The organism is Nonomuraea sp. NPDC049637, assembly GCF_040675235.1.
GTDB lineage: Bacteria > Actinomycetota > Actinomycetes > Streptosporangiales > Streptosporangiaceae > Nonomuraea.
In genome coordinates this window covers 114616-211863 of record NZ_JBFAOM010000014.1, presented here as the reverse complement: position 1 = coordinate 211863, position 97248 = coordinate 114616, and the positions used below count along the sequence as shown (strand labels likewise).

General features: G+C 72.4%; 92 protein-coding genes, 1 tRNA gene and 2 pseudogenes (1 of these 95 only partly in view). 45 read left to right on the top strand and 50 right to left on the bottom strand.

Annotation, left to right across the window (positions count from 1 at the left end):
* On the bottom strand, positions 1-853 hold an 853-nt coding region (locus tag AB0J71_RS21560; protein WP_364415664.1), incomplete at its 3' end, for an AfsR/SARP family transcriptional regulator.
* On the opposite strand from AB0J71_RS21560, the pseudogene AB0J71_RS21555 reads away from it, so the two are divergent.
* The 3 genes and pseudogenes from AB0J71_RS21555 to AB0J71_RS21545 all read left to right on the top strand — a co-directional run.
* Positions 837-1325: pseudogene (locus AB0J71_RS21555) on the top strand (protein kinase); the annotation flags it as partial. The gene AB0J71_RS21560 and the pseudogene AB0J71_RS21555 sit on opposite strands and share 17 nt — an antisense overlap.
* Before the next feature lie 71 nt (positions 1326-1396).
* Positions 1397-3688: a hypothetical protein gene (locus tag AB0J71_RS21550; RefSeq protein ID WP_364415662.1), complete on the top strand. Its 2292-nt coding sequence runs from the start codon at positions 1397-1399 to the stop codon at positions 3686-3688.
* The gene (locus tag AB0J71_RS21545; RefSeq protein ID WP_364415660.1) at positions 3642-4211 is read left to right on the top strand and encodes a WD40 repeat domain-containing protein; all 570 of its coding nucleotides are present in this window, start codon (positions 3642-3644) and stop codon (positions 4209-4211) included. Before AB0J71_RS21550 ends, AB0J71_RS21545 begins: the two co-directional genes overlap by 47 nt.
* Here AB0J71_RS21545 and AB0J71_RS21540 read toward each other — a convergent pair.
* Entirely contained in the window at positions 4208-4648 is a 441-nt protein-coding gene (locus AB0J71_RS21540) for an ATP-binding protein (RefSeq protein ID WP_364415658.1), read from the bottom strand. The two genes, AB0J71_RS21545 and AB0J71_RS21540, sit on opposite strands and share 4 nt — an antisense overlap.
* A gap of 107 nt (positions 4649-4755) precedes the next feature.
* Between AB0J71_RS21540 and AB0J71_RS21535 the strand changes: the two genes are divergently transcribed.
* Both AB0J71_RS21535 and AB0J71_RS21530 read left to right on the top strand, forming a co-directional pair.
* Positions 4756-5529 (top strand): helix-turn-helix transcriptional regulator, encoded by a 774-nt coding sequence (locus AB0J71_RS21535; protein ID WP_364415656.1) that lies wholly within the window; start codon positions 4756-4758, stop codon positions 5527-5529.
* The gene (locus tag AB0J71_RS21530; RefSeq protein WP_352328738.1) at positions 5520-5759 is read left to right on the top strand and encodes a DUF397 domain-containing protein; all 240 of its coding nucleotides are present in this window, start codon (positions 5520-5522) and stop codon (positions 5757-5759) included. Before AB0J71_RS21535 ends, AB0J71_RS21530 begins: the two co-directional genes overlap by 10 nt.
* Positions 5760-5788: 29 nt before the next feature.
* On the opposite strand, the gene AB0J71_RS21525 is transcribed toward AB0J71_RS21530, so the two are convergent.
* Positions 5789-6268, bottom strand: a complete 480-nt coding sequence (locus AB0J71_RS21525) for a hypothetical protein (protein WP_352328739.1) — start codon at positions 6266-6268, stop codon at positions 5789-5791.
* A gap of 325 nt (positions 6269-6593) precedes the next feature.
* Positions 6594-7325 (bottom strand): Mut7-C RNAse domain-containing protein, encoded by a 732-nt coding sequence (locus AB0J71_RS21520; RefSeq protein WP_364415653.1) that lies wholly within the window; start codon positions 7323-7325, stop codon positions 6594-6596.
* Between the two features lie 26 nt (positions 7326-7351).
* On the opposite strand from AB0J71_RS21520, the gene AB0J71_RS21515 reads away from it, so the two are divergent.
* A complete protein-coding gene (locus tag AB0J71_RS21515; RefSeq protein WP_352328741.1) occupies positions 7352-8251 on the top strand; it encodes a TAXI family TRAP transporter solute-binding subunit in 900 nt (299 codons plus the stop codon).
* Here AB0J71_RS21515 and AB0J71_RS21510 read toward each other — a convergent pair.
* From AB0J71_RS21510 to AB0J71_RS21485, 6 genes are all read right to left on the bottom strand, one after another.
* The gene (locus AB0J71_RS21510; RefSeq protein WP_364415651.1) at positions 8242-9567 is read right to left on the bottom strand and encodes a HAMP domain-containing sensor histidine kinase; all 1326 of its coding nucleotides are present in this window, start codon (positions 9565-9567) and stop codon (positions 8242-8244) included. The two genes, AB0J71_RS21515 and AB0J71_RS21510, sit on opposite strands and share 10 nt — an antisense overlap.
* The gene (locus tag AB0J71_RS21505; protein WP_364391108.1) at positions 9564-10229 is read right to left on the bottom strand and encodes a response regulator transcription factor; all 666 of its coding nucleotides are present in this window, start codon (positions 10227-10229) and stop codon (positions 9564-9566) included. The genes AB0J71_RS21510 and AB0J71_RS21505 overlap by 4 nt, the downstream gene beginning before the upstream one ends.
* 9 nt (positions 10230-10238) lie before the next feature.
* Positions 10239-11549 carry an MFS transporter gene (locus AB0J71_RS21500; RefSeq protein WP_352327985.1) on the bottom strand — a complete coding sequence of 437 codons (1311 nt, stop codon included), beginning with the start codon at positions 11547-11549 and terminating at the stop codon, positions 10239-10241.
* Between the two features lie 129 nt (positions 11550-11678).
* Positions 11679-13787 carry a glycoside hydrolase family 6 protein gene (locus AB0J71_RS21495; RefSeq protein ID WP_364415649.1) on the bottom strand — a complete coding sequence of 703 codons (2109 nt, stop codon included), beginning with the start codon at positions 13785-13787 and terminating at the stop codon, positions 11679-11681.
* Between the two features lie 26 nt (positions 13788-13813).
* Positions 13814-14788, bottom strand: a complete 975-nt coding sequence (locus tag AB0J71_RS21490; protein WP_352327987.1) for a GNAT family N-acetyltransferase — start codon at positions 14786-14788, stop codon at positions 13814-13816.
* 58 nt (positions 14789-14846) lie between these two features.
* Positions 14847-15092: a DUF2630 family protein gene (locus AB0J71_RS21485; RefSeq protein WP_352327988.1), complete on the bottom strand. Its 246-nt coding sequence runs from the start codon at positions 15090-15092 to the stop codon at positions 14847-14849.
* A gap of 38 nt (positions 15093-15130) precedes the next feature.
* Between AB0J71_RS21485 and ddaH (AB0J71_RS21480) the strand changes: the two genes are divergently transcribed.
* The gene (ddaH, locus tag AB0J71_RS21480) at positions 15131-15880 is read left to right on the top strand and encodes a dimethylargininase (protein WP_352327989.1); all 750 of its coding nucleotides are present in this window, start codon (positions 15131-15133) and stop codon (positions 15878-15880) included.
* Positions 15881-16138: 258 nt separating this feature from the next.
* Positions 16139-17845, top strand: a complete 1707-nt coding sequence (gene leuA, locus AB0J71_RS21475) for a 2-isopropylmalate synthase (protein WP_352327990.1) — start codon at positions 16139-16141, stop codon at positions 17843-17845.
* A 67-nt stretch (positions 17846-17912) separates the two neighbouring features.
* On the opposite strand, the gene AB0J71_RS21470 is transcribed toward leuA, so the two are convergent.
* Positions 17913-18608, bottom strand: a complete 696-nt coding sequence (locus tag AB0J71_RS21470; protein ID WP_352327991.1) for a TetR/AcrR family transcriptional regulator — start codon at positions 18606-18608, stop codon at positions 17913-17915.
* A 117-nt stretch (positions 18609-18725) separates the two neighbouring features.
* Between AB0J71_RS21470 and AB0J71_RS21465 the strand changes: the two genes are divergently transcribed.
* Genes AB0J71_RS21465 through AB0J71_RS21455 form a run of 3 tightly spaced genes read left to right on the top strand, consistent with a single transcriptional unit; the run spans position 18726 to position 20874 of the window.
* Positions 18726-19079 carry a YrdB family protein gene (locus tag AB0J71_RS21465; protein WP_352327992.1) on the top strand — a complete coding sequence of 118 codons (354 nt, stop codon included), beginning with the start codon at positions 18726-18728 and terminating at the stop codon, positions 19077-19079.
* Positions 19080-19081: 2 nt separating this feature from the next.
* Complete coding sequence (locus AB0J71_RS21460) at positions 19082-19993, top strand: NAD-dependent epimerase/dehydratase family protein (protein ID WP_352327993.1); 912 nt, start codon at positions 19082-19084, stop codon at positions 19991-19993.
* The gene (locus tag AB0J71_RS21455; RefSeq protein ID WP_364391113.1) at positions 19990-20874 is read left to right on the top strand and encodes a Gfo/Idh/MocA family oxidoreductase; all 885 of its coding nucleotides are present in this window, start codon (positions 19990-19992) and stop codon (positions 20872-20874) included. Before AB0J71_RS21460 ends, AB0J71_RS21455 begins: the two co-directional genes overlap by 4 nt.
* Here AB0J71_RS21455 and AB0J71_RS21450 read toward each other — a convergent pair.
* From AB0J71_RS21450 to AB0J71_RS21435, 4 genes are all read right to left on the bottom strand, one after another.
* The gene (locus AB0J71_RS21450; protein WP_364391121.1) at positions 20858-21682 is read right to left on the bottom strand and encodes a hypothetical protein; all 825 of its coding nucleotides are present in this window, start codon (positions 21680-21682) and stop codon (positions 20858-20860) included. The genes AB0J71_RS21455 and AB0J71_RS21450 overlap by 17 nt on opposite strands.
* A gap of 71 nt (positions 21683-21753) precedes the next feature.
* On the bottom strand, positions 21754-22758 hold the full coding sequence (locus AB0J71_RS21445) for an acetamidase/formamidase family protein (protein ID WP_352323426.1): 1005 nt from the start codon (positions 22756-22758) through the stop codon (positions 21754-21756).
* On the bottom strand, positions 22755-24122 hold the full coding sequence (locus tag AB0J71_RS21440) for an APC family permease (protein WP_352323425.1): 1368 nt from the start codon (positions 24120-24122) through the stop codon (positions 22755-22757). The genes AB0J71_RS21445 and AB0J71_RS21440 overlap by 4 nt, the downstream gene beginning before the upstream one ends.
* A 59-nt stretch (positions 24123-24181) precedes the next feature.
* Entirely contained in the window at positions 24182-25261 is a 1080-nt protein-coding gene (locus AB0J71_RS21435) for a substrate-binding domain-containing protein (RefSeq protein ID WP_352323424.1), read from the bottom strand.
* A gap of 51 nt (positions 25262-25312) precedes the next feature.
* Between AB0J71_RS21435 and AB0J71_RS21430 the strand changes: the two genes are divergently transcribed.
* A complete protein-coding gene (locus AB0J71_RS21430; protein WP_352323423.1) occupies positions 25313-25798 on the top strand; it encodes a MarR family transcriptional regulator in 486 nt (161 codons plus the stop codon).
* Here the strand turns inward: AB0J71_RS21430 and AB0J71_RS21425 are convergent.
* The 3 genes from AB0J71_RS21425 to AB0J71_RS21415 all read right to left on the bottom strand — a co-directional run bounded on the left by AB0J71_RS21425 (position 25767) and on the right by AB0J71_RS21415 (position 27822).
* Positions 25767-26249: a cupin domain-containing protein gene (locus tag AB0J71_RS21425; protein ID WP_352323422.1), complete on the bottom strand. Its 483-nt coding sequence runs from the start codon at positions 26247-26249 to the stop codon at positions 25767-25769. The genes AB0J71_RS21430 and AB0J71_RS21425 overlap by 32 nt on opposite strands.
* Positions 26250-26277: 28 nt before the next feature.
* Positions 26278-26472: a hypothetical protein gene (locus AB0J71_RS21420; RefSeq protein WP_352323421.1), complete on the bottom strand. Its 195-nt coding sequence runs from the start codon at positions 26470-26472 to the stop codon at positions 26278-26280.
* A gap of 72 nt (positions 26473-26544) precedes the next feature.
* Positions 26545-27822 carry a Glu/Leu/Phe/Val dehydrogenase gene (locus AB0J71_RS21415; protein WP_352323420.1) on the bottom strand — a complete coding sequence of 426 codons (1278 nt, stop codon included), beginning with the start codon at positions 27820-27822 and terminating at the stop codon, positions 26545-26547.
* Positions 27823-28062: 240 nt separating this feature from the next.
* Here AB0J71_RS21415 and AB0J71_RS21410 point away from each other — a divergent pair, with 240 nt between their 5' ends.
* From AB0J71_RS21410 to AB0J71_RS21395, 4 genes are all read left to right on the top strand, one after another.
* A complete protein-coding gene (locus tag AB0J71_RS21410) occupies positions 28063-29592 on the top strand; it encodes an alkaline phosphatase D family protein (RefSeq protein ID WP_364391128.1) in 1530 nt (509 codons plus the stop codon).
* Positions 29593-29601: 9 nt separating this feature from the next.
* Positions 29602-30327, top strand: coding sequence for a class I SAM-dependent methyltransferase (locus AB0J71_RS21405; RefSeq protein ID WP_352323418.1), 726 nt, complete (start codon positions 29602-29604; stop codon positions 30325-30327).
* A gap of 73 nt (positions 30328-30400) precedes the next feature.
* Positions 30401-30991, top strand: a complete 591-nt coding sequence (locus tag AB0J71_RS21400; RefSeq protein WP_352323417.1) for an RNA polymerase sigma factor — start codon at positions 30401-30403, stop codon at positions 30989-30991.
* Positions 30984-32210: a CU044_5270 family protein gene (locus AB0J71_RS21395; RefSeq protein WP_352323416.1), complete on the top strand. Its 1227-nt coding sequence runs from the start codon at positions 30984-30986 to the stop codon at positions 32208-32210. The genes AB0J71_RS21400 and AB0J71_RS21395 overlap by 8 nt, the downstream gene beginning before the upstream one ends.
* A 139-nt stretch (positions 32211-32349) precedes the next feature.
* Here AB0J71_RS21395 and rocD read toward each other — a convergent pair whose 3' ends face one another.
* The 3 genes from rocD to AB0J71_RS21380 all read right to left on the bottom strand — a co-directional run bounded on the left by rocD (position 32350) and on the right by AB0J71_RS21380 (position 34965).
* The gene (gene rocD, locus AB0J71_RS21390; protein ID WP_352323415.1) at positions 32350-33555 is read right to left on the bottom strand and encodes an ornithine--oxo-acid transaminase; all 1206 of its coding nucleotides are present in this window, start codon (positions 33553-33555) and stop codon (positions 32350-32352) included.
* Position 33556: 1 nt separating this feature from the next.
* Complete coding sequence (gene ddaH / locus AB0J71_RS21385; protein ID WP_352323414.1) at positions 33557-34354, bottom strand: dimethylargininase; 798 nt, start codon at positions 34352-34354, stop codon at positions 33557-33559.
* Positions 34355-34476: 122 nt separating this feature from the next.
* On the bottom strand, positions 34477-34965 hold the full coding sequence (locus tag AB0J71_RS21380) for an Lrp/AsnC family transcriptional regulator (RefSeq protein ID WP_352323413.1): 489 nt from the start codon (positions 34963-34965) through the stop codon (positions 34477-34479).
* A gap of 91 nt (positions 34966-35056) precedes the next feature.
* Between AB0J71_RS21380 and AB0J71_RS21375 the strand changes: the two genes are divergently transcribed.
* Complete coding sequence (locus AB0J71_RS21375; RefSeq protein ID WP_364415647.1) at positions 35057-37405, top strand: GH1 family beta-glucosidase; 2349 nt, start codon at positions 35057-35059, stop codon at positions 37403-37405.
* Here AB0J71_RS21375 and AB0J71_RS21370 read toward each other — a convergent pair.
* From AB0J71_RS21370 to AB0J71_RS21350, 5 genes are all read right to left on the bottom strand, one after another.
* Entirely contained in the window at positions 37402-38349 is a 948-nt protein-coding gene (locus tag AB0J71_RS21370; RefSeq protein ID WP_352323411.1) for a 2-oxoglutarate and iron-dependent oxygenase domain-containing protein, read from the bottom strand. The two genes, AB0J71_RS21375 and AB0J71_RS21370, sit on opposite strands and share 4 nt — an antisense overlap.
* Before the next feature lie 127 nt (positions 38350-38476).
* Complete coding sequence (locus tag AB0J71_RS21365) at positions 38477-39874, bottom strand: glycoside hydrolase family 16 protein (protein WP_352323410.1); 1398 nt, start codon at positions 39872-39874, stop codon at positions 38477-38479.
* A gap of 96 nt (positions 39875-39970) precedes the next feature.
* The gene (locus tag AB0J71_RS21360; RefSeq protein ID WP_352323409.1) at positions 39971-40681 is read right to left on the bottom strand and encodes a hypothetical protein; all 711 of its coding nucleotides are present in this window, start codon (positions 40679-40681) and stop codon (positions 39971-39973) included.
* Between the two features lie 255 nt (positions 40682-40936).
* Positions 40937-41656: a DUF5941 domain-containing protein gene (locus AB0J71_RS21355; protein ID WP_352323408.1), complete on the bottom strand. Its 720-nt coding sequence runs from the start codon at positions 41654-41656 to the stop codon at positions 40937-40939.
* Positions 41653-43161 (bottom strand): CDP-alcohol phosphatidyltransferase family protein, encoded by a 1509-nt coding sequence (locus tag AB0J71_RS21350; protein ID WP_364415645.1) that lies wholly within the window; start codon positions 43159-43161, stop codon positions 41653-41655. The genes AB0J71_RS21355 and AB0J71_RS21350 overlap by 4 nt, the downstream gene beginning before the upstream one ends.
* Positions 43162-43301: 140 nt before the next feature.
* Here AB0J71_RS21350 and recO point away from each other — a divergent pair, with 140 nt between their 5' ends.
* The 3 genes and pseudogenes from recO to AB0J71_RS21335 all read left to right on the top strand — a co-directional run.
* Complete coding sequence (gene recO, locus AB0J71_RS21345) at positions 43302-44036, top strand: DNA repair protein RecO (protein WP_352323406.1); 735 nt, start codon at positions 43302-43304, stop codon at positions 44034-44036.
* On the top strand, positions 44033-44815 hold the full coding sequence (locus AB0J71_RS21340) for an isoprenyl transferase (protein ID WP_352323405.1): 783 nt from the start codon (positions 44033-44035) through the stop codon (positions 44813-44815). Before recO ends, AB0J71_RS21340 begins: the two co-directional genes overlap by 4 nt.
* Before the next feature lie 35 nt (positions 44816-44850).
* A pseudogene (locus AB0J71_RS21335) lies at positions 44851-45087 on the top strand (ATP-binding cassette domain-containing protein); the annotation flags it as partial.
* Between the two features lie 312 nt (positions 45088-45399).
* Here AB0J71_RS21335 and AB0J71_RS21330 read toward each other — a convergent pair.
* On the bottom strand, positions 45400-45927 hold the full coding sequence (locus tag AB0J71_RS21330; RefSeq protein WP_352323427.1) for a CGNR zinc finger domain-containing protein: 528 nt from the start codon (positions 45925-45927) through the stop codon (positions 45400-45402).
* 91 nt (positions 45928-46018) lie between these two features.
* Here AB0J71_RS21330 and AB0J71_RS21325 point away from each other — a divergent pair, with 91 nt between their 5' ends.
* The gene (locus tag AB0J71_RS21325; RefSeq protein ID WP_364415643.1) at positions 46019-46936 is read left to right on the top strand and encodes a DMT family transporter; all 918 of its coding nucleotides are present in this window, start codon (positions 46019-46021) and stop codon (positions 46934-46936) included.
* On the opposite strand, the gene AB0J71_RS21320 is transcribed toward AB0J71_RS21325, so the two are convergent.
* From AB0J71_RS21320 to AB0J71_RS21300, 5 genes are all read right to left on the bottom strand, one after another.
* The gene (locus AB0J71_RS21320) at positions 46876-47265 is read right to left on the bottom strand and encodes a transcriptional repressor (RefSeq protein WP_364415641.1); all 390 of its coding nucleotides are present in this window, start codon (positions 47263-47265) and stop codon (positions 46876-46878) included. The two genes, AB0J71_RS21325 and AB0J71_RS21320, sit on opposite strands and share 61 nt — an antisense overlap.
* Positions 47262-48134, bottom strand: a complete 873-nt coding sequence (locus tag AB0J71_RS21315) for a metal ABC transporter permease (RefSeq protein ID WP_352323402.1) — start codon at positions 48132-48134, stop codon at positions 47262-47264. Before AB0J71_RS21315 ends, AB0J71_RS21320 begins: the two co-directional genes overlap by 4 nt.
* Entirely contained in the window at positions 48131-48910 is a 780-nt protein-coding gene (locus AB0J71_RS21310; protein WP_352323401.1) for a metal ABC transporter ATP-binding protein, read from the bottom strand. Before AB0J71_RS21310 ends, AB0J71_RS21315 begins: the two co-directional genes overlap by 4 nt.
* The gene (locus AB0J71_RS21305; RefSeq protein ID WP_352323400.1) at positions 48907-49812 is read right to left on the bottom strand and encodes a zinc ABC transporter substrate-binding protein; all 906 of its coding nucleotides are present in this window, start codon (positions 49810-49812) and stop codon (positions 48907-48909) included. The genes AB0J71_RS21310 and AB0J71_RS21305 overlap by 4 nt, the downstream gene beginning before the upstream one ends.
* 75 nt (positions 49813-49887) lie before the next feature.
* Positions 49888-50232 carry a DUF6703 family protein gene (locus AB0J71_RS21300; protein WP_364415639.1) on the bottom strand — a complete coding sequence of 115 codons (345 nt, stop codon included), beginning with the start codon at positions 50230-50232 and terminating at the stop codon, positions 49888-49890.
* Between the two features lie 57 nt (positions 50233-50289).
* Between AB0J71_RS21300 and AB0J71_RS21295 the strand changes: the two genes are divergently transcribed.
* Together AB0J71_RS21295 and AB0J71_RS21290 are read left to right on the top strand one after the other, a co-directional pair.
* The gene (locus AB0J71_RS21295; RefSeq protein ID WP_352323398.1) at positions 50290-50577 is read left to right on the top strand and encodes an antibiotic biosynthesis monooxygenase; all 288 of its coding nucleotides are present in this window, start codon (positions 50290-50292) and stop codon (positions 50575-50577) included.
* Between the two features lie 94 nt (positions 50578-50671).
* On the top strand, positions 50672-52057 hold the full coding sequence (locus tag AB0J71_RS21290) for a glycine--tRNA ligase (RefSeq protein WP_352323397.1): 1386 nt from the start codon (positions 50672-50674) through the stop codon (positions 52055-52057).
* A gap of 91 nt (positions 52058-52148) precedes the next feature.
* On the opposite strand, the gene AB0J71_RS21285 is transcribed toward AB0J71_RS21290, so the two are convergent.
* Positions 52149-53078, bottom strand: a complete 930-nt coding sequence (locus tag AB0J71_RS21285) for a dienelactone hydrolase family protein (protein ID WP_364415637.1) — start codon at positions 53076-53078, stop codon at positions 52149-52151.
* Between the two features lie 150 nt (positions 53079-53228).
* Between AB0J71_RS21285 and AB0J71_RS21280 the strand changes: the two genes are divergently transcribed.
* Together AB0J71_RS21280 and AB0J71_RS21275 are read left to right on the top strand one after the other, a co-directional pair.
* Positions 53229-53891: a response regulator transcription factor gene (locus AB0J71_RS21280; RefSeq protein WP_352323395.1), complete on the top strand. Its 663-nt coding sequence runs from the start codon at positions 53229-53231 to the stop codon at positions 53889-53891.
* Complete coding sequence (locus AB0J71_RS21275) at positions 53888-55060, top strand: HAMP domain-containing sensor histidine kinase (protein ID WP_352323394.1); 1173 nt, start codon at positions 53888-53890, stop codon at positions 55058-55060. The genes AB0J71_RS21280 and AB0J71_RS21275 overlap by 4 nt, the downstream gene beginning before the upstream one ends.
* 82 nt (positions 55061-55142) lie before the next feature.
* On the opposite strand, the gene AB0J71_RS21270 is transcribed toward AB0J71_RS21275, so the two are convergent.
* The gene (locus AB0J71_RS21270) at positions 55143-55586 is read right to left on the bottom strand and encodes a hypothetical protein (protein ID WP_352331184.1); all 444 of its coding nucleotides are present in this window, start codon (positions 55584-55586) and stop codon (positions 55143-55145) included.
* Between the two features lie 419 nt (positions 55587-56005).
* Here AB0J71_RS21270 and ppdK point away from each other — a divergent pair, with 419 nt between their 5' ends.
* Complete coding sequence (gene ppdK, locus AB0J71_RS21265; RefSeq protein ID WP_364415635.1) at positions 56006-58642, top strand: pyruvate, phosphate dikinase; 2637 nt, start codon at positions 56006-56008, stop codon at positions 58640-58642.
* A gap of 286 nt (positions 58643-58928) precedes the next feature.
* Positions 58929-59399, top strand: a complete 471-nt coding sequence (locus AB0J71_RS21260; RefSeq protein ID WP_352318925.1) for a GNAT family N-acetyltransferase — start codon at positions 58929-58931, stop codon at positions 59397-59399.
* Here the strand turns inward: AB0J71_RS21260 and AB0J71_RS21255 are convergent.
* The gene (locus AB0J71_RS21255; protein ID WP_364415634.1) at positions 59396-60886 is read right to left on the bottom strand and encodes a M48 family metallopeptidase; all 1491 of its coding nucleotides are present in this window, start codon (positions 60884-60886) and stop codon (positions 59396-59398) included. The genes AB0J71_RS21260 and AB0J71_RS21255 overlap by 4 nt on opposite strands.
* Before the next feature lie 80 nt (positions 60887-60966).
* Here AB0J71_RS21255 and AB0J71_RS21250 point away from each other — a divergent pair, with 80 nt between their 5' ends.
* Both AB0J71_RS21250 and AB0J71_RS21245 read left to right on the top strand, forming a co-directional pair.
* Positions 60967-62187: a deoxyguanosinetriphosphate triphosphohydrolase gene (locus AB0J71_RS21250; RefSeq protein WP_364415632.1), complete on the top strand. Its 1221-nt coding sequence runs from the start codon at positions 60967-60969 to the stop codon at positions 62185-62187.
* Positions 62188-62264: 77 nt separating this feature from the next.
* A complete protein-coding gene (locus tag AB0J71_RS21245; RefSeq protein WP_364415630.1) occupies positions 62265-63428 on the top strand; it encodes an FAD-dependent oxidoreductase in 1164 nt (387 codons plus the stop codon).
* Here AB0J71_RS21245 and AB0J71_RS21240 read toward each other — a convergent pair.
* On the bottom strand, positions 63391-64308 hold the full coding sequence (locus AB0J71_RS21240) for a M23 family metallopeptidase (RefSeq protein WP_352318917.1): 918 nt from the start codon (positions 64306-64308) through the stop codon (positions 63391-63393). The two genes, AB0J71_RS21245 and AB0J71_RS21240, sit on opposite strands and share 38 nt — an antisense overlap.
* Positions 64309-64517: 209 nt before the next feature.
* On the opposite strand from AB0J71_RS21240, the gene dnaG reads away from it, so the two are divergent.
* Together dnaG and rpoD are read left to right on the top strand one after the other, a co-directional pair.
* A complete protein-coding gene (gene dnaG, locus AB0J71_RS21235) occupies positions 64518-66359 on the top strand; it encodes a DNA primase (RefSeq protein ID WP_352318915.1) in 1842 nt (613 codons plus the stop codon).
* Positions 66360-66674: 315 nt separating this feature from the next.
* Positions 66675-67811 (top strand): RNA polymerase sigma factor RpoD, encoded by a 1137-nt coding sequence (gene rpoD, locus AB0J71_RS21230; RefSeq protein WP_043627522.1) that lies wholly within the window; start codon positions 66675-66677, stop codon positions 67809-67811.
* A gap of 63 nt (positions 67812-67874) precedes the next feature.
* On the opposite strand, the gene AB0J71_RS21225 is transcribed toward rpoD, so the two are convergent.
* From AB0J71_RS21225 to AB0J71_RS21195, 7 genes are read right to left on the bottom strand one after another with little or no spacing between them, the layout of a single operon-like run.
* Positions 67875-68681 carry a transporter substrate-binding domain-containing protein gene (locus AB0J71_RS21225; RefSeq protein ID WP_352318913.1) on the bottom strand — a complete coding sequence of 269 codons (807 nt, stop codon included), beginning with the start codon at positions 68679-68681 and terminating at the stop codon, positions 67875-67877.
* Entirely contained in the window at positions 68678-70057 is a 1380-nt protein-coding gene (locus tag AB0J71_RS21220; protein ID WP_352318911.1) for a hypothetical protein, read from the bottom strand. The genes AB0J71_RS21225 and AB0J71_RS21220 overlap by 4 nt, the downstream gene beginning before the upstream one ends.
* Positions 70054-70689, bottom strand: coding sequence for an FHA domain-containing protein (locus AB0J71_RS21215; RefSeq protein ID WP_364415628.1), 636 nt, complete (start codon positions 70687-70689; stop codon positions 70054-70056). The genes AB0J71_RS21220 and AB0J71_RS21215 overlap by 4 nt, the downstream gene beginning before the upstream one ends.
* Complete coding sequence (locus AB0J71_RS21210) at positions 70689-71975, bottom strand: VWA domain-containing protein (RefSeq protein ID WP_352318907.1); 1287 nt, start codon at positions 71973-71975, stop codon at positions 70689-70691. The genes AB0J71_RS21215 and AB0J71_RS21210 overlap by 1 nt, the downstream gene beginning before the upstream one ends.
* Positions 71968-72825, bottom strand: coding sequence for a protein phosphatase 2C domain-containing protein (locus AB0J71_RS21205; RefSeq protein WP_364415625.1), 858 nt, complete (start codon positions 72823-72825; stop codon positions 71968-71970). The genes AB0J71_RS21210 and AB0J71_RS21205 overlap by 8 nt, the downstream gene beginning before the upstream one ends.
* Positions 72822-74996: a tetratricopeptide repeat protein gene (locus tag AB0J71_RS21200; RefSeq protein ID WP_364415623.1), complete on the bottom strand. Its 2175-nt coding sequence runs from the start codon at positions 74994-74996 to the stop codon at positions 72822-72824. The genes AB0J71_RS21205 and AB0J71_RS21200 overlap by 4 nt, the downstream gene beginning before the upstream one ends.
* Positions 74993-76159, bottom strand: coding sequence for a hypothetical protein (locus AB0J71_RS21195; protein WP_364415621.1), 1167 nt, complete (start codon positions 76157-76159; stop codon positions 74993-74995). Before AB0J71_RS21195 ends, AB0J71_RS21200 begins: the two co-directional genes overlap by 4 nt.
* 176 nt (positions 76160-76335) lie before the next feature.
* Between AB0J71_RS21195 and AB0J71_RS21190 the strand changes: the two genes are divergently transcribed.
* The 3 genes from AB0J71_RS21190 to AB0J71_RS21180 are packed head-to-tail and all read left to right on the top strand — an operon-like array spanning position 76336 to position 78271.
* Complete coding sequence (locus AB0J71_RS21190) at positions 76336-76494, top strand: hypothetical protein (protein ID WP_352318900.1); 159 nt, start codon at positions 76336-76338, stop codon at positions 76492-76494.
* Between the two features lie 32 nt (positions 76495-76526).
* Positions 76527-77801 (top strand): hypothetical protein, encoded by a 1275-nt coding sequence (locus tag AB0J71_RS21185; protein WP_352318898.1) that lies wholly within the window; start codon positions 76527-76529, stop codon positions 77799-77801.
* On the top strand, positions 77798-78271 hold the full coding sequence (locus AB0J71_RS21180; RefSeq protein ID WP_364415619.1) for a hypothetical protein: 474 nt from the start codon (positions 77798-77800) through the stop codon (positions 78269-78271). Before AB0J71_RS21185 ends, AB0J71_RS21180 begins: the two co-directional genes overlap by 4 nt.
* A gap of 69 nt (positions 78272-78340) precedes the next feature.
* On the opposite strand, the gene AB0J71_RS21175 is transcribed toward AB0J71_RS21180, so the two are convergent.
* Positions 78341-78658, bottom strand: coding sequence for a YtxH domain-containing protein (locus tag AB0J71_RS21175; RefSeq protein WP_352318894.1), 318 nt, complete (start codon positions 78656-78658; stop codon positions 78341-78343).
* 126 nt (positions 78659-78784) lie between these two features.
* Here AB0J71_RS21175 and AB0J71_RS21170 point away from each other — a divergent pair.
* The 5 genes from AB0J71_RS21170 (at position 78785) to AB0J71_RS21150 (ending at position 84235) form a co-directional block, all read left to right on the top strand.
* Positions 78785-78856: transfer RNA gene (locus AB0J71_RS21170), tRNA-Asn, on the top strand.
* A 422-nt stretch (positions 78857-79278) separates the two neighbouring features.
* The gene (locus AB0J71_RS21165; protein WP_364415617.1) at positions 79279-80376 is read left to right on the top strand and encodes a nitric oxide synthase oxygenase; all 1098 of its coding nucleotides are present in this window, start codon (positions 79279-79281) and stop codon (positions 80374-80376) included.
* A gap of 41 nt (positions 80377-80417) precedes the next feature.
* The gene (locus AB0J71_RS21160) at positions 80418-81191 is read left to right on the top strand and encodes an enoyl-CoA hydratase-related protein (RefSeq protein ID WP_352318890.1); all 774 of its coding nucleotides are present in this window, start codon (positions 80418-80420) and stop codon (positions 81189-81191) included.
* Between the two features lie 154 nt (positions 81192-81345).
* Positions 81346-82383 carry a zinc-binding dehydrogenase gene (locus AB0J71_RS21155; RefSeq protein ID WP_364415615.1) on the top strand — a complete coding sequence of 346 codons (1038 nt, stop codon included), beginning with the start codon at positions 81346-81348 and terminating at the stop codon, positions 82381-82383.
* A gap of 22 nt (positions 82384-82405) precedes the next feature.
* Entirely contained in the window at positions 82406-84235 is a 1830-nt protein-coding gene (locus AB0J71_RS21150; RefSeq protein ID WP_364415613.1) for a glycoside hydrolase family 15 protein, read from the top strand.
* Positions 84236-84241: 6 nt separating this feature from the next.
* On the opposite strand, the gene galK is transcribed toward AB0J71_RS21150, so the two are convergent.
* The gene (galK, locus tag AB0J71_RS21145) at positions 84242-85354 is read right to left on the bottom strand and encodes a galactokinase (protein ID WP_352318885.1); all 1113 of its coding nucleotides are present in this window, start codon (positions 85352-85354) and stop codon (positions 84242-84244) included.
* Between the two features lie 43 nt (positions 85355-85397).
* Between galK and AB0J71_RS21140 the strand changes: the two genes are divergently transcribed.
* Complete coding sequence (locus tag AB0J71_RS21140; RefSeq protein WP_352318883.1) at positions 85398-86234, top strand: pyridoxal-phosphate dependent enzyme; 837 nt, start codon at positions 85398-85400, stop codon at positions 86232-86234.
* Here AB0J71_RS21140 and AB0J71_RS21135 read toward each other — a convergent pair.
* The 3 genes from AB0J71_RS21135 to AB0J71_RS21125 form a co-directional block, all read right to left on the bottom strand.
* Entirely contained in the window at positions 86168-86839 is a 672-nt protein-coding gene (locus AB0J71_RS21135) for a DUF6766 family protein (protein WP_352318881.1), read from the bottom strand. The genes AB0J71_RS21140 and AB0J71_RS21135 overlap by 67 nt on opposite strands.
* Before the next feature lie 79 nt (positions 86840-86918).
* The gene (locus AB0J71_RS21130) at positions 86919-87299 is read right to left on the bottom strand and encodes a hypothetical protein (protein ID WP_364415611.1); all 381 of its coding nucleotides are present in this window, start codon (positions 87297-87299) and stop codon (positions 86919-86921) included.
* A 50-nt stretch (positions 87300-87349) separates the two neighbouring features.
* Positions 87350-87895, bottom strand: a complete 546-nt coding sequence (locus AB0J71_RS21125; protein WP_352318877.1) for a hypothetical protein — start codon at positions 87893-87895, stop codon at positions 87350-87352.
* 113 nt (positions 87896-88008) lie between these two features.
* Between AB0J71_RS21125 and AB0J71_RS21120 the strand changes: the two genes are divergently transcribed.
* The 4 genes from AB0J71_RS21120 to AB0J71_RS21105 are packed head-to-tail and all read left to right on the top strand — an operon-like array spanning position 88009 to position 92329.
* A complete protein-coding gene (locus AB0J71_RS21120) occupies positions 88009-88740 on the top strand; it encodes a helix-turn-helix domain-containing protein (protein ID WP_352318876.1) in 732 nt (243 codons plus the stop codon).
* Positions 88737-91214: a PEP/pyruvate-binding domain-containing protein gene (locus AB0J71_RS21115; RefSeq protein WP_364415609.1), complete on the top strand. Its 2478-nt coding sequence runs from the start codon at positions 88737-88739 to the stop codon at positions 91212-91214. The genes AB0J71_RS21120 and AB0J71_RS21115 overlap by 4 nt, the downstream gene beginning before the upstream one ends.
* Before the next feature lie 49 nt (positions 91215-91263).
* Positions 91264-91410, top strand: coding sequence for a hypothetical protein (locus AB0J71_RS21110; protein WP_352318872.1), 147 nt, complete (start codon positions 91264-91266; stop codon positions 91408-91410).
* Positions 91397-92329: a phosphotransferase gene (locus tag AB0J71_RS21105; RefSeq protein ID WP_364415607.1), complete on the top strand. Its 933-nt coding sequence runs from the start codon at positions 91397-91399 to the stop codon at positions 92327-92329. The genes AB0J71_RS21110 and AB0J71_RS21105 overlap by 14 nt, the downstream gene beginning before the upstream one ends.
* A gap of 26 nt (positions 92330-92355) precedes the next feature.
* On the opposite strand, the gene AB0J71_RS21100 is transcribed toward AB0J71_RS21105, so the two are convergent.
* Both AB0J71_RS21100 and AB0J71_RS21095 read right to left on the bottom strand, forming a co-directional pair.
* Positions 92356-94338 (bottom strand): amino acid transporter, encoded by a 1983-nt coding sequence (locus AB0J71_RS21100; RefSeq protein ID WP_352318868.1) that lies wholly within the window; start codon positions 94336-94338, stop codon positions 92356-92358.
* An 82-nt stretch (positions 94339-94420) separates the two neighbouring features.
* Positions 94421-95392 (bottom strand): PP2C family protein-serine/threonine phosphatase, encoded by a 972-nt coding sequence (locus AB0J71_RS21095; protein WP_364415605.1) that lies wholly within the window; start codon positions 95390-95392, stop codon positions 94421-94423.
* 126 nt (positions 95393-95518) lie between these two features.
* Here AB0J71_RS21095 and AB0J71_RS21090 point away from each other — a divergent pair, with 126 nt between their 5' ends.
* Positions 95519-97248, top strand: partial view of an ATPase gene (locus AB0J71_RS21090; RefSeq protein ID WP_364415603.1) — the 5' portion only. Its footprint extends 388 nt past the window's final position; only the first 1730 of its 2118 coding nucleotides appear in the window; it begins with the start codon at positions 95519-95521; the stop codon falls past the right edge of the window.

Genomic DNA, 97248 nt, shown 5'->3' with positions numbered 1-97248 from the left:
CGGCGTGCACGGCCAGGGCCGACTTGCCCGCGCCGGCCTGGCCGTGCACGACGACGTGGCCGCCGACCACCTGGTCGAGCAGGTCGGCGCGGCCGGTGAAGTTCGCGATGTCCGGCGGCAGCAGCACCGGGGGGCCCGCCGAGACGTGCAGCGACACGTCGTCGTGGAGCATGCGGTGGTAGAGCAGCTGCAGCTCGGGGTCGGGCTCGATCGCGTGGCCGCCGTCGAGCTGGTCGCGCAGCACCGCGTACGCGGCCAGCGCGTCGACCCGGCGGCCGCTGCGGTAGAGGGCCAGCATGTACTGGCCGCGGAAGCGCTGCCACAACGGGTGCTGCTGGGTCAGCCGCTTCAGCTCGGCCAGCAGCTCGCGGTGGCGGCCGGCGTCGAGGTCGGCCTGGACGCGGCGTTCCAGGGCGAGCAGGCGCAGCTCCTCCAGCTCCTCGCGCAGGCGCCGGGTCTCCTCCCACCGCTCGCCGTCGGGGTCGAGGTCCTCCAGGGCGGGGCCGCGCCACAGCGACAGCGCCTCCTCGTACGAGCCGCGCTCGATCAGCAGCCGGAACCGGTCGACGTCGAGCTGGTGCGCGCCGAGCGCCAGCACGTACGAGCCGGACACGGTCGTGATCACGTCCTTGCCCAGGAGCTGGCGGAGCTGGCCCACGTACCCGCGGACGAGGGAGTCGGAGCGGTCGCCGCCCTCGCGTGGCCACAGCAGCCGGCGCAGCCGCTCCACGGTCAGCGGGCGGCCCGCGTTCAGCAGGAACATCGCCAGCAGGTCCCGGTGCTTCGGGGTCGTGGGGGTGCGATCCCGGCCGCCGTCGCGGACGTCGAGCGGCCCCATGATGCGGAATTCCACGCGACCTTCCTTTTCCGAGGAGATGTCGATCAGAATGGCACATCTGGTGGCTCCCCTGATTTCGTCCGACCCGCACCGCCTGGGCCGTTACTGGCTGGCCGCACGGCTGGGCGCCGGTGGCCAGGGCGTGGTCTACGAGGCGTACGGCGAGGCCGGGGAGCGCGTCGCGGTCAAGGTGCCGAGGTCCGACAGCGCGGAGTCGCGGTCCAGGCTGGCCAAGGAGGCGGCGGCGGCCCAGCGGGTGGCCTCGTTCTGCACGGCCAGGGTGATCGAGGCGCAGGTGGACGACGCGCCGCGGTACATCGTCAGCGAGTACGGCCCCGGCCCGAGCCTGCGGGAGGTGGCCGCGGGGGCGGGGGCGTACGAGGGGGACGCGCTGCGCCGCCTGGCGATCGGCGTCGCCACCGCGCTGACGGCCATCCACCGGGCCGGGATCGTCCACCGCGACCTCAAGCCGGACAACATCGTCCTGGGCCCGGACGGCCCCCGCGTGATCGACTTCGGCGTGGCCAGGGAGGTCGGGCAACCACGACCGGGCCGATCATGGGCACGCCGGGCTACATGGCGCCCGAGGTGCTCGCCGGGCGCGCCGCCACCGAGGCGGCCGACGTGTGGGCGTGGGGGATGGTGGTGCTGTTCGCGGCGCGGGGACGGGACGCGGTCGAGGCCGGCGAGCCGATGGCGGTCGTGGGCCGGGTGCTGGAGTTCGAGGCGGACGTCACCGGGCTGCCGGCGGAGCTGGCCCCGCTGGTGTCGGCCGCCACCGCCCGCGATCCCGCCGCCCGTCCGGCCGCCGGGGACCTGCTGCTCCGCCTGCTGGGCGAGGACGCCCGCCGGGACGCCGGCGACCCCCTGGCCCGTGGCGGGATCGTGGCGGGGGAGCTGAGGGGGCAGGCCGGGCCCGATCTGGGGGCGATCGCCGAAGAGCTCTACGGCGAGCTGAGCGAGGACGAGCGGACGGCCGTGCCCGAGGTCTTCCTGCGGCTGCTCGACGGCGACGGCCTGCGTCCCGTGGAGCGCGAGGAGCTGCCCGAGGCCGAGGCGGTCGACTCGATGCTCGCCGTGTTCGTCTCGGCGGGCGTCCTGGCATCGAGCGGTGGCGCGTACGAGCTGGTCGCCCCCGGCCTGGTGCAGGCGTGGCCCCGGCTGCGCGACTGGCTGGCGGGCAACCGCGAGGGGCTGCCCGTGCACCGCCGCCTGGCCGAGGCCGCCGCTGAATGGGACGGCCACGGCCGCAAGCCCGCCGACCTGCTCCAGGGCACCCACCTGGACCGCACGCTGCAGTGGGCCGCCACCGAACGCAAGGACCTCACCCTGGCCGCACGCGAGCGCGACTTCCTGGACGCCGCCGCCGGGCAGGCCCGCAGGCGCACCCGGCGGCGCGGCCTGCTCGCCGCCGTGCTGGCGGTGCTGCTGGTGGCGGCGCTGGGCGGGCTCGGCGCGGCGGAGTATCTGCGCAGGGAGTCGGCCCGGCAACGGGACGAGGCGCTGGCCAGGGAACTGGCGCTGCGCGCCGCCGGGCTGCGCGAGCTGGAGCCCGCGCTGGCCGGCCTGCTCTCCGTGGCGGCCTGGCGGCTGGCCCCGGCGCTGGTCGAGACGGCGGGCGCGCTGTACGACGCGGGCTCCCAGCACGTCACCGGCATGTTCGTGGCGCCGTACGTGGAGACGGGCAGCGTGCAGGCACTCAGCACGGACGGCCACGTCCTGGCCTCCGTGACGGACGGCACCGCCCGCCTCTGGGACGTCCCGACCGGCCGGAAGCTGCACGAGCTGACCGGCCTCGGCGCGGGGGTGCGGAGCGTCGCCGTGAGCCTCGACGGCCGCCTGCTGGCCGTCCTGGACGACAAGGGCGTGCGGCTGTGGGACACCGTCACCGGCGGCCGCCTCGGCGGCCGGTTCGCGAGCAGGGCGAGCGGGTTCGGGGCGCTGGAGTTCGACCGCACCGGCCGCCGGCTCGCGGTGCCGTACGGCTCCGACGGCGAGCAGTGGTGGGACGTCGCCACCCGTAGGCCCCTGACCGCCCCCGGCGGCGCGATACTCAACGGCGTCAGCCCCGACGGCCGCTACGGCTTCGTCGCCGACGGCGAGGACCGGTCGCAGGTGTGGGACCTGGGCCGCCGCCGGCGACTGGACCTGCCGGCACTGCCCGGCACCGGCACCTCCGTCGAGGCCAGGTTCAGCGACGACGGCCAGGCCCTCGTGGTCGTCGAGGACGTGGCCCGCCACGACAAACCCAGGGTCCACCTGTACGAGCTGCCCTCCGGCACCGCCGACTACGAGTTCGAAGGCGCGAACGGCCAGGCCGCGGACCTGGTCTTCGACGGCCGGTACATGGCCACATGGCGTCCGGCGGACCTGCTCGTCCTGCGGCCGCGCGACAGCCTGGTGACCGCTCTGCTGCTCCCGGTGCCGGACGGCGTCACGCAGGTCCGCTTCGACCTGGCGGGCAAGGCCGTACGCCTGCTGAACGCGGCGGGCGGCGTCTCCACCGTCGACGTCTCCACGCTGTTCGATCCCCGGCTCGGCGATGGTCTTCAGCGCCGACGGCACGCGCCTGGCCTACGGCGACGGCGCCCGCGTCCGCGTGCTGGACGTCGCGAGCGGGCGGGAGACGCAGGCGTTCGAGCTGGCCGGGAAGGGGGCGGAGAAGGCCGACGCGCTCGCCTTCGACCCCGGCGGCCGTACCGTGGCCGTGCTGCCGTCCAGGTTCGAGGGGCAGCTGCCGCTGGAGCTGCACGACCTCACGAGCTCGCGGGCGCGGACCACGAAGGTGACGGGCGCCGGGCCCATGAGCTTCGCGCCGGACGGTTCGCGGCTGCTCATGGGAGGCCCTGACCTGCGGCTCTACGATCCGGTGGGCGGGACCGTGGTGCCGGTGGGCGCCGAGGCCCGGCGGGTCGCCGGCGCCTTCGCCTACAGCCCGGACGGCCGCCAGGTGGCCTTCTCGCATCCTGACCGGATCACGTTGTGGGACCGGGACCTGCGGACCATGCTGGGCGCCTTCCCCAGCGTGCCGGGCGCGGAGCAGTTCGAGCTGCCGGTCTGGTCGCCGGACGGGCGGCTGATCGCCACGTACGAGAAGGGCCCGCGGATCCGTCTGTGGGACGTGGCCTCGCGGCGGTACGTCGGGGTCGTGTTCGACGCGATGGACGAGTCGACGGGCGACAACGTCTGGCTCGGGTTCTCGGCCGACGGGACCAAGCTGCACATCCTGGATGACGACGGCGCCTTCCGTACGCACGACCTCGACCGGCGGCATGTGGCCGCGACGGTGTGCGCCCGCGCCGGCCGCGTGCTCACGGCGGCGGAATGGCGGACGTACCTGCCGGGGGTCGAGCCGTTCGACGTGTGCCGCTAGGACCCCCAGGCGACGACCCGGAACCAGACCGCCTTGCCGGGCGGCACGGGGTTCCAGCCCCAGTCGTGGGACAGGCTGTGAACGATGGCCAGCCCCCGCCCCCGGCAGGCCAGCGGATCGGACTGGCCCATCCGGGGAAGGGCGGCGCACGAGTCGCGGACCTCCACGGTCAGCAGCCGCCCCTCCCTGACCACCACGACCCGGACGGGTTCCGCCGAGTGGGCGTGGGTGAGCGCGTTGGTGGCCAGCTCCGAGACGAGCAGTTGCGCGATCTCGACGGCGGCCTCCGCCGCTTCGTGATCCTTGGCGACGTCGCGGACGAACCGCCGCACGGAGGAGACGCAGCCGGGGTGCCGGGGCATCCGCCGTTCGCCGAGGACCGTGTCCGGCAGGGGCCGCCGGTCGGCGAGCGTCACGGCGGGACTTTCGGATTTCATGTGGCCAGCGTGACGCCATATGACTACGGTCGGTAGTGATCCGATTGCAAGGAGTGGACTTTGAAGTCCGTGCCGTTGGCGTTGAACCCGGGCGAGGGGAGGACAGGGTGGCCGACTTCTACGCGCCTCAGGCGATATGGGGCAGAGAGTTGCGGCACTACCGGAAGTCGGCGGGCCTGACGCAGGGGCAGCTCGCCGAGCGCATCCATTTCAGCGAGGGCCTGATCAGCGGTGTCGAGACCGGTCAGCTCCCGGCCAGCCCCGAGTTCGCCGAGGCCTGCGACAAAGCCCTCGGCACCGGCGGAGCCCTGTGCCGCCTGCTCGACTGGCGCAAGGGTCAGATCTTCCCCTCCTGGTTCGGCAAGTGGCACGAGAAGGAGCAGGCGGCGCTCACCCTGCGCACCTACGAGCCGCTCCTGGTGCCCGGCCTCCTGCAGACCGAGCAGTACGCCCGCGCCCTGCTGCGCGGCAACGAGGCCGCGGTGGCCGCGCGCATGGAGAGGCAGGCGATCCTTGCCCGCGACGACCCTCCGTCGCTGCGCTGCGTCATCGACGAGGCGGTGCTGTTCCGGCCCATCGGCGGGCCGGAGCTGATGAAGGGTCAACTCCGGCGGTTGCTCGACGCGGTCACCCCGCGGCTCAGCATCCAGGTCCTCCCGCACGGGCTGCACTCCGGCTTGACGGGCGGCTTCGTGATCGCGACCCTGGACGGAGGCTCCGAGGTGTTGTACGCGGAAACCGCGGTACGCGGCATCACCACGAGCGATCATGAGGACGTCTCGGCGGCCGTGGAGCGGTTCGAGGCCATCCGTACCGAGGCGTTGCCCTTGAGCATGTCCCTTGAAACGATAAAGAAAGCCATGGTGGAACGATGGACCTGAGCTGTGTCCAGTGGCAGAAGTCCAGCTTTTCCGGCGACAACGGCGGCAACTGCGTCGAGATCGCCGAGCTCAAGAACGTTCCTGGCGGCCCTGAGCACAAGGGCGGGCAGGCCGAGCTGGTCGTCGTGCGTGACTCCAAGGACCCCGACGGGCCCAAGCTGTTCTTCACGCCCGCCGAGTGGGACGCGTTCGTGGCGGGCGTGAAGGCGAGCGAGTTCGACCGCGCCTGACGGCGCCTGACGGCGCGGTCACGCAGGGTTCAGCAGGTGGCGGGGCCGGCGTCCCGCTGGACCTCTATGGAGGGCGTCTCGCCCACGTGCGGCGGCATCGCGGACGCGGACATCAGCGGATCGCCCGGGGTGCCGCCGACCTTCTCCAGGAAGTCGGCCCACTCGGTCGGCACGGTGAGGGCGGTGATCGAATACCACTCCCCGGCCATCGCGGGGTCGTCGCCTTCGAGCGAGACGGGCACGTCCCACTGGCCGGCGGCCCGCAGGGTGTCGACGCGGTAGAAGCGGGTGTGTCTGGTGCGCGGCGTGCCGGTCGTCCGGCGTACGCCGATCAGCAGGGTCGTGCCCTCGGGCAGCGTGGCGGTGCCTCTCACCAGCGGGCAGGGCGAGGCGGTGGCCCCGGGGCCGGTGACGGGCGCGGTGATGACGAGCCGGGGCGTCTCCCGCTCGCTCTGCGCCTGGCTGTACTTCACCACGACGCCGGGCAGGCCCACCAGCGTCGTGGCCATGCCGACAATGGCGGTGGCCCACTTCCTTCTGACGCTCCATACGCGTGGAGCGGGCCCGGCGCCGCGGCCGAGCTTTCGATTCTTGGCCATTTGCGGTATTTCCCCCGATCGTGCGCCGCGAGATGGATACGCGGAAACGCGACGAATCCGAATTTTTCCGGATAAACGTCGAATTGGAGTCTTTTGCTCAACGGGGTGGAAGGGTGTCAGCATGCACCCGATTTCGGGTGATGCCGTTTCCCCTGCTCATACCCTTGATCGTCCGCGTAACCCCTGGCCGAGGGTGTTTTTGAGATCGGCTTGACGGTCGTTCTCAAAGTGGGAATCAGCGGCTATTGGCCCAAATGCGTGCCGATTGCACGATCTCCTCAAGGGTGTCGCTGTGCGCGCCCTGCCAGTAGACCTGGCCGCAGTCGCCGCACCGGGCGTAGGCGTCGTAGCTGCGCCGGGTGCCGGCCTCCAGCAGCGGCCCGACCTCCTCCTTCGTCGCCGGCACGAGCACGCCGTTGCAGGCCGTGCAGCGCGTCCAGGGAGCCAGCGGCGGCTCGAAGCGTTCGAGCACGTCGCGGAGCTGGTCGGCGGGGCGCGAGCCGCGGACGTAGGCGCCCAGCCACAGCGCGCGGCGGCGCAGCAGGCCGCGGTCCTGGGTGAGCAGCACCCGCCGCTCCTCGTTGGCCTGGACCACCAGCGCCGGGTCGTCCATGTCGTTGTGGTACGCGGTGTCCACGCCGAGCAGGCGCAGCCGCCGGGCCAGCGTGCCGAGGTGCACGTCGAGCAGGAACCGCGGCTCGGCGGGCAGCGGCTGCGGCCGGGGCATCGGGTGCACCTCGACCGTCTCGCCCGGCGCGAGCAGGTGGGACGGGGCCACGCCGCGGCCGTCCGACAGCATCGGCCCCGCCTCGGTCAGCGGGATGCCCAGCGACTCCACGTGATGGCCGAGCGTCGAGGTGCCGTCGGTGGTCACCCGCTGCCACTCCCGCCGGCGGATCACGGGCAGGAACATCCTCAGCTCGGCGGCGATGCGCAGGCGTGCGTCCCGTTCGGTCACACTGTCCATTCTGCGGGACCGGATACCGTGAATTCATGCCCATATCCCGCCGAGCCTTCCTCGGGCTCGCCGCGCTCGCGGCCGGCTGCTCCACGGCCGGGCCCGCCGAGCTGCGGCTGGTCACCGGGCTGGCGGGCGGCCCGTACGGCGCGCTCGGGCAGCGGCTGGCGGGCGAGCTGCGGCACGACGGGCTGACCGTGCGGGTGGTGGAGACCGCGGCCAGCGTCCAGAACCTCACCATGATGGCCGGCGGCCGGGCCGACGTCGGGTTCGCGCTGGCCGACAGCGCCGACGACGCGGTCAGGGTGCGCCACCAGCCGGTCTCCGCGCTGGCCCGGATGTACATGAACTACGTGCATCTGGTCGTGCGCGAGGGCGCCCGCATCACCGGCGTCGGCGACCTGGCCGGGCGTCCGGTGTCGATCGGGGCCGAGGGGTCGGGCACGGCGGTGACCGCCTCGCGCGTGTTGTCGGCCGCCGGGCTGCGCACGCCGCCGCAGATCACCAGGCTCGGCCTCGACGCCTCCGTCACCGAGCTGCGCGACGGCCGGATCGAGGCGTTCTTCTGGTCCGGCGGCGTGCCGACGCCTGCGCTCGCCGCGCTCGACGACATCGCGCTGGTGCCGCTGGAGTCGCTGGTGCCGGTGCTGCGCCGCCGCTACGGGCCGGTCTACGAGCACGCCGCCGTGCCGGCCGGCGCGTACGGCCTGGCCAGGCAGGTGCCGACCGTGGGCACGCCGAGCTATCTGATGTGCCGTACGACGCTCCCCGACGACCTGGCCTTCACCGTCACCGAGACGCTCTTCCGCGCCCGCGACCGCCTCCAGGCCCCCTCGGCCCCCGGCGGCCGCCTCGACAGGCGTTACGCCATCGGCACCGGCGTCGTGCCCCTGCACCCGGGCGCGGCCCGCTACTACCGCTCGGTCTACGGCTGAGCCAGGGCCAGCTCGACCACCAGCCCGTGCGGCACGGCGGGCAGCAGCCGCAGGGTGGCCCCGCACGCCTTGGCCAGCTCGGCCGCGATGGCCAGGCCGAGCCCGCTGCCCGGGACGTTCGCGTGCGCCCCCGACCGCCAGAACCGCCCCAGCGCCTCGGCCCGCTCCGCCGCGTCCAGCCCCGGCCCGTCGTCGGCGACGCGCAGCACCTCGCCGTCGAACGTGACCGTCACCGTGCCGCCCGCGGGGACGAACTTCTGGGCGTTGTCGAGGGCGATGTCGGCGATCCTGGCCGCCGCCTCCGGCACCACCGCGCCCGCGGGGACGTCGGCCACCAGGCACACGCCCTTGGCCGCGTAGACCTCGCGCCACACCGCCAGCCGCTCGCCGAGCGCGGCCTCCTTGCCCGCCAGGCCCGCGCCCGCCTCGACCCTGGCCAGCGCCAGCAGGTCCTCCACCAGCAAGGCCAGCCGGTCGAGCTCGGACATCGCCTCGGCGTACTCGGCCGTGCCCTCCTCGCGCAGGTGCGGCTCCAGGTTCTCCAGCCGCAGCCCGAGCACGGTGAGCGGGGTGCGCAGCTCGTGCGAGGCGTCGGCCACGAACGCGCGCTGCCGTTCCATCGCCGCCGAGACCGCGTCGGCCATCGCGTTGAAGCGCTCCTCCAGCCGGCGCAGCTCCGACGGGCCCGCCCCGGGATGCGCCCGCGCGTCGAGCCGGCCCTGCGCGATGGCCCGCGTGGTGCGGTCGAGCTCGGTCACCGGCCGCAGGATCCAGCGGGCCAGCCGCCGGGCCGCGAGCGCCGACCAGGCCAGCGCGACCAGCGCCCCCGCCGCCAGCGCGCCCCAGACCAGTGACACGTCCAGCCGGGCCTGCCCGGTCGGGGCCTCCAGCAGCACCACGCCGGACAGCTGGGCGTCCCGCCCGGCGGGCTCGGCCAGCAGCACCGTGGCCGGGCCGAACGGGCTGACCGTGGGCAGGTCCTCGGTCGTGCGGCCGGACAGCGCGAGCCGGGTGGCCTCCCGGTCGTCGGCCTCGAACCGGCCGGCCGAGACCAGGATCGAGCCGTCGCGGTCGCGCACCCGGACGGCCGCGCCGTACAGGTCGGCGTACCGGGAGACCTCGGCGATCAGGCCCGTACGGTCGTCGTCGCGGGCCGCGGCGTCGGCCAGCTCGGCGAAGCGGGTGGCGTCGGCGCGCCGGTCGAGCAGCAGGCGGTTGGTCCGGTGGGAGGCGTAGGCCAGGCCGAGCGGCACGGCCAGCGCGGCGATCAGGAAGACGATCAGCGTGGTGAACGTGACCACCAGCCGCGCGTTCATCCCGCCGGGCCCAGCCGGTAGCCGGTGCCGCGCAACGTCTCCACCAGCCCGGGACGCCCGGTCTTGGACCGCAGCCCGGCCACGTGCACGTCGAGCGACCGGGACGCCGACAGCAGCGGGTCGCCCCAGACCTCGTCGAGGATCTCCTCCCGGCTGCGCACCACGCCCGGCTCGCGGGCCAGCAGCGCCAGCACGTCGAACTCGCGCCTGGTCAGCGCCACCGGCTGCCCGGCCACCGTGACCTGCCTGCACTCCAGGTCGATGCGCACGTCGCCGACGCACACCACGTGGTCGCGCGGCGGCATCGGACGCGTGCCGCGCCGCAGCACCGCCTCCATGCGGGCCATCAGCTCGACCGTGCGGAACGGCTTGACCAGGTAGTCGTCGGCTCCCGAGCGCAGGCCGCGCAGCACCTCGCGCTCCTGCGTGCGCGCGGTGACCACGATGAGCGGCACCGCCGAGACGCGGCGCAGCCGGCGCAGCACGTCGAGCCCGTCCATGTCGGGCAGGCCCAGGTCGAGCAGCACGAAGTCGACGCCCCCCGCCAGGCGGAGGGCGTCGACGGCCAGGCCGGCGCGGGTGACCGAATGGCCGTGCCGGGCCAGCGCCGTGGTGAGCGCGGAGGCGAGACGATCGTCGTCCTCGACCAGGAGAACCCGCATGGTGCCAGGTTAGACGCGGGCGGTGACCGGATCCGACGGCTCGGCGCCCTCGCTGCGCGACAGCGCCGCGTCGCGGGTCTCGCGCATGGTCAGGTAGACGACCAGGGAGACGGCGGCGCAGGCGGAGACGTACCAGAAGAAGCCGGACTCGATGCCCTTGTCCTTGAACCACAGGGCGACGTACTCGGCGGTGCCGCCGAACAGCGCGTTCGCGATCGCGTACGGCAGCGCCACCCCCAGCGCGCGCACGTGCGTCGGGAACAGCTCGGCCTTCACCACGGCGTTGATCGAGGTGTAACCGGTCACGATCACCAGGCCGACGAGCGACAGGACGAGCGCGCCCCCGAAGCCGCTCGCCCCGCCCAGCGCGGTCATCAGCGGCACGGTCCCCAGCATCGACCCGATCCCGAACGTGATCAGCAGCGGCCGCCGCCCGATGCGGTCCGACAGCGCCCCGGCCAGCGGCTGCAGGCACATGAAGATGAACAGCGCGCAGAAGCTGACCAGCGTGGCCGTCTCCTTCGCCAGGCCCGCGGTGTTCGACAGGTACTTGGTGAGGTACGTCGTGTAGGTGTAGTACGCGACCGTGCCGCCCATGGTCAGGGCGATGACCAGCAGCGCCTCCTTCCTGTGCGCCAGGAGCTGCCTGATGGTGCCCTTGTCCCGGCGCTCCTCTTCCTCCTCGCCGTACGCCTCGGTCTCCAGCAGGCTGCGGCGCAGGTAGAACACGACGGCGGCGGCCACGGCCCCGACCACGAACGGCACGCGCCAGCCGTAGGAGTTCAGGGCCTCCTTCGACATCGTGTTCTGCAGGATGATCTGCAGGCCGAGGCCGACGAGCTGGCCGGCGGTCATGGAGACGTACTGGAAGCTGGAGGCGAAGCCGCGCCGGCCGCGCGGGGTGGCCTCGGTCAGGTACGTGGCGCTGGCGGCGTACTCGCCACCCACGGACAGGCCCTGGAGCAGCCGCGCGACCACCAGGACCAGCGCGCCGAAGTAGCCGACCGACTCGTACGTCGGCGCGATGGCGATCAGCAGCGCGCTGGCCGACATCAGCGTGACGGTGAGCGTGAGCGCCGCCTTGCGGCCCCGGCGGTCGGCGTAGCGGCCGAGCAGCCAGCCGCCGAGCGGGCGCATGAAGAAGCCGACGGCGAAGATGGCCGCGGTGTTGAGCAGCTTGGCCGTGTCGTCCCCGTCAGGGAAGAACGAAGCGGCGAAGTAGACGGCGAAGCTGCTGTAGACGAACCAGTCGTACCACTCGACCAGATTGCCGACGGAGCCGCCGATCACTGCCTTCCACGGCACGCGCGCTTTGTTCATGTGGGACCTCCTGGGGGGAGTGGATGCAGGCCAGAGCCTCTCCCCAGAAGGTTGTTCGGACAAGGTGCGGCGGCTCAGATCTAACGTGCGCTTAACATCGGGTTCTCCTCAGCGCAACGGGGGCGGGCGTCAGCGCAACGGGGGCCGGGCGTTCTTCGCGCGTTCGAGCGCCAGCTCCGCCCACCACTCGCCGCTCTCCGGCGCCACCACGCCGCGTTCGGGGTCCTTGTCGCCGTTCGTGCCGCGCCGGCACCGTCCGCCGGAGCTGCCGGCCCGTGTGATCCACAGGTAGGCGTCCGCCAGCTCCTCGCCCGTGTCGGTCGTGGGCCGCTCGCCGACGCCCCGGCCCGGCGGGTTGCACCACGTCTGCGGGTCTTTGTACTTCTTCGTCGGCGACCACGAGCCCTGGCCGTTCCTGGCCGTGTCCACCACGAAGTGCGGCAGGTCGCCGCCGGGGTCGGCGTCCTTCGGGCAGGTGGCGCCGCCCGTCCTGCGCATGACGGCGATGCAGGCCGACAGCGACTTGCCGTACTCGACGGCCTTGGGGGTGCGCTGGAAGGAGGCGGTGTTGACGAAGAACCCGTCGGCCTGGTCGATGCCCGCGCCGATCAGGCGCTGGGCCATGATCTCGGTGCCGGGGTAGAGGTCCTGGCTGCCGTCGAGGTAGACGGCCGTGCCGGGATGCCCGGTCTTGAGCGTGCGCACGGCCTCGCGCAGGTCGCGGTAGCGCTGCTCGGCCGTGCCGGCCAGCGTGCAGTCCTTGGTGCCGGGGAGGTTGACCAGGCTGGACGGCTCCAGGATGATCACGGCCTTGCGGTCCCCGATCTGGCGGGCGACGCCCTTGACCCACTGCTGGTAGACCGGCATCTCGCCCGCGCCGACGGCGGCGCAGTCGCCGCCGCCCGGCATGTAGTTGATCAGGAAGACGGGCACGCCGCCCGCCTCCTGCGCGGCGGTCACGGCGGTCTCGACCGTGGCCCTGACCTCGGGCTGGTTCAGGCGGATGGCATGAGGGACGGCGGCAAGCCGGTCCATGAGCGCGGCGTCGGCCGGGCGGTCCTTGCGCCACACGGCGGCCTGGCGGGCGGCGGCCTTCTCCTTCTCGGACCAGAAGGTGACGCCGTTCTCGCGCAGCGGGTTGCGGGGGGTCGCGGTGGAGGCCGGTTCCGTGGTGGCGGTGGCCGTGCGGGTGCTCGCGGGGCTGTCGCCGTGGGGCCACAGCAGGGCCGTGGTGGTGACGCCGGCGGCCGCCACCGCGACCGCCGCGCCCGTGGCCAGCAGCCTCATGCGCCGCTTCCCCGCCGTCGTCGCACCGGTCCCTTCGAAGGGAGAAGGGGGGAGGGTGGCGGGCGTCCCGGCGGCGGGGGAGGGAGAAGGCGGGAGGGTGGCGGGCGTCCCGGCGGCGGGGGAGGGGGGTGGGGTGGGGAGGGCGGCTGAGGGGGTGGCGGTGCTGAGGGCGTCCATCAGGTCCTGAGCCGTGGGACGGGCGGCCGGGCTCTTGGACAGCGACGCGGTCACCAGGTCGAGCAGCGGCCCCGACAACCCGCGCAGCTCGGGAGCCTCGTTGACGATGCGTAACAGGATCGTCGGCACCGAACCCGACCCGAACGGCGGCCGCCCCCCGGCGGCGAAGGCGACCGTGCAGCCCCACGAGAAGATGTCCGAGGCCGGCCCGACCCGCGACCCCGCCACCTGCTCGGGCGACATGTACGACGGCGTCCCCACGATCGCGCTGCTCATCTCCGACTCCGCCAGCCGGGCGATGCCGAAGTCGATGACCTTGGGCCCCACCTGGGACAGCAGCACGTTCGACGGCTTGAGATCACGGTGCACGACCCCGGCCCCGTGGATGGCCCGCAACGCCATCGCCATGGCCGCGGCCAGCCCGTCGAGCGCGGAGCCCTTGAGCGGCCCGGAGTCGCGCACCGCGTCGTCCAGGCTGGGCCCCTCGACGTACTCGGTGACCAGGTACGCCACGTCCGCGTGCACGTCGGCGTCGAGCACCGGGGCGGTGCAGAAGCGGGCGACCCGCCGGGCCGCGGCCACCTCGCGGGCGAACCTGCGCCGGAAGTCGGGGTCGGCGTCCATCCTGGCGTGGATGAGCTTGACGGCCACCCGGGCGCCGCCGGGGTCCTCGCCCAGGTAGACGACGCCCATGCCGCCCTCGCCCAGCCGGCCCACGAGGGCGTAGCGCCCCACCTGCCGCGGATCCGCGTCCCTCAACGCCTCCAACGTCATGACGTGTCAGGTTAGCCGGGGAAAGGTCAGACCGTCAGCCGCCACTCGTCCCACTCGTCGAGCAGCTCGAACCCCATGGCCTCGTTGATGGCCAGCATGTGGGCGTTGGACGTGGCGTTCCAGGTGATGATCCGCTCCAGGTGGGGCTCGCGCTCGCGCAGCCACAGCAGGTTGGACAGCTTGAGCAGCAGGCCCAGCCGATGACCGCGGTGCTCGCGCAGGACGGTGGTGTCCGCCTGGTGGCCCCAGCCGTCGGAGCGGTCGGCCGTGAGGTAGATCCGGGTGTAGCCGGCGGGCGCGCCGTCGGACTCGCGCCTGGCGATCATCGTGTAACAGGTCTCGCCGCCGAGCGTGACGCGCTCCTCGCGCAGGCGCAGGCGGTCGAGGTCGAAGGTCATGTCCTCGACGTCGGCGTCGCGCGGGGCGTCGTTCATGCCGCTCATCAGCGTGGCCAGGTCGGCCAGCAGCTCCGGACCGGCCGGGCCGACGAACCGCTCGACGCGGTAGCCCGGCACCTCGGGCAGCATGCCGCGCAGCGCGGCCCAGTCGGCCGTGCGCAGGTCGAGCGTGCGGCGGGCCTCCTGGAGCGCGACCGTCATCCCGTGGGCGCGGGCGAAGCGGGCGCCGACGCCGGTGGTGGGCGTCTCGGTGAGCAGCAGGGTGCGGCCGTGGGCGCGCATCCGGCCGAGAGCGTGCTCGAACAGCTCGCTGCCGAGGCCGCGGCCGCGCAGCTCGGGCCGGACCACGAGCGGGAACAGCCAGCCCATGTGCCGGTTGTCGGACTGGGGCAGCGCCAGGCTGTAGCCGCCGGCGACCTTGCCGCCGTCGCTCAGGACCCAGGACTCGACCCGGTCACCGGGCGGGCCCAGGAGGGCGATGACGGACAGGCGGCTGAGCGACAACTTGGGGCCGGGCTCGTGCGCGTGGGCGGCCAGGTAGGCGTCGTGCAGGCCCGTCATCAGCTCGCCCGGCCGGTCGAGGTCGATTGGCTGGATGTGCATCCCTCCAGCCAATCGCATCGGCGCCGCCTCCTGCCAGCCGTTTTACCGCCGGCCGGTGCTACTGCCGGTAGTTCTCCACCTCGCCGGCCGGGCGGACGGCCGCGCCGTCGGGGTCCTCGCCCGCGCCGCGCCGGGCCCGGCGCTGCCGGAGCAGGTCCCAGCACTGGTCGAGGGCCACCTCCAGTTGCTTGACCCGCGCGTGCTCCTCGTCGGAGGTGACCTCGCCCGCCGACAGCCTGCCGCGCAGCTCGTGCTCCTCGGCGACCAGAGCGCTGATCCTGGTGAGAATCTCGTCGTCCCGCATGCCCAAGACTCTAACGACTGCGTGATAGAACACGCCCTATGTCTGGTATCGCGCTGGTAAGGAAGCCCGGGCCCCGGATCGCCGAGGGCATCGTCACGCACATCGAGCGCGAACCCGTGGACCACGAACGCGCACGTCACCAGCACGACGCCTACGTCGCGGCGCTGGCCGCGGCCGGATGGCGGCCGGTCTACGCCGAGGACGCCGACCACCTGCCCGACGCGCCCTTCGTGGAGGACGCCGTGGTGGTCTCGGGGCGGCTGGCCGTGCTCACCCGGCCGGGCGCGCCGGAGCGGCGTCCGGAGGTGGAGTCCGTGGAGCGGGCCGTACGGGAGCTCGGCCTGAAGGCGGTCCGGATCGCCCGCCCCGGCACCCTGGACGGCGGCGACGTGCTCCAGGTCGGCCCCACCGTGTACGTCGGCAGGTCGGCCCGCACCGACGACGAGGGCGTCAGCCAGCTCGCCGCCCTGCTGCCCGAGCGGCGGGTCGTGCCCGTGGGCCTGCGCGGCGTGCTGCACCTGAAGTCGGCGGTGACCGCCCTGCCCGACGGGACGCTCATCGGCGATCCCGATCGCGTCGAGCTGCCCGGCCTGCTGGAACCGCCGGAGGAGCCGGGCGCGCACGTGGTGCCGCTGGGCGGCGACCGGGTGCTGCTGGCCGCCTCCGCCCCGAGGACCGCGGCGATGCTGGAGCGGCGCGGGCTCGTCGTGACGAGGGTGGACATCTCGGAGTTCGAGCGCCTGGAGGGCTGCGTCACCTGCCTGAGCGTGCTCATCCCGGACGAGTGATGACCCGCTCCCGGACGAGTGATGACCCGCGCCGGAATTTCGCGGCCCTGACCAGGTGTTTCACCATCGGTGGACCGATCGGCTCTCATGATGTGAGATCTAGGGCAGCGAATCCCGAGACGTCTGGTAGCGTGCTTGGCATGCTGCGCGGGCTGCTTCTTAGCTGCCGCGGCGAGGGCCTGTAAGGCCGGCTCCCTCGTCGCGGAGCCAGTCATGCGCGTCGGCCGCTTTCGACTCGACCGACGAGGAGCAGCAGACATGAACGCCCAGCAGCCCAGTCCCATGCCGGCCCATCGTTATCAGCCGTTCGAACCGATCCGGCTGACCGATCGCACCTGGCCCGACCAGGTCATCACCAAGGCGCCCCGGTGGTGCGCGGTCGACCTGCGCGACGGCAACCAGGCCCTGATCGACCCGATGGACTCCCACCGCAAGCTCCAGATGTTCGAGCTGCTGGTACGCATGGGCTACAAGGAGATCGAGGTGGGCTTCCCGGCCGCCTCCCAGACCGACTTCGACTTCGTCCGGCAGATCATCGACGAGGGCCGCATCCCCGACGACGTCGTCATCCAGGTGCTGACCCAGGCCAGGCCCGAGCTGATCGAGCGCACCTTCGAGGCGATCGAGGGCGCCAAGCAGGCCATCGTCCACCTGTACAACTCGACCTCCACCCTGCAGCGCCGCGTCGTGTTCGGTCAGGACAAGGAGGGCATCACCGCCATCGCCGTCGAGGGCGCCAAGCTGGTCAGGAAGCTGGCCGAGGCCACCGACGTCGACGTCTTCTACCAGTACTCGCCCGAGTCGTTCACCGGCACCGAGCTGGAGTACGCCGTCGAGGTGTGCGACGCCGTCAACGAGGTGTGGCAGCCCACCCCCGACCGCAAGGTCATCATCAACCTGCCCGCCACGGTCGAGATGGCCACGCCCAACGTCTACGCCGACCAGATCGAGTGGATGCATCGCAACCTGCGGCACCGCGACTCGATCGTGTTGTCGCTGCACCCGCACAACGACCGGGGCAGCGCCGTGGCCGCCGCCGAGCTGGGCTACATGGCCGGCGCCGACCGCATCGAGGGCTGCCTGTTCGGCAACGGCGAGCGCACCGGCAACGTGTGCCTGGTGACCCTGGGCATGAACCTGTTCTCGCAGGGCGTCGACCCCGAGATCGACTTCAGTGACATCGACGAGATCCGCCGCGTCACCGAATACTGCAACCAGCTGCCGGTGCACCCGCGTCACCCGTGGGGCGGCGAGCTGGTCTACACCGCCTTCTCCGGCTCCCACCAGGACGCCATCAAGAAGGGCTTCGAGCACCTGGAGCGCGACGCCGCGGCGGCCGGCACGCCGGTGGCCGAGTTCACCTGGGCGGTGCCCTACCTGCCGATCGACCCCAAGGACATCGGCCGCACCTACGAGGCCGTCATCCGGGTCAACAGCCAGTCGGGCAAGGGCGGCGTGGCCTACATCATGAAGGCCGACCACCAGCTCGACCTGCCGCGCCGGCTGCAGATCGAGTTCTCCAAGGTCGTGCAGGCCCGCACCGACGAAGGCGGCGGCGAGATCAGCCCCACCGCCATGTACGAGATCTTCCGCGACGAGTACCTGCCCAACCCGGCCAACCGCTGGGGCCGGCTGAGCCTCATGGCCCACCGCCACGAGTCGACCGTCGACGACAAGGACCGCATCGGCGCCGACGTGCGCCTCGACGGCGAGATCCGGGAGATCTCGGGCGTGGGCAACGGCCCGATCTCGGCCTTCATCGACGCCATCGCCGGCGTCGGCATCAAGGTGCGGGTCCTCGACTACGTCGAGCACGCGATGAGCGCGGGCAGCGACGCCAAGGCCGCCTCCTACCTGGAGTGCGAGGTCGACGGGCAGGTGCTGTGGGGCGTGGGCATCGACGCCAACACCACCACGGCCTCGCTCAAGGCCATCATCTCGGCGGTCAACCGCGCCGCGCGCTGACATTCTGGCGCAAGGGGCAGGGGTGCACGTGCGCTCCTGCCCCTTTCGTCTTGCCGGGACGTTCCGGTCACGCGGCGAGGCCGAGCGCCGCGGCGGCCAGCCGCAACGCGTGGTCGAAGGCCGCCCGCCGGTTGTCGATCGTGTTGTTGAACTGGCCGAACACCTCGAAGTTGACCCAGCCGTAGAGCGTCGACCAGGACGCCATCGCCCGCCACACCACGTCGTCGGGCACGCCGGGCATCAGGGCGCGGATGTTCTCGGCGTCCGCGGCCACCTCGGCGGGCGGCTCGGGGGTGGCCGGCGGGTGCAGCTCGCCCGCGTCCCAGGCGTCGGTGACGATCGCGCCGAGCACGGTGACGTCGCGCAGCCGGGCCGCGACGGTGTCCTGCGGCGCCTGGTAGCCGGGCACGGGCGAGCCGTAGAGCAGGGCGTACTCGTGGGGGTGGGCCACCGCCCAGTCGCGTACGGCATGGCCGGCGGCCAGCCAGCGGCCGAGGTGGGCCGTGCGCGGGCAGGCGGCCTCGGCCTGCTCGACGGCCTGGCCCAGCGCGTTGTAGCCGTCGATGATCAGGGCGGTCAGCAGGTCGTCGCGGCTGGGGAAGTAGCGGTAGATGGCCGAGGAGACCATGCCCATCTCCCGCGCCACGGCCCGCAGCGACAGGCCGCCCGCGCCGTCGGTGGCCAGTTGGCGGCGGGCGATGTCGGTGATCTCCCTGGTGAGCTCGGCTCTCACGCGCTCTCGCGCGGTACGGCTGGCTGTCATGCACAGCAGGTTATCAGAGCACCGGCAAAAAACGAGAGCACCGCTCTTGACGAGTGCCGCTCTTTTGAGAGAGCATTGCTCTCGTAAGCGAACAGCGCACCCCCTCAGGAGATCCCCATGCTCGCCCTCGCCAAGAACGCCAACGCCGCCCTGATGTTCTTCCTGGAGCTCGGCGTGCTGGGCGCGGTGGCCTACTGGGGCTTCACGCTCAGTCCCAACTGGGTGATCAAGCTCCTGGCGGGGCTGGGCGGCCCGGCGCTGTTCATCGCCGTGTGGGCGCTGTTCGGCGCGGGAGGCGGCGCGAACGCCACCATCCCGCTCACCGGCCTGGCCCGCGTCGCGCTGGAGATCGTCTGGTTCGGCGGCGGCGCGCTCGCGCTCTACGCCGCGGGCCGGGTCACCCCGGCGATCGTCTTCGCCGCCGTCTTCGTCGTCAACGCGCTGCTGCGCGTCATCTGGAAGCAGGTCTGATCATGGGTAAGCACGTCGTCGTGGGGTCCGGCCAGGTCGGCACGCACGTGGCCGCCAAGCTCGCCGCGCAGGGGCACGAGGTCGTCGTCGTGACCCGCTCGGGCCGCGGGCCGCAGGGCACGGTCAGGGTGGCCGCCGACGTGGCCGACCAGGCCCGGCTGTCCGAGCTGGCCAAGGGGGCCGACGTCCTCTACAACTGCGTCAACCCGGCCTACCACCGGTGGCTGACCGACTGGCCGCCGATGGCCGCCTCGTTCCTGGCCGCCGCGGAGTCGAGCGGGGCCGTGCTCGCCATCCTGGGCAACCTCTACCCGTACGGGCCCGTGTCCGGCCCGATGACCGAGGACCTGCCGCTGGCCTCCACCACCCCCAAGGCCCGGGTGCGGGCGAAGATCTGGCAGGACGCGCTGGCCGCCCACCGCGAAGGGCGGATCAGGGTGACCGAGGTGCGCGGCTCGGACTTCTTCGGCCCCGGCGCCACCGACCAGTCCCACCTGGGCACCCGCTTCATCCCCCCGCTCAGGGCCGGCCGGACGATCCGGCTGGTCTTCCCCGCCGACGTCCCGCACAGCTGGACCTACCTGCCGGACGTGGCCGACGCCCTGATCACCGCCGGCGCCGACGAGCGGGCCTGGGGCCGGCCCTGGCACGTGCCCACGAACGACCCGATGACCTTCCGCGAGGTCGGCGCCCGGATGGCCGCCCTGCTGGACCTCCCGGCGCCCAGGATGACCACGCTGCCGTGGCCGCTGCTGCGGGCGTCCGGGCTGTTCTCGCCCATGATCGGCGAGCTGCGGCACGTGCGCTACCAGTTCACCGCGCCCTACGTGCTCGACTCGTCGGCGTTTCAGCAGGTCTTCGGCGTCGCGCCTACGCCGGTGGAGGCCGCGCTGAAGGCTACGCTCGACGGATGAAGATAGCCATGATCGGCCTGGGCGACATCGCGGAGAAGGCGTACCTGCCCGTGCTCGCCGCCCAGTCCCTCGACCTCCACCTGTGCACCCGCAACACCGCGCGGCTCGACCGGCTCGGCGACGCCTACCGCGTCGCCGACCGGTCCACCAGCGTCGACGAGGTGATCAAGGCGGGGGTCGACGCCGCGTTCGTGCACGCCGCGACCGAGGCGCACCCGGAGATCGTCGAGCCGCTGCTCAGCGCCGGGATCCACGTCTACGTCGACAAGCCGATCGCCTACAGCCTGGCCGAGTCCGAGCGCCTGGTGCGCCTGGCCGAGTCCGAGGGCAGGTCGCTGATGGTCGGGTTCAACCGCCGCCACGCCCCCGGCTACGCGGGGCTCATGGCCCTTCCCCGTCATCTCGTGCTGATGGAGAAGAACCGCGACAACTACCCCGACGCGCCCCGGCGGGCCATCTTCGAGGACTTCATCCACGTCGTGGACACGCTCAGGTTCCTCGCCCCCGGCCCGGTCACCGAGACCAGGATCCGCACCCGCGTCCGCCGCGACCTGCTCGAACACATCGTCCTTGAGCTGTCGGGCGCCGGGTTCACCGCGATCGGCGTCATGAACCGGGTCAGCGGCGCCGCCGAGGAGACCTGCGAGGTCATGGGCGACGGCATCAAGCGGCGGGTGGTCAACCTCGGCGACGTCCTCGACTACGAGGGCGGCGAGACGCTCACCAGGCGGCCCGACTGGGTGCCGGTCGCCCGGCAGCGCGGCATCGAGCAGATCTGCCAGGAGTTCCTGCTCGCGGTCCGCGAGGGCCGGGTGATCAGCGCCGACGACGCCCTGATCACCCATGCCATCTGCGAGGAGGCCGTCAGCCTGGCTTCCTGACCCGCATCGACTCGTCGGCCCTGGCGAACATGCGGTCGAACGTCGTCCCGCCCAGCCGGGCGAGCACCGTGTAGCCGTCGGTGTCGCTCAGCGGGCTGGAGGAGGAGACCACGCCCGCCACCGAGTCGCCGTACAGCACCGGGCCGCCGCTCCCTCCGGCGGCGGCATGGCAGTTGCGGGTGACCATGAGCCCGGGGCCCACCGTCGAGCCCTCGACCGCGTCGCCCAGGCACCGGTACATCTGCGTGCCCGGGTAGCGTTTGCCCGCCGGGTAGCCGAGCAGTTCGAGCCCGCGCAGCCCGGCGCCGCGGCTCGTGCGCAGGGGCGGCAGGCCCTGGCCGACCACGTCCTCCAGCGGGCGCCTGCCCTTGACGACCCCGACCAGGCCGACGTCGTACGGCAGCACGTCGGGGGAGTCGGGGTTCGCCCGCCAGCGGTCCGGCGCCCACGTGCGCACCGCGGACCAGACGCCGTGCCGCGGGTTGCCCCTGTCGAACCCGGGCATGAAGACCAGCCGCTTGAGCGGCCGGCCGTCGTGGTAGAGGCAGTGCGCGGCCGTCAGCACCAGGCTGCGGCTGCGTGAGCCGATGATCGCGCCGCCGCACCACACGTCGGTGCGGGTGACGGGGTCATGGCCGAGCAGCACGCCGGTCAGCCGCCGCGCCCCCGTGTAGGGGCGCGGGACCGGCGCGTAGCCCAGGCGGTCGCCGTCCGGGGTCAGCACCTGGGGGACGGGGACGCTGCGCTGCGCGACATCGGTGAGGCCAGCCGGATCGAGCAGGACCAGAGACAGTACCAACCTGAGCACTTTCCCACTCTACGGGGAAGATGATCAATGCTCTGACCTGCGACACCAAGGTTTACCTAAGTGGGGGATTGTCATGCGTCGTACTGGGCGCCCAGGGCGCGCAGACGGGCGTGGGCGTCCTCGTACACCGAGGGGGCGCCCAGGTAGGTCTTGGGCAGCTTGGCGACCATGGTGTAGTTGGTGTCGCACACGTTCCCGACCGGCGCCTGGCCGGCCTGGCTGACGAGCTGGTACGCGTCCAGCGTGTCGAGCCCGGTCAGCTCCGACGTCCAGGTCACCAGGTCGTGCTGGCTGATGCGGTAGGCGTCCTCCAGGGGCCTGGCCGAGCCGGTGGACATCAGGTGCAGGTCGTCCTCCAGCCGGGGCCACGGCGTGGCCACGCCCTTGATCAGCTCGACCGCGACCACGGTGTTCATGGCCGACTCGACGGCCGTGCCGCAGACCTCGCCGTGCCCCTGCAGGCCGTGGCCGTCGCCGATCGAGAACATGCCGCCCTCGACGTTGACGCCCAGGTAGACGGTGACGCCGGCGCGCAGCTCGGGGGTGTCCATGTTGCCGCCGTGCGCGTCGGGGGTGATGGTCATGCGGGCCTCGTTCGCGCCCGGGGCCACGCCCACCGTGCCGTGCATCGGGTCGAGCGGCAGCGCCACGCTGAAGTCGCTGTTGCGCGCGTGGTAGACGGCCACGCCCTTGTCCACGTCGATGTCGTAGCGCCAGACCCGCTCCTCCAGCGGCGGCTGGAGCGTCGCCGTGGTGTGGGTGCCGGTCAGCGCGCCGAAGTGCGGGAACGTGGTGGAGACCGCCCAGTCGCGGGCCGGGGTGATCCGGACGAAGTGCAGCGCCAGCGTGTCGCCCGGCTCGGCCCCCTCCACGTGGAAGGGGCCGGTGACGGGGTTCAGGTACGGGAACTCGCAGACCCGCGACGGCAGGTCGTCCACGGTCCGCACCCGGCCGCCGAAGCAGTCCTCGGTGTACAGCTCCAGCACCGTCCCGGGCCGCACCCTGCCCAGGGCGGCACGGCCGCCGAAGGTGTAGCTGAGCTCCTCCGGCGTGGGGTGGTAGGAGACGACGTTCACTTGACCTCCGAGGGAAGAACGGGCCTGCGGCCGATGCGGTAGGTGACGACGAGGACGACGAGCCCGATCCCCAGCCAGACCAGGCCGACCGTCTGGGTCACCAGCTTGGTGTTGTACACCACGGCGGCCAGGACGAGGAAGCCTATCGCCGGCGCGATCACGTGGGCCCACACGTTCCTGCTGCCCCTGCGGAACCGGTAGTGGACGACGACGGCCACGTGCAGGATCAGGAAGGCGGTCATCGCGCCGAAGTTCACGAGCTGGCTGAGCAGGGCGATGCCGTCCTCGCGGCTGTTCATGTAGAGGCCGATGCCCAGCGACAGCACGGCGACCGCCAGCGTGGCGTTGACCGGCACCTGGTGCTTGGGGTGCACCTTGGCCAGGAACGAGGGGAGCATGCGGTCGCGGGCCATCGCGAACAGCAGCCGCGAGGTGGCCGCCTGCGCGACCAGCGAGTTGGCGAAGCCCCATGCGATGGCGGTGGCGACCGCGGTCAGCACGCTCAGCCAGTGGCCGCCGGCGAACTCCGCCATGCGGTAGAAGGCGTCACCGTTGGGGTCGCCCTTGGTGATCAGCTCGGCGCGGTCCGGCATGAGCAGCGCCGCGACCCACGTCTGCGCCACGAACAGCACCGCGGCCAGTCCGAGCGCGGCCACCATCGAACGGCCGAGCCGCCTGCCGTCCTCCTTGTTCTCCTCGGCCAGGGTGGAGATGCCGTCGAAGCCGAGGAAGGACAGCACCGCCGTGGCCGCCGCGCCGAACACCAGCGTCCAGCTGAACGTGGAGGACTCGAAGATCGGCGTGAACGCGCCCGCCTGGGCCTTGCCCTGCGCCAGCGCGATGCCGCCGACCACCAGGAAGATCGCCAGCACGGCCAGCTCGGCGACCAGCATCACCCGCGTGATGCGCGCGGTCATCTGGATGCCCATGTAGTTGACCGCGGTGTTGAGCAGCACGAAGATGATCAGCCAGCCCCACACCGGGATGCCCGGCACGAACGAGTTCATGGCCAGACTGGCGATGAGGTAGAGCAGCGACGGCACCAGGATGTAGTCGAGCAGGATCGCCCATCCGGCGATGAACCCGACCGGCGCCGAGATGCCGCGCCCGGCGTAGGTGTAGACGGAGCCGGCCATGGGGAACGCCTGGGCCATCTGCGAGTACGACAGCGCCGTGAACGCCATGGCGACCAGGCCGATGATGTAGGCCAGCGCGACCATGCCGCCGGACGACTGGAACACGCCGCCGAAGATGCCGAACGGTGCGATCGGCACCATGAAGATCAGGCCATAGATCATCAGGTCGGCGAAGCCAAGAGAGCGTTTGAGCTCTTGGCGGTAGCCGAACTGCTCAACGGTGCTCATAAGTGCGCGGCTCCTTGTCGAAGGTTGGGGGGCGATTGGCACCTTAGAGCCAAAGCTTTCTAGTGAAAAGGTTTCTCAAGCAAGAAATCCAGGCCGTCCGCCCTGCCGAGGTGCACCGTGCGCCGCACCTGCCGGTTCAGCAGCGTGAGCGGGCCGCGCGCGCTGACGATCGTGGTGCCGTCGGCGACCGCGTCGAGGGCGGGCACGGCCAGGCTGCCCGCCCGTGCCGACAGGGCGGCGAGCATCGCGACGGCCTCGTAGCAGCCGTGGCCGTGGGCGTTGAGCATGGGGGCGTGCGGGCCGAAGCGTTTGGCGTACCGCTCGGCGAAGTGCAGGCTGGCCTCGGTCGGCAGGTCGCGGAAGTAGCCCATCGACGCGTAGAGCTCGCCGGTGCCGTCGCCGCCGATGCCGAGCAGGCCGTGCTCCTCCAGCGCCCCGCACAGCCGGGCCGCGCCGAGGCCGGCGGCCGCGTAGGCCCGGTTGAAGGCGACCAGGTCGCTGCCGATCAGCGTGAGCAGGATCGCGTCGGGGCGGGCCTCGGCGATCCGGCCGAGCCAGGAGGCCGCCTCGCCGTACCGGACGAACGTCTCGCCGACGACGGTCGCGCCGCGCGCCCGCAACCGGCGCCGGGCGCCCGCGTGCACCAGGCGCGGCCAGACGTAGTCGTTGCCCAGCAGGTACCAGCGGCGCGCCCGGTGGACGCTGACCAGCCATTCGATGCCCGGTTCGAGCTGCCTGCCGGGGGTCTCGCCGAGGAAGTAGACGCCCGGCGCGTGCCCCCCGCCCTCGTACGGCGGCGCGTACACGAACGGGACCCGCCCGCCGAGGGCCGCGACCACGTCGATCCGCACGTCGCTCGCGTGCGTGCCCACCACCGCCTCGACCGTGCCGGACGCGACCAGGCCGGCCACCTCGGCGGCCACCTCGCGCCCCGGCCGCCCGCCGTCGACCAGCACCAGCTCGACCTGCCTGCCGAGCACGCCGCCCCGGGCGTTGACCTCCTCGGCGGCCAGCAGCGCGCAGTTGATCGCGCACGGCCCCACCAGCCCGAGCACCCCCGACACGGGCACGACCAGGCCGATCCGGACCGCGTCCGAGGGGATGAGCCGGGCCTCGAAAGGATCGACGATCGCCGCCACGCCGACGAGTATCCTCCGAACTAGCTCTCTGGTGAAAGGACCTGATCTGTCATGGCTAAATCCGGGCTGGGGTCCTCACTCGCGTACGTGCTCAGCCGCGCCGAACGCGAGGTCACGCGCGGCCTGGCGGCGACCCTGGCCGGCGAGGACGTCACCGTCGAGCAGTGGCGCATCCTGCGCGCGCTGGCCGACGGGCGCGGCCACTCGATGGGGGAGCTGGCCGAGGCGGTGCTCATGCCGCACCCGACGCTCACCAAGGCGGTCGACCGGCTGATCGACCGGGCACTGGTCCACCGGGGCGCGTCGGCGGGCGACCGGCGGCGGGTGGCGGTGTTCCTGGCCGACCGGGGGCGCGACCTGCTGGCCCGCGTGGACGGCGCGGTGGCCGAGCACCACCGGGCCATCGCCGCCGCGTTCGGCCAGGAGCGCACCGAGCGGCTGATGCGCGAGCTGGAAGAGCTGGCCGCGGCCCTCGACCGGGCCTCGGCGCAGGAGCCGGGCCCCGTCAGTCCAGCCAGTACGTGTCGTGGCGGATGAAGAACTCGGCCTTCTCCTCCTCGCTCTTGCCGGCCAGGTCGAGCAGCCCCTCGAAGTAGCCCTCGCGAGGGGCGCCGGGGGCGAAGTGCAGCAGCATGGTCGCGGGCTCGCCGGACTCGTTGCGGAAGGCGTGCACGCCGCCCTCGGGCACGTGCACCCAGTCGCCGGGGCGGGTGTCGATCCAGCGGCTGCCGTCGTAGATCCGCACCGATCCGTCGAGGACGTAGAACGACTCGGAGATCGACTTGTGGAAGTGGGGGCTCGGGCCGGACGGCTCGGGCCCCATCACCCAGCGGTAGAGCCCGAACTGGCCGTTGGTGGTGGCCCCGGTGGCCAGGTAGTGGACGGTGTTGCCGGTCGGGTAGGTCAGCTCGGGGCCGTGCTCGTAGGGCCGGTACGTGGCCGACAGCTCGCCGGTGTCGCCCGAATAGCGTGGTTCCGGATAGGTCATGAGGCCATCCTGCCCGACCCGCCCGCGATCAGCTCTCGCGGTTCTTCCCGTCGTGGCCGGACCACAGCAGCAACGCCAGGCCCGCGACCGCGAGCCCCAGGTAGGCCGCCAGCGGCAGCTCCACGAACCGCCCCACGAACCCCCACTCCGTGTCGAACCAGACGCGCCCGGCGAACCCGCCGAGCCCCTGGATGATGGCCATGACCCCGATGAAACCCCTCATGACCCCGACCGTCGCAGAACGGGACCCGCCCCGGCATCCGACCTTGGGCGGGTCACGTGCGACCAAAGTAGGTCAGGGGTAGAGGCCCCGCATGCTGTGGGCCTCGGCGACCCGGCCCACGCCGATCACGTGCGCCGCCTCCCGCAGCGTCAGCCCGCGTTCGGCGGACATCGACTTGACCTCGGCGAAGGCGCCCTCCATCAGGTCGCGCAGCTTCACCTCGACCTCGCGGGAGCTCCAGGAGAAGGCCTGCATGTTCTGCACCCACTCCAGGTAGGACACGATCACCCCGCCCGCGTTGGCCAGGATGTCCGGCACGACGGTGGTGCCGTTCGCGGCCAGGATCTCGTCGGCCTCCGGCGTGGTGGGGCCGTTGGCGCCCTCCACGATCAGCCGGGCGCGCACGCGGGGCGCGTTGGCCTCGGTGATCACGCCTTCGAGCGCGGCCGGGACGAGGACGTCCACGTCCAGCTCGAACAGGTCGTCGTGGGCCATCGCGTCGGCGTGCGGGTAGCCGGCCACGCCGCCGGTCTCGGCCACCCAGGCGCGCACGCGGGCGACGTCGAGGCCGCCGGGCGCGTAGAGCGCGCCGGTGACGTCGGAGACGGCGACGACCTTGCAGCCCTCGTCGGACAGGTACTGCGCGGCCAGCGCGCCCACCTTGCCGAAGCCCTGCACGGCCACCGTGACGCCCTCCGGCGAGCCCCCGAGCGCGGCCAGGGCGGCGATCTGCACGCCGCGCGAGGTCGAGCCGGTGCGGCCGAGCGAGCCGCCGAGCGTCATCGGCTTGCCGGTGACCACGCCGGGCACCGAGTAGCCGGCGTTGACGCTGTAGGTGTCCATGATCCAGGCCATGGTCTGCTCGTCGGTGCCGACGTCGGGGGCCGGGATGTCCTTCTCCGGGCCGATCAGCGGCAGGATCTCGTTGACGTAGCGGCGGGTGAGCCGTTCGAGCTCGATGGTGGTCAGCGCGCCCGGGTCCACGGCCACGCCGCCCTTGGCGCCGCCGTACGGGATGCCGACCAGCGCGCACTTCCACGTCATCCACATCGCCAGGGCGGTGACCTCGTGGATGTCGGTGCTGGGATGAAAGCGGATGCCGCCCTTGGCCGGGCCGCGCGAGACGTTGTGCTGGACGCGGTAGCCCTGGACGACGTCCATGCGTCCGTCCTCGCGGCGCACCGGGACCGAGACGGTCAGCGAGCGGCGGGGCGTGGCCAGCATCGTGCGGAGGCCGTCGTCGAGCCCGAGGTGGGCGGCGGCCTGGTTGAGTTGGTGGAGAGCGGAGTCGAGCGCTTGTTGACCAGGTGTGATCAGCGCCGGCGTCTTTGACGGCACCATGATGCTCATGGTCGGGTTTCCTCCTGTATGCGCGCCCATTTTGCGGGAGAAGGCGCCGTTGCCTTCCCTCTTGGGCGTGTTGTCTCGATCATCCTAGGCCGGGCAGTTTGACCTTGCCTAGGTTATGAAGGCCTATCCAAGCCGTTGATCAACGTGCTGGGAACGTGCCACTCTGGCAGGCTATCGAGCGAGAGTGTGCCGAATCGTCGAAAACCGGAGGGTTGGATGCCCGAACTCGTGGTTGGGCCGATGTTGCGTCACGTCGACTCGGTCAGCGCCTCGATCTGGGTGGAGACCAGCGAGCCCTGCACGGTCACCGTCGAGACGGCAGACGGGGCTTATCGGTCGCCCACCTTCACCGTGCACGGTCACCACTACGCGATCGTGGATCTCGTTGACCTGTCCCAGGATATCGCCTCCTATTCCGTCAGCCTCGACGGGGACCAGGTCTGGCCGCTGACGGGTCGCCCGGCCAGCCGGGTGCGGCTGCTGCCCGCCGAAGGGCCCCGCAGGCTGGCGTTCGGGTCGTGCCGCACCAGCGTGCCGCACGACTCGGCGCACGTCCGCACCCACGGCGACGACGTGCTGCGCGCCTACGGCGTGAGCCTCATGCGCGCCGACGAGGAGGAGTGGCCCGACCTGCTGCTGCTTCTCGGCGACCAGGTCTACGCCGACAGCCCCTCGCCCCAGATGCTCGACTACATCCACGCACGCAGGACCACCGAGCCGCAGGGCGAGATCGCCGACTACGAGGAGTACGCCGAGCTCTACCGCCAGGCGTGGACCGACCCGGAGATCCGCTGGCTGCTGTCCACCGTGCCCACCGCCATGATCTTCGACGACCACGACCTGCGCGACGACTGGAATACCTCCCAGCCCTGGCGGGAGAAGATGGCCCTGACGAGCTGGTGGCCGCGCCGCGTGGTGGCCGGGCTCGGCGCCTACTTCGTCTACCAGCACCTCGGCAACCTGACCCCGGCCGAGCGCGCGGCCGACCCGCTGGTGCGCGAGCTCACCGAGGGCGGCGGCGACGGCGGCCCGGCCCTCGACGCCTTCGCCGCCAAGGCCGACGCCGAGCCGAGCAGCAACCGCTGGAGCTACACCCGCGACCTCGGGCACACCCGGCTCATCATGATCGACACCCGGTGCGCCAGGCAGCTCACCCCCGGCGACCGGCGCATGCTCGACCCCGAGGAGTGGGCCTGGCTCCAGGAGCAGGCCGCCGCCCCGGCCGAGCGGCTGGTCATCGGCTCCTCGATCCCGTTCCTGCTGCCCGAGGGCGTGCACGGCGTCCAGAACTGGAACGAGGCGCTGTGCGACGGCAAGTGGGGCCGTACGGTGCAGCGGTGGTCGGAGCAGCTGCGCCAGGCCGTCGACCTGGAGCACTGGGCGGCCTTCCGGCGCTCGTTCGAGGACCTGGGCAGGCTGCTGGTCCGGCTCGGCAAGCCGGCGGTGATCCTGTCCGGCGACGTCCACTACTCCTACCTGGCCAAGGCCTCGGCCGGGCAGATCTACCAGGTCGTCTGCTCGCCGATCCGCAACCCGCTCAGCCGGCTGCTGCGCTGGGCCAACGTGCTCACCCAGTTCGGGCTGGCGACGCTGGTGGGCAGCCTGCTGGCGCGGCTGGCGGGCATCCCGCGGCCGCCGTTCCGCTGGCGGGTGACCAAGGGCCCGCTGTTCCAGAACGCGCTGGCCACGCTGACCTTCCCCGACACCATCACCTGGTACGAGTCGGTGGGCGACGGTGTCCGGCCGATCGACTCGGCCCGGCTGGCGTAGAAATGACCTATGAATGACGACCAGTACTCCAGGGCCGTGCCGTTCTACGACCTGTGGCACGAGGACGGGCACGTCCCCGAGATCCGCGAGCTGCTCCCGCCCCTGCTGAAGGGGGTGCGGGGTGGCGTCATGGAGATCGGCGCGGGCACCGGCCTGATCACCGAGGTGATCGTGCGGGCGACGGAGGGCGAGGTGTTCGCCGTCGAGCCGGCGCTGGCCATGCGGTCGGTGCTGCTGTCGCGGCTGGCCGCCGACGAGGAGGCCCGGCGCCGGGTCACCGTGCTCGCCTGCGGGGCGCTCGACGTCGACGTCGACGAGCCGGTGGCGGCCGTCGTGATGATCTCGGTGCTGCAGGCGTTCCCGGCCGGGCGGCGGGAGGAGTTGTGGCGGGTGCTGGCCAGGCAGCTCGAACCGGGCGGGCTGCTGCTGTTCAACTGGCGCGAGCGGCCCGCGCCCACGCCCGGTGAGCTGGAGCTCATGGGCTCCTACCAGGTCGGGCGGCACGCCTACGAGGTCTGGGGCCAGGTGCTCGACGTCACCGGCGAGACCGTGCGCTCCCGCTTCCTCTACCGGGTCAGGCAGCGCGGCGTGGTGATCGGCGAGGACGAGGTGACCAGCGAGGCCCACCGGCCCGGCGGCGACCGGCTCGCCGCGGAGCTGACGGCGGCCGGGTTCACCAGGGACGAGGCCCCCGACGGCCTGGCCGCCTGGCGAAAGCAGGGAAAGGCGGCATAACCCGAAAAAGGTGGAACCGGGCTTCCGGGTGCGGCCAACAACAGGGTGACCGCATGAGAGAGGACCGGATGTGGTGAGTGTCGAGGACACAACCGCAACGCTGGATGACTCGACCCTGATCGGGCATTCGCTGAGCGATCCTGAGCGTTTCGCCGCGCTGTTCGACCGGCACGCCGACGAGATCCACAGGTACGCCGCCCGCCGCCTGGGCGCCGAGCTGGCCGACGACGTGACGGGGGAGGTGTTCCTCGTCGCCTTCCGCGGCCGCGGCCGCTACGACCGCACCCTGCCCGACGCCCGTCCCTGGCTGTACGGCATCGCCACCAAGGTCGTGTCCCAGCACCGCAGGGCCGAACGGCGGCGCACCGCGGCCATGGCCAGGGTCGGCGCCGAGCGTCCGGGCACGTTCGACGAGCGCAGCGCCGACCGGGTCACCGCCGCGCAGCTCCAGCCCCGCCTGGCCAGGGCGCTGACCAGGCTCAGCGCGGGCGAGCGCGACCTGCTGCTGCTCGTGGCGTGGGCCGACCTGACCTACGAGGACGCCGCGCGCGCCCTCGGGGTGCCCGTCGGCACCGTCCGGTCCAGGCTGCACCGGCTCCGCGTCAAGGTACGCAGGGCGCTCGGCGGCATCGATCCCTTCGCAGAGGAGCCCCAGCATGGATGACGAGATCCGGACGTTCGCCGACGGCAGGCCGCCGGCGCCGCCGTACGAGCCGCAGGCCCGCGCGCGGGCCAGGGAACGGCTGCTGGCCGAGGCGCGCGGCGGGCGGCGCCTGCGGCTGCCGAGGCTGGGCTGGCAGACGGCCGCGGCCTTCGGCGTCACGGTCGTCCTGGTCGGCGGCGTGGCGGTGGCGCTGTCCGGCCAGGGCGGGACGGACGCCCGCCCGGCCACCTCCGTGCTGCTCACGGCCGGCGAGCTGAACCCCCGGCCGGACCAGTTCATCCTGATCGAGTCCGACACCATGTACGGCTCGCGCTCGGTCGACGCCTCCGGCGGGCAGAGCCGCTACCTCTACCGCCAGCACCGCAGGATCTGGAAGTCCGTGGACGGCAGCAAGGACGGCCTGCTGCAGATCGAGGGCCGCGAGCCGCGCCCCTGGCCGGGCCAGTCGCTGCCGGCGAACGCCACGAGCTGGCGGGGCAGCGAGTGGAACCGGCTGGCCGCCTGCCCCGACCGGCGCGGCCCCTACCGCGACGACTACGCCTACCTGAGCACGCTCCCGGCCGAGGCCACGGCCATGCGCGAGCGCCTGTACCAGCCGGCCCCCCAGGGCGGCAAGGACGCCGATCCCGACGCCGTCGCCTTCACCCGCGCCGGCGACCTCGTCAGGGAGAACTACCTGCCCAAGGCGCAGCGCGACGCCCTGTTCGAGGCGGTCAAGTCGATCCCCGGCGTCGAGGCGGCCGAGGGCGTCGCCGACTCCTCGGGACGCGTGGGCGTGGCGCTGGGCCGGGTCGCCGACTGGGGCGTGCGCGAGGAGCTGATCTTCGATCCGGCCGGGCACACGTTCCTGGGCGAGCGGCAGGTCGTGGTCGACGCCAAGGCGGGCGCGCCGAAGGACAGCGTCCTGGCGTTGACGGCCCAGCTCGACGTCTCCGTGGTGGACGCCCCGCCGCAGGCCCCCGACGCCGCCTCCGACGCGAGCTGCATGCCGGAGAGCGTGGCCCCCACACCCGTTCCGTCGGAGTCCGGCTCGACGGCGACGGAGCTGCCGACGGCCGAGGCGACGATCACCTTCACCCCGGAGCCGACCAGCGAGCCCGCGGCCGAGTCGACCGGCGAGCCGGAGACCGAGCCGACCGAGCCGACCGGCACGCCGCGGCCGACGGTGACGCGTACCGTCACCCCTACCCCGATGGAGAGCGCCCCCGCCGGCTCATGACCCCGGGCCGGCCGACCAGCCGGCAGGCCCACCGGGCGCGCCGTCACGGCGGCGCGCCCTTGGGGGGCAGCGGCCGTTTCCTGGAGGGCCGCCGGCCGAAGTACGGCGGGCGGCGTTACCAGGGGAAGCCGTGAAAGACCTAGAGGTCTTCGAGGACGGCGGCGAGCTGGTCGACCGCCCAGACCAGGTCCTCCTCGGAGATCACGATCGGCGGCGCGAGCCGGATCGTGGACCCGTGGGTGTCCTTGGCGAGCACGCCGCGCGCCATCAGCGCCTTGGAGACCTCGCGCCCGGTGCCGAGGGCAGGGTCGATGTCCACGCCCGCCCACAACCCGCGCCCGCGCACCGCCACCACGCCCTTGCCGGCCAGCTCGCGCAGCCGCGCGTGCAGCACCTCGCCGAGCCGGGCGGCCCTGGCCTGGAACTCGCCGGTGTTCAGGATGTCGATGACGGCGATGCCGACCGCGCAGGCCAGCGGGTTGCCGCCGAAGGTGGACCCGTGCTGGCCCGGCTTGATGACCCCGAGGACGTCCTCGTCCGCGGCGATGGCCGAGACCGGCACCACGCCGCCGCCGAGCGCCTTGCCCAGGATGTAGACGTCGGGGACGACGTTCTCGTGGTCGCAGGCGAACGTGCGGCCGGTGCGCCCGAGGCCCGACTGGATCTCGTCGGCGATCATCAGCACGTTGTTCTCGGTGCAGATGCGCCGGACCTCGGTCAGGTAGCCGTCCGGCGGCACCAGCACGCCCGCCTCGCCCTGGATCGGCTCGACGAGCACGGCCACCGTGTTGTCGTCGATGGCCTCCCTGATCGCCTCGGCCGAGCCGTAACGCACGATCCTGAACCCGGGCGTGTACGGCCCGAACCCGTCGTGCGCGTCGGGGTCGGTGGAGAAGCTGATGATCGTGGTGGTGCGGCCGTGGAAGTTGTCCTCCATCACGATGATGTTGGCCTGCTCCGGCGCGACGCCCTTGACCTCGTAGCCCCACTTGCGGGCCACCTTGATCGCGGTCTCGACGGCCTCGGCGCCGGTGTTCATCGGCAGGATCATGTCCTTGCCGGTGAGGTCGCCGAGCCCGGCGCAGAACTGGGCGAACTGGTCGTGGTAGAAGGCCCGGCTGGTCAGCGTGAGGTTCTTCAGCTGCTCCTGGGCGGCCTCGATGATCTTCGGGTTGCCGTGGCCGAAGTTCAGTGACGAGTAGCCCGACAGGCAGTCGAGATAACGCTTGCCCTCGACGTCGGTGACCCACGCGCCGTGCGCCTCGTGGATGACCACGGGCAGCGGATGGTAGTTGTGCGCGCTGCGGCGCTCGCTTACTTCGATCAGCTCTGCGCTGGTGCTCATGTTACTTCTCCCCCCTGATCTCCAGTGTGCAGCACTTGGGACCGCCGCCCGCCTTGCGCAGCTCCGACAGCTCGACCGGGATCACCTCGTAGCCGTGCCGCTTGAGCTCCAGCTGGAGCCCGGACGCCTCGGAGTTGATCACCACGTTCCGGCCGTCGCTGACCGCGTTGAGGCCGAGCACCTCGGCGTCCTCGGCGGTCGCGATCACCGCGTCCGGGAACATCGCGCGCAGCACCTCCTGGCTGCCCTGGGAGAAGGCGCCGGGGTAGTAGGCGACGTTGCGGCCGTCGAGCGGGAACAGCGCGGTGTCCAGGTGGTAGAAGCGCGGGTCGACCAGCTTCAGCGAGACGACCGGGCGGCCCAGGTACTCCTGCGCCTCCTGGTGGGCGACCACGTCGGTGCGGAAGCCGGTGCCGGCCAGGATGACGTCGTCGAGGGTGAGGAAGTCGCCCTCGCCCTCGTTGACGTGCGTGGGCTCCAGCGTCGGGTAGCCGCGCTCGACGAACCAGCGCAGGTAGGCCGGGCCCTCGGGGCCGCGCTCGGGGAAGGTGAAGCGGGCGCCGTAGACCCGGCCGCCGACGACCAGCGCGCCGTTGGCGGCGAACACCATGTCGGGCAGACCCTCGATCGGGTCGATGAGGCTGACCTGGTGCCCGAGCTCCTCGTACGCCGACTTCAGCCCTTCCCACTGCCGGATCGCCACCTCACGGTCGGCGCCGGCCTCGGGGTCCATCCACGGGTTGATGGCGTACTCGACCGCGAAGTAGTCCGGGCGGCACATGAGGAAGTGTTTGGGCATGCAGGGCTCCGTCGTCGTCAGTTCAGGGGAAGTCCCGTATCGGGGAGACGGGGACAGCCTAAGAATTGACGTTTGCGCAGGCCAAGCGGTCCGCATTGCGCGTTGGCGCAGGTCTGTTGCGTCTATCGCCCGACGACGTGCGATCCGTTGCGCGACTCCGTCAGGGCGGCTCCCGGAGGGATGTCGACGAGCCGTGACAGCACGATCGAGCTCTTGGTCCGCACCACGAAAGCCTCCGCCGCGATGCGCTCGATGACCCGCTCGACGTGCCGCACGTCGGTGGCCCTGATGTGCAGCAGCGCGTCGGCCTCGCCGGTGATCGTGGCCGCCGCCACCACCTCGGGGAACTTGGCCACCGCCAGCGCGATGTCCGACGGCTTGGTCTTGCCCTGGCAGAACAGCTCGACGTACGCCTCGGTGGTCCAGCCGAGCGCCTGCGGCGCGACCCGCGCGCTGAAACCGGTGATCGCCCCGCTCTTCTGCAGCCGGTCGACCCGCCGCTTGACGGCCGACGCGCTCAGCCCCACCTGCTGGCCGATGTCCGCGTAGGTCGCGCGGGCGTCGTCGACGAGCGCCGCGATGATGTCACGATCGAGCCGGTCCAGTTCCACGGGCTCTGTATACCGCCTGGCCAGGCTGGCGCGCGACGAGCGCCGCGCGGGAGACTGGGCGTTCGGTCCACTGCCGGAGGATTGCCGCCACATGAATATCGCACGTTTTCCCGAGGGTTTCGTCTGGGGGGTCTCGACGTCGGCCTTCCAGATCGAGGGCGGCACGGCCGCCGACGGCCGCGGGCCGTCCATTTGGGACGCCTTCGCCGGTGGCCCGGCCGACGCCTGCGACCATTACCACCGATATCGCGAGGACGTCTCGCTGATGAAAGAGCTGGGAATGGCCGCGTACCGGTTCTCGGTGAGCTGGCCGCGCATTCTTCCGGACGGGTCGGGAAAGGTGAACCCGGCCGGTCTCGACTTTTACCAGCGGCTGGTCGACGCCCTGCTGGAGGCGGGCATCACGCCGTTGGCCACCCTTTATCACTGGGATCTGCCGCAGGCGCTGCAGGAGCGCGGGGGATGGCCGTCCCGCGACACCGCCCGCTGTTTCGCGGACTACGCGGCGATCGTGGCCGAGCGGCTCGGCGACCGGGTCGCCACCTGGTTCACCGTGAACGAGCCGTGGGTGGCGGCCTTCGTCGGCCACGGCTCGGGGGTGCACGCGCCGGGCCGGCGGTCGGCCGCCGAGGCGTTCAGGAGCGCCCACCACCTGCTGCTCGCCCACGGCCTGGGCGCCCAGGCCCTGCGCGCCGCCGGGGCCGCCGAGGTGGGGGCCGTGCTCAACTTCTCGCCCGTGCTGACGCCGGCCCAGGTCGGCGACTTCGACCGGCCGCTGTCGCAGGAGGACGCCGAGGCCGTGGCCAGGATCGACGCGCTCGTCCACCGGCAGTTCCTCGACCCGATGCTGCGCGGCGCCTACCCCGCCGACCTGCTGCCGGTCATCGAGGAGCACGCCGGGCTCGGGCACGTCCACGACGGCGACCTGGCCGACATCGCGCAGCCGCTCGACCTGCTCGGCGTCAACTACTACGCGCCGGCGGTCGTCCAGGCGCAGCCCGGCGAACCGGCCGACCCGGCTTATCCAGGAAGCGCGGGCGTGCTTTTCAGCACCATTCCCACGGCGGTCACCGCGATGGGCTGGCCGATCGTCCCGAACGCCCTTTCCCGGTTACTTCGGCGGCTCGCCGGCGAACATCCCGACCTTGAACTGATGATCACCGAGAATGGCGCCGACTTCGTCGACACGGTCACTCCCGACGGCATTCACGACGTCGATCGCGTGCAATTCATCGAGGAACACCTGCGGGCCCTGCGGACCGCCGTCGAGGAGGGCGCGAACGTCCGCGGATATCTCGCCTGGACGCTGCTCGACAATCTCGAATGGGCCGAGGGGTACCGGCGCAAGTTCGGCCTCGTGCACGTCGACTTCGACACCCAGCGCAGGCGGCCCAAGGACAGCGCGCTGTGGTACCGCGACGTGATCAGGCGCAACGGCCTGACCGAGGCCCCGCCCAGGCGTCCCACGCTGGAGACGGTGGCCGCCCGCGCCCGCGTCTCCCGGGCCACGGTCTCCCGCGTCGTCAACGGCGAGGCGTCGGTCAGCCCCGAGGTGCGCTCCACGGTCCTGCAGGCCGTCAAGGAGCTCGGTTACGTGCCCAACGCCGCCGCGCGCAGCCTGGTGACCCGGCGCACCGACACCGTGGCGCTCGTGTTGTCGGCGCCCAGGCGCGCCGCCGACCCGATGGTCGCGGCCGTCGTCCAGTACGTGACGAGCCTGCTGGAGGGCGCGGGCAAGCAGATCACCCTCATGCTCGCCGACACCGCCGAGAGCCGGCGCCGCATCGTCCGGCACGCCGAGGCGCGCCAGGTGGACGGCGTCGTCCTGCTGCCGCCCGAGCGGGGCGACACCCTGGCGGAACGGCTCTCGCGCACCGGCGTGCCGCTCGTGCTGCTGGGCCGGCCGCCGGTCGCCTCGCTGGTGCCGTACGTGGACGCCGACAACGCTGGGGGCGCGGCGGCGGCCACCGAGCACCTGCTGGCCACCGGCCGCCGCCGGATCGGCGTGATCTGCGGCCCGATGGACCTGGTCGCCACCCAGGACCGGCTCGCCGGCCACCGCGCGGCCCTCGACCGCGCCGGGCTGCGGCCCAGGCTGGCGATCGGCGACCTGACCCGGGCCTCCGGCACGGCGGCGGCCGAGCAGCTCCTCGGCGACGCCCCCGACCTGGACGCGATCTTCGCGGCCGACGACCAGATGGCGATCGGCGCCCTGCTGGCCGCCCGCGCCGCGGGCCGGCGGGTGCCGGGCGACCTGGCGATCGTGGGCTTCGACGACATCGACGCCGCCTCGGCCACCACCCCGGCCCTCACCACCGTCCGGGCGCCCGTCAGCGAGCAGGCGCTGGCGCTGGCGCGGCTGCTGCTGTCGCGGCTGGAGGGCCGGAGCACCACGCCGGTCGTCCTGCCCACCCGGCTGGTCGTGCGGGAGTCGGCCTAGATCTGCCGCTCGAACAGGCGCGGGAAGACCTTGGACACCTTCGACAGCAGGTACTCGCCGTAGGTGCCGGTGAAGTCGACCTGGCCGTCCCAGCGCTCGCCGGCGGCGTAGGGGAGGGGCGGCACCACGCTGTCCCAGCCGGGGTCGAAGAAGAACGGGTAACTCAGGCGCTCGTTGCCGCTGAGATTGCGCACGCGGTGCGGGGTCGAGCGGTAGCGGCCGCCGGTGAGCTTGTCGAGCATGTCGCCGATGTTGCAGACGAACGTGCCCGGCAGCGGCGGCGCCTCGATCCAGCCGTCCGCCGTGCGGACCTGGAGGCCGCCGTTGGCGTCCTGGAGGAGGAGGGTGAGCAGGCCGTAGTCGGTGTGCTCGCCCACGCCCCAGGTCTCGTCGTCGTCCGGGGGCGCGGGCGGGTAGTGGAAGATGCGGAACAGGATGGTCGGGTCCGCGGTGTAGCCGGTGCGGAAGTAGCTCTCGTCCAGGCCCAGGCTGAGCGCGATCCCCGACATGACCGCCTGCGCGACCTCCGTCATCGTGTCCAGGTAGGCGAGCACGGCCTCGCGCAGCTCGGGCACCTGGACGGGGAACTGGTTGGGGCCGTGCAGCGGGAGCGGGCCGGGCGGCTGCTCGGCGCCGAAGTAGACGCCCTCCTTCAGGTCCGGCCGCCCGGAGGTCAGCTCGCCGCCCACCGGGAAGAAGCCGCGCCAGGCCGGGCCGCCGCGGTCCATCGAGATCTCGTCCTTGACCTCTGCGGGCAGCGCGAAGAAGCGCCTGGCGGCGGCGTCGAGCCGGTCGAGTAGCTGCTGCGGCACGCCGTGCCCGCGGACGTAGAAGAAGCCGCTGTCCCGGCAGGCCGCGCCGATCGCCGCGCCGACGGCCTGCCTGTCACCGCCCGGGGTGTCGCCGATCAGCGGGGAGATGTCGATCACCGGCAATTCGCGCACCGTCCCATTGTTCCCCATCTCCCGCCGTCACCGCCGAACGCCGTCACCACCGAACGCCGTCACCACCGAACGCCGTCACCACCGAACGCCGTCACCACCGAAGCGGACGCCGCCGTCGCGCGGGCGGTCAGGTCGTCGAGAAGGTGAACCAGTTGACGTTGACGAAGTCGGCGGGCTGGCCGCTGCTGAAGGTCAGGTAGACCGTGTGCGTGCCGGTCACCCCGCTGATGTTGGCCGGGACCGTGCGCCAGCTCTGCCAGCCGCCCGTATTGGCCAGCGCGAAGTCGCCGACGGGCGGGGCGGACGGGCTGTCCAGCCGCACCTGCACCAGCCCGCTCACGCCGGCCGCCGCCCCCGAGGCCACCCTGGCCTTGAACTGGCGGGCGGGCTCGGAGCCGAAGTTCACCCCGTCGTAGCGCAGCCAGTCGCCGCCCGCGATGGCGCCGACGTTCTGGCCGCCGCCGGTGTCGGTGGTGGCCTCGACGATGGTGCCCGACTGGGCCTGGTAGCGCTCGGCCTGGATGGTGGAGCGCGCGTCCACGCCGCCCGGGACGGTCGGTGTCGCCGTCGGGGTGGAGACCGTGCCGCTCTGCCAGACGGCCACGTAGTCCACCAGCAGCGGGTGCCCGGGGACGGTCGCCGCCGTCGGCGTGCCCGTGCCGGCCAGGGCGTTGGGGAACGCGCCGCCCATGGCCAGGTTGAGCAGCAGGAAGTAGCCGCCGTGTCCGGTCATGTTGGTCCAGGTGGCGGCGTCGAGCTGGTTCTGGCTCACGCTGTGGAACTGCTGGCCGTCGACGTACCAGCGGAGCTGGTTCGGGCTGGCGGCGCGGTCCCACTCGAAGCGGTAGGTGTGGAAGGCCGACTGGCAGGACGATCCGGGGCAGGCCCGGCTCGCGCCCAGGCCGGTCGTCTCGTTGCAGGGCCCGCCGGGGCTGACGCCGCAGTGGAGCACGCCCCACACCGAGTTGATGCCGTTGACGTTCTCCATGATGTCGAACTCGCCGATGCCCGGCCAGTTCCAGTAGTTCCCCCGGTACGGCGCCCCGAGCGCCCAGAACGCCGGCCAGTAGCCGAGCGCCGCCTGACCGGTCACGTCCGGCATCTGGATCCGGCCCTCGATCCGCAGGACCCGCCCGTCGGCCGGCTTGAAGTCGGCCCGCCTGGTCTCGATGCGGGCCGAGGTCCACTCGCCCGAGCCGCTGCGCAGGGGCGTGATGCGCAGGTTGCCCGAGCCGTCGAGGCTGACGTTGGAGGTGCTGGAGGTGTAGTTCTGGATCTCGCCGGTGCCCCAGTCACCCGGTCCGCCGGGGTAGCCGTGCCCGGTGTCGATGATCCACTCGGCGGACGAGGGCGGCGTGCCCGCCGCGCCGTTGAAGTCGTCGGACCAGACCAGCGACCAGCCGGACGGCGTGGACGGCACGGACGCCGAGGCGCTGACGGCCACTTTGACGAGCAGGCCGGTGAGTGCCACGAGCACCACCGCCACGGCCACCAGGCGGCGCCTGTGCCGGATCTCTGTTGTCATCCCTGCTCCATGGGGGGTGATGGAGTCGACTGAGAGAGCGCTCTCTTGACGCGACGTAAACACGCTGCTGACCGCGTGTCAATATGGGAGAGCGCTCTAGAGCAGATCGACGGACGACGCCCCGGCGGCCTCGAACGCCGCCCGCCAGAAGCTCTCCAGCAGCGGGAACCGGCCGGGGGCGGACTTCTTCGCCCGCAGGAACCCGTGCACCACCACCGCGTACCCGGACAGGTCGGGCAGCAGCCGCGCGTCCCGCAGCTCCTCGATCTTCCGGCCGCGGGCGGCCTCGTTCGGGTCCAGCTCGCCGACGTCCAGGTCGCCGTGGTCGTTGAGCAGGTCGCTGAACACGATGAGCCGGTGCTCCCGGTCCGGCTGCCGCAGCGCGCTGAGCTGCTTGGCCGCGTACCGCAGGGCGCCCAGGACGTCCGAGCCCCGGCCCTCCTTCGGGCAGTCGAGCAGCTCGACCGCCCGGGGCAGCACCTGCGTGATCCGGCGGGCCCTGACCCGGTCCTCGACCGCCGGGTCGTCGTCGGGGTTCTCGGTGCGGGTGGCGGCGATGGGCACCGGGTCCCTGCGGCACGCGCCGCTCTCCGAGCCGCCGGTCACCGCCGCGAAGCCGATCCAGTCGCAGCCCTTGGCGAAGCCCGGCAGCTCGGACTCGACGTCGTTCCTGGCGGTCACCGGGTCGGCGTAGCCCGTCGCGTCGACGACCGCGCCGCACACCGGGCCCGGATCCGTGCCGCACCCGCTCACCGGGACCGCGGCCAGCGCCAGCACCACCACGACCCGCCCGGACCGGCTGGTCATCGGCGCCCTCCGGCCGGGGAGGTCCGCGCGCCCGTCCGGCGGGTCCCCTCGTCCGAACGGCCGCGACAAGAACGCCATCCGCGTCTCCTGGCTCCGGCCGGACGCGACCCCGGCTCGAATGTCACTGAATTTCAGACTAGTTCGTCATGTCCTTTTCCGGCGGGGTGATCCGGCGTCCGCACGCGAAACGGCGGCCACCGGCGCCCTGGTCGGGAGCCCGTGACCGCCGTCGTGTCCGGAGGGGGAGGTGGCCGCTCAGCCCTTCTCCGCCTCGCCGGTGGCCTGCTCGAGCGCGTCCTCGGGCGAGGCCTCGAGGTCCTGCTCGGCGTCGGCGCCGGCCTGCGCGGAGGCCTTGTCCAGGCGCACCCAGCTCGTCACGCTCTCCACCGCGAACAGCACGAACAGGTACGCCGTCAGCACCGCGAGCACCGGCGTCAGCCAGCCCAGCGCCGCACCGGCACCGATGATCAGCAGGCGCAGCTCCCAGCCGAGCCCCGCGTGGAACACCCACGCGGGCGGCCAGATGCTCTGCCGGGTGCGGTAGACGGTGTCGTAGGTGTGGTAGCCCACGACGTAGACCAGCACGAACAGCAGCCACTTCGGCGCGCCGGCGGCCAGGCCGATCGCGATCATGGCGAGGAACTCGGTGCCGCGCAGCAGCGGCGGGGTGAGCCAGTCGAAGCGGCCCAGGTGGTCGCGCGGCGCGGTCGGCAGCACGAGCAGCAGCGTGATGGCCACCGGCACGAGCAGCAGCGGCCCCTTGTCGGGCAGCCCGACGACGGTGACGGCGACGACGGCGAGCAGCGCCACGAGCGTGGCGGGCACGGGCGGCAGGCCCTTGCCCAGCTTGCCCGCGAGGGCGTGCACGAGCGGGCCGTCGTCGCGGTAGGCGAGCAGGCGGGCGGTCTGGATGCGGCGGCGTTCCTCGTCGGGGTCCGGCGTGGGGGTGGCCATGGCCTGCGGTTGAGTGATCATACGAGCGACCTCATGAGGCGTCCGGTGAGGGTGTAGGCGGCGGCGACGGAGCCCCAGATCACGAGGGTGAGGAAAGTGATCCGGGCGTCGAAGAGGGCGGCGGTGATCGCGATGGCCGCGAACCGCTCGCCGATGGGGAACACGATCATCTTCCGCGCCCAGTGGACCGCGCGGAACTTGCCCGCCCTGGTCCACATCTTGAGCACGCCGCGCAGGCCCTGGCTGCGCTCGGCCTTGCGCCGCTCCAGCGCCCTGCGCAGGTCGCGGTCGTCGGGGGCGTCGAGCGGGAGGGTGGGCAGCTGCGCGGGCGGCTTGCGCCGGTTGGAGATGCCGAAGGAGAAGTCGAGCAGGTGGCGTACCGACTGGAGCCCGATGGCGGCCAGCGCCAGGATCCAGATGTCGTCGCCGTTGCCCGAGACGACCCAGCCGACGGCCAGGCCAGCGAAAACCACGTATTCCTTGAAGCGGTCGAAGGTGGCGTCGAGCCAGGCCCCCAGCACGCCGAACTTGCGGGCGTACCGGGCCACCTGCCCGTCGACGCAGTCGAAGACGAAGGCGAAGTAGATCAGCAGGCCGCCGGCGACCATCCACGGCCGCTCGCCGGTGGCGAAGCAGGCGGCGGCGGCCACGCCGAGCGTGATCGAGATCAGCGTCACCTGGTTGGGCGTGAGCCCGCGCCGCGCCGCCCAGCGGGCGATGAAGCGCGAGTAGGTGGAGACGAAGTAGGTGGTGAAGAAGCCGTCGGCGCCCTTGACCGCGTTGTTGAGCCGGGCGCGGTCCTCGTTCATGCCGGCCATCTCGGCGCCGGCCTCGTTGACCTCCTCCGGCGTGGTCACCCGGCGGTAGAACAGGTCGCGGCGGCCGCGCACGCCGACCGACACGCCGTTGCGCACCAGGCCGAACACCACGAGCTGGACGAGGTCGTCGTCCGCGCCGAAGCGATCGGCCATGAGGGCCAGCTCGCGGCAGGTCTGCGCGAGCACGGGGGCGTTGCGGGCGCTGATGTGCAGCGGGCCGAGCACCACCGCGTTGGGCCTGGTCACCGCGTGGTTGGCGGTGCCGACCGACACGACGCGCGACTTGCCGACGCGCGCGCGCACCGGCAGCCCTTCGAGCCGGCCGTAGCCGATCTCCGGGTCGGCCTCGTCGATCGGTACGGTGTCCTCCTGCGCCTCCTCGGTCACCTCCAGACGCGGCTCCTTGGCCACGAGCGCCAGCGCGCCGCGCTTGGCCTTGGTGATCTGGTAGATCAGCTCGTCGTGGACGACCGAGTTCTGGGGGATGATGAAGAGGCTCTCCGTTGCCGATTCTGCGACGTCGGCCAGGGCGCGCAGGGCGGCGGCCACGTCGCCGGTCTCGATCGTGGCGGGCCGCGGGTCATAGGAGACGAGCTGGCTGCGCAGCCGCTCGGCCACGGTGGGATTGCCGGGCAGCGCGGCCAGCCTCAGGCCGGTCGGAGAGGTGTCGGGGCCGGGCGAAGAGCCCAGCAGGACCACGCGGGTCATGACTCCCTTTCGAGGCAGTAGCGGGGGGTTGAACAACGGGTGATGCGGGGACAGACGTCAAAGTCTAGTGACGGCAGGGCAAACTCGCGTCACCAGAGCATGCCCGGAACATGCCGCGCGGGCGGCCGTAAGATGGGCAAGTGAGTCTCTACCGCGACGAAGGCGTCGTCCTGCGGACGCAGAAACTCGGTGAGGCCGATCGCATCGTCACCGTTCTGGCCAAGCGCACCGGCAAGATCCGGGCGGTGGCCAGAGGCGTGCGCCGCACCAAGTCACGCTTCGGCGCGCGGCTGGAGCCGTTCACGCACGTCGACCTCCAGCTCCACACCGGCCGCACGCTCGACGTGATCACCCAGGCGGAGACCATCAGGCCCTACGGCGAGGCGCTGGCCGTCGACTACCCCCGCTACACCGCCGGCAGCGCCATGCTGGAGACGGCCGACCGGCTGACCCACGGCGAGAAGGAGCCGGCGCTGCGGCAGTTCCTGCTGCTGGTCGGCGGCCTGCGCACGCTGTCCGAACGCGCCCACGAGGCCAGGCTGGTCCTCGACGCGTACTTCCTGCGCTCGCTGGCGGTGGCCGGTTACGCGCCCGCGCTGGAGGCGTGCGCCAAGTGCCAGGCCCCGGCGGTCAGGGCCTTCGCCATCGTCGCGGGCGGCGTGGTGTGCGGGGCGTGCCGTCCGGCGGGCTCGGCGGTGCCGGCGGGGGAGACGATCGGGCTCATGACGGCGCTGCTGCGCGGCGACTGGGTCACCGCCGACGCCTCGGAGTCGCGCCACCGCAGCGAGTGCAGCGGTCTGGTGGCCGCATATCTGCAATGGCATCTGGAACACGGAATACGCTCTCTGCGACACGTCGAAAGGGAGCATGCGTGAACGTCCGGCCTCCGACCCCTCATCCGTCAGGCGCCACCCCGCCGCCGATCCCGCGTGACCTCGTGCCCCGGCACGTCGCCATCGTGATGGACGGCAACGGCCGCTGGGCCAAGGCACGCGGCCTGCCGCGCACCGAAGGGCACAAGGCGGGCGAGTCCTCGCTGTTCGACGTCATCGAGGGGGCCCTTGAGCTGGGCGTCCCCTACCTGAGCGCCTACGCCTTCTCCACGGAGAACTGGAAGCGCTCGCCCGACGAGGTGCGCTTCCTGATGGGCTTCAACCGCGACGTCATCAGGCGGCGGCGCGACGAGCTCAACGCCATGGGCGTGCGGGTGCGCTGGGCGGGCCGGCCGGGCCGGCTGTGGAAGAGCGTGATCTCCGAGCTGCAGGCCGCCGAGCAGATGACGCTCGGCAACAACAAGCTGACGTTGCAGTTCTGCGTCAACTACGGCGGCCAGGCCGAGATCGTCGACGCGGCGGTGAAGCTGGCGGCCGACATCGCGGCCGGGCGGGTCAAGCCGTCGAAGGTGAGCGAGAAGGTGTTCGCCCGCTACCTCGACGAGCCGGAGATCCCGCCGGTCGACCTGTTCCTGCGCTCCTCGGGCGAGCAGCGCTTCTCGAACTTCCTGCTGTGGCAGTCGGCCTACGCCGAGATGGTCTTCCTCGACCGGCTCTGGCCCGACTTCGACCGCCGCGACCTGTGGGCGGCGTGCGAGATCTACGCCAAGCGCGACCGCCGCTACGGCGGCGCGATCCCCAACGAGGTCGCCGGCGCCTAGGGACACCCCGGGTTCACCCCCGCTGAGCTGCCGCGCTGGGGGCCCTCGACGGGCTCGACCTGAGCGTGCGCACCGGCGAGGTGCACGGCTTCCTCGGCCCCGACGGCGCGGGCAAGAGCACGACCTTCCGGATCCTGCTCGGCCTCGCGCGGGCCGACGCGGGCAGCGTGCGCCTGCTCGGCGGCGACCCCTGGCGCGAGGCCGCCGAGCTGCACCGCCGCCTGGCGTACGTGCCGGGCGACGTCACGCTGTGGCCCGACCTGTCCGGCGGCGGCCGGGCTCACGGCCGGCGGGCTGCTGGCCCTGCGGCGGCGCGACGCCGGCTGAGAGGACGTGGCGTCGCGGCGGTATCCGGAATTCTGGCACGAGGGTCAGGCTGAGAGCCGGTGAAGGCGGGTACAACCCGTTCCCCCACGATGAAGGAGGGCCGATGATCCCAGGTTGCGGCTCGTGCAACTGTTCCGACGTCTTCGCCACCGCCAAGCCGCCGTGGTGGCAGACGTCCAGCGAAGCACCCTGAACCACCCGCAGCTGCCGCCCGTCCCCCGGTCGTCGCGGGGACGGGCGGTTCGCGTGCGGGACGGTCAGGCGCGGCGGCGGGCCCGGTAGGCGGCGACGTGCATGCGGTTGCCGCAGGTGCGGCTGTCGCAGTAGACCCGCGAGCGGTTGCGGGACTCGTCGACGAACACGCGGTCGCAGTCGGGGGCCGAACAGGTGCGCAGACGCTCCATCTCGCCCTCCACCAGCAGGTGCGCCAGCGCCACGCCGCAGTCGGCGGCCACGTGCTCGGCCAGGGAGGCGTCGGTGGCGAAGTAGTGCACGTGCAGCGGGTGGCCGTCGTGCTCGGTCAGCCTGGGCGTGATGCGCGTCTCGGCGAGCAACGCGTTGAGCGTGCGCACGGCGCTGGCCACGTCGGAGGCCGTGAACACCCGGTGGAACGCCTCGCGCACCATGCGCACCTGGCCGAGGTCGCGGGCCGTCAGCGCGCCGATGCCGCTGATCTGCCGGGACTCCACGAAGGCTTGCAGCTCGGCCAGGCTGGCCAGACCGTCGTCGCCGCCGGTGGACGGCGAGGTGTTGACCAGGTCGACAACGGTCGCCAAAGAATGCACCATGTCATGGCCAAACGGCATGTTGACTCCTGTCGGGGCCGGTTCTAGCGTGGTCGCAGCGTATCTCTCCCATGGGGCTCCGGGGGTTTCCGTGAGTGCATATCGGCGTATCGTCCTGATCGCGATCGCCGGAGCACTGATCATCTCCACCTCCGCGCCCCTGGTGCGGTTGTCCGGGGCGTCGCCCGCGACGTCGGCGTTGTTCCGCTGCGCGTACGCGGCGCCGCCCATGGTGCTGCTCGCCTGGCTCGAACGGCGGAAGCTGGGGCCCCTGCCCTGGCGGAACGCGCTGCCGGCCTGGGCGGCGGGCGTGCTGTTCTCGCTCGACCTGCTGTTCTGGCACCAGTCGATCAAGCTGGTCGGCGCGGGCCTGGCGACCGTGCTGGGCAACCTGCAGGTGTTCATCGTGGCCTTCGCCGCCTGGGGCCTCTTCCGCGAGCGCCCCGCCAACCGGCTCATGGCGAGCACGCCGATCGTCTTCGGCGGGGTCGTGCTGATCTCCGGGGTGTTCGACGGCGCGGCCTACGGGCTCGACCCCGTCATGGGCGCCGTCACCGGGCTGGCGACCTCGGTCGTGTACGCGGCCTACCTGCTGCTCATGAAGGCCGGGCCGGGGCGCACGGCGGGGCCGCTGGCGCACGCGACCGTCGTGGCCACCGTGCTGATCGCGGCGCTCAGCCCGCTGTTCGGCGGGGCCGACCTGGCCCCGGAATGGCCGGCGCACGGATGGCTGCTGCTGCTCGCGCTGGGGCCGCAGGTGGCCGGATGGCTGCTGATCACGTACTCGCTGCCCAGGCAGCCCGCGGCGCTCACGGCGCTGCTGCTGCTCGTGCAGCCGATGACCACGGTCGCCATCTCCACGGTCACGCTGGGGGAGCGGCCCTCCGCGCTGCAGCTCGCCGGGTGCGCCGCCGTCGTGCTCGGCGTGCTGTACGGCTCCCGCGGCCCTCAGCCCGCGCGGGCCGGCGCCGAGCAGGACGAGCAGGTGCCGAAGACCTCGACCGTGTGAGTGATCTCGGTGAAGCCGTGGTCGCTGCCGACCGCCTCCGCCCAGCGCTCGACGGCCGGGCCGGCCACCTCGACCGTGTGCCCGCAGCGGCGGCAGACCAGGTGGTGGTGATGGTCGTCGCTGGCGCACGCCCGGTAGACCGACTCGCCCTCGTCGGTGCGCAGCACGTCGACCTGGCCGCAGTCGGCCAGCGCCTGCAGCGCCCGGTAGACGGTGGTCAACCCGATCTTGGCGCCGTGCAGGCGCATCTCTGCATAGACGTCCTGGGCGCTGCGGAACCCCTCGCTGCGGCGAAGGGTGTCGTGCACGGCATCGCGCCTCGTCGTCATGCGACCTCCTCGACACGGACATGTGGTCGCCGGCTCACTGGGGACTCCTGGATACGGCCTCGCCGTACGAATTTACCGACAGCCAGGGCCAGGACGAAGCCGGCGAGGGCGAGAAGCACGATCGCCGCGCCCGGAGGCACCCGCGACGACATCGTCGAGGCCAGCAGACCGCCCACCGAGGCGAGCACGCCGAACAGCATCGCCAGGCCCATCGTCGCCCGAAAGCCCCTGGTGAGCTGCTGGCTCGTGGCCACCGGGATCACCATCAGGGCGCTGACCAGCAGCAGGCCGACCACGCGCATGGCGATGACCACGGTGAGCGCGGCGGTGACCGCGATCAGCAGGCTGAGGAAGCGCACCGGCAGGCCGCTGGCCTTGGCCATCTCCTCGTCCTGGCACAACACGAACAGCTCCCTGCCGAAGACGACGACCACGCCGATCACCGCCACGGCCAGCGCGCCGATGATCCAGATGTCCTCCCGCGTGACGCTGGCGATGGCGCCGAACAGGTAGGAGTTCAGCTTGGCGTTGCTGCCGCCGGGGGCGATGCCCATGAGCATGACGCCGCCCGCGATGCCGCCGTAGAACAGCAGGGCGAGCGCGACGTCGCCGCTGGTCCGGCCCCGGGCCCTGACCAGCTCGATCGCCACCGCGCCCAGCACCGAGACGACCACGGCCGTCAGCACCGGCGCCGTGCCGGTCAGGAAGCCCAGCGCCACGCCGGTCAGCGCGACGTGGCCGATGCCGTCGCCGAGCAGCGACAGCCTGCGCTGCACGATGAACGTGCCCACCGCGGGCGCGCACAGCCCCACCAGCAGCGCGGCGATCAGCGCGAGCTGGAAGAGGTTCTCCTGCAGAAGGTCGATCATCGCGGTTCTCCCTGCCAGCCGGTCAGCGGGCCGGCGGCCGGCTCCTCGGCGTGCGGATGCTGGTGCTCGTGTCCCGGCCTGGCGCACTCGCCCTCGGGCCGCGGCGGCTCGCCGTCGTGCGCGACGCGGCCCTCGCGGACCACGACGCCGCGGGTGATCAGCGGCTCCAGCGGGCCCAGCTCGTGGGCGACCAGGACGATCGTCTTGCCGTCGCGGACCAGGCCGCTCAGCGTGTCGGCCAGGAGCTGCTGGGTCTCGGCGTCGACGCCCGCCGTGGGCTCGTCCATCACGTACGTGTCGGGCTCCCCGGCCAGGGCGCGGGCGATGAGCACGCGCTGCTGCTGGCCGCCCGAGAGCGACTGCACGGGGTCGCCGGCCCGGCCGGTCAGGTCGACCGCGTCGAGGGCGTGCGCGACCGCCGCCCGGTCGGCCGCGCTGGTCCTGCGCAGCCGGCTCTGCCTGGCGACGCGGCCCGAGGCCACGACCTCGCGGACGGTGGCGGGCACGCCGCCGCCGACCTGGAGGCGCTGGGGCACGTAGCCGATGCGCCACCAGTCGCGGAACCGGGCGGGCGGGGAGCCGTACAGGAGGGTCTGGCCGCCGGACAGCGGGGTGAGGCCGAGCAGGGCGCGGACCAGGGTGGACTTGCCCGAGCCGTTGGCCCCCAGGAGGGCCACGACCTCGCCGGGGCAGACGGTCAGGTCGACGCCGCGCAGGATCTGCCGGCCGTCGAAGCTGACCCGGCCGCCGGTCATCGCGAACGCCGTCTCGCTCATGCCGCACACCCCAGAGCCGTCCGCAGGGTCTTGAGGTTGTCGCGCATGGCCGTCAGGTAGTCGCCGGCGGGCTTGCTCTCCAGCGGGTCGAGCACGGCCGTCTTCGCGCCGACCTCGCCGGCCAGCACCTCGGCCACCTTCGGGCTCACCAGGGACTCGGTGAAGATCGTGGTGGCGCCCTCGGCCCTGGCCAGCGCGGCCACCTCCGACAGGCGCTTGGGCGACGGCTCGGTCTCGGGGTCGAGCGTGATGCCCACCTGCTTGAGCTTGTAGCGGTCGGCCAGGTAGCCGAACGCCTCGTGCGCGGTGACCAGCGTCTTGCCGGCGCAGCCGGCCAGGCCCTTGGCGAACTCCTGGTCGAGGCCGCCCAGCACGCCCGCCGCCGTGGCGGCGCGGTCCTTGTAGGCCTGCGCGTGGGCGGGGTCGGCGGCGGCCAGGCGCTCGCCCAGCTTCCCGGCGACCGTGGCCAGCCGGGACGGGTCGAGCCAGATGTGCGGGTCGTAGGAGACGCCGTGCTCCTCGGCGTGGCCCTCCTCGCCGGCGTGCCCGTCCGCCGGGATCGTGGTGACGACGGCGGCGGCGTCGAAGGCGGTGTCGGCGGAGACGGCGTCGTCGACGGCCGGCTGCACGCCCTTGACGTAGACCGTGAGCGCGGCGTCCTGGAGCTTGGTCATCTGCTGGATGCCCAGCTCCAGGTCGTGCGGCTCGACGCCGGGCGCGGTCAGGACGGTCACGTCGGCGTCGGGCCCGGCCACCTGCTCCGTGAGCCACTGGAGCGGGTAGAAGGCGGCGATCACCGCGGGCCTGCCGCCCGCGGCGGTCTCGGTGCTCTCCGCGGCCCCGGCGCCACAGGCGGACGTGGCCAGCAGGGCTGCTCCGGCGAGGAAGGTTACGGCGCGCATTGGGGGCGTACGGGACATCACGCCCTCAAGTATGGAGAAAATGAAAATGATTGTCAAAATCCCCGGCGGGCCGGCCTAGAACGCCCCAAACCGGTCAGCGGCCAGGAGCGCCAGGAAGACCAGCATCACGACCCGCAGCAGCCGCCCGCCGACGCCCAGCGACGGCCACGACAGGTACGCCAGCCACCCGACGAACGCCAGCACCACCAGCGCCGCCACGCCGCCCAGCCAGTTGGCCAGCGCGAAGGCGGCCAGCAGCAGGATCACCAGCACGGCGGGGGCCACCCACCTGGGCACCTGCGTGAACAGAAACGTCATCGGGACCGCGCTGCGCCGCTCGACGGCCCTGCGCGCGCCGCCCGCGCCCGGCGTGAAGAACTGCTCGCCCCGGGGCAGCGGGCGCTTGTTTTTGGAGGCCACGTCGAGAGCCTATGGGAGTTCGCGTGACAGCAGGGTGCGCACCTCTAGGCTGGGCTGGTGCTCGCCGTGATCCGATACACCGTGCCAGAGTCCCAGTCCCAGGACTTCCTCAAGCAGGGCCACGCCATCCTCGACACCTTCGCCGCCCAGCCGGGTTTCCACCGCGGGCGGCTGGCCCGTTCGGTCGACGAGCCCAACCTGTGGGCGCTGGTCAGCGAATGGGAGGGCGCCGGGTTCTACCGCAGGGCGCTGTCGGCCTCCAGGATGGTCATGTACCCGTTGATGATCCTCATGGTCAACGAACCCAGCGCGTTCGAGGACGTGTACACGCAAGAGGGCGCGTAGCATCACTCGCGCGCGGGACCGGGTGGGCGTCCCCTAAGCTGGGATCTCACCGAATTCACTCGCCGACCTCCAGCCGGAAAGAGACGCAACCAAAATGGCACGACGCACCGACGTCATGGACACCATCGTCAGCCTCGCCAAGCGCCGCGGGCTCGTTTACCCGTCGAGCGAGATCTACGGCGGACTTCGCGCGTCGTGGGACTACGGTCCTCTGGGTGTCGAGCTGAAGAACAACGTCAAGCGGCAGTGGTGGCTGTCGATGGTCCAGTCGCGCGACGACGTGGTGGGCCTCGACTCCTGCGTCATCCTGGCGCCGGAGGTCTGGCGGGCCAGCGGCCACGTCGAGACCTTCACCGACCCGCTGACCGAGTGCCAGTCGTGCCACAAGCGCTTCCGCGCCGACCACCTCGTCGAGGCCTACGAGGAGAAGAACGGCAAGGAGCCCGAGAACGGCCTGGCCGACATCACCTGCCCCAACTGCGGCAACAAGGGCACCTTCACCGAGCCCCGGCAGTTCAGCGGCCTGCTCAAGACCTTCCTCGGCCCGGTGGAGGACGAGTCGGGCCTGGCCTACCTGCGTCCCGAGACCGCCCAGGGCATCTTCATCAACTACCTCAACGTGCAGCAGTCGGCGCGCAAGAAGGTCCCGTTCGGCATCGGCCAGGTCGGCAAGTCCTTCCGCAACGAGATCACCCCGGGCAACTTCATCTTCCGCACCCGCGAGTTCGAGCAGATGGAGATGGAGTTCTTCGTCAAGCCCGGCACCGACGAGGAGTGGCACCAGTACTGGATCGACGAGCGGTTCCGCTGGTACTCCGACCTGGGCATCAACAAGGACAACCTGCGCCTCTACGAGCACCCGCAGGAGAAGCTGTCCCACTACTCCAAGCGCACCGTCGACGTCGAGTACCGCTTCAACTTCCAGGGCTCGGAGTGGGGCGAGCTCGAAGGCATCGCCAACCGCACCGACTTCGACCTCACCGCCCACTCCAAGGCCTCGGGCGTCGACCTGAGCTTCTTCGAGCAGGACACCGGTGAGCGTTACGTCCCCTACGTCATCGAGCCGGCCGCCGGCGTCGACCGGGCCACGCTGACCTTCCTGCTCGACGCCTACACCGAGGACGAGGCGCCCAACGCCAAGGGCGTCCTGGAGAAGCGCACGGTGCTGCGGCTCGACCACCGGCTCGCGCCGGTCAAGGCCGCGGTGCTGCCGCTGTCGCGCAACGCCGACCTGTCGCCGAAGGCGCGCGACCTGGCCGCGCAGCTGCGCAGGCGGTGGAACGTCGAGTTCGACGACGCGGGCGCGATCGGCCGCCGCTACCGTCGCCAGGACGAGATCGGCACCCCGTTCTGCATCACCGTCGACTTCGACACCCTCGAAGACCACGCGGTGACGATCCGCGAGCGCGACAGCATGGCCCAGGAGCGCATCGCCATCGACCAGGTCGACTCCTACCTGCGCCAGCGCCTCAACGACTGACCCCCGGCACCACCTCACCGGCGCCGCCCCGGCTCTCCGCCGCGGGCGGCGCTCGCGTTTTCCAGCCAGGCCGCAGGACAGGCCGGGTCGGTCAGGACAGGTGGCGGCCGAACCAGGTCAGCACGTAGTCGTAGGCCTGCGAGGCGGCCCGCTCGTCGTAGCGGGCGCCCGTGTCGTTGAAGAAGGCGTGGCCGACGCCGGGGACGGTCACCAGCTCGTGGGTGAGCCCGGCCTTCGTCAGCGCCGCCTCGGCCGCGTCCCTGGTGGCGTTGACGCGGTCGTCCTGCTCGGCGTAGATCGCCAGCACGGACGCCTTGGTGCCGGTCAGGTCGGCGTCGTCGGGCAGCGGGCCGTAGAAGGGCGCGGCGGCGGCCAGCCGGGTCTCCCCGGACGCCAGCAGCAGCCACGTCATCCCGCCGCCGAAGCAGAACCCGATCATGCCCAGCCCGGCGCCCTCGGCCCGCCGCTCCAGCTCGCCGACCGCCGCCTTCATGTCGGCCACGAACCGCTCCTGAGGGATCTCGCCCAGCTTCGCCGTGACCTGTGCGGGGTCGGCGAACGCGGCCGTGCCGCCGTCCCGGGAGAGCAGGTCGGGCGCCAGGGCCGAGTAGCCGCTCGCGGCCAGCCGGCCGGTGACCGAGCGGATGTGGTCGGTCAGCCCGCGGTTCTCGTGCATGACCAGCACCGCGCCCTTGGGGACGGCGGCGGCGGCCCAGGCGGCCCGCAGGGTGGTCCCGTCCGGACCGGGGAACGTGATCTCCTGCGTGGGCAGCGGGGCCGGGCCCGCGGGGGAAGCCGTGCCGGACGGCGCGGCGGCAGGCGGCGTGCTCGCCGCGTCGGTGTCGGGGTCGGCGCCCGGGTCGGTGTCAGGGGTGGCGCCGCAGGCGGCGAGGAGGGCAGTGGCGGCGGGGAGGGTGAGCCCGAGGAGGCCCAGGCGGCGCAGGGCCTCCCGCCGCGAGATCAGGCCCTCTACGTGGTCGAGTGCCACTTCTTCTGCCAAATATCGCTGGAAGGGCGTCATGGTCGAAAGATCTAACGGTGAGCACCGAAAAATCGTGTAAAGGCGATAGTTATGTGGTCTTTCGCTGGCGTTTGGTGAGGTGGTGCTGAATCCGGGAACGCCGCTCCGGACCCATGGCGTGCCCCCTCATCCGGAACTATGGTCAAGATCATGCGACTGCTGGTGGTCGAGGACGAGGAAGACCTGGTCGACGCGTTACGGGTGGGTCTGGTCCGGGCGGGCTACGCGGTGGACGTGGCCTACGACGCGCCGTCGGCGCACGAGAAGCTGGAGGTCAACACCTATGACCTGGTCCTGCTCGACCTGAACCTGCCCGGCGGCGACGGCTTCGAGCTCTGCCGCTCGGTACGGGCCGCCGGCCGCGGGGTGCGGATCATCATGGTCACCGCCCGCGACCGCCTCGACGACCGGGTGCGCGGCCTCGACGAGGGCGCCGACGACTACCTGGTCAAGCCGTTCGCCTTCCCCGAGCTGCTGGCCAGGGTGCGGGCGCTGCTGCGCAGGGACACCGGCGGCACCGCCGTCCTCCAGGTGGGCGGGCTGCGCATCGACACCGCTCGGATGGAGGTCTCCCTCGACGGCCGCTCCCTGGCCCTGACCCCCAAGGAGTACGGCGTGCTGCACTATCTGATGACCCGTCCCGGCCATGTGGTCTCCACCGAGGAGCTGCTCGAACACGTCTGGGACGAGCACGCCGACCCCTTCACCAACACCGTCCGGGTCACCGTCGGCAACCTGCGCCGCAAGCTCCAGGAGGACGGTCTCATCGAGACGGTGATCAGCCGCGGCTACCGGCTCAGGGAGCCGGCGTGATCCACACCATCCGCTTCCGGCTGACCGTGCTCTACTCGGGGCTGCTGTTCGTGCTGGCCGCGCTGGTGCTGGGCGGCATCTACGTCGCGGTCTCCAAGACCACCGAGGAACGCCCGTACTCGACCGAGTACGCCAAGGCGTACCGCGGCAACCAGTACGTGGGCAAGCAGGAGGTCGTCTTCATCGAGGAGGTCGAGAACGAGGTCAACATCAGGACGCTGGCCACGTTGCGCGACTATTCGCTGGCCACCCTGGCCGGGCTCTACCTGGCGTCCCTGGGCATCGGCTGGGTGTTGTCGGGGCGGGTGCTGCGTCCGGTGCGGTCGATCACCCGGACGACGGAGGAGATCCAGGCGACCGACCTGACGCGGCGGATCCGGCTGGGCGGCTCGCGCGACGAGCTGAAGGACCTGGCCGACACCATCGACACCATGCTCGACCGGCTGGAGGAGGCGTTCAGCGCGCAGCGCCGGCTGATCGACGACGCCTCGCACGAGCTGCGCAGCCCCCTGACGATCATCCGGGCCAACGTGGACGCCGTGCTCGCCTCGCCCGAGGCCAGCGAGGCGGAGCGGGCCAGGGCCGTGCAGATCGTGGACCGGGCGACCACCCGCATGACCAGGCTCGTGGAGGACCTGCTGGCCAGCGCCCGGCGGCAGGCGACCGCGTTCGCCGACACCGACCTCGACCTGAGCAGGGTGGCGCGGGAGGCGTGCGAGGAGTACGCGGCGCCGGCCGCCGCCCGCGGCCTGACGATCACCCGCGGGCTGGTCCCGAACCTGGAGATGACCGGCGACCAGGACGCGCTGCGCCGGGCCGTGGCCAACCTGCTGTCCAACGCGGTGCGCCTGACCCCGCCGGGCGGGAGCGTCCGGGTGGGGGCCGGCCGGTCGGGCGGCTGGTTGTGGGTCGCGGTCAGGGACGACGGCCCCGGCCTCGGCGTGGCGGAGCAGGAGCGGGTCTTCGACCGGTTCTGGCGCGGCGAGGCCAGCCGGCGCGACCGGCACACGGGCCTCGGCCTGGCCATCGTCCGGCAGATCGTGGAGTCGCACGGGGGACGGGTGGCGGTGTTCTCCAGCCTCGGGCAGGGGGCCACGTTCGTGTTGTGGCTGCCGCCGCGCGACGGCGCCCCGGGCCCGGCCCCCGAGACCAACCCCCTCCCCACCTGACCCCGCGCCCCCGCCTGACCGCGCCGCGAGGCCCGCCTGACCGCGCCGTGAGATTGCGCGCCGACGCTGGCCTGTGCGGGTCCTACTCCAGCACGCGCCCGACGAGCTGCCCGTCCCGCGCCACCGCCACGCAGTACGCCGTGCGGTGGCGCGGCCACTCCTCCTCCAGCGGCGGTAACGCGGTCACCTCCACCTCGCTCCGCCTGCCCGGCGCGATCCGCAGCCGCGGCGCGCAGAAGTCCGTGGCCTGCCGCCTGGCCCGCTCGGCGCCCGGCCATGCCCCCTCCGGCACGACGTAGATCATGCCGAACTCGGCCGCGTGCGGGTTGCCGCACGGCACGAGCGTCGCGATCAGGTCGTCGGGGATGGACACGAGGCAGTCGCCCGGCCGCAGCTGGGTCGCGTGCCGCTGTTCCGCGCCCGGCACCGACGACCCCGCGGACGGCTCGGGCGTTCCCGAGCCGCAGGCGGACAGCGCCAGGACCAGGCAGGCGGCCATCAGACCTCGGGACGTCGTGCGGGGCATGCGAGCAGAGTGTCATGCCTCGATCACGTCCATATCGCGGAACGACCCGAGCTGGGTCACGTTGAGCGATCACGACGGCCGCCGCCCGGGCGCGGAGCCCGGAGGTCCAGGTAGATCACCGTGTCCGCGGAGACTTGGCCGACCCCGCGACGAAGCCTGCACGACGCTTTGGCATGGCGGCAGCGGCCATGGGCGTCTCCTGGCGGGACCCGATCCGATTCCCCACCTCTCGCTCCTCTTTCTCAAGAATTGGTGTAAACCAATTGGTATAAACCAATTTATCGGGCAGCGGTCCTATAATTGGATTAGACCTGTCACGGGCGGTTGACCTGCAAAAACGATGACTTAACCGAGGAGTGCAGTTTCATCATCAATTTCGCCGGTAGAGTCCCGGGCAGAAGCGTTGGATTGGAGCTGTGGTGGCCAAGTACGTTTACGACTTCACCGAGGGCAACAGGAATCTCAAGGATCTTCTCGGTGGAAAGGGCGCGAATCTCGCCGAGATGACGAATCTCGGGCTGCCCGTACCCCCCGGATTCACGATCACCACTGAAGCCTGCCGTCACTACCTGACGGAAGGCGCTCTTCCCGACGGCCTGGAGCGCGAGGTCGCCGAGCACCTGGACGCCCTGGAGGCTCAGATGGGCCGCCGGCTCGGACAGGCCGACGACCCGCTCCTGGTCAGCGTACGGTCGGGCGCGAAGTTCTCCATGCCGGGCATGATGGAGACGGTCCTCAACATCGGCCTCAACGACGAGTCGGTGCACGGCCTGGCCAAGCAGGCGGGCGGCAACGACCGCTTCGCCTGGGACTCCTACCGCCGGCTGATCCAGATGTTCGGCAAGACCGTGCTCGGCCTCGACGGCGACCTGTTCGAGCACGCGCTCGACGAGCTGAAGGGCCGCCGCCAGGACACCGACCTCGACGCGGGCGAGCTGCAGGGTCTCGTCGAGACCTACAAGGGCATCGTCCGGGAGCAGACCGGCAAGGACTTCCCCGCCGACCCCCGCGAGCAGATGCGGCTGGCCGTCATGGCGGTCTTCGACTCCTGGAACGCCCCGCGCGCCATCCTCTACCGCCGCCAGGAGCGCATCCCGGCCGACCTCGGCACCGCCGTCAACATCGTGGCCATGGTCTTCGGCAACGTCGGCAACGACTCGGGCACCGGCGTCGCCTTCACCCGCGACCCCGGCTCCGGCCAGCAGGGCATCTACGGCGACTACCTGCAGAACGCCCAGGGCGAGGACGTCGTCGCCGGCATCCGCAACACCATCCCCCTCCAGGAACTCGAACGCCTCGACAAGCGCTCCTACGACGAGCTGCTGCAGATCATGGAGACGCTGGAGAACCACTACAAGGACCTGTGCGACATCGAGTTCACGATCGAGCGCGGCAAGTTGTGGATGCTCCAGACGCGGGTCGGCAAGCGCACCGCCGCGGCCGCCTTCTGCATCGCCACCCAGCTCGTCGACCAGGGCCTGATCACCCTCGACGAGGCCGTCACCCGCGTCACCGGCGACCAGCTCGCCCAGCTCATGTTCCCCCGCTTCGACGGCGGCGCCGAGAAGAAGAAGATCGCCAAGGGCATGAACGCCTCGCCGGGCGCCGCCGTCGGCAAGGTCGTCTTCTCCTCCGAGCGCGCCGTCGAGCTGGCCGGGCAGGGCGAGGACGTCATCCTCGTCCGCCGCGAGACCAACCCCGACGACCTGGCCGGCATGATCGCCGCCAAGGGCATCCTGACCAGCCGCGGCGGCAAGACCTCGCACGCCGCCGTGGTCGCCCGCGGCATGGGCAAGACGTGCGTGTGCGGCGCCGAGGAGCTGGAGGTCTCCACCGGCGAGCGCAGGTTCACCGCGCCCGGCGGCGAGGTCGTCTCCGAAGGAGACGTGATCTCCATCGACGGCACCACCGGCGAGGTCTACCTCGGCGAGGTGCCGGTCGTGGACTCGGCCGTCGTCGAGTACTTCGAGGGCGCGCAGCCGGACGACGACCTGGTCAGGGCCGTGGACCGGATCATGGGCCACGCCGACTCCGTGCGCCGGCTCCGGGTCCGCGCCAACGCCGACACCCCCGAGGACGCCGCGCGGGCCCGCCGCTTCGGCGCCCAGGGCATCGGCCTGTGCCGCACCGAGCACATGTTCCTCGGCGAGCGCCGCCAGCTCGTCGAGGACCTCGTCCTGGCCGACGGCGACGAGGAGCGGCAGGCCGCGCTCGACGCCCTCGAACCCCTCCAGAAGGCCGACTTCATCGGCATCTTCAAGGCCATGGGCGGCGACCCGGTCACCATCCGGCTCATCGACCCGCCGCTGCACGAGTTCCTGCCCGACCTGGTGGACCTGTCGGTCAAGGTCGCCACCTCGCCCGACGTGACCGACAAGGACCGCAGGCTGCTGGCCGCCGTCAAGAGGCTGCACGAGCAGAACCCGATGCTGGGCCTGCGCGGCGTGCGTCTCGGCCTGGTGATCCCCGGGCTGTTCGCCATGCAGGTGCGGGCGATCGCCCAGGCCGCGGCGGAGGTCCCGGGCGCGCGGCCGGAGATCATGATCCCGCTGGTGGCGTCGGTCCAGGAGCTGGAGTCCGTACGCGAGGAGGCGACCAGGATCCTCGCGGAGAACGGCGTCGAGGCGCTGATCGGCACCATGATCGAGGTGCCGAGGGCGGCGCTGACGGCGGGCCAGATCGCCGAGGCGGCCGAGTTCTTCTCCTTCGGCACGAACGACCTGACCCAGATGACCTGGGGCTTCAGCCGCGACGACGTCGAGGCCGCCTTCTTCTCGCGCTACCTGGAGCTCGGCATCTTCGGCGTCAGCCCGTTCGAGACCCTGGACCGCGACGGCGTCGGACGGCTGGTCAGGATCGCCGTCGAGGAGGGCCGCGCGGCCCGCCCCGACCTGCACGTCGGCATCTGCGGCGAGCACGGCGGCGACCCCGACTCGGTGCACTTCTGCCACGAGGTCGGCCTCGACTACGTCTCCTGCTCCCCGTTCCGCATCCCGGTGGCCCGGCTGGAGGCCGGCCGCGCCGCCCTGACCGACACCGACTCCGACACCCGCTGACGAGCGCGGCGGCCGGGGCCCCGGGCCCCGGCCGCCCCTAGCCGCGGCGCCGGTTGGCCAGCGACACGGCGGTGAACACCACGATCCCGATCAGGAGGAAGAAGAGCACGAAACCGATGATGATCTCCGAGACGCCTAAGTTCACGGGGGTTCCCTCCCTGCCGGCGCTCCCTGGAGGAGCGCTCCTTGCGACGGATCGTAGGAGCGCCCGGTTGAAGATCTGTTGATTTCCTGTCCATGAACCCCGGAGATCGCGGGAAAAGCGGCTTTTGGGATACTTTCCGCCATGAAAGATCTCCTGGAATGGGAGCTGCGGCCCGCCGGGCCGGACGAGGTGGAGGCGATCGCGGAGCTGCGGGCCACGGTGATGCGCCCCGACCTGGAACGGCTGGGCCGCTTCGACGAGCACCGGGTACGGCAGCGCTTCCGCGACAGCTTCGCCCCCGGCCACACCTCCGTCATCCTGGCCGGCGGCGCCTTCGCCGGCTGCGTCACCCTGCGCCCCGCCGAGGACGGGCGCTGGCTGGAGCACTTCTACCTCGCCCCCGCCGTCCAGGGACGCGGGCTCGGCTCGGCCGTGCTGCGGGCGCTGCTGGACCGCGCCGACGCCGAGCGCGCGACCGTGCGCCTGGTCGTCCTGCGGGGCAGCGCCGCCCAGCGGCTCTACGAGCGGCACGGCTTCACCGTCGAGGGCGCGGACCAGGTCGACGTCCTCATGGTCCGCCGGCCGGACGCCGGGCGGCCCGCGGCCGGCTAACGGGGCACAGGCTCCTCGGCCGGCACGTAGTCGTGCCGCACCCCGTGGTCGCCCAGCCACTGCCGCAGCCCGGCCACGGCCTCCGGATCACCGGCGACCCGGGCCGCGTACTCGGCCAGGGCCACCTCCTCGCCGTCGTCGTACAGCAGCCGGGCGGGGCCCGACCAGGAGAGCGTCCACCTGGCCTCGCCGAGCTGGATCAGCACCGCCTCCAGCGCCTGCCCCAGCACCCCGGCGAGCAGCGTCTCCGACGGTTTCCAGCCCAGCTCGCGCAGCCGTTCGGCCAGCTCGGCCTGGCGGCCCCTGGCGATCGCCTCGAAGGCCGCGTCGAGGTAGGGCCGCGTCGCCCCCATCACCCGCTGTCCCGCCACCGCCAGGTCGTGCAGGGCCTCGGCGTTGCGGCCGGCGTACATGCCCTGGGCCACCAGCTCGTCCCACGGCACCGGGCGCAGCCCGGCCAGCGCCTCCGGCGTCCACATCGACCGCTCGACCGCCTCGGCCGCGACGTCGGGGTCGCGCAGCAGCGTCAGCGCCGGCCGCGGATCGGGGACGTGCTCCGGCTCCGGCAGCACCGCGATGGCGGCCAGCCGGTCGGCCAGGCTGGGATGGGAGTCGTACGGCGAGACCTCCTCGGGCCGCTCGCCCAGCCGGGCGATCTCGGCCTGCCGCCCGGGGTCGTTCATCAGCGCGTGGAAGCCGCCGAACACCGAGGCAGGCCGGGTGCCGCCCACGCCGGTCAGCGACAGGTAGTCGCCGGCGTACAGGTCCCAGCCCAGGGAGGTGTCGTGGATCTTGCGGAGCGCGCCCGACATGGCCTGGCGGCCGCCGATCGCCACCGCGAACGCGTCGGCCTCCAGCTCCTGGCGGCGCGACACGGCCTGCGAAACCCGCAGGTAGAGCTTGGCGTACCAGGCGAAGAGCCGTTGAATGATCGGATGGTTGCCCAGCCCCTGCACGGTCGCGATCAGCGAGACCCGCCCCCGGTAGACGGGCGCGCCCAGCCGCGTGTGCGCCCCGCTGTAGTGGCCCAGCTCGTGCCCGAGCACGGCGCGCAGCTCGTCGACGGTGAGTGTCTGGAGCAGCGGCAGCCCGATGAACATCCGCCGCCGCGTCGCGCGCAGCCCCAGGAACCGGGTGTCCTCCGACACTGCCGCGTTCACCTCGGGGACGAGCCGGATCTCGTCGGGCGGCGCGGTGCGCACCCGCCGGGCCAGGTCCTCCACCGCCTGCCAGAGCGCGGGCTCGTGCTCGCGCCCCACCGGCACGCCCGGCAGCTCGCCCCCCTGGTTCCGGCCCACCATGAACAGCGCCCGCACCAGCGCGCCCGCCGCCAGCGTGAGCACGATCGCGACCTTCAGCGCCGCGACGCGGAAGTCCACCAGCAGCAGGACGTCGAAGAACACGGCGGCCACCAGGATGACGCCGACCAGCACGTAGAAGCCGGCGAGCAGACTGAAGGCCAGCACCGCTCGGAACGCTGTCGTCATGGGGGAGGGCTCCCGGGGAAGGGGTTCTCGCGAGGCTCGACACTAGCGGAGACAGGAAACTGGATAAAATCACTGCACCAATGTCGTACTACGACGAGCACGACCAGGAACGATGGGTCCCGGAACCACCCGGCAACCCCGGCCGCGGTGCGTTCGAACGCGACCGCGCCCGCGTCCTGCACAGCGCCGCGCTGCGCAGGCTGGCGGCCAAGACCCAGGTCGTGGGCCCAGGCGAGACGCTCGGCGGCGGCCAGCACATCCCGCGCACCCGGCTGACCCACTCCCTCGAATGCGCCCAGGTCGGCAGGGAGATGGGCGCCACGCTCGGCGTCGACCCCGACCTGGTCGAGACCGCCTGCCTGGCCCACGACCTCGGCCATCCGCCGTTCGGGCACAACGGCGAGGTGGCGCTCAACGCGCTGGCCACCTCGTGCGGCGGCTTCGAGGGCAACGCCCAGAGCCTGCGCCTGCTCACCAGGCTGGAGGCCAAGGTCCTCACCGACGACGGCCGCAGCGCCGGCCTCAACCTCACCCGGGCCGCGCTCGACGCCGCCGTCAAATACCCCTGGACGTGCGAGAAGTCCCCCAAGTTCGGCGTCTACCACGACGACCTGCCGGTCTTCGAGTGGATCAGGGACGGCGCCCCGGAGGGCCGCGTGAGCTTCGAGGCCCAGATCATGGACTGGGCCGACGACGTCGCCTACTCCGTCCACGACCTGGAGGACGCCCTCCACTCCGGCCACGTCACCCCGGAGGCGCTCCAGTCGCCCGTGGAGCGCGGCGCCGTGGCCCGCGTCACCCGCGCCTGGTACGCGCCCGGCGCCGACCTCAACGAGCTGGAGGAGGTCTTCGCCAAGCTGATCGCCGACCCGCTGTGGCCGCGCCGCTTCGAGGCCACGCTCGCCGACCTGGCCGGCCTCAAGGCGCTCACCAGCGGCCTGATCGGCCGGTTCTGCCGCTCGGCCCAGACCGCCACCAAGGAGGTCCACGGCGCCCGCCACCGCGCCGACCTCGTCGTGCCGCGCGCCACGCTGCTGGAGTGCGCCCTGCTCAAGGGCGTCACCGCCCACTACGTGATGACCACCGAGGGCCACCACGCCAACCAGGCCAGGCAGCGCGAGCTGATCACCGAGCTGGCCTCGCTGATCACCCTCGGCGCCCCCGCCACCCTCGAACCCGCCTTCCGCCCCGCCTTCCTGGACGCCCCCGACGACGCCGCCCGGGTGCGCGTCGTGATCGACCAGATCGCCTCGCTCACCGACACCTCGGCCGTGGCCTGGCACCGGCGCCTGTCGAAGTGACGGCAGGCCGCCGGGGCCGGTGAAACCGCCCCCACGAGCGGCTTTGCGGACCTGCCTCGTCGGCGGATACTGCGCGCATGGCTACATATGTCATCGTCGGCGCGGGCCTTGCGGGAGCCAAGGCCGCGCAGACGTTGCGCGAGGAGGGCTTCGCCGGCGAGGTCGTGCTCGCCGGCGCGGAGAGCGAACGCCCGTACGAACGGCCGCCCCTGTCCAAGGAGTACCTGCGGGGCGGCGGCGAGCGGGAGAAGATCTACGTCCACGCCCCCGGCTGGTACGCCGACAACGACGTGGAGCTGCGGCTCGGCCTGCCCGTCACCCGCATCGAGCCCCGCAACCACGTCGTCAGGTTCGCCAACGGGTCCCGGCGGGCCTACGACAAGCTGCTGATCGCGACCGGGGCGACGCCGAGACGCCTGCCCGGCCCGGCCTACTACCTGCGCACCGTCGAGGACTGCGAGGCGCTCAGGCGGCGCTTCGCCGAGGGCGGCAGCGTCATCGTGGTCGGGGCGTCCTGGGTCGGGCTGGAGAGCGCGGCGGCGGCCCGCGCGGCGGGCTGCCCGGTCACCGTCGTCGAGCCCGAGCCCACCGCGCTCAACCGGGCGCTCGGCCCCGAGCTGGGCGCGGTGTTCGCCCGCCTGCACGCCCGCAACGGCGTTGACCTGCGCTTCGGCACCGCGGTCGCCGAGGTCACCGGCACCGGCGTGCGGCTCAGCACGGGGGAGCGGCTGACGGCCGACCTCGTGGTGGCCGGCATCGGCGTCGCGCCCGAGGTGGAACTGGCCCGCGACGCGGGCCTGGAGGTCCGGCACGGCATCCGCACCGACGCCTCCCTGCGCACCTCGCACCCCGACGTCTACGCCGCCGGCGACGCCGCCGAGCCCTTCCACCCCCTGTACGGCCGGCACGTCCGCGTCGAGCACCGGTCGGGCGCGCTCAAGGGCGGTCCGGCCGCCGCCCGCGCCATGCTCGGCCAGGACGTCGTCCACGACGACATCCCCTACCTCTACACCGACCAGTACGACCTGAGCATGGAGTTCACCGGCGACACCGGCGGCCACGACGAGATCGTCTGCCGAGGGTCGCTGGAGGACCTGCGGTTCGTCGCCTTCTGGCTGCGCGAGGGCCGGGTGGTCGCCGGCATGGGCGTCAACACCCGGGACGCCGTGCCGGAGATCCAGGAGCTGATCAGGTCGGGCGCCGTCATTGACCGAAAGGAGTTGACGACGGGTCCGCCGTGATCGGGTTGTCGTCCTTGGGCTGGGCGGTCCTGCGCGGCTTCCTGGGCTGCTTGGTGGCCTGCGGCACCTTCTTCGACGTGCACTGGACCGCGCACCGCGGCGTCTCGCCGAGTTTGCCGCGCAGCGCCAGCGTCTCCTTGCGGGGGGAGAGCGTGCGGTTGCCGGAGCGCCAGGCGTCCAGGTAGTCCCACGGCTCGACCATGCCCCGGCGCACCCACCAGTAGGCCGGGCCGGTCTTCCAGGAGATCGCGAAGTAGAGGTTGGAGCCGGCGTCGCGGGCGTTGCCCGACCTGCCCACCCGGCCGAGCAGCTGCCCGGCCTTCACCCGCACGCCGGGCCGTACCCCCTCGGCGACGGAGTCGAGGTGGCCGCCGAGGTAACGCACGCCGTCGTCGCCGATGATCGTGACGAACCGGCCCTCGCGGTCGGCGCCCTTGTCGGTGGAGGGCGCCCACCGGTTCTTGACGTTGACCTCGTCCACCACGCCGTCCACCGGCGCGACGAACGAGCAGCCCTGCGGGGCCCAGATCGTCGTCTTGGGCAGCACCAGCAGGCTGCGCTGGTAGGTCGTGCCGCAGCCCTTGACCGGGAACGTGTAGGTGAACTTCGACAGCTTGGGCGGCGGCACCTTGACCGGGTCGTCCCCCTTGGGCGGCCGCTCGGCCTGCTGCTCGCCCTCCTGGCCGGACGGGCCGGGCGAGGGGATGGTGGCGGTGACCGCCGGGGTGCCAGTGGGCGTCCCAGTGGACGTGCCCGTGGGCGGGGCCGTGGAGGGCGACTGGGCGCTGACGCCCGCCACCCCGGTCGCCTGGGCGCAGGCGCCGGTGAGCAGCACGGCGCCGGCCACAACCGCCCACCGCACGATATGCCCGGAATGCATAGTCTTCCTCACCCGTGTCACCGTTTCCACCGACAACCCTCACCTTTGTAGCCGACCACGGGACTCCGCATCACCAGTTTCCCGCTTTAGCAACCCAGAGGTGACGCGCGTCTTCCCCGGCCGTCGACAGCCCGTGCCACGCCGTTCACCGGCCGCGGCACACCCCGCGAGGGGCGGAACCGTCGGTGGGGCGGAATAGACTCACCGGCGTGGCTGGCCGGATCCGTGATGTCGACATCGCGCTCGTACGCGAGCGTTCCCCCATCGCCGACGTGATCGGCGAGCACATCCAGTTGCGCAACGCCGGAGGGGGCAACCTCAAGGGCCTGTGCCCCTTCCACGACGAGAAGAGCCCGTCCTTCAACGTCACCCCTGAGCGCGGAATGTACTTCTGCTTCGGGTGCTCAGAAGGCGGTGACGTGATCACGTTCGTGGAGAAGATCGAGCACCTGCCGTTCGGTGAGGCGGTCGAGCGGCTGGCCCAGCGGGCCGGCATCCAGCTCCAGTACGAGCAGGGCGGTTACGTCCCCAAGCGCGACCACGGCGAGCGGGCCCGGCTGATCGAGGCCCATCGGGTGGCTGCCGAGTTCTACGCCGAGAAGTTGTTCGGGCCCGACGCGGCCCCGGGGCGGCGGTTCCTGTCCGAGCGCGGGTTCGAGCGCGCCGACGCCGAGACGTTCGGCGTCGGCTACGCGCCGGCCGAGTGGGAGGCGCTGGCGCGCCACCTGATGGGGCGCGGGTTCACCGCCGACGAGCTGGTCAAGGGCGGCCTGGCCAAGGAGGGCAGGCGGGGGCCGATCGACCGGTTCCGAGGGCGGCTGATCTGGCCGATCAGGGACGCCACGGGTGACGTGATCGGATTCGGCGCCCGCAAGTTGCTCGATTCCGATGATGGTCCGAAATATCTGAATACGCCTGACTCGCCGCTTTACAAGAAGAGCCAGGTCCTTTATGGCATTGATCTCGCCAAACGAGAGATCAGCAAGCGCGCCCAGGCGGTGATCGTCGAGGGATACACCGACGTGATGGCCTGCCATCTGGCCGGAGTTCCGACCGCGGTGGCCACCTGCGGCACGTCGTTCGGCGAGGAGCACATCAAGATCCTGCGCCGGTTCCTGCTCGACCAGGCCGAGTTCCGCGGCGAGGTCATCTTCACCTTCGACGGCGACGCGGCCGGCCAGAAGGCGGCGCTGCGGGCCTTCGCCGACGAGCAGAAGTTCGTCACGCAGACCTACGTCGCGGTGCAGAGCGACGGCCTCGACCCGTGTGATCTGCGGATCAAGCAGGGCGACGCGGCGGTGCGCGACCTCATCGCGAGCCGCGAGCCGCTGTTCCAGTTCGCCATCAGGAGCACCATCTCCCGCTACGACCTGCGCAGCAACGAGGGCAAGATCGCCGCCCTCGACGCGGCGGCGCCCATCGTGGCCGGGATCAAGGACGTCGGCCTGCGCAAGCGCTACGCCATCGACCTCGACCGCTGGCTCGGCTTCATGGACGAGCGCTTCGTCATGCAGCGCATCGGCGAGGTGGCCAACACCCAGCAGGGCCGCCCCCAGCGCGCCCCCAAGGCGGCCCCGGTCGATCCGAGCGTGCGGGTGGAGGGCGAGCTGCTCAAGCTGGCCGTCCAGCGGCCGGCGCTGCTCGGGCCGCGCTTCGACGCCCTCGACCCGCAGGCGTTCACCGCGCCCGACCACGTCGCGCTGCACAAGGTCATCCAGGCCGCCGGCGGCGCCGGCTCGGCCGGTCACGGCGGCCGCGAGTGGGTCGACCGGCTGCTGGAGCACGCCCACGACGAGGCCACCAGGGCGCTCGTGACGAGGTTCGCGGTGGAGCCCGTCCAGGCCGACGCGCACGCCGAGGAGCGTTACGCGGGGGCCATGCTGGCGGCCATCGAGGCGATCGCGGTCGACCGGGCCATCGCCCAGGCCAAGTCCCGCATGCAGCGCCTCAACCCGGTGGAGCAGCAGCAGGAGTACAACAGGCTGTTCGGCGAGCTGGTGGCGCTGGAGCAGCAGCGCCGGGTGCTGCGCGAGCGCGCCGCGGGAAGCTGACCCCATTTGATAACAGTTCGGCAGCGGGGGCCGGCGGTGCACCAGGGGGTGTGCGGGGAATCGCGGCCGGTCCGCGCTGCCGTCATGGGCCGGCTCGGGCGTCTTCCGGGCAGCGGAAGAGAAACGTCCGGCAGGCGGACGTCGCCGGACGTGGGTTTCCAGACCGCGTAATTGACTTTTCTTTCCTGATCAAACTCGGGCCAAACCTTTACTCGATCTCAATTCGGTAATGCTGATCGTCTTACCTTCCGCAACAAAAATGGGTCTGCCATTTGATGGAACCAATACTGCAGACTGTCTCCCGTGGGTGCATCGGTGCTGCCAAGCGGGCCGCCATCGGTAGATCAGGTGGCGGACCTCGTCGCGAAGGGAAGGGAGCGCGGAAGCGTAACCGTCGATGACGTCGCCGCCGCGCTTGACCGATCCGAGCTGCCGTCCGACGCGCTGGAACGCGTCGTGCGGATGCTCGCAGAGAACGGCGTGGAGGTCCTCGAGCCCCAGGGCGACGAGGAGTCCACCCGCGCCGATGAGGAGGACGTAGGCAAGCGGGCGCCGACCAGCGATCTCGTCCGTATCTATCTGCGGGAGATCGGCCGCGTCCCCCTGCTGACCGCCGAGGAGGAGGTGGAGCTCGCCAAGTCGATCGAAGCCGGCCTGTTCGCCGAGGACAAGCTGGCCAACGGGGTCTCGCGTCTGGCCTTCCCGGAGTTCAGGGAGCTCGTCTGGCAGGGCACCAGGGCCAAGCAGCGGCTGATCGAGGCCAACCTCAGGCTCGTGGTGTCGATCGCCAAGCGGTACGTGGGCCGCGGCATGTTGTTCCTCGACCTGATCCAGGAAGGCAACCTCGGGCTCATCCGGGCGGTCGAGAAGTTCGACTACACGAAGGGCTACAAGTTCTCCACCTACGCCACCTGGTGGATCAGGCAGGCGATCACCCGGGCGATCGCCGACCAGGCGCGCACCATCCGCATTCCGGTGCACATGGTGGAGACCATCAACAAGCTCGTCAGAGTGCAGCGTCAGCTCCACCAGGACCTCGGCCGCGAGCCCATCCCCGAGGAGATCGCCAAGGAGATGGACCTCCCGGTCGACCGCGTGGTGGAGATCCAGCGCATCGCCCAGGAGCCGGTGTCCCTGCAGTCGCCGATCGGCGAGGAGGACTCCGACCTCGGTGACTTCATCGAGGACGCCGACGCCGTCGTGCCCATGGAGGCGGCCGCCTTCATCATGCTGCAGGACCAGCTCGACGACATCCTGGCCACGCTGTCCGACCGCGAGCAGCGCATCATCCAGCTCCGCTTCGGCCTGGCCGACGGGCATCCGCGCACGCTGGAGGAGGTGGGCAGGGAGTTCGGCGTGACGCGCGAGCGCATCCGGCAGATCGAGTCGAAGACCCTGGCCAAGCTCCGCCACCCGACGCGCGCGCAGATGCTCAGGGACTACCTGGACTGACCCTTCGACCCCGCGACGGGCCCGGCGAGCGTGCCGGGCCCGTCCGCATGCCGGGCGGCGGGCTCAGGAGCAGCCCTCGAACTGCGGCACGGCGATGTTGGTCAGGTTCAGGCCCGCCTTGCTGAACCACTTGTGCAGCAGCTGGCTCGCGGTGCCGTCCTGGTACATGTCGATGATCGCGCGGTTCACCGCCTCGCAGCCCGGCACGTCGTCCTTGTGCAGGCCCACCCCGCTTCGCTGCTCGTTGAACTGGGCGTTGGCCAGCCGCAGCCCCGAGCCGTCCTGGTCGGCCAGGCCGGCCAGGATCACGTCGTTGGTGGTGACGGCGTCCACCTGCCGGCTCTTCAGCGCGCTCAGGCACGACGCGTAGTCCTTGAACGGCACCAGCTTGGCCGCCACGCTGCGTTCCTCCACGACCCGCTCGGCGGCGTTCGAGCCCTCCACCGCGCAGATCCGGCGGCCCTTCAGCTGCCGGACGTTGTCCACCTTGTCGTCCGGCCGCGTCAGGATGTCCTGGTAGGAGATGTGGTACGGCCCCGCGAACAGCACCTTCGCCTTACGGTCCATGCTGATCGTGTACGTCGCCACCACCATGTCGGCCCGCCCCTGGATCAGCACCTTCTCCCGGTCGCCCGCCAGCACGGGGATCAGCTTGAACTTCTTGCCCAGCCGCTTGGCCACGTAGCGTGCGACGTCGACGTCGAAGCCCGCGAAGGTGCCGTCCGGCCGGCGGAAGCCCACCGACGGCAGGTCGGAGCGGACGGCGATGACGATGGTGTCCTTGTCGAGGATCGACTCCCGGCCCCCGGTGCCGCAGGCCGCGGCGGCCACCGCGGTCAGGGCCAGGGCCGCTACCAGCGTGCGCTTCAACGGTACTCCTTGAGTCTCGGCCACACCCCGGCGATCATCAGCAGCCCGATCCCGGCGATCGCGAACGGCAGCAGCCGCCACAGGTTGTCCAGCGCGTTCCGGCCGGCGTCGATGGACTGGTCGAAGGTGCGCTCGTGCCGTTCGGCCAGGGCCACCAGGGCCCGGTCGTAGGCGTCGAACGCGGCGGTGACCGGCCCGAGCTTGGCGGTCACGGCCTCGGCGGTCCTGCCGTCCAGCGCCAGTGCCCGGAAAGAGGTGTCGGCCTGCTGGAAGGCCCGGTAGGCGTCCAGCACGCGGGTGCCCTCCGGGCCGGTCAGCTCGGGCCCCAGCATGCCGCGGGCCGCTCCGGCGTCGGCGGCCACCTTCGCGTGGTACTGCGTGAGGTTGCCGGACTCGAAGTAGACGACCGACTGCGACTTGTCCAGGAACGTGTGCTCGTAGGTGTCGGCGCGGTCCTTGTCGAGCAGGTACCGGCTCTGGTCGCCCTGCATGCTGTTGCTGATCGCGCGGGCCTTGGCCAGCGTCAGGACCGAGTCGAAGCCCTGTGTCTTGGCCGTGCGCAGGTCCGTCTGGTCCTGGCCGAGCACGTTCACGCCGAGGATCAGCGAGACCGCGGTGGCCAGCGTGGCGACCAGCAGCGCCGGGCCGAACACCCGGCGGAACCGCCGGGCCAGGTAGATCTGGAGCCAGATCAGGCAGCCCAGCGCGAGCAGCCCGGCCAGCAGCACCGCGGAGCGCAGCAGCGGGACCATGGCGTTCTTGTCGTCGTAGGTGCGGCGGACGATCGTGCCGCTCTCCAGGGTCAGGTTGTAGGCCTGCGGCAGCAGCACCAGCCGCATCAGGTCGGTGGCCTGCCGGTAGGTGCCCACGACGTTGTCCGGCGGCGCGCCGGGCGCGTGCCGGGACTGCTCGTTCAGCAGCAGCGCCTGCCCGGCGAGCCGTTCGTAGCGGCCGAGGCCGTCGAGCACCGACTGCACGGTCCGCCGCTCGGCGGCGTTGTCGCCGGCCAGCTCGAACGCCTTCAGCAGCGCCTGGTCGGCCTCCGTGCGCCGCCGCTCGTACCGGTCGACGGCCTCGCGGCGCTGCTGGCCGTACTGGTCGCCCATGACCAGCGCGTTGGCCACCTGGGCGTCCATGTCGCTGAGCGCCAGGTAGAGCCCGGCGGTGGCGACGACCTGCGGCCCGGCGTCGCGGCCGATGACCTGCAGCCCGTCGCCGGCGGTCAGGCTGCCCACCCCGAGCGCCGCGAACAGCAGCGCGAGGGCCGCCACGGTGACGCCGGAGATGACGCGGATGCGGCCGGGCACGCTGTGGCGCGGCAGGGGGGCGGGGGCGCCCGCCGGGACGAGGGCGCCCGGGTTCTGCACCAGGGTCACGGTGTGCCCTCCCTGATGGTGATGACGGTCCAGGCGCCCAGGTGGATCCGGTCGCCGGGACCGACCCGGACGGGCGTGTTGATCTCCACGGTCCTGCCGTTGACCTGGGTGCCGTTGGCCGAGCCCGGGTCCACCAGCGTCCAGGTGCCGTCGGGCTGGGCCAGCAGCACGGCGTGCAGGTGCGACACGCCCGGGTCCTCGGGCGGGCCGGTCAGGTCGATCTCCGGCGCCAGGTTCCTGGCCCTGCTGCGCCGTCCGATGCGCACCTGCTCGCCGACCAGCCCGAACGAGCGCTCGGGACAGTACGGCGGGAAGGCCATGCGCGCCGCGTCCGGACCGCCCTCGGCGACCACCTTCTCGTAGTAGGTGCGGTCGGCGGCGGCGACGGCCTCCCACCGCGCCCCCCGCACCGGGAGCGGCACGCCGCCCCCGCTGCCGGTGAAGTCGTGCCCGCACACCTCGCAGAACTGCCCGGCGCGCGGCGTCTGGCAGACCGGGCAGGCGTCGTCGCCTCCGGCGGTGGCCGCCGCCGGCTGGGGCTGGGGCGCGGCGGGCGTCCCGCTCATCTGCGCGCCGCAGACGTCGCAGTAGTCGTCGGAGCCGGAGTCGTGCCCCTGCGGACAGGTCGCCATCAGCCCTCGCCCTTACGCAGCCGGCTGGTGCGGACGGAACCGGTGTCCAGCTCGATCTCGTCGGCCTTGTCCACGTTCCTGCGCAGCCGGGCCGTGCCGGTCGCGGGATCGACCTCCACGACCTTCTCCAGCAGCCGGGCGGTGTCCTCGCGGCCCGACTCCGCGGCCAGTTCCCTGGCCTTGGCCAGGCGGGCGGTCGCGGCCTCCACGTCCCCGGCGGCGCGGGCGCTGAGGCCGTCCTGGATGAGCTCGTGCAGCTCGGCCTGGCCGGTGTAGTGGGCGACCTTCCGGTTGATCTGGGTGGACTGCGCCAGGTCGTCGGTCCACTGGGCCAGCACGTTGCCGCTGGCCACGACGTCCCCCGTGTCGGGGCGCACCAGCTTCACCCAGCCCGCCCTGATCTCCTGGCCGATCTGGCCCGGCGGCACCTCGACGCACAGGTGGTACTCGCGTTCCTCCTGGCCCCACGAGCCGGTCGGGTAGTCGCCGGTCAGCGGGTTGACGTCGGTGCGCTTGCCGGTCAGGTCGAGCAGCGTGGGGGAGACCTGCTTGACGAACTTCAGCTTGGCCGTCTGCGGCACCCACACCCGCAGCGACAGGTCCGCCACGGTCTTGCTCATCGACGTCTGCGTCACCCGGCGGAAGAACTCGGCCAGATCGCTCTGGTTCCGTACGAACTCGAACGAGCCGAGCATCGCCTCGGCGACCTTCCGCAGCTCGGCGGGCACCCAGTCGTCGCCCACGCCCAGGCTGTCGCAGACGAACTTGCCGCTCCACCCCTGCAGCACGGCCCCGAACACCTCGGGACGCTCGTTGTTCTGCCCGTCGGTCATCAGCAGCGCGTGCCTGATCGCGTTCGGGTAGCCGCTCAGCAGATGCCCGGCCAGCTTCAGCCACTCGCCGATGGCCGTGCCGCCGTGCGCGAGCAGCCTGCTGATCGCCCGCTCGGCCTCGGCGCGGGTGGCGGGCGTGGCCCTGACCAGGTTGGCGTTGCCGCCGGGGTAGACGACCCTGGCCCTCTCGGTCCCGGCGATCACCGCGAAGTGCACGCCGTCGCGCAGCGCGTGCACGGCCGCCGCCGCGGCCTGCCGGGCCTCGCGGATCTTGCCGCCGCTCATCGAGCCGGAGGTGTCGACGATGATGACCTCGGCCGCCTCGGTGGGCGCGGCCTGGGCGAAGCCGCCGCCGGAGGAGGCCACGGTGAGGATCGCGTGCACCTCCCGGGCGTCGGTGGACAGGTACTTGTTCTGGTCGATGTTCAGCGTGAACGTGGGCTGGTCACCCATGCGTTTCTCCTAGGGGGATGAGAACGATCGTCACGTTGTCCTGGCCGCCGGCGGCCAGGGCGTGGCGCAGCATCTCGCGGGCCATGTCGAGGGGGGTTCCCGTCTGCGGGAACCGGTAGCCGTCCAGGTAGCGCCACAGCCCGTCGCTGCACACCAGCAGCAGGCCGGGCGCCCCCGGGGCGAGCGTGCGCACATGCAGCGACACCTCGCCGGAATCCGCGCCGAGCCACGCGGTGATCTCGCCGGTCGGGACCACGTCGTCCTCGGTCAGCAGCACGCCCTGCCCGGGGGCCTCGCCGGGCAGCCAGTACGCCCGCGTGTCGCCCGCCCAGCTCAGCGTGATCCCGCCGGGGCCGGCGACCGCGGCGACGTAGGTGCAGGCGGGGGCGTCGTCCACGGAGGTCGCCAGGGCGGTCACCGCCTTTCCGGCCAGCTCGAACGCCTCCTGCGCGGAGGCCCCCCTGGCCAGGGCGGCGCCCGCGGTCTCCACCGCCGCGGCCGAGGCCGCGTCGGCCCGCGGCGAGCTGCCCACGCCGTCGCACACCACCGTGATCACGGCGTCGCCGGTGGTCAGCAGCGCCATGGCGTCCTCGTTGCGGGCGCGTCGCAGCCCCTTGTCGGTCACGGCGGCGGCACCGCCGTCCAGGACGATCTCGGCGTGGTCGCGGCCGGTGGGCTGGCGGGCGCCGCACCGTTCGCAGTAGCCCTCCGCGTCCACCGCGGCCGCGCCGCAGGAGGTGCAGACCGGCGCGCCGAGCGCGTGCCCGCACCGCTCGCAGTAGACGTCCCCCTGGACGACGGGGGACGCGCACATCGGGCAGCTCTGGGAGGTCGGTACGGGTTCGGTCACAGCCACGTCCTCGGTCGTACGGCGTTCGCCTGGTCGATGAGCGCGTGGCGTTCATGGCGGGAGCCGGCCGCCACCGCGAGCTTCCGGTAGATCGACTCCAGCCGCCTGCGCAGCCCCGGTTCGGTGAAGTCGGCCTCGGCCAGCTTCGTCCGGGGCGGCGCGGGGTTGTGGTCCAGCCAGGCCAGCGCGCAGCGCAGCAGCTCGGCGGTGAGCAGGTCGCGGCGGCGCGGGTCGAGGTCGGCCAGGCTGGCCAGCCGTCCGGCCGCGCCGACCAGGTCGGCGGCGGACACCGTGCTCAGGTCGGTCCGGCGGAACACCGAGGCGGCCAGCGCCACCTGCGCCGCCACCCGGTAGCTGGAGGTGGGCGGCACCTCGTCCAGCACGTCGACGCGGCCCGTCCTGGCCAGCCCGAACGCGGCGCTGACGTAGGAGTGGTCGGTCCGCCAGACGGCGTTGTACCAGTGGGCCGACTGCCGGCCGGCGCACTCCAGCGCGAACGCCAGCGCCAGCTTGGGCGCGAGCTCGCCGGGCAGCGCCGACACGCACGCGTCGAACATCGTCGCCGCGGTGTCCGGCTGGCGCCCGGCCAGCGCGTGCACCCCGCGGTACCAGGTCGTCCGCCAGTCGCCGGGGAGCAACCGGTCCAGCTCCGTCAGCGCGTGCGGCGTCTCGGCCGCGCCCGCCTCGGCCAGCAGCCTGGCCCGCATGAGCCGGGTCTCGGGCGTCGGCGGCATCGCCGAGAGCTGGTCGAACAGCTCCTTGCCGTCGAACCCGAGCAGGCCCGCCAGCGCGCCCGCCGCCGGGTCGAGCGGATCGACGTGCGGCACCGGCAGCTCGACCGCGACCACGGCCGGGTCGAGCGGCCCGAACACCTCCTGGCGCGATGCCGACAATGCCGTCCCCACGGCGGAGCGCTCGGGCCCGAACAGGGTCGAGGGCGCCGGGAACGGCACGCCCTCCTCGGCCGCGCTGATCTCCCGCAGCACCCCGACGAGCTGCTCCTCCATCTCCCACGCGCTCTGGAACCGGTCGGCGGGGTCGGGCGCGGTGGCCCTGCGCAGCAGCCGCGCGAACGACTCGTGCCCGCAGTCCTGCGGCAGCGGGCTGGCCACGCCGCCCTTGGCCGGGCTCCAGGACGGGATCGTCAGCACCGCCAGGGTCCTGGCCACGGTGTAGAGGTCGGAGGCCACGGACGAGGGATGGGTGTCCAGCTCGGGCGCGTGGTAGCCGACCGTCGCCCAGGACGTGCCGGGCGGCGAGCCGACCGGCTGGACGGCGCCCAGGTCGATCAGCTTGAGCCGCCGGCCGACCCGGATCACGTTGGCCGGCTTGAGGTCGCAGTAGACCAGGCCGTTCTCGTGCAGGTAGCCGAACGCGTGCAGGATCTCGCGGCCGTAGATCAGCGCCTCGCGCAGCGGCAGCGGGCCCTGGCGGCGCAGCTCGTGCAGGGACTGGCCGCCGACGTACTCCATGACGATGTAGCCGAGGCCGCCGGAGAGCTGGAAGTTGAGGATCTTGACGATGTTCGGGTGGTCGACCGTGGTGAGGAACTTGCGTTCGGCCTCGGCGGCCGCCAGCGCCTCGGCGTCGTTGGTGTTGAGCAGGCCCTTGAGCACGACCCAGCGGCCGTCCAGGTTCTCGTCGGCGGCCAGGTAGATCCAGCCGAGACCGCCGTGCGCCAGGCAGCCGAGCACCCGGTACTGCCCGGCCACCATGTCGTCCTTGGCCAGCTTCGGGGTGAAGGAGTACGGCGTGCGGCAGTGCGGGCAGAACCCCTCCGTCAGCCCGGGACGGCCCTGCCGGGACCGGCCCACCGGCTCCCCGCAGGCCGGGTTGGCGCAGAACCGCTTCTCCTCCGGCACCTGCGGATCGGCCATCACGGCCGTCGCCGGATCCCGGTACGGCACGGACGGCAGGTCGGCGATGCCGCCCAGCACCCCGGCCCGCGACCTGCCGCTGCTGCTCACCGGCGAGGTCAGCGACCGGCTCACCGGCTGGGTGTTCACCGGCCCCGAAAGCGGCCCCGAAAGCGGGCCCGAGGCCGACGCCGGGGCCGACGCCTGCTGGGGGACGGACACCGCCGGGGGCGCCGCGCCCGCCGCGTTGCCGCACAGGTCGCAGTAGCCGTCCTCGATGGTGCCGGTGCAGCCCGGCTGCGCGCAGCGGGTCATGGCTTACCTCCGTGTATCGCGCGCTGGTAGGTCTCGACCGCGGCCGCCGCCTCGGTCAGGTCGCAGGGAGCGCTCCACAGCAGGGATCGGGCCCGCTCGAAGCACGCGGCGGCGTGGGGGTCCTCGGCCATGCCCTTGCGCACCGCCATGGCCTGGCAGGCGCCGAGCCGGCCGCGTAACTCGTCACGCCTGCCGACCAGGCCGTACAGGGCCTTGGCGGTGGCCCGCGCCCGGTCGGCCGCCTTCTCCGCCTCGCTCTCCACGTTCGCCAGCCGCCTGGCCCGCACCACCCAGGTGTCGGCCGATGCGTCGAGCGCGGCCAGCTCGCCGGTCAGCTCCTCGACCCGGCTGCGCGGGCGGGCCTGCGGCGGCAGGGCGATCTTGACCACGACCGCGCCGTGGGCCAGCCTGGCCTCGCTCTCGGCCGCGCGTACCCGGTCGAGGGCGGCCACCAGGTCCTCGCGGCGCCTGGCGTACTCGCGCTTGACCACGATCGCCTGGTCGACCTCCGCGCGGGCCTCGGCCAGCGCGCGGGCGACCCCGCCGAGGTCGGGGCCCACGCCCGCGCCGAGCGGGTCGGCGAGGAGGGCCGCGCGCATCCGCCGCAGCTCCGCCTCCTGTGCCTCCAGGCCGACGCCCTCGCCCAGCTCCCGCTCCAGGTCGCGGATCTCGCGCAGGGCGCGGTCGGCGTCGTCGAGCCGGGGCAGGACGGCGTTCCACACGGCGTCGATGTCGTTGAGCGCCGAGGTGACCTCGCGGAAGGCGCCGTCCATGCGGGCGACCGTCTCGTCGAGGGTCAGCCGCTCGTCGGCCTCCGGCAGCAGCGAGCGCTGCTCGACGGGCTTGGCCGCGGCCCGCAGCACGACGGACGTGCCCGACAGCAGCCGGGTCAGCTCGTCGAGCTGCTCGGCGCCGAGCTTCGCGCGCGCGGCCCTGACCTGCTCGGCGTCGCGCAGCACGGCCCGGTAGGCGTCGTTCAGCAGCCACAGCCGGGTCAGCGCGGCCTGGACGGCGGCCCAGCGCTGCGCCGTCACCCCGTCCAGCGTGGCGCCCTTGAGCAGCTGGTACGTGGTGTGGGATTCGAGATCGAGCAGGTCGCCGGAGATCCGGTCGCGTTCGTCGGCCCGAGCGCGCAGCGCGTACTCGGCGCCTTCCCTGCTCATGGGTGGTCCCAGACTCATCACGCTCCCCGTGAAGAGGGCCCCCGATGCCCCGTGTCCTACCGGCTCAACGGGAGTCTTGACCGGTTGGTTCCAAAGGGTAGGGGTGACCCTGACTTGTCCCTGATTCAACCCTCGGTCACCTGCAAACGGCTTAAAGGATCTCCTACGGTGGAGACATGGCACGCATCCTTCTGATCATCGCCGCGATCATCGTCGCACTGCTTCTCGTCGGCCCGCTCGTGGGTTTCGTCTTCACGCTTCTCAAGTGGGCTCTCATCATCGGCGCCGTCGTCCTCGGTGTCACGTTCGTCGCGAAGTGGGCCAAGAGGCCGTAGCTTCCGACCGCTTCCCAAGGCATAGTGAGTGAATGGAGGCGCGGCCGGCGGTTGACGATGCCGCGCTCGGGCGCGAGGCGCTGGCCGTGCTCGAGGCGAACTGGACGGGCAGCGGCACCGTGCCCGCGCCGGGTCTCTACCCGCACCAGTGGAGCTGGGACTCCGCGTTCGTCGTCATCGGCCTGGCCAGGCACCGCCCGGAGCGCGCCCGGGAAGAGCTGCTCAGCCTGCTGAGCGGCCAGTGGGCGACCGGCATGGTGCCCCACATCGTCTTCCACACCCGCGAGGCCTACTTCCCCGGGCCGTCGGTCTGGCGCTCGCAGGAGCACGCCTCCGCGCCCAGGGTCTACACCTCCGGGCTCACCTCCCCGCCGCTGCAGGCGCTGGCGCTGCGTTGGCTCTACCGGCACACCGGCGACGTGGCCTTCGTCCGGCGCACGTTCCCGCTGCTCGTCGCCCAGCACCACTACCTCGCCTCGGCCCGCGACCTCGGCGGCGCCGGGCTGGCGGCGATCGTCCATCCCTGGGAGTCGGGCATGGACGACAGCCCGGCCTGGGACCAGCCGCTCGCCGCGCTGCCCGCCATCGGCTACGGCTACCGCAACGTCGAGCTGGCCGAACGCCACCCCGACAGCGACCACGACCGCTACGTCTGGCTGGCCATGCGTTACCGCGACGCCGGCTACCGCGCCGAGTACCTGCGCGACGAGCACCCCTTCGCGGTCGAGGATCCGATGTTCAACGGGATCTGGCTCGCCTCCTGCCAGGCGCTGGCCGAGCTGGCGCCGGTGGCGGGGGCCGACCCCGCCCCCCACGCCGAACAGGCCGAACGCATCAGGCAGGCCATGCTCGACCGGCTGTGGGACGGCTGCTTCTACCCCCTCGACCTGCGCTCCGGCCGGCTGATCAAGGTCTGCACGGTGGGCGCGTTCGGGCCGCTGCTCGATCCCGGGCTGCCCAGCGACCACCTGCACGCCTGCGTCGAGGTGCTGGAGTCGGCCCGGTTCATGGGCGCGACCGGCTACCCGGTGCCGAGCTGCGAGATCCGCGCCGCCCAGTTCGACCGCACCCGCTACTGGCGCGGGCCGTCCTGGGTGAACACCAACTGGCTGTTACGCCGGGCCGCCGCCGTCCACTCGCTCGACCAGCTCGGCCGGCAGCTCGCCAACGGCACCCTGCGGCTCGTCCGGCAGGCCGGGTTCCGCGAGTGCTTCGACCCGTTCGACGGCAGCGGGCGCGGGTGCAGGGACTTCTCCTGGAGCGCGGCGCTCACCCTCGACCTGCTCGCCGATACCGTGGAGATATGAGCATTCTTCGCCGCCTGCCCGCCGACGTGCGCCGATCCCTGGACACCCGGCCGGGGGAGCGGGTGCTGACGTTCACCGAGACCTCCGACGGTCACCTGGTGGCCACCAACCTCGCCCTGTTCCTGTCCGACGGGACGCGGGTGCCGTACGAGGAGATCGACAAGGCGTCCTGGGACGACGAGGGGCTGCGGGTCGTCACCACCGGCGGCGCCCGCCACTTCGAGCGCGTCGCCGAACCGCGGATGCTGCCCGAGACCGTGCGCGAGCGGGTGAACTCCACCATCGTGGTCAACAAGCGGGTCAGCCTGCCGGGGCGCGGCGGCGTCCGGCTGGTGGCCAGGCGTCCGCCGGGCGGCGAGGTGCTGGGCTGGACGCTCGTCTTCGACGACGGGCTCGATCCGACGGACCCGGGCCTGCGCGCCCAGGCCGAACAGGCCCTGGAAGGCGTCCGGCGCAGCATGGGCGTGTGAGGAATCACACGTCCGTGCCGCGCCGGATCTCGGGGCTGGATCTTCAGGGCCGGATCTCGGACCGGGCCGTCAGTAGGGAATGCCGGTCTCGCGGGACTTCCGTTCCGCGAGATCCTCCTCCTCGGGCCAGCCGCTGCCGGACCTGTGGTGACCGTCGGAGCCGAGGAACGGGATCTTCTCCTGAAGCGTCCCGCCCACCTTCTCCCTGGCCGCCCCGGCCAGCCTCGACGCCTGCGCGCCGACCACCCCCGCGGCCTCCTGGACCCTCGGGCTGTCGGCCACACGCTGGGCCGCCCGCTTGATCTGTTCGTACCGCTCGCGGCCCGCCCTGCTGCCGAGCACGTAACCGACAGCCAGACCGACTGCAAATGTCATTCGATAACGCATCTTGCACCTCCGCTGTCTCCCGGCCTACCCCAGTTGCGATGCGACACGCACTCCAGGAGTGCGCTAATCTATTCCTGCGCACGACGGAAGGGCCCAACAAGCCCGACCAGCAGGGCGAACGTTCGATCCCGCGTAGCTCAACGGCAGAGCAGCCGGCTGTTAACCGGCAGGTTATAGGTTCGAGTCCTATCGCGGGAGCTGCAGCCAGACAAGAGTTTGGCAGATCAGGCCCTCTCACCGAGACCGGTGGGAGGGCCTGATGCGTTCTCCGGGGGCGCTCGAAGAGTCGCGGATCGCCGAGGATCCGAAGCCCTGAGCGATCAGGGTGCATCGCCGCGAGGTCGACGCGGGCATGTCGTGAAAAGAGAGGGATTCACGCGTTGTAGTGGGTGAGTTACTGATTCTGGCGTTACGGGGACAACAGGCGTTCGCGGGGGGAAGATGGGCGAGTCGGCCGGGTGCGGCCGGCAGCCGCGGGAAGTCGTGACGGGGGCGTGGAGAGGGCGCCGCCGGCAGGACGTGCCGCCGACCCGGAATCGGCGGGGCGCTCCGCTGAGCGAAATGTTGGTTGCCGCGTGCGTACCTGGATCAGGTCACTGCGTCCCTTCGATGTGCAAGCCGTGCACGCGCTGTTCGAGCGCACCACGGACCTCCGCGAGGCGGAGCGTTTCATCAGGCTCTTCCACGCCGAGAACCCCGCCGCCGGCGGCCTGGCCGCCCGGCTGCGCGACGTCGCCAGAGACGTCGCCCGCCACGGCACCTACGTCCACACCTTCGAGGAGCTGGAGTTCGGCGCCCGGGTCGCCTGGCGCAACAGCGGCCGGTGCATCGGACGCCTGTACTGGCGTTCGCTGAAGGTGCGCGACCGGCGGGAGGTGACGACGGCCGAGGGCGTCGCGGTGGAGTGCGTGGCGCACCTGCGCGAGGCGACGGGGGAGGGGCGCATCAGGCCCACCGTCACCGTCTTCGCCCCGGACACCCCGGCCATGCCGGGCCCGCGGGTGTTCAACGACCAGCTCGTCCGCTACGCAGGGCACCGGCTGAACGGCGGCGGCGTCCTCGGCGACCCGCGCAACGCCGAGCTCACCGACCTGGCCAAGGAACTGGGCTGGCGCGGCGGGCCGGGCCGGTTCGACGTGCTGCCGCTGGTCGTCCGGGCCGGGCTCGGCGACCCGCTGGTGTGCAACCTGCCGGGCGACGCCGTGCTGGAGGTGCCGCTGCTGCATCCCGAGTACGCGTGGTTCGCGGAGCTGGGGCTGCGCTGGCACGCCGTGCCGGTCATCTCGGACATGTGCCTGGAGATCGGGGGCGTCTGCTACCCGTGCGCGCCGTTCAACGGCTGGTACATGGGCACCGAGATCGGGGTGCGCAACCTGGCCGACGCCGACCGGTACGACCTGCTTCCCGAAGTGGCCGAGCACCTCGGCCTGGACACCTCCACCGAGCGCTCGCTCTGGCGCGACCACGCGCTGGTCGAGCTCAACGTGGCGGTGCTGCACTCGTTCGAACGGGCGGGGGTGACGATCACCGACCACCACACCGAGTCCCGGCGCTTCCTGACCCACCTGGAACGCGAGGAGCGCGCCGGACGGCGCTGCCCGGCCGACTGGTCGTGGATCGTGCCGCCGCTGTCGGGCGGCGCGACCCCGGTCTTCCACCGCTACTACGACACCTGCGAGCTGACCCCCGCCTACGTGCACCGCCACCCCGCCCGCTGATGCGCTTGCCAGCCCCGCCCAGAACATGGTTCGGTTAGCGCATGGCGGAACTCGTGCTCTCATCGTCGGACCGGGGCGTGCTCACGCTGACCTTCAACCGTCCCGACACGCTCAACGCCTGGACGGACGCCATGGGCAGGCGCTACTTCGACCTGCTGGCCGAGGCCGAGAAGGACCCCGACGTCCGGGCGATCGTGGTGACCGGCGCCGGCAAGGGCTTCTGCGCCGGGGCCGACTTCAAGACGCTCGCCGCCATCCAGACCGGCTCCTACGACGAGACCCCCGACCCCCGACCCAACACCTTCCCCACGACCATCGGCAAGCCGATCATCGCCGCGGTCAACGGCGCCTGCGCCGGGCTCGGCATGGTGCACGCGCTCGTCTGCGACCTGGTCTTCACGGCCGAGGAGGCCAAGTGGACGACCGCCTTCCCGCGCCGCGGCCTGGTCGCCGAGTACGGCCTGTCCTGGGTGCTGCCGCGGGTCATGGGCCAGCAGCGGGCCATGGACGTCCTGCTGTCCGGCCGGGTGTTCAACGGGCGGGAGGCGTACGAGCTGGGGCTGGCCAACCGCGCGGTGCCGGGGGAGTCGCTGCTGGCGCAGGCCCAGGAGTACGCCAGGGAGCTGGCCGTGCACAGCTCGCCGGCGTCCATGGCGGTGATCAAGCGGCAGGTGTGGCAGGACTGGGACGTCACCCTGGAGGAGTCGGCCAGGAAGGCCGTCCACGAGATGCTGGCCTCCTTCGGGCGGCCCGACTTCGCCGAGGGCGTCGCCAGCTTCCTGGAGCGCCGCCCGCCGGACTTCCCGGCGCTGTGAAACCGCAGGCCGGAGGGGGTACGGGCGGAGCGCGCCGAGGTTAGACGGCGATCGCGGCCGGGTAGGGCTGGACGTGTCCGAAGGGTCCCAGGCCGGGGCGTGGGGGGACGTCCAGCGGGGGGCACGGTCGGGGGGCGCGGTGCAGGCTTTCGTCATGAGGGAGATCGGCCGGGTCGGTTTCATGGACAAACCGGTGCCGCAGCCGGGGCCGCGCGACGCCGTCGTCCGCACCACCACCGCCCTCATCTGCACCTCCGACTCCCACACCGTCCAGGGCGGCATCGGGCCGCGCACCGACCTCACGCTCGGGCACGAGGGCGTCGGCGTGGTGCACGAGGTGGGCGAGGAGGTGCGGGACTTCCGGCCGGGCGACCGCGTCCTGGTGGGGGCCATCACCCCCGACTGGGGCGACCTCGCCTGCCAGGACGGTCACCCGTCGCAGTCGGGCGGCCCGCTCGGCGGGTTCAAGTTCGCCAACTCCAAGGACGGCGTCTTCGCCGAGTACTTCCACGTCAACGAGGCCGACGCCAACATGGCGAAGATCCCCGCCGGGGTGCCGGACGAGACGGCCGTCTACTGCGCGGACATGCTCTCGACCGGCTTCATGGGCGCCGAGAACGGCGACATCCCCATCGGCGGGACGGTCGCCGTGCTGGCCCAGGGCCCGGTGGGCCTGATGGCCACCGCGGGCGCCCGGCTGCGCGGCGCCGGCCTGGTCATCGGGGTCGAGTCGGTGCCCCGCCGACAGCGACTGGCCCGCGACTTCGGCGCCGACGAGATCGTCGACTTCAGCGCCGAGGACGTCGTCGAGGGCGTGCTCCGCCGGACCGGCGGACAGGGCGTGGACACCGCCATCGAGGCGCTCGGCGCGGACGCCACCTTCCAGACCGCGATCAGAATCATCAAGCCGGGCGGGACGGTCTCCAACACCGGCTACTACGGCCAGGGCGAGTTCGTCCGCATCCCGCGCGTCGAGTGGGGCGTCGGCATGGCCGAGAAGAAGATCACGACCGGCCTGTGCCCGGGCGGGCGGCTGCGCATGGAACGCCTGCTGCGCCTCCTGGAGGGCGGCCGGGTCGATCCCACGCCGCTGACCACCCACACGTTCCCGTTCGCGGAGATGGAACGCGCCTTCGAGATCTCGGACAAGAAGCTCGACGACGTGGTGAAGGTGATGATCACCTTCCGGTGAGTACCTCGGAGGAGAACGCCGGATGCTCGACCTCGATCCACCCTTCCGCCCGGTCCGCCACCGGGAGGGCTACCCGCCCCTGGAGGACCTCGGGCTCATCGGCGACGGCACGACGGCGGCGCTGGTCGCCCTCGACGGTTCGATCCCGTGGTTGTGCCTGCCGCGCTTCGACAGCGACCCGCTGCTGTGCGGCCTGCTCGACCGCGAGCGCGGCGGCTGCTTCACGCTGACGACCGACGACCTGCGCGAGGCCAGGCAGTACTACGTGCCGGACACCGCCGTGCTGGTCACCGAGCTGCGCGGCCCGTCCGGCGTGGTGCGGATCACCGACGCGCTGGTCCTGCGCGCCGGCGCCGACCTCAGCGACGACGCCGGCGGCGGAAGGGGCGAGCTGGTCAGGTCCGCGGTCGTCCTGGCGGGGGACGTGCGCCTGCGGGCGGAGCTGGCGCCGCGCGGCGGCGGGCAGGTCCGGGTGCTCGGCAGCGGCCTGGAGGTGCGCGCGTCCCGCCGTCCTGACCTGCGGCTGCACCTGCGGTCCGACCGGCCGCTGACGGGGCTGCGCACCGTGCACGACCTCCGGGAGGGCGAGCGCCTCGACCTGGTGTTGTCGTGGGGGCGCATCCACCGTCACCACCGGTTCGACCCCGAGGCGATGGTGCGGCAGACCGCCGACGCCTGGCGGCGCTGGATGGGCGCGTGCACCTACCGGGGCCCGCAGGAGGCGCTGGTCCGGCGTTCGGTGATCACGCTGAAGCTGTGCGACGACTGGGTGAACGGCTCGCTGGTCGCGGCGCCGACGTCCTCGTTGCCCGCGCCCGTCGGCGGGGTGCGCAACTGGGACTACCGCTACACCTGGATCCGCGACGCCGCCTACGCCGTCTTCGCGCTGCGCCGCGTCGGCTTCGCGGAGGAGGCCGACGGCTTCCTCGGCTGGGTGCTCGACGCCTTCGAGCAGAGCGGCCAGCCGCGGATCATGTACACGCTGCGCGGCGACCCCGTACCTGAGGAGGTCGTCGACGCCGACCTGGAGGGCTACCGGCGCTCGGCGCCGGTGCGGTGGGGCAACGGCGCGGCCGACCAGCGCCAGCACGACGTCTACGGCGAGGTGCTCGACTGCGCCGACCAGTGGCTGCTGCCCGGCCGCGACCTGCAGCCCGCGCTGTGGTCGGGGCTGTCGGCGCTGGCCGAGGCCGCCGCGAACACCTGGCGGCAGCCCGACCAGGGCATCTGGGAGGTACGCAGCCAGGGCCGGGTCTTCACCTACTCGGCGGGCATGTGCCAGGTGGCGCTCGACCGGGCCGCGGCCATCGGCGAACGGCTGGGCCTGGACGGTCCGATCGCCAGGTGGCGCGCCACCGCCGAGGAGCTGCGCCGGCTGATCCTGGAGCAGGCGTGGGACGAGGAGGCGCAGTGCCTGAGCGAGCACCTCGACGGCGGCGGCGGCCTGGACGCCAGCCTGCTCGCGCTGCCGCTGCGCAAGGTCGTGCCGGCCGACGACCCGCGGATGACGGCGACCACCGCCGCCGTCGCCGAACGCCTGTCCGCCGGTGACGGCCTGCTCTACCGCTACCTGCACGACCAGTCGCCGGACGGCCTGCCCGGCGACGAGGGCGCCTTCCTGCTGTGCAGCTTCTGGCTGGTGGACAACCTCGTCCTGCAGGGTCACCGGGCCCGCGCCGAGGAGCTGTACGCCTCCCTGTGCGCCCGCGCCAGCCCGCTCGGCCTGCTCCCGGAGCAGATCGACCCGGCCACGGGCGCGTTCGCGGGCAACTACCCGCAGGCGTTCAGCCACATCGGGGTGATCGCCAGCGGGGTCAACCTGGCGCGGGCGGGAGCGGCCCGCACGCCCTGACCGGCGTCAGGCCAGGCGGTGGGCGCCCTTGGCGGCGGTGGCGGCCAGGAAGCGGGGGGCCTGGAAGCCGCGCTCGGCGTAGGCGGCCGTGACCGACTCGCGCACGCCGTCGAGGCGGTCGTCCGGGACGAGGGCGATGGCCGAGCCGCCGAAGCCGCCGCCCGTCATCCTGGCGCCGCGGGCCCCGCCGCGGAAGGCGGCCTCCACGGCCACGTCGAGCTCCGGCGAGGAGACCTCGTACTGGTCGCGCAGCGACAGGTGGGAGGCGTTGAGCAGGGCGCCGATCTCGGTGACCTTGCCCGCGCGCAGCAGGCCGACCAGGGCCTCGACGCGGTGGTTCTCGGTGACGACGTGCATGACGCGCTTGCGCTCGTCGCCCTGGAGCCGGTCGAGGGCCGCGGCCAGGTCGGTGACGTCGCGCAGGGACGCCACTCCCAGCTTGCGGGCCGCGGACTCGCACTCGGCGCGGCGCTTGGCGTACTCGCCGCCGGCGTGCTCGTGGTGGACCTGGGTGTCGATGATGAGGATGCTCAGGCCCTCGGCGGCCAGGTCGAGGGGGATCCTCCTGGAGCCGAGCGAGCGGCAGTCGAGGAACAGCGCGTGGCCCTCCTCGCACAGCGCCGAGGCGGCCTGGTCCATGATGCCGCACGGCATGCCGACGAAGTCGTTCTCGGCCCGCTGGCTGAGCAGCGCGATCTCCATCGGCGTCAGGCCGAGCCCGTGGACGTCGTTCAGCGCGGAGGCGACGGCCACCTCCAGCGCGGCGCTGGAGCTGAGGCCCGCGCCCTGGGGCACGTCGCCGTCGATCGCGATGTCCGCGCCGGCGACCCGGTCGCCGAGCATGGCCAGCACGCCCACGGCGTAGCGGGCCCAGCCGGTGGCATCCTCCCTGGCCGGCAGCTCGATCGGGCCGCCGGAGGACTGGAGGGACAGCAGCCGGATGGTCTGGTCGGCGCGCGGGGTGACGGCGGCGCTCACGCCCCACGGCACCGCGAAGGGCAGGACGAAACCGTCGTTGTAGTCGGTGTGCTCGCCGATCAGGTTGACCCGGCCGGGCGCGCGCCAGACCGTGCGGGGATCGGCACCGAAGGCGGCACGAAAAGCTTCAGCAACGCGCATAATCCAACACTCCTCAACAAAGGCCCGACCGTAGACTAGCGCCATGGAGGAGCTCCTGGATCCAGCGCTCGGCCAGGTCCGGGTGTTCCTGATGCACGACGACAACAAGCGGCGCAAGCTCAAGTACAACCTGGGCCATCGGCGGCTGCTCACCTTCGGCGGGGCGTACTCCCATCACATCAGGGCCGTGGCCGAGGCCGGAAGGCTGCACGGCATCGAGACGATCGGGGTGATCAGGGGCGAGGAGCACCTGCCGCTCAACCCCACGCTCGCCTTCGCCGCCTCCTGCGGGATGACCCTCACCTACCTCGACCGCGCCACCTACCGGCTCAAGCACACGCCCGAGGTGCAGGCGCGGCTGCGGGAGCGGTGGGGCGACGTCGCGATCCTGCCCGAGGGCGGCAGCAACGCCGCGGCCGTGCGCGGCTGCGCTGAGCTCCCGCCCGAGATCGACGTCGACTACGACGTCGTCTGCTGCCCGGTCGGCACCGGCGGCACGCTGGCCGGCATCTCGGCCGGGCTGCCCGAGGGCAGGCGGGCGCTGGGCTTCGCGGTGCTCAAGGGGGCCGGCTTCCTGGCCGGAGAGGTGGCCCGGCTCCAGCGGGAGGCCTACGGCCGCACCTGGACGAACTGGTCGCTCGACCTCGACCACCACTTCGGCGGCTACGCCCGCTCGACCCCCGACCTCGACCGGTTCGCCGCCGAGCACCGGGTCGAGGGTGTCTACGTGGCCAAGATGCTCTACGGCGTGCTCGACCTGGCCCGGCGGGGGGCGTTCGCGCCGGGCACCCGCGTCGTGGCCGTGCTGACCGGTCAGCCCTCGACGTCCGTGGCCGCGTGCGGGGCGCCGACCGGCTTCGACTCGGGCGAGCCGCGCTGACGCAGGTAGACCGACAGCACCACCATCGACAACACGGCCAGCAGCTCCGACTGCCAGTTCTGCAGGCTGCGGTTCCAGAACTCGGCGGAGGTCACGTACTGGCCCCACGAGACGGGGTCGCGCAGGTCGGCGAGCCGTCCGGAGTTGTAGGCCGCCTGGCCCGCCACCGACTGGGCCAGCCACGACAACACGAAGATGGCCCCCATCACCAGCCCGAGCGAGTTGCTGAACAGCCACAGCCGGGCGCCGCGGGCCCTGGCCCAGGCGGGGGACTGGCTGCCGGCGTGCGCGCCGACCTGCTGCTCCTCGTCGGACTCGGCCCCGGCGTCCTCCACCTTCTTCGACTCGGGGGAGCCCTTCTGGACGAGCCAGACGGTCAGCATGATGTACAGGAAGAACTGCAGGTACTCCGACTGCCAGTTCTCGGCCACGTCCACGGCGAAGTCGGAGGAGGTGACGTACTCGGCGAACGACACCGGGTCGGCGCCCTGAACCAGCTGCAGGTCGTTGAACTGCAGCATGCCCGCCACCGCCTGGCCGCCGAGCGCCAGCAGGAACATGACCAGGAAGGCCAGCGAGAGGGAGTTCTCCTTCAACCACTTCACAACCGCGCCCACCCTATGGCCAGGAACCAGGCCAGCCCCGCCACGATGACGAGCAGGGTCAGCGTGAACATCACCCGCATCAGTCCTCCACCTCGCATTCGTAGGGCAGGTCGTGCACGGGCCGGCAGCCCGCGGCCTTGACCCGCCAGCCGTCGTCGAAGCGGTGCAGGAACAGGGTGTCGCCGGCCAGCCGCACCTGGGCCTCCTTGCCCCACACGCTCACCTCGGTGACCGCGCCGCCGGGCCCCAGCTTGAGGTCGCCCAGCGCCTGGGCGCAGGTCTGGCCGCGGTCGGGCAGCTTCTCGGCGGTGCTCCGGGCCAGCAGCCCGCACGCGGCGTCCTCCTGGTGAGCCTCCAGGGCCGCATGGAAACGCTCGGCCGCGCGGGCGGGGGACGTCGTGTCCACGGCGCAGCCGGTGGCCGCCAGGACGAGCGCCGTCACGACGAACGGAAATCTCATGCGCCTCCCGCTACCCACCGGGGCGGCGGGCATGCTGGCCCGCGGGCGGGCTACCCGAGCTGGTCGAGCACCGGGGCGACCAGCGCGTTGAGCTCGCGGACCAGGACGAGCACGGCCCGGTGGGCACGCTGCTCGACCTCGTCGTGCGGGCCCTCGGGCTCCGGCGGGAGGTCGCCGAGCGGCACGGGCGCCTCGACGAGCAGCGTGGCGCGCAGGAACGGGATGCGGGCGAGGTCCTGCTGGCTCGGCTCGACGTACTGGCCGAAGGTCTCCTGCCAGCCCAGCCAGCCGCGGTCGCGCCACCAGGCGCGCGACCTGGTCAGCTCGGCGGGAAGCGGCGAGACGATCCGGACGCGCGCGAACAGGGTGCCGTCCCAGGTGTTGCGGTGGCAGGTGGCCTCCAGGACGCGGCGGTCCCAGCGCACGTAGCCGGGGGTGAGGGCGGGCGGGGTGGCCAGCCGCCAGGCCGCGCAGGCGAACCTGACCGGCGCGATGTCACCCCACTCGAACTCGTCGAGGTTCTTGCGCACGTGCACGGCGTAGCGCCCGTCACGGTCCCTGTCGAACTCCTGGTCGATCCAGAACGCCTTGCCCATGCCCCCTACGCTACGGCCCGGCGGCGCCTTCCCGGCGGCGTACGGGAGATCCGGCCTTGCCATCAATTGTGTGACCGTTTAAGCTCATCCGGTCAAACAATTGGAGGCAAGGTATGGCCAGAGCGGGCAGGCCGCCGCAGGACCCCGCGCGGCAGGCCGAGCGCGCCCACCGGATCCTCGACGCCGCCGCCGAGCTGATCCTGCGCTGGGGCTACGACAAGACCACCGTCGAGGACGTCGCCAGGCGGGCCGGGGTCGCCAAGGGCACGATCTACCTGCACTGGAAGACGCGCGAGGAGCTGTTCGCCGCGCTGCTGCGGCGCGAGCGGGTGCTCATGCTGGACCGGGTGCGCGACGGCGCGCCCGCCACCCTCGGCGAGCTGTTCGGGACCCTGGCCTCGGCGCTGCTGCACCGGCCGCTGCTGCACGCGGTGCTGCTCGACGACTCCGAGGTGCTCGGCAAGCTCACCCGGCTCAAGCGGCAGCGACCGGCGGCCGGCGGCCTCGAACTCGGCGGCCCCTTCGAGGCGTACCTGCGCGAGCTGGTCCGGCTGGGCGCCGTGCGCGCGGAGCCGGCCGAGCACGTCACGGTGATCGGCTCGATCTTCTACGGCTTCATGTTCCTGCCCGGCGCGCGCCCGGAGTCCGAGCGGCTGCCCGACGACCGCGTCGCCGAGCTGCTGGCCGAGACCGTCGAACGCGCGGTGGGCACCGGACGCGCGCTGCCGCCCGACGACGCCGCCGCCGTCGCGCGGGCCACGCTCGACCTCCTCGACGCCCTCGCCGACGTCGCCCGGCGCAAACTGGCGACATCCATGAGCCCGGCCAAGGAGCGCGTGAAATGAAGGCAGTCATCCCCCTCGACGACGAAGCCGCCGCCGACCTCGGCACCGCGGGCGGCAAGGGCGCCTCGCTGGCCCGGCTGGCCAGGGCGGGGCTGCCGGTGCCCGGCGGGTTCGTCGTCACGACGCAGGCGTACCGGTCGTTCGTGGCGGCGTTCGGCGACGAGATCGCCTCCAGCGGCGGCCCCGGCGCGCTGTTCGCCGCGCACGAGATCCCGGCCGGTCTGGCCGAGGAGATCCGGGCCGCGCACGCCGCGCTCGGCGACGACGTCGCGGTGGCCGTGCGCTCCTCGGCCACCGCCGAGGACCTGCCCGAGCTGTCGTTCGCCGGGCAGCAGGACACCTTTCTCAACGTCAGGGCCGACGGCCTGCTGGAGGCGGTCCGCCGCTGCTGGGCCTCGCTGTGGAACCCGCGCGCCGTCGCCTACCGCGAGCGCAACGGCGTCCCGCACGACGACGTGGCCCTGGCGGTGGTCGTCCAGGAACTGGTGGACGCCGACGCGGCCGGGATCATGTTCACCGCCGACCCGGTCACCGGCGCGCGCGACGAGATCGTGGTCAACGCCTCCTGGGGGCTCGGCGAGGCCGTCGTCGGCGGGCAGGTCACGCCGGACACGATCACCCTGTCGGGCGGCCGGGTCACCGGCTCGCGGGTCGCCGACAAGACCGTCATGACCGTGCGCACCGCGAGCGGCACCGGCGAGGAGCCCGTGCCCGAGGACCTGCGCCGCGCTCCCGTGCTCGACCCGGCGCAGGCGGTGGAGCTGGCCGCGCTCGGCGAACGGATCCAGGCCCTGTACGGCATGCCCATGGACGTCGAGTGGGCCAGGCGCGACGGCACGTTCGCGATCCTCCAGGCCCGCCCGATCACCGGCCTGAAACCGCAGGTCGAGGAGTGGAACGACAGCCTCAAAGGCGACTACCTGTGGACCGCGGGCAACCTGGGCGAGGCCATCCCCGACGTGATGACGCCGGCGACCTGGTCGTTCGTCCAGATCTTCATCCGCGAGGCCATGTCGGCCTCGGCGCTGCCCGGGTTCGACCTGGTGGGCAACATCGGCGGCCGCTTCTACATGAACCTCAGCGTCGTCCACTCCATCGCCGCCGCCCTGGGCATGCGGAGCAGGCTGGGCGCGGTCGAGCAGGTCTTCGGCAGGCTGCCGGCCGGCCTGGAGGTGCCGCCGGTGCGGCTGGCCCGCTGGGAGATCGTCCGGCGCGTGCTGCCGATGGCCGTCACCCTCCAGCGGCGGGTGCGCCGGAACATCAAGGACTTGCCCGCCTTCCTCGCCGCCTCCCGGCAGCGCTGCGAGGAGCTGCGCGAACGCGTCGCCGCCACGTCCTCCGGCGCCGAGCTGGCCGACCTGTGGACGTCCGCCATCGAGCCCCACCTGGTCACCTCCAGCCGCATGCTGGAGGCCGCCGGCCGCCAGGGCGGCGCCACGCTGGTCTGGACCCGCGACCGGCTGCGCAGGCTGATGGGCGAGGCGGACGCCGAGGCCATGCTCACCGGCGTCAACGCCGACGGCGAGCTGGCCAGCCTCGGGCCCGTCCTGGGCCTGGGCAGGCTGGCCAGGGGCGAGATCAGCAGGGAGGAGTTCGCGCTGGCCTACGGGCACCGCGGCCCCCACGAGTTCGAGGTCTCAAGGCCCCGGCCCGGCGAGGACCCGGCCTGGATCGACGCCCAGCTCGCCGGCCTGCGCGACCTGCGGGCCGGCACCGAGGCGCTGCTGGCCCGGCAGGAGAAGGCCAGGGCGGAGGCGTGGGCGCGGTTCGCCGCCCGCTACCCCGGCAAGGAGGCCCGGATGCGCGCCCGGGTACGGCGGTGGAACGCGGTCGTCCGCGACCGGGAGAGCGCCCGTTCGGAGAACATCCGGGCCTTCTGGGTGCTGCGGGCGTTCGTGGTGCGCGCCGGGGAGCTGACCGGGCACGGCGACGACCTGTTCCACCTCTACCTGGAGGAGATCCTCGACGTGCTGCGCGGCGACGCCTCGGCCCTGGCCCGGGTCCCGGTCCGGCGGGCGACCCACGAGCGGTACGCCGCGCTGCCGCCGTACCCGACGGTGATCGTCGGCCGGTTCGATCCCGTCCGGTGGGCCGCCGACCCGGGCCGCCGGGCCGACGTCTACGACGCCCGCGGCTTCGACGTCCCGGTCAGCGACACCGTGACCGGGTTCCCCGACGCGCCGGGCGTGGTCGAGGGCGTGGTCAGGGTCATCGCCGGCCCCGAGGACGGCGACCGGCTGGGGCCCGGCGAGATCCTGGTGACGACCCTGACGAACGTCGGCTGGACCCCGATGTTCCCGCGCGCGGCCGCCGTCGTCACCGACATGGGCGCGCCGCTGTCGCACGCCTCGATCGTGGCCCGCGAGCTGGGCATCCCGGCCGTGGTCGGCACCGGCAACGCCACCATGCGGCTGCGCGACGGCGACCGCGTCCGCGTGGACGGCGAGCGCGGCACGGTCGAGTTGCTCCAGTGAAAAGAGTGCGCCAAGTCGGCCGTCCTGCGGCTGCTGGTGTGTTCACTGGATGACCATGATCGAACAGTGGATCCTCGACGACGAGCGCGAGCTCGAAGCGCGCTGCGCCCGCTTCCGCCTCGCCCTGCTGGGCCTCGACCGCGACACCGCCCAGCCCGACCTCCAGGAGGCCCGGCAACCGGATGACCCCACCTGAACGGCACGACCCGCCTGACCTCCCGACCGGTCCGCCCGGGTGGGACGACCTGCCCAGTGCTCTCGTCCGGGAGGTCGAGCGGCGGCTCGGCCGGGCGGCGGCCGGCTTCGCGGGGCGGCACGGCGGCTTCACCGGCGGCGTGCGCGGCGTGCTCACGCTGACCGGCGGCGACGAGGTCTTCGTCAAGGCCGTGCCCGCCGGTTCGCCGCACGCGGCCGACTACCGGGCGGAGGCCGTGGTGGGCGCGGCCCTGCCGCCGGGCGTGCCCGCCCCCCGGTTCCTGTTCTCCTGCCAGGCGGCGGGGTGGGTGCTGCTCTGCTCGCGGGTCGCGCCCGGCCGGATCCCGCACGAGCCGTGGCACGACGACGAGCTGGCCGCCGCCCTCGCCCTGCTCACCGCGTGTGCCCGCGAGCTGACCCCGTCCCCGCTGGGCGGCCTGCCCACGCTGGCCGGGCGCATGTCGGGACGCTGCGAGCTGTGGAACACCCTCGACCCCGCCCGCGCCGGAGCATGGGAACGCGCCCGCCTGCCCCGCCTGGCCGCGGTCGAACGCCGCTGGACCGCCCTGGTCACCGGCGGCACGCTGCTGCACTTCGACCCGCGGTTCGACAACATCCTCATCGACCGCGACGGGACCGCCCGCCTGGTGGACTGGGGGCGGGCCTGCACCGGCCCGGCCTGGGCCGACCTGGTCTGCCTGCTGCTGCAGTCGGACCTCGGGCCGCGCGACCCCGAGCGCCTGCTCACCACGCACCCGCTCGGCCGCCGGGCGCCCGCCGACCAGGTGGACGCCCTCCTGGTCGCCCTGCTCGGCTACTGGACGCGCTCGGCCACCGCGTCCGCGCCGCCGGCGCTGCGCGACCGCCGCGAACGCTCCCGCCGCGCCACCCTCGCCTGGCTGCGCACCCGCTGGCTCTGAACGGGCCGCCGCCCGTCAGCGGCCGGTCAGCCGCCGACGTGGATGCCGGGCCGCCGCTGCGGCTCGGGCTCGACCTTGCGGATGATCTCGCGGACGACCGGCGCGGTGTCGCCGCGGCCCAGGATGAGGTAACGCAGCAGGTGGACCATCGGCGAGCCCTCGGCCCACTCGAAGTAGCAGTGGGGACGCACCCCGGTGCCGTCGCGCAGCGCCAGCAGCACGGCCGCGATCGCGTTGGGCGCGGCCGGGCTCTCCGCGCGCAGCACGCGGTGGCCGCCGACCTCGACGCCGCGCACCCGCAGCACGTCGCTGAAGCTGGAGGGGTCGATGACGTCGATCTCCAGGAACAGCACGTCGGCCCGGCCCGGCACCGGGTTCATGGACCGCTGCTCGCTCTCCTTGGCCAGGTACTCGGCCGCGTCGCCGGGGCCGCGCCGGTTGGCGATGATGTTGAGCGCGCCGTCGTGATTCAGCGAGTCGGTGACGAACCGGCGGGCCGCCTCGTCGAACTCGATCCGGTCGGCCCGCAGCTCGGTCGTGCGCGACACCCGCGAGATGAGCGAGATCGCGACGATGCCGAGGATGAAGAACGCCGAGATGGTGATGCCGTCGGGCTTCTCCCTGATGTTCTCCACCAGCGCGTAGACCAGCACCAGGGTCAGCACGGCGAAGCCGGCGACGGCCGGGGTCTGGCGGTGGCGGACGGCCGAGATGGTCACCGCCACCGCGCCGGAGACCATCATGGCCAGGATGCCGGTGGCGTACGCGCCGGCCTGGGCGTCGACGTCGGCGTTGAAGGCCAGCGTGAGCAGCACGCAGATGGCCGTGTAGACCAGCACGACGGGCCGGACGGCCTTGCCCCACTCGGGCGCCATGCCGTACGAGGGCAGGTAGCGCGGCACGATGTTGATCAGGCCGGCCATGGCCGAGGCGCCGGCGAACCAGAGGATGAGGATGGTGCTGACGTCGTAGACCGTGCCGAAGCCCTCGCCGAGCCGTTCGTGCGCCAGGTACGCCAGCGCCCTGCCGTTGGCCTGCCCGCCCGGCGCGAACTGCTCGGCCGGGATGAGCACGGTCGTGACGAAGCTGGTGGCGATCAGGTAGACGCTCATGATGAGCGCGGCCACGGTCAGCAGCTTGCGGGTGTTGCCGATGCGCGAGCGCAGCCGCTGCTCGGGGTCGTCGCCCTGGGCGGCCACGAGCGGCATCATGCTGACGCCCGTCTCGAACCCGGACAGGCCCAGCACCAGCAGCGGGAAGGCCAGCACCGCCGGGCCGAGCAGCCCGGTGAGGCCGCCGCGCCCGTCGAGCAGCGCGTCCGTCCAGTGCGACAGGGCCTGCGGGTCGGCCGCCACGTCGGCGAACCCGACGGCGACGACGACCGCGTTGAGCAGCAGGAACAGCGCCACCAGCGGGATCGCGACGCCGACCGCCTCGGTGAAGCCCATCAGGAACACGCCGCCGAGCACCACCAGCAGCACGACGGTGATGATCACCGCGTGCCCGTGCAGGAAGCTCGGGAAGTACGGGTTCTCCAGGATGTGCACCGAGGCGTCGGCGGCCGACAGCGTGATCGTGATGATCCACGACGTGGCCACGAACCCCAGCAGGACCAGCACGAACAGCTTGCCCCGCCAGAACGGCAGCAGGCGTTCGAGCATGGCGACCGACCCCTGCCCGTGCGGGCTCTCCTTGGCCACCCGCCGGTACATCGGCAGCATGCCCAGCAGCGTCAGCGCCACGATGAGCAGCGTGGCCAGCGGCGACAGTGCGCCGGCCGCGAGCGCGGCGATGCCGGGCAGGTAGGCCAGGGTGGAGAAGTAGTCGACGCCGGTCAGGCACATGACCTTCCACCACGGCTGCGGCTCGCCGTGGCCCTCGGCCGACTCCGGGCCGACGGGCTGGACCTGGTGCCGCAGCAACCATCGCGCCGTCCGGCTCGACGGCGGCCCGGTACGGCCCGCGCTCTCGACCGCTTCGGGTATGGCAAGCTCACCGGTACCGCTCACCGGAACTTCCTCTCGGGGACGCCGCCAACGAACGTCCCCACCTTAGGGGGTCGGATCTCGGCGGCGACCGGTGCGGTCCCGCCTAGAAGCCGTCCTTGCGGGGGTCGGCCGGAAGGGCGGCGGCGGCCGGGCCGTCCGGCGCGGCACCGGCCGCGCGCTCGGCCGGGTCCGGCACGGGCACCGGCTGCACCAGCACCAGCGTCAGGTCGTCACGCAGGTCGCCGGCGTGCTCGTCCAGCAGGTCGAGCAGGTTGGGCAGCGCGTGGTCGAGGCCGGGCGCGGCCAGGGCGTGCCGGACGTGCCGGTCGAGCGGGAACTCCACGCCGTCGGCGTCCCTGGCCTCGCTCAGGCCGTCGGTGTAGAGCAGCAGCCGCTGGGACAGGCCGAGCCCGGCGCGCCGCATCCGCGGCTCGGGGCCCAGGCCGAGCGGCGGCGAGGGCTCGGGCGGCTCCAATGCCTCCAGGCGGTGGCCGATGCGCAGGGGAGCCGGATGGCCGCAGTTGACCAGCCGCACCTCACCGGGCACGAACTCGGCCAGCAGGACGGTCACGAAGTCCTCCTCGCCCAGGTGCGGGACGAGGTCGGCGTCGAGCGCCGTGGCCAGCGCCACCAGGTCGGGCGCGTCGGGCGCGTGCCGCCGGAAGGAGGCCAGCACGACGGCGCTCAGCCGGACGGCCTCCATGCCCTTGCCCTTGACGTCGCCGACGATCAGCCGCACCCCCGAGGGCGCGACCAGCGCGTCGTGCAGGTCGCCGCCGATCAGCGCCTGGTCGGTGGCCGACCGGGTGTGGACGGCCAGGCTCATGCCGCCGAGCCGGGGCGGCAGCGGCCGGACGATCGCCTGCTGGGCCAGCTCGGCGATCTGCCGCACCCGGGACAACTCGCGCTCCTGGTCGCCCTGGAACCGGTGGGCGACGGACGCCAGCCCCATCGCGGGGGCGAGGACGAGCAGCCCCGTCAGCGGGTCGAAACCGGCGCGCCCGAAGGTGACATAGAGCGCGACAACCCCTTCGACCAGCAGGAACAGCAGGAACCAGCCTCGCTGTGAACGCATGGTGTGTCTCCGGTTATCGGCTTCTTCTTTCCGGACGCGGCGAACAGGGTGAGTAGCTACTTTCTCACTTTTAGTCACGCAGTGCATCAGGTTCCGGCAAGCTGCTGTCACAACTTCATCCGATAGGTGGCGATCACGATGGCAGGTAAGTGGCAGGCGGGCAACCTTCCAGCGGAACTCACGAGCCTGATCGGCCGCGGCGCGGAGCTGGAGCAGGTGCGCAAGGCGTGCCGGCGGTCGCGGCTGGTGACCCTGACCGGGGTGGGCGGCGTCGGCAAGACCCGCCTGGCCCTGCGCGCCGCCGCCGACCTGCGGCCCGACTTCGCCGGCGGGTGCTGGCTGGTCGAGTTGTCGCCGCTGGACGACGGGACCCTGCTGCCGCACGCCATCGCCGAGGCGCTCCGGCTCACCGACCAGACCACCAGGCCCATGTCCGAGGTGCTGGCCGAGCACCTGTTCGGGCGCGAGCTGCTGCTCGTGCTCGACACCTGCGAGCACCTGGTCGCGGCCTGCGCGGCGACCGTCGAGGGGCTGCTCGCGGCGGTGCCCGGGCTGCACGTGCTGGCCACCAGCCGCCGTCCGCTGGAGGTGGACCCCGAGCTGGTGATCGTGGTCGACCCGCTGCCGGTGCCGGCCGCGGGCGCGACCGCGCCGCTCGGCCACGACGCCGTGACCCTGCTCGTCGAGCGCGCCGCCGAGACGATGCCGACCTTCGAGATCACCGACACCAACCGCGACGACGTCGTGCGGCTGTGCCGCAGGCTCGAAGGCATCCCGCTGGCCATCGAGCTGGCCGCGGCCCGGCTGCGCGACCTGCCCTTGAGCCATCTGGCCGACCGGCTGGAGGACCGCTTCGCCACGCTGGAGGACGACCTCGCGCTCACCCAGGAGGCCGACCCGCCCTGGCACCAGGCATTGCGTACCGCCGTCGGGTGGAGTCACGAGCTGTGCGAGCCCGCCGAGCGGCTGCTGTGGGCGCGGGTGTCGGTGTTCGCCGGCGACTTCGACGCCGCGGCGGCGCGCCAGGTGTGCGCCGACGAGCGGCTGCCCGAGGCCGACATCGGGCTGCTGCTCGACGCCCTGGCCGACGAGTCGATCCTGACCTGGCTGCCGACCGGCTCCGGCGAGCGCTACCGCATGCTCGACACGCTGCGCGAGTACGGCGCCGGCTGGCTGCGCGGCCTCGGCGAGGAGGCGGAGCTGCGCCGCCGGCACCGCGCCCACTACCAGGACCTGGCCGTGCGCGGCGCGGCCGGCTGGCTCGGCGCCGGCCAGGTCGCCTGGTACGACCGGATGGTCGGCGAGCACGACAACCTGCGCGCCGCGCTGGAGACCGCGCTCGGCGAGCGGGACGGCCAAGCCGCCCTCGACCTGGCCGGCACGCTGGCCTTCTTCTGGTACGGCTGCGGCTACGCCAAGGAGGGCCGCCACTACCTGGGCCAGGCCCTGGCGCTCGACCAGGCCCCCGGCCCGGTCCGCGCCCGCGCCCTGTGGGCCGACGGCCTGCTCGCCGCCACCCAGGGGGACGCCGCCGCGGTCGAGGCGCGGGCCGAGGAGTGCGAGGCCGCCGCGGCCGACGACGACGCCTTCGCCGCGCTGTGCGTCAAGGCGCTGCGCTCGTCGGCCGGCGTGATCCGCGGCGACCTGGAGCAGGCGATGGCGGAGTCGGAGCCGGCGTACGCGATGCGCTGGAGCGGCGAGGAGCTGACGATCGCCGGGCTGCTGGCGCTGATGTGCCGGGCGGTCGCGCACACCGTCGCCGGCCGGATCGAGGAGGCGATCGCGGTGCTGGAGGACCTGCGCGCCCTGTGCGACCAGCAGGGCGAGCAGGCGATGCGCTCGCACGGCGACCTGCT

Coding starts and splice junctions, on each gene's coding strand:
- AB0J71_RS21550 (WP_364415662.1), top strand. CDS start 1,397: ATGGGCACGCCGGGCTACATGGCGCCCGAGGTGCTCGCCGGGCGCGCC.
- AB0J71_RS21545 (WP_364415660.1), top strand. CDS start 3,642: ATGAGCTTCGCGCCGGACGGTTCGCGGCTGCTCATGGGAGGCCCTGAC.
- AB0J71_RS21540 (WP_364415658.1), bottom strand. CDS start 4,648: ATGAAATCCGAAAGTCCCGCCGTGACGCTCGCCGACCGGCGGCCCCTG.
- AB0J71_RS21530 (WP_352328738.1), top strand. CDS start 5,520: ATGGACCTGAGCTGTGTCCAGTGGCAGAAGTCCAGCTTTTCCGGCGAC.
- AB0J71_RS21525 (WP_352328739.1), bottom strand. CDS start 6,268: ATGGCCACGACGCTGGTGGGCCTGCCCGGCGTCGTGGTGAAGTACAGC.
- AB0J71_RS21520 (WP_364415653.1), bottom strand. CDS start 7,325: ATGGACAGTGTGACCGAACGGGACGCACGCCTGCGCATCGCCGCCGAG.
- AB0J71_RS21515 (WP_352328741.1), top strand. CDS start 7,352: ATGCCCATATCCCGCCGAGCCTTCCTCGGGCTCGCCGCGCTCGCGGCC.
- AB0J71_RS21510 (WP_364415651.1), bottom strand. CDS start 9,567: ATGAACGCGCGGCTGGTGGTCACGTTCACCACGCTGATCGTCTTCCTG.
- AB0J71_RS21505 (WP_364391108.1), bottom strand. CDS start 10,229: ATGCGGGTTCTCCTGGTCGAGGACGACGATCGTCTCGCCTCCGCGCTC.
- AB0J71_RS21500 (WP_352327985.1), bottom strand. CDS start 11,549: ATGAACAAAGCGCGCGTGCCGTGGAAGGCAGTGATCGGCGGCTCCGTC.
- AB0J71_RS21495 (WP_364415649.1), bottom strand. CDS start 13,787: ATGACGTTGGAGGCGTTGAGGGACGCGGATCCGCGGCAGGTGGGGCGC.
- AB0J71_RS21490 (WP_352327987.1), bottom strand. CDS start 14,788: ATGCACATCCAGCCAATCGACCTCGACCGGCCGGGCGAGCTGATGACG.
- AB0J71_RS21485 (WP_352327988.1), bottom strand. CDS start 15,092: ATGCGGGACGACGAGATTCTCACCAGGATCAGCGCTCTGGTCGCCGAG.
- ddaH (WP_352327989.1), top strand. CDS start 15,131: ATGTCTGGTATCGCGCTGGTAAGGAAGCCCGGGCCCCGGATCGCCGAG.
- leuA (WP_352327990.1), top strand. CDS start 16,139: ATGAACGCCCAGCAGCCCAGTCCCATGCCGGCCCATCGTTATCAGCCG.
- AB0J71_RS21470 (WP_352327991.1), bottom strand. CDS start 18,608: ATGACAGCCAGCCGTACCGCGCGAGAGCGCGTGAGAGCCGAGCTCACC.
- AB0J71_RS21465 (WP_352327992.1), top strand. CDS start 18,726: ATGCTCGCCCTCGCCAAGAACGCCAACGCCGCCCTGATGTTCTTCCTG.
- AB0J71_RS21460 (WP_352327993.1), top strand. CDS start 19,082: ATGGGTAAGCACGTCGTCGTGGGGTCCGGCCAGGTCGGCACGCACGTG.
- AB0J71_RS21455 (WP_364391113.1), top strand. CDS start 19,990: ATGAAGATAGCCATGATCGGCCTGGGCGACATCGCGGAGAAGGCGTAC.
- AB0J71_RS21440 (WP_352323425.1), bottom strand. CDS start 24,122: ATGAGCACCGTTGAGCAGTTCGGCTACCGCCAAGAGCTCAAACGCTCT.
- AB0J71_RS21430 (WP_352323423.1), top strand. CDS start 25,313: ATGGCTAAATCCGGGCTGGGGTCCTCACTCGCGTACGTGCTCAGCCGC.
- AB0J71_RS21425 (WP_352323422.1), bottom strand. CDS start 26,249: ATGACCTATCCGGAACCACGCTATTCGGGCGACACCGGCGAGCTGTCG.
- AB0J71_RS21420 (WP_352323421.1), bottom strand. CDS start 26,472: ATGAGGGGTTTCATCGGGGTCATGGCCATCATCCAGGGGCTCGGCGGG.
- AB0J71_RS21415 (WP_352323420.1), bottom strand. CDS start 27,822: ATGAGCATCATGGTGCCGTCAAAGACGCCGGCGCTGATCACACCTGGT.
- AB0J71_RS21410 (WP_364391128.1), top strand. CDS start 28,063: ATGTTGCGTCACGTCGACTCGGTCAGCGCCTCGATCTGGGTGGAGACC.
- AB0J71_RS21405 (WP_352323418.1), top strand. CDS start 29,602: ATGAATGACGACCAGTACTCCAGGGCCGTGCCGTTCTACGACCTGTGG.
- AB0J71_RS21395 (WP_352323416.1), top strand. CDS start 30,984: ATGGATGACGAGATCCGGACGTTCGCCGACGGCAGGCCGCCGGCGCCG.
- rocD (WP_352323415.1), bottom strand. CDS start 33,555: ATGAGCACCAGCGCAGAGCTGATCGAAGTAAGCGAGCGCCGCAGCGCG.
- ddaH (WP_352323414.1), bottom strand. CDS start 34,354: ATGCCCAAACACTTCCTCATGTGCCGCCCGGACTACTTCGCGGTCGAG.
- AB0J71_RS21375 (WP_364415647.1), top strand. CDS start 35,057: ATGAATATCGCACGTTTTCCCGAGGGTTTCGTCTGGGGGGTCTCGACG.
- AB0J71_RS21365 (WP_352323410.1), bottom strand. CDS start 39,874: ATGACAACAGAGATCCGGCACAGGCGCCGCCTGGTGGCCGTGGCGGTG.
- AB0J71_RS21360 (WP_352323409.1), bottom strand. CDS start 40,681: ATGACCAGCCGGTCCGGGCGGGTCGTGGTGGTGCTGGCGCTGGCCGCG.
- AB0J71_RS21355 (WP_352323408.1), bottom strand. CDS start 41,656: ATGATCACTCAACCGCAGGCCATGGCCACCCCCACGCCGGACCCCGAC.
- AB0J71_RS21350 (WP_364415645.1), bottom strand. CDS start 43,161: ATGACCCGCGTGGTCCTGCTGGGCTCTTCGCCCGGCCCCGACACCTCT.
- AB0J71_RS21320 (WP_364415641.1), bottom strand. CDS start 47,265: ATGACGACGAGGCGCGATGCCGTGCACGACACCCTTCGCCGCAGCGAG.
- AB0J71_RS21315 (WP_352323402.1), bottom strand. CDS start 48,134: ATGATCGACCTTCTGCAGGAGAACCTCTTCCAGCTCGCGCTGATCGCC.
- AB0J71_RS21310 (WP_352323401.1), bottom strand. CDS start 48,910: ATGAGCGAGACGGCGTTCGCGATGACCGGCGGCCGGGTCAGCTTCGAC.
- AB0J71_RS21305 (WP_352323400.1), bottom strand. CDS start 49,812: ATGCGCGCCGTAACCTTCCTCGCCGGAGCAGCCCTGCTGGCCACGTCC.
- AB0J71_RS21290 (WP_352323397.1), top strand. CDS start 50,672: ATGGCACGACGCACCGACGTCATGGACACCATCGTCAGCCTCGCCAAG.
- AB0J71_RS21285 (WP_364415637.1), bottom strand. CDS start 53,078: ATGACGCCCTTCCAGCGATATTTGGCAGAAGAAGTGGCACTCGACCAC.
- AB0J71_RS21280 (WP_352323395.1), top strand. CDS start 53,229: ATGCGACTGCTGGTGGTCGAGGACGAGGAAGACCTGGTCGACGCGTTA.
- AB0J71_RS21270 (WP_352331184.1), bottom strand. CDS start 55,586: ATGCCCCGCACGACGTCCCGAGGTCTGATGGCCGCCTGCCTGGTCCTG.
- AB0J71_RS21260 (WP_352318925.1), top strand. CDS start 58,929: ATGAAAGATCTCCTGGAATGGGAGCTGCGGCCCGCCGGGCCGGACGAG.
- AB0J71_RS21255 (WP_364415634.1), bottom strand. CDS start 60,886: ATGACGACAGCGTTCCGAGCGGTGCTGGCCTTCAGTCTGCTCGCCGGC.
- AB0J71_RS21250 (WP_364415632.1), top strand. CDS start 60,967: ATGTCGTACTACGACGAGCACGACCAGGAACGATGGGTCCCGGAACCA.
- AB0J71_RS21245 (WP_364415630.1), top strand. CDS start 62,265: ATGGCTACATATGTCATCGTCGGCGCGGGCCTTGCGGGAGCCAAGGCC.
- AB0J71_RS21240 (WP_352318917.1), bottom strand. CDS start 64,308: ATGCATTCCGGGCATATCGTGCGGTGGGCGGTTGTGGCCGGCGCCGTG.
- AB0J71_RS21215 (WP_364415628.1), bottom strand. CDS start 70,689: ATGGCGACCTGTCCGCAGGGGCACGACTCCGGCTCCGACGACTACTGC.
- AB0J71_RS21210 (WP_352318907.1), bottom strand. CDS start 71,975: ATGGGTGACCAGCCCACGTTCACGCTGAACATCGACCAGAACAAGTAC.
- AB0J71_RS21200 (WP_364415623.1), bottom strand. CDS start 74,996: ATGACCCGCTGCGCGCAGCCGGGCTGCACCGGCACCATCGAGGACGGC.
- AB0J71_RS21195 (WP_364415621.1), bottom strand. CDS start 76,159: ATGAGCAGGGAAGGCGCCGAGTACGCGCTGCGCGCTCGGGCCGACGAA.
- AB0J71_RS21190 (WP_352318900.1), top strand. CDS start 76,336: ATGGCACGCATCCTTCTGATCATCGCCGCGATCATCGTCGCACTGCTT.
- AB0J71_RS21185 (WP_352318898.1), top strand. CDS start 76,527: ATGGAGGCGCGGCCGGCGGTTGACGATGCCGCGCTCGGGCGCGAGGCG.
- AB0J71_RS21180 (WP_364415619.1), top strand. CDS start 77,798: ATGAGCATTCTTCGCCGCCTGCCCGCCGACGTGCGCCGATCCCTGGAC.
- AB0J71_RS21175 (WP_352318894.1), bottom strand. CDS start 78,658: ATGCGTTATCGAATGACATTTGCAGTCGGTCTGGCTGTCGGTTACGTG.
- AB0J71_RS21160 (WP_352318890.1), top strand. CDS start 80,418: ATGGCGGAACTCGTGCTCTCATCGTCGGACCGGGGCGTGCTCACGCTG.
- AB0J71_RS21155 (WP_364415615.1), top strand. CDS start 81,346: ATGAGGGAGATCGGCCGGGTCGGTTTCATGGACAAACCGGTGCCGCAG.
- AB0J71_RS21150 (WP_364415613.1), top strand. CDS start 82,406: ATGCTCGACCTCGATCCACCCTTCCGCCCGGTCCGCCACCGGGAGGGC.
- galK (WP_352318885.1), bottom strand. CDS start 85,354: ATGCGCGTTGCTGAAGCTTTTCGTGCCGCCTTCGGTGCCGATCCCCGC.
- AB0J71_RS21140 (WP_352318883.1), top strand. CDS start 85,398: ATGGAGGAGCTCCTGGATCCAGCGCTCGGCCAGGTCCGGGTGTTCCTG.
- AB0J71_RS21130 (WP_364415611.1), bottom strand. CDS start 87,299: ATGAGATTTCCGTTCGTCGTGACGGCGCTCGTCCTGGCGGCCACCGGC.
- AB0J71_RS21125 (WP_352318877.1), bottom strand. CDS start 87,895: ATGGGCAAGGCGTTCTGGATCGACCAGGAGTTCGACAGGGACCGTGAC.
- AB0J71_RS21120 (WP_352318876.1), top strand. CDS start 88,009: ATGGCCAGAGCGGGCAGGCCGCCGCAGGACCCCGCGCGGCAGGCCGAG.
- AB0J71_RS21115 (WP_364415609.1), top strand. CDS start 88,737: ATGAAGGCAGTCATCCCCCTCGACGACGAAGCCGCCGCCGACCTCGGC.
- AB0J71_RS21110 (WP_352318872.1), top strand. CDS start 91,264: ATGACCATGATCGAACAGTGGATCCTCGACGACGAGCGCGAGCTCGAA.
- AB0J71_RS21105 (WP_364415607.1), top strand. CDS start 91,397: ATGACCCCACCTGAACGGCACGACCCGCCTGACCTCCCGACCGGTCCG.
- AB0J71_RS21095 (WP_364415605.1), bottom strand. CDS start 95,392: ATGCGTTCACAGCGAGGCTGGTTCCTGCTGTTCCTGCTGGTCGAAGGG.